106 protein-coding genes, 1 tRNA gene and 1 pseudogene are annotated in these 113,635 nt (G+C 65.4%); 41 read left to right on the forward strand and 67 right to left on the reverse strand.

What is annotated here, in order from left to right; all coding sequences use genetic code 11:
- The first annotated feature begins 299 nt into the window (after positions 1-299).
- From M622_RS36155 to M622_RS36195, 9 genes are all read left to right on the forward strand, one after another.
- Positions 300-653, forward strand: a complete 354-nt coding sequence (locus M622_RS36155; protein WP_021250618.1) for a hypothetical protein — start codon at positions 300-302, stop codon at positions 651-653.
- 128 nt (positions 654-781) lie between these two features.
- Positions 782-2,065, forward strand: a complete 1,284-nt coding sequence (locus M622_RS36160; RefSeq protein ID WP_031347442.1) for a TolC family protein — start codon at positions 782-784, stop codon at positions 2,063-2,065.
- Entirely contained in the window at positions 2,062-2,691 is a 630-nt protein-coding gene (locus tag M622_RS36165) for a hypothetical protein (RefSeq protein WP_021250621.1), read from the forward strand. The genes M622_RS36160 and M622_RS36165 overlap by 4 nt, the downstream gene beginning before the upstream one ends.
- 47 nt (positions 2,692-2,738) lie before the next feature.
- Positions 2,739-3,842, forward strand: coding sequence for an efflux RND transporter periplasmic adaptor subunit (locus M622_RS36170; protein WP_052028746.1), 1,104 nt, complete (start codon positions 2,739-2,741; stop codon positions 3,840-3,842).
- A gap of 15 nt (positions 3,843-3,857) precedes the next feature.
- On the forward strand, positions 3,858-7,001 hold the full coding sequence (locus M622_RS36175; protein WP_021250623.1) for an efflux RND transporter permease subunit: 3,144 nt from the start codon (positions 3,858-3,860) through the stop codon (positions 6,999-7,001).
- 78 nt (positions 7,002-7,079) lie between these two features.
- Positions 7,080-7,454 carry a hypothetical protein gene (locus M622_RS36180; RefSeq protein ID WP_002937770.1) on the forward strand — a complete coding sequence of 125 codons (375 nt, stop codon included), beginning with the start codon at positions 7,080-7,082 and terminating at the stop codon, positions 7,452-7,454.
- 212 nt (positions 7,455-7,666) lie between these two features.
- Positions 7,667-10,375: a cation-transporting P-type ATPase gene (locus tag M622_RS36185; RefSeq protein ID WP_031347444.1), complete on the forward strand. Its 2,709-nt coding sequence runs from the start codon at positions 7,667-7,669 to the stop codon at positions 10,373-10,375.
- A 75-nt stretch (positions 10,376-10,450) separates the two neighbouring features.
- On the forward strand, positions 10,451-10,936 hold the full coding sequence (locus M622_RS36190) for a phosphate-starvation-inducible PsiE family protein (RefSeq protein WP_002931390.1): 486 nt from the start codon (positions 10,451-10,453) through the stop codon (positions 10,934-10,936).
- A gap of 3 nt (positions 10,937-10,939) precedes the next feature.
- On the forward strand, positions 10,940-11,830 hold the full coding sequence (locus M622_RS36195) for a mechanosensitive ion channel family protein (protein ID WP_002937768.1): 891 nt from the start codon (positions 10,940-10,942) through the stop codon (positions 11,828-11,830).
- Here M622_RS36195 and M622_RS36200 read toward each other — a convergent pair.
- The 4 genes from M622_RS36200 to hpf form a co-directional block, all read right to left on the reverse strand.
- Positions 11,827-12,702 (reverse strand): universal stress protein, encoded by an 876-nt coding sequence (locus M622_RS36200; protein WP_031347445.1) that lies wholly within the window; start codon positions 12,700-12,702, stop codon positions 11,827-11,829. The genes M622_RS36195 and M622_RS36200 overlap by 4 nt on opposite strands.
- Positions 12,703-12,772: 70 nt before the next feature.
- Positions 12,773-13,081, reverse strand: a complete 309-nt coding sequence (locus M622_RS36205; RefSeq protein WP_002931382.1) for a P-II family nitrogen regulator — start codon at positions 13,079-13,081, stop codon at positions 12,773-12,775.
- A 76-nt stretch (positions 13,082-13,157) separates the two neighbouring features.
- Entirely contained in the window at positions 13,158-13,778 is a 621-nt protein-coding gene (locus M622_RS36210; RefSeq protein WP_002937764.1) for a hypothetical protein, read from the reverse strand.
- 16 nt (positions 13,779-13,794) lie between these two features.
- A complete protein-coding gene (gene hpf, locus M622_RS39885; RefSeq protein WP_075146744.1) occupies positions 13,795-14,154 on the reverse strand; it encodes a ribosome hibernation-promoting factor, HPF/YfiA family in 360 nt (119 codons plus the stop codon).
- A gap of 33 nt (positions 14,155-14,187) precedes the next feature.
- On the opposite strand from hpf, the gene nhaR reads away from it, so the two are divergent.
- Positions 14,188-15,174, forward strand: coding sequence for a transcriptional activator NhaR (gene nhaR, locus M622_RS36220; protein WP_002937762.1), 987 nt, complete (start codon positions 14,188-14,190; stop codon positions 15,172-15,174).
- Positions 15,175-15,443: 269 nt separating this feature from the next.
- On the opposite strand, the gene dmeF is transcribed toward nhaR, so the two are convergent.
- The 5 genes from dmeF to M622_RS36240 form a co-directional block, all read right to left on the reverse strand.
- Complete coding sequence (gene dmeF, locus M622_RS36225) at positions 15,444-16,436, reverse strand: CDF family Co(II)/Ni(II) efflux transporter DmeF (protein WP_002937760.1); 993 nt, start codon at positions 16,434-16,436, stop codon at positions 15,444-15,446.
- 8 nt (positions 16,437-16,444) lie between these two features.
- Positions 16,445-16,723: a metal/formaldehyde-sensitive transcriptional repressor gene (locus M622_RS0120630; protein WP_002931374.1), complete on the reverse strand. Its 279-nt coding sequence runs from the start codon at positions 16,721-16,723 to the stop codon at positions 16,445-16,447.
- 113 nt (positions 16,724-16,836) lie between these two features.
- The gene (locus M622_RS36230) at positions 16,837-18,087 is read right to left on the reverse strand and encodes an MFS transporter (protein WP_002931371.1); all 1,251 of its coding nucleotides are present in this window, start codon (positions 18,085-18,087) and stop codon (positions 16,837-16,839) included.
- Between the two features lie 39 nt (positions 18,088-18,126).
- The gene (gene chrA / locus M622_RS36235; RefSeq protein ID WP_021250627.1) at positions 18,127-19,473 is read right to left on the reverse strand and encodes a chromate efflux transporter; all 1,347 of its coding nucleotides are present in this window, start codon (positions 19,471-19,473) and stop codon (positions 18,127-18,129) included.
- Positions 19,470-20,414, reverse strand: a complete 945-nt coding sequence (locus M622_RS36240; RefSeq protein ID WP_021250628.1) for a chromate resistance protein ChrB domain-containing protein — start codon at positions 20,412-20,414, stop codon at positions 19,470-19,472. Before M622_RS36240 ends, chrA begins: the two co-directional genes overlap by 4 nt.
- A 325-nt stretch (positions 20,415-20,739) precedes the next feature.
- On the opposite strand from M622_RS36240, the gene M622_RS36245 reads away from it, so the two are divergent.
- From M622_RS36245 to M622_RS36295, 11 genes are all read left to right on the forward strand, one after another.
- Positions 20,740-21,150, forward strand: coding sequence for a hypothetical protein (locus tag M622_RS36245; protein ID WP_021250629.1), 411 nt, complete (start codon positions 20,740-20,742; stop codon positions 21,148-21,150).
- A 63-nt stretch (positions 21,151-21,213) separates the two neighbouring features.
- A complete protein-coding gene (locus tag M622_RS36250) occupies positions 21,214-21,948 on the forward strand; it encodes a HupE/UreJ family protein (RefSeq protein WP_021250630.1) in 735 nt (244 codons plus the stop codon).
- A gap of 20 nt (positions 21,949-21,968) precedes the next feature.
- The gene (locus M622_RS36255) at positions 21,969-22,661 is read left to right on the forward strand and encodes a hypothetical protein (RefSeq protein ID WP_021250631.1); all 693 of its coding nucleotides are present in this window, start codon (positions 21,969-21,971) and stop codon (positions 22,659-22,661) included.
- 86 nt (positions 22,662-22,747) lie between these two features.
- On the forward strand, positions 22,748-23,791 hold the full coding sequence (locus tag M622_RS36260) for a DMT family transporter (RefSeq protein ID WP_021250632.1): 1,044 nt from the start codon (positions 22,748-22,750) through the stop codon (positions 23,789-23,791).
- Positions 23,792-24,322: 531 nt separating this feature from the next.
- Positions 24,323-26,935: an AAA family ATPase gene (locus tag M622_RS36265; RefSeq protein WP_021250633.1), complete on the forward strand. Its 2,613-nt coding sequence runs from the start codon at positions 24,323-24,325 to the stop codon at positions 26,933-26,935.
- A gap of 679 nt (positions 26,936-27,614) precedes the next feature.
- Positions 27,615-27,974 carry an HVO_A0114 family putative DNA-binding protein gene (locus M622_RS36270; protein ID WP_021250635.1) on the forward strand — a complete coding sequence of 120 codons (360 nt, stop codon included), beginning with the start codon at positions 27,615-27,617 and terminating at the stop codon, positions 27,972-27,974.
- A gap of 126 nt (positions 27,975-28,100) precedes the next feature.
- Entirely contained in the window at positions 28,101-29,138 is a 1,038-nt protein-coding gene (locus tag M622_RS36275; protein WP_021250636.1) for an NAD(P)H-dependent flavin oxidoreductase, read from the forward strand.
- Positions 29,139-29,305: 167 nt separating this feature from the next.
- Positions 29,306-29,506 (forward strand): type II toxin-antitoxin system VapB family antitoxin, encoded by a 201-nt coding sequence (locus tag M622_RS36280; protein ID WP_021250637.1) that lies wholly within the window; start codon positions 29,306-29,308, stop codon positions 29,504-29,506.
- Entirely contained in the window at positions 29,503-29,874 is a 372-nt protein-coding gene (locus tag M622_RS36285) for a type II toxin-antitoxin system VapC family toxin (RefSeq protein WP_021250638.1), read from the forward strand. Before M622_RS36280 ends, M622_RS36285 begins: the two co-directional genes overlap by 4 nt.
- A 19-nt stretch (positions 29,875-29,893) precedes the next feature.
- Positions 29,894-33,013: a type I restriction endonuclease subunit R gene (locus M622_RS36290; RefSeq protein ID WP_021250639.1), complete on the forward strand. Its 3,120-nt coding sequence runs from the start codon at positions 29,894-29,896 to the stop codon at positions 33,011-33,013.
- 7 nt (positions 33,014-33,020) lie between these two features.
- Positions 33,021-33,740 (forward strand): hypothetical protein, encoded by a 720-nt coding sequence (locus M622_RS36295; protein ID WP_021250640.1) that lies wholly within the window; start codon positions 33,021-33,023, stop codon positions 33,738-33,740.
- Here M622_RS36295 and M622_RS36300 read toward each other — a convergent pair.
- From M622_RS36300 to M622_RS36330, 7 genes are all read right to left on the reverse strand, one after another.
- Positions 33,724-33,960 carry a hypothetical protein gene (locus tag M622_RS36300; protein ID WP_021250641.1) on the reverse strand — a complete coding sequence of 79 codons (237 nt, stop codon included), beginning with the start codon at positions 33,958-33,960 and terminating at the stop codon, positions 33,724-33,726. The two genes, M622_RS36295 and M622_RS36300, sit on opposite strands and share 17 nt — an antisense overlap.
- Positions 33,947-34,399 carry a hypothetical protein gene (locus tag M622_RS36305; protein WP_021250642.1) on the reverse strand — a complete coding sequence of 151 codons (453 nt, stop codon included), beginning with the start codon at positions 34,397-34,399 and terminating at the stop codon, positions 33,947-33,949. The genes M622_RS36300 and M622_RS36305 overlap by 14 nt, the downstream gene beginning before the upstream one ends.
- 1,547 nt (positions 34,400-35,946) lie before the next feature.
- Positions 35,947-36,037 (reverse strand) — tRNA-Ser (locus M622_RS36310).
- 74 nt (positions 36,038-36,111) lie between these two features.
- A complete protein-coding gene (locus M622_RS36315; RefSeq protein WP_021250644.1) occupies positions 36,112-36,471 on the reverse strand; it encodes an Hpt domain-containing protein in 360 nt (119 codons plus the stop codon).
- Positions 36,472-36,849, reverse strand: coding sequence for a response regulator (locus tag M622_RS36320; protein WP_021250645.1), 378 nt, complete (start codon positions 36,847-36,849; stop codon positions 36,472-36,474).
- Positions 36,846-39,410 carry a sensor histidine kinase gene (locus M622_RS36325; RefSeq protein WP_021250646.1) on the reverse strand — a complete coding sequence of 855 codons (2,565 nt, stop codon included), beginning with the start codon at positions 39,408-39,410 and terminating at the stop codon, positions 36,846-36,848. Before M622_RS36325 ends, M622_RS36320 begins: the two co-directional genes overlap by 4 nt.
- A 19-nt stretch (positions 39,411-39,429) precedes the next feature.
- Positions 39,430-40,047 carry a response regulator gene (locus M622_RS36330; protein ID WP_021250647.1) on the reverse strand — a complete coding sequence of 206 codons (618 nt, stop codon included), beginning with the start codon at positions 40,045-40,047 and terminating at the stop codon, positions 39,430-39,432.
- A gap of 285 nt (positions 40,048-40,332) precedes the next feature.
- Between M622_RS36330 and M622_RS36335 the strand changes: the two genes are divergently transcribed.
- Together M622_RS36335 and M622_RS36340 are read left to right on the forward strand one after the other, a co-directional pair.
- Positions 40,333-40,719, forward strand: coding sequence for a DUF2237 family protein (locus tag M622_RS36335; protein WP_031347448.1), 387 nt, complete (start codon positions 40,333-40,335; stop codon positions 40,717-40,719).
- Between the two features lie 55 nt (positions 40,720-40,774).
- On the forward strand, positions 40,775-41,635 hold the full coding sequence (locus M622_RS36340; protein ID WP_021250649.1) for a Rossmann-like domain-containing protein: 861 nt from the start codon (positions 40,775-40,777) through the stop codon (positions 41,633-41,635).
- A gap of 113 nt (positions 41,636-41,748) precedes the next feature.
- Here M622_RS36340 and M622_RS36345 read toward each other — a convergent pair whose 3' ends face one another.
- From M622_RS36345 to M622_RS36435, 20 genes and pseudogenes are all read right to left on the reverse strand, one after another.
- Positions 41,749-42,702, reverse strand: coding sequence for a phosphatidate cytidylyltransferase (locus M622_RS36345; protein ID WP_021250650.1), 954 nt, complete (start codon positions 42,700-42,702; stop codon positions 41,749-41,751).
- Positions 42,699-43,334, reverse strand: a complete 636-nt coding sequence (locus M622_RS36350; RefSeq protein WP_021250651.1) for a lysophospholipid acyltransferase family protein — start codon at positions 43,332-43,334, stop codon at positions 42,699-42,701. The genes M622_RS36345 and M622_RS36350 overlap by 4 nt, the downstream gene beginning before the upstream one ends.
- Positions 43,331-44,515, reverse strand: a complete 1,185-nt coding sequence (locus tag M622_RS40655; RefSeq protein ID WP_021250652.1) for a phosphatase PAP2/dual specificity phosphatase family protein — start codon at positions 44,513-44,515, stop codon at positions 43,331-43,333. The genes M622_RS36350 and M622_RS40655 overlap by 4 nt, the downstream gene beginning before the upstream one ends.
- Positions 44,516-44,564: 49 nt before the next feature.
- Positions 44,565-45,926, reverse strand: a pseudogene (locus tag M622_RS40660) (bifunctional alpha/beta hydrolase/class I SAM-dependent methyltransferase); the annotation flags it as partial.
- On the reverse strand, positions 45,923-46,579 hold the full coding sequence (locus M622_RS36365) for a CDP-alcohol phosphatidyltransferase family protein (protein WP_021250654.1): 657 nt from the start codon (positions 46,577-46,579) through the stop codon (positions 45,923-45,925). The gene M622_RS36365 and the pseudogene M622_RS40660, both read right to left, overlap by 4 nt.
- A gap of 248 nt (positions 46,580-46,827) precedes the next feature.
- Complete coding sequence (locus M622_RS36370; RefSeq protein ID WP_245543099.1) at positions 46,828-47,529, reverse strand: hypothetical protein; 702 nt, start codon at positions 47,527-47,529, stop codon at positions 46,828-46,830.
- Positions 47,530-47,675: 146 nt separating this feature from the next.
- The gene (locus tag M622_RS36375; protein WP_021250656.1) at positions 47,676-48,302 is read right to left on the reverse strand and encodes a hypothetical protein; all 627 of its coding nucleotides are present in this window, start codon (positions 48,300-48,302) and stop codon (positions 47,676-47,678) included.
- Between the two features lie 10 nt (positions 48,303-48,312).
- Positions 48,313-48,864: a hypothetical protein gene (locus M622_RS0120640; RefSeq protein ID WP_245543100.1), complete on the reverse strand. Its 552-nt coding sequence runs from the start codon at positions 48,862-48,864 to the stop codon at positions 48,313-48,315.
- Between the two features lie 188 nt (positions 48,865-49,052).
- Complete coding sequence (locus M622_RS36380; RefSeq protein WP_021250658.1) at positions 49,053-54,581, reverse strand: RHS repeat-associated core domain-containing protein; 5,529 nt, start codon at positions 54,579-54,581, stop codon at positions 49,053-49,055.
- Positions 54,578-55,885 (reverse strand): DUF192 domain-containing protein, encoded by a 1,308-nt coding sequence (locus M622_RS36385; protein ID WP_021250659.1) that lies wholly within the window; start codon positions 55,883-55,885, stop codon positions 54,578-54,580. The genes M622_RS36380 and M622_RS36385 overlap by 4 nt, the downstream gene beginning before the upstream one ends.
- Positions 55,882-56,796, reverse strand: coding sequence for a type II secretion system F family protein (locus tag M622_RS36390; RefSeq protein ID WP_021250660.1), 915 nt, complete (start codon positions 56,794-56,796; stop codon positions 55,882-55,884). Before M622_RS36390 ends, M622_RS36385 begins: the two co-directional genes overlap by 4 nt.
- A 7-nt stretch (positions 56,797-56,803) precedes the next feature.
- Positions 56,804-57,652, reverse strand: a complete 849-nt coding sequence (locus M622_RS36395) for a type II secretion system F family protein (RefSeq protein ID WP_021250661.1) — start codon at positions 57,650-57,652, stop codon at positions 56,804-56,806.
- Positions 57,649-59,424, reverse strand: coding sequence for a TadA family conjugal transfer-associated ATPase (locus M622_RS36400; protein ID WP_021250662.1), 1,776 nt, complete (start codon positions 59,422-59,424; stop codon positions 57,649-57,651). The genes M622_RS36395 and M622_RS36400 overlap by 4 nt, the downstream gene beginning before the upstream one ends.
- Before the next feature lie 18 nt (positions 59,425-59,442).
- Positions 59,443-60,840 carry a type II and III secretion system protein family protein gene (locus M622_RS36405; RefSeq protein ID WP_021250663.1) on the reverse strand — a complete coding sequence of 466 codons (1,398 nt, stop codon included), beginning with the start codon at positions 60,838-60,840 and terminating at the stop codon, positions 59,443-59,445.
- A gap of 88 nt (positions 60,841-60,928) precedes the next feature.
- Positions 60,929-61,783, reverse strand: a complete 855-nt coding sequence (gene cpaB / locus M622_RS36410) for a Flp pilus assembly protein CpaB (RefSeq protein WP_021250664.1) — start codon at positions 61,781-61,783, stop codon at positions 60,929-60,931.
- An 11-nt stretch (positions 61,784-61,794) separates the two neighbouring features.
- Positions 61,795-61,980 (reverse strand): hypothetical protein, encoded by a 186-nt coding sequence (locus tag M622_RS36415; RefSeq protein ID WP_021250665.1) that lies wholly within the window; start codon positions 61,978-61,980, stop codon positions 61,795-61,797.
- Complete coding sequence (locus tag M622_RS36420; protein WP_021250666.1) at positions 61,977-62,684, reverse strand: hypothetical protein; 708 nt, start codon at positions 62,682-62,684, stop codon at positions 61,977-61,979. The genes M622_RS36415 and M622_RS36420 overlap by 4 nt, the downstream gene beginning before the upstream one ends.
- Entirely contained in the window at positions 62,681-63,433 is a 753-nt protein-coding gene (locus M622_RS36425; protein WP_031347458.1) for a hypothetical protein, read from the reverse strand. Before M622_RS36425 ends, M622_RS36420 begins: the two co-directional genes overlap by 4 nt.
- Positions 63,434-63,512: 79 nt before the next feature.
- Complete coding sequence (locus M622_RS36430) at positions 63,513-64,874, reverse strand: pilus assembly protein TadG-related protein (RefSeq protein WP_021250668.1); 1,362 nt, start codon at positions 64,872-64,874, stop codon at positions 63,513-63,515.
- 45 nt (positions 64,875-64,919) lie between these two features.
- Positions 64,920-65,243, reverse strand: a complete 324-nt coding sequence (locus M622_RS36435) for a hypothetical protein (RefSeq protein WP_021250669.1) — start codon at positions 65,241-65,243, stop codon at positions 64,920-64,922.
- Between the two features lie 278 nt (positions 65,244-65,521).
- On the opposite strand from M622_RS36435, the gene M622_RS36440 reads away from it, so the two are divergent.
- The gene (locus M622_RS36440) at positions 65,522-66,727 is read left to right on the forward strand and encodes an MFS transporter (protein WP_021250670.1); all 1,206 of its coding nucleotides are present in this window, start codon (positions 65,522-65,524) and stop codon (positions 66,725-66,727) included.
- A 64-nt stretch (positions 66,728-66,791) separates the two neighbouring features.
- On the opposite strand, the gene ettA is transcribed toward M622_RS36440, so the two are convergent.
- The 3 genes from ettA to M622_RS36455 all read right to left on the reverse strand — a co-directional run bounded on the left by ettA (position 66,792) and on the right by M622_RS36455 (position 69,991).
- Positions 66,792-68,456 carry an energy-dependent translational throttle protein EttA gene (gene ettA, locus M622_RS36445; protein WP_021250671.1) on the reverse strand — a complete coding sequence of 555 codons (1,665 nt, stop codon included), beginning with the start codon at positions 68,454-68,456 and terminating at the stop codon, positions 66,792-66,794.
- A 169-nt stretch (positions 68,457-68,625) separates the two neighbouring features.
- Complete coding sequence (locus tag M622_RS36450; RefSeq protein ID WP_021250672.1) at positions 68,626-69,108, reverse strand: glutathione peroxidase; 483 nt, start codon at positions 69,106-69,108, stop codon at positions 68,626-68,628.
- A 106-nt stretch (positions 69,109-69,214) separates the two neighbouring features.
- Positions 69,215-69,991: a ferredoxin--NADP reductase gene (locus M622_RS36455; protein WP_021250673.1), complete on the reverse strand. Its 777-nt coding sequence runs from the start codon at positions 69,989-69,991 to the stop codon at positions 69,215-69,217.
- A 102-nt stretch (positions 69,992-70,093) separates the two neighbouring features.
- Between M622_RS36455 and M622_RS36460 the strand changes: the two genes are divergently transcribed.
- From M622_RS36460 to M622_RS36485, 6 genes are all read left to right on the forward strand, one after another.
- Positions 70,094-71,020, forward strand: coding sequence for a LysR family transcriptional regulator (locus M622_RS36460; protein WP_021250674.1), 927 nt, complete (start codon positions 70,094-70,096; stop codon positions 71,018-71,020).
- Between the two features lie 156 nt (positions 71,021-71,176).
- A complete protein-coding gene (locus M622_RS36465; RefSeq protein WP_021250675.1) occupies positions 71,177-72,358 on the forward strand; it encodes a M20 aminoacylase family protein in 1,182 nt (393 codons plus the stop codon).
- A 12-nt stretch (positions 72,359-72,370) separates the two neighbouring features.
- Entirely contained in the window at positions 72,371-74,866 is a 2,496-nt protein-coding gene (locus tag M622_RS36470) for an ABC transporter permease (protein WP_021250676.1), read from the forward strand.
- A gap of 9 nt (positions 74,867-74,875) precedes the next feature.
- Positions 74,876-76,129, forward strand: a complete 1,254-nt coding sequence (locus M622_RS36475) for a DNA recombination protein RmuC (RefSeq protein ID WP_021250677.1) — start codon at positions 74,876-74,878, stop codon at positions 76,127-76,129.
- 31 nt (positions 76,130-76,160) lie between these two features.
- Positions 76,161-76,451 (forward strand): hypothetical protein, encoded by a 291-nt coding sequence (locus M622_RS36480; RefSeq protein ID WP_021250678.1) that lies wholly within the window; start codon positions 76,161-76,163, stop codon positions 76,449-76,451.
- Between the two features lie 62 nt (positions 76,452-76,513).
- Complete coding sequence (locus M622_RS36485) at positions 76,514-76,861, forward strand: DUF488 domain-containing protein (protein ID WP_021250679.1); 348 nt, start codon at positions 76,514-76,516, stop codon at positions 76,859-76,861.
- Positions 76,862-76,898: 37 nt separating this feature from the next.
- Here the strand turns inward: M622_RS36485 and M622_RS36490 are convergent, their stop codons facing one another.
- The gene (locus tag M622_RS36490; RefSeq protein WP_021250680.1) at positions 76,899-78,518 is read right to left on the reverse strand and encodes a sulfatase-like hydrolase/transferase; all 1,620 of its coding nucleotides are present in this window, start codon (positions 78,516-78,518) and stop codon (positions 76,899-76,901) included.
- 263 nt (positions 78,519-78,781) lie between these two features.
- On the opposite strand from M622_RS36490, the gene M622_RS36495 reads away from it, so the two are divergent.
- The gene (locus M622_RS36495; protein ID WP_021250681.1) at positions 78,782-79,579 is read left to right on the forward strand and encodes a creatininase family protein; all 798 of its coding nucleotides are present in this window, start codon (positions 78,782-78,784) and stop codon (positions 79,577-79,579) included.
- Between the two features lie 51 nt (positions 79,580-79,630).
- On the opposite strand, the gene M622_RS36500 is transcribed toward M622_RS36495, so the two are convergent.
- Entirely contained in the window at positions 79,631-80,788 is a 1,158-nt protein-coding gene (locus M622_RS36500) for a GTP cyclohydrolase II (RefSeq protein WP_021250682.1), read from the reverse strand.
- 203 nt (positions 80,789-80,991) lie between these two features.
- Between M622_RS36500 and M622_RS36505 the strand changes: the two genes are divergently transcribed.
- Positions 80,992-81,831 (forward strand): RibD family protein, encoded by an 840-nt coding sequence (locus M622_RS36505; protein WP_021250683.1) that lies wholly within the window; start codon positions 80,992-80,994, stop codon positions 81,829-81,831.
- Here the strand turns inward: M622_RS36505 and M622_RS36510 are convergent.
- Genes M622_RS36510 through M622_RS36530 form a run of 5 tightly spaced genes read right to left on the reverse strand, consistent with a single transcriptional unit; the run spans position 81,765 to position 86,354 of the window.
- Positions 81,765-82,799 (reverse strand): lysylphosphatidylglycerol synthase transmembrane domain-containing protein, encoded by a 1,035-nt coding sequence (locus M622_RS36510; protein ID WP_021250684.1) that lies wholly within the window; start codon positions 82,797-82,799, stop codon positions 81,765-81,767. The genes M622_RS36505 and M622_RS36510 overlap by 67 nt on opposite strands.
- A complete protein-coding gene (locus M622_RS36515) occupies positions 82,796-83,821 on the reverse strand; it encodes a class I SAM-dependent methyltransferase (RefSeq protein WP_021250685.1) in 1,026 nt (341 codons plus the stop codon). Before M622_RS36515 ends, M622_RS36510 begins: the two co-directional genes overlap by 4 nt.
- A gap of 6 nt (positions 83,822-83,827) precedes the next feature.
- Positions 83,828-84,904, reverse strand: coding sequence for a glycosyltransferase family 4 protein (locus tag M622_RS36520; RefSeq protein ID WP_021250686.1), 1,077 nt, complete (start codon positions 84,902-84,904; stop codon positions 83,828-83,830).
- Entirely contained in the window at positions 84,901-85,299 is a 399-nt protein-coding gene (locus M622_RS36525) for a 6-pyruvoyl trahydropterin synthase family protein (RefSeq protein ID WP_021250687.1), read from the reverse strand. Before M622_RS36525 ends, M622_RS36520 begins: the two co-directional genes overlap by 4 nt.
- Positions 85,300-85,352: 53 nt before the next feature.
- Complete coding sequence (locus M622_RS36530; protein ID WP_021250688.1) at positions 85,353-86,354, reverse strand: zinc-dependent alcohol dehydrogenase; 1,002 nt, start codon at positions 86,352-86,354, stop codon at positions 85,353-85,355.
- A gap of 57 nt (positions 86,355-86,411) precedes the next feature.
- Here M622_RS36530 and M622_RS36535 point away from each other — a divergent pair, with 57 nt between their 5' ends.
- Positions 86,412-87,197, forward strand: coding sequence for a CDP-alcohol phosphatidyltransferase family protein (locus tag M622_RS36535; protein ID WP_084520799.1), 786 nt, complete (start codon positions 86,412-86,414; stop codon positions 87,195-87,197).
- Between the two features lie 14 nt (positions 87,198-87,211).
- Positions 87,212-87,832: a YceI family protein gene (locus tag M622_RS36540; RefSeq protein ID WP_021250690.1), complete on the forward strand. Its 621-nt coding sequence runs from the start codon at positions 87,212-87,214 to the stop codon at positions 87,830-87,832.
- 116 nt (positions 87,833-87,948) lie between these two features.
- On the opposite strand, the gene moaA is transcribed toward M622_RS36540, so the two are convergent.
- Entirely contained in the window at positions 87,949-89,028 is a 1,080-nt protein-coding gene (moaA, locus tag M622_RS36545) for a GTP 3',8-cyclase MoaA (protein WP_021250691.1), read from the reverse strand.
- Between the two features lie 200 nt (positions 89,029-89,228).
- Here moaA and M622_RS36550 point away from each other — a divergent pair, with 200 nt between their 5' ends.
- On the forward strand, positions 89,229-91,670 hold the full coding sequence (locus M622_RS36550) for a Lon protease family protein (protein WP_021250692.1): 2,442 nt from the start codon (positions 89,229-89,231) through the stop codon (positions 91,668-91,670).
- An 82-nt stretch (positions 91,671-91,752) separates the two neighbouring features.
- On the opposite strand, the gene M622_RS36555 is transcribed toward M622_RS36550, so the two are convergent.
- The 4 genes from M622_RS36555 to M622_RS36570 all read right to left on the reverse strand — a co-directional run bounded on the left by M622_RS36555 (position 91,753) and on the right by M622_RS36570 (position 95,187).
- Positions 91,753-92,367, reverse strand: coding sequence for a DUF2238 domain-containing protein (locus tag M622_RS36555; RefSeq protein WP_021250693.1), 615 nt, complete (start codon positions 92,365-92,367; stop codon positions 91,753-91,755).
- Positions 92,368-92,378: 11 nt separating this feature from the next.
- Positions 92,379-93,068, reverse strand: a complete 690-nt coding sequence (locus M622_RS36560) for a 2'-5' RNA ligase family protein (RefSeq protein WP_021250694.1) — start codon at positions 93,066-93,068, stop codon at positions 92,379-92,381.
- An 82-nt stretch (positions 93,069-93,150) separates the two neighbouring features.
- Positions 93,151-94,017, reverse strand: coding sequence for an S-formylglutathione hydrolase (gene fghA / locus M622_RS36565; protein ID WP_021250695.1), 867 nt, complete (start codon positions 94,015-94,017; stop codon positions 93,151-93,153).
- Positions 94,018-94,071: 54 nt separating this feature from the next.
- Entirely contained in the window at positions 94,072-95,187 is a 1,116-nt protein-coding gene (locus tag M622_RS36570; RefSeq protein WP_021250696.1) for an S-(hydroxymethyl)glutathione dehydrogenase/class III alcohol dehydrogenase, read from the reverse strand.
- Between the two features lie 150 nt (positions 95,188-95,337).
- On the opposite strand from M622_RS36570, the gene M622_RS36575 reads away from it, so the two are divergent.
- A complete protein-coding gene (locus tag M622_RS36575; protein WP_021250697.1) occupies positions 95,338-96,252 on the forward strand; it encodes a LysR family transcriptional regulator in 915 nt (304 codons plus the stop codon).
- 96 nt (positions 96,253-96,348) lie between these two features.
- On the opposite strand, the gene M622_RS36580 is transcribed toward M622_RS36575, so the two are convergent.
- A complete protein-coding gene (locus M622_RS36580; RefSeq protein WP_021250698.1) occupies positions 96,349-98,493 on the reverse strand; it encodes a dihydrolipoyl dehydrogenase family protein in 2,145 nt (714 codons plus the stop codon).
- Positions 98,494-98,786: 293 nt separating this feature from the next.
- On the opposite strand from M622_RS36580, the gene M622_RS36585 reads away from it, so the two are divergent.
- Positions 98,787-99,500 carry a DUF599 domain-containing protein gene (locus M622_RS36585; RefSeq protein ID WP_021250699.1) on the forward strand — a complete coding sequence of 238 codons (714 nt, stop codon included), beginning with the start codon at positions 98,787-98,789 and terminating at the stop codon, positions 99,498-99,500.
- A 115-nt stretch (positions 99,501-99,615) separates the two neighbouring features.
- Here the strand turns inward: M622_RS36585 and msrA are convergent, their stop codons facing one another.
- From msrA to trhA, 3 genes are all read right to left on the reverse strand, one after another.
- Complete coding sequence (gene msrA, locus M622_RS36590) at positions 99,616-100,251, reverse strand: peptide-methionine (S)-S-oxide reductase MsrA (RefSeq protein ID WP_031347470.1); 636 nt, start codon at positions 100,249-100,251, stop codon at positions 99,616-99,618.
- Entirely contained in the window at positions 100,248-100,745 is a 498-nt protein-coding gene (msrB, locus tag M622_RS36595; RefSeq protein WP_021250701.1) for a peptide-methionine (R)-S-oxide reductase MsrB, read from the reverse strand. The genes msrA and msrB overlap by 4 nt, the downstream gene beginning before the upstream one ends.
- 132 nt (positions 100,746-100,877) lie before the next feature.
- On the reverse strand, positions 100,878-101,495 hold the full coding sequence (gene trhA / locus M622_RS36600; protein ID WP_021250702.1) for a PAQR family membrane homeostasis protein TrhA: 618 nt from the start codon (positions 101,493-101,495) through the stop codon (positions 100,878-100,880).
- 264 nt (positions 101,496-101,759) lie between these two features.
- Here trhA and M622_RS40665 point away from each other — a divergent pair, with 264 nt between their 5' ends.
- Positions 101,760-101,978 carry a hypothetical protein gene (locus M622_RS40665; protein WP_245543101.1) on the forward strand — a complete coding sequence of 73 codons (219 nt, stop codon included), beginning with the start codon at positions 101,760-101,762 and terminating at the stop codon, positions 101,976-101,978.
- Between the two features lie 40 nt (positions 101,979-102,018).
- Here M622_RS40665 and M622_RS36610 read toward each other — a convergent pair whose 3' ends face one another.
- Positions 102,019-102,495, reverse strand: a complete 477-nt coding sequence (locus tag M622_RS36610) for a CopD family protein (RefSeq protein ID WP_021250704.1) — start codon at positions 102,493-102,495, stop codon at positions 102,019-102,021.
- A gap of 615 nt (positions 102,496-103,110) precedes the next feature.
- Between M622_RS36610 and acuR the strand changes: the two genes are divergently transcribed.
- Both acuR and acuI read left to right on the forward strand, forming a co-directional pair.
- Entirely contained in the window at positions 103,111-103,749 is a 639-nt protein-coding gene (gene acuR / locus M622_RS36615; RefSeq protein WP_021250705.1) for an acrylate utilization transcriptional regulator AcuR, read from the forward strand.
- A gap of 47 nt (positions 103,750-103,796) precedes the next feature.
- Positions 103,797-104,780: an acrylyl-CoA reductase (NADPH) gene (gene acuI / locus M622_RS36620; RefSeq protein ID WP_021250706.1), complete on the forward strand. Its 984-nt coding sequence runs from the start codon at positions 103,797-103,799 to the stop codon at positions 104,778-104,780.
- A 225-nt stretch (positions 104,781-105,005) separates the two neighbouring features.
- On the opposite strand, the gene M622_RS36625 is transcribed toward acuI, so the two are convergent.
- The 11 genes from M622_RS36625 to M622_RS40670 form a co-directional block, all read right to left on the reverse strand.
- Positions 105,006-105,893, reverse strand: a complete 888-nt coding sequence (locus M622_RS36625) for a F0F1 ATP synthase subunit gamma (protein ID WP_021250707.1) — start codon at positions 105,891-105,893, stop codon at positions 105,006-105,008.
- Entirely contained in the window at positions 105,877-107,493 is a 1,617-nt protein-coding gene (locus M622_RS36630) for a F0F1 ATP synthase subunit alpha (protein ID WP_021250708.1), read from the reverse strand. The genes M622_RS36625 and M622_RS36630 overlap by 17 nt, the downstream gene beginning before the upstream one ends.
- A gap of 7 nt (positions 107,494-107,500) precedes the next feature.
- Positions 107,501-108,271 (reverse strand): F0F1 ATP synthase subunit B family protein, encoded by a 771-nt coding sequence (locus M622_RS36635; protein WP_021250709.1) that lies wholly within the window; start codon positions 108,269-108,271, stop codon positions 107,501-107,503.
- Positions 108,272-108,320: 49 nt separating this feature from the next.
- Positions 108,321-108,605: a F0F1 ATP synthase subunit C gene (locus tag M622_RS36640; protein ID WP_021250710.1), complete on the reverse strand. Its 285-nt coding sequence runs from the start codon at positions 108,603-108,605 to the stop codon at positions 108,321-108,323.
- On the reverse strand, positions 108,602-109,297 hold the full coding sequence (locus tag M622_RS36645; protein ID WP_021250711.1) for a F0F1 ATP synthase subunit A: 696 nt from the start codon (positions 109,295-109,297) through the stop codon (positions 108,602-108,604). The genes M622_RS36640 and M622_RS36645 overlap by 4 nt, the downstream gene beginning before the upstream one ends.
- Positions 109,297-109,617, reverse strand: a complete 321-nt coding sequence (locus M622_RS36650; RefSeq protein WP_021250712.1) for an N-ATPase subunit AtpR — start codon at positions 109,615-109,617, stop codon at positions 109,297-109,299. Before M622_RS36650 ends, M622_RS36645 begins: the two co-directional genes overlap by 1 nt.
- Entirely contained in the window at positions 109,617-109,961 is a 345-nt protein-coding gene (locus M622_RS36655) for an AtpZ/AtpI family protein (RefSeq protein WP_021250713.1), read from the reverse strand. The genes M622_RS36650 and M622_RS36655 overlap by 1 nt, the downstream gene beginning before the upstream one ends.
- The gene (locus M622_RS36660) at positions 109,958-110,368 is read right to left on the reverse strand and encodes an ATPase (protein WP_021250714.1); all 411 of its coding nucleotides are present in this window, start codon (positions 110,366-110,368) and stop codon (positions 109,958-109,960) included. The genes M622_RS36655 and M622_RS36660 overlap by 4 nt, the downstream gene beginning before the upstream one ends.
- Entirely contained in the window at positions 110,365-111,837 is a 1,473-nt protein-coding gene (gene atpD, locus M622_RS36665) for a F0F1 ATP synthase subunit beta (RefSeq protein ID WP_021250715.1), read from the reverse strand. Before atpD ends, M622_RS36660 begins: the two co-directional genes overlap by 4 nt.
- A gap of 235 nt (positions 111,838-112,072) precedes the next feature.
- Complete coding sequence (locus tag M622_RS36670) at positions 112,073-112,666, reverse strand: DODA-type extradiol aromatic ring-opening family dioxygenase (RefSeq protein WP_021250716.1); 594 nt, start codon at positions 112,664-112,666, stop codon at positions 112,073-112,075.
- Positions 112,656-112,919, reverse strand: coding sequence for a class III extradiol ring-cleavage dioxygenase family protein (locus M622_RS40670; RefSeq protein WP_245543102.1), 264 nt, complete (start codon positions 112,917-112,919; stop codon positions 112,656-112,658). Before M622_RS40670 ends, M622_RS36670 begins: the two co-directional genes overlap by 11 nt.
- Positions 112,920-113,123: 204 nt before the next feature.
- Here M622_RS40670 and M622_RS36675 point away from each other — a divergent pair, with 204 nt between their 5' ends.
- Positions 113,124-113,612, forward strand: coding sequence for a hypothetical protein (locus tag M622_RS36675; RefSeq protein ID WP_021250719.1), 489 nt, complete (start codon positions 113,124-113,126; stop codon positions 113,610-113,612).
- Positions 113,613-113,635: the final 23 nt, after the last annotated feature.

The following is a 113,635-nucleotide window of genomic DNA, read 5'->3' on the forward strand; positions in this document are numbered from 1 at the left end:
TGAGACGCTGGGGGGGGGGGAGGTCGGTTTTGCCGCATCACAGGTGAAGGCCTCAGTCCGGCCATCAGCCGTCTGTCAATCTTTGCGTTCCTCGGTCATTCGAGCGTCGGGTTGGCCCGGCAAGCTGCCGCTACGACCAAACCCATACAGCGGGGACCCACGAACCTTGCCTACGTCGCCGTTGGTAGTGTTCCGAGAGATGTGCAGTACCCCGGACGCGCTTTGGATCGTCACATGCCTCCTGTGAGTGAAGAGAAGTGAGTGCGAGTGCGAAATCGGCCGTGTTAGGATTCGCGGCCATGCGCCGGCTTATTGTCCTTTTCGTCACGCTGATTTCCCTGCTTTGCCAGTCGATGGCAGTGGCGCGCGTGGACTCGGCCAATAGTTCGCCCTCCGATCTGGAGCACAGCTCGCTGCACTGGCAGGCGACGGGTCACCATCACCACCACGACGGTTCGTTCCACCAGGATCAATCGGACGAATCGCTGCAGCACGTCTCCGGCGACCACGTTGGCGGTCACCTCGAGTTGCTGGGTTCGATCTCGCACGCGCTCCCGCCAGCAGGCTCGGTCCTGCCGTCCGAGTGGCACGATGCCGCCGTTCCCGACCCCTTCCCGGACGGCCTGCTCAGGCCGCCTAGTCTGCGCTCCTGAATCCCTGCGTGGCAGGCGTCCCCCCACGGACCCTGCCCCTGAACCAGCCAGCTCGCTCCGTCCCGCGTTCCTTCGCTGCGGACGCGTCCGCGTGCTCGGCTGACCCCCACGCAACTTTCAGGATCATCGTGAGACCATCTTTCTGGCTATCTGCCTGCGTCGTCGCCGGCAGCATGGTCGGTGGGCCGTGCTGGGCCCAGCCGAGCTCTTCCGTGCAGGACCGCCCCGTGGCGGCCACATCCCCCAAACCTTCCCTCGCGGCCGAGCGCGTGCCGCTGCGTGTCGCACTGGATGCTGCCTGGCAGCGCGCCGTCGTGGCCCGGGAAGCCGAGGGTCAGCTGCGTCGCACCGACGCCGAGCGCCTCGCATCCCAGTCCATGTGGGCAGCCCCGCCGTCGCTCACCTTGAGCCATCGCGACGATCGGCTCCAAAGCAATGATGGCGCCCGCGAGACCGAGCTGGGCGTCGCTTTGCCACTGTGGCTCCCCGGCCAGCGTGATGCGCACCAGGGCGTGACCGCTGCGGCCTCGGCGCAGGCGGCCTCTGCCGAGCAGGCGGCGCGACTGCAACTGGCGGGCGAGTTGCGCGAGCAGGCCTGGGCATGGGCCAGCCTGGCGGCCGAGGTCGCGCAGGCCGAGGGCCAGGTCCAGTCCATGCAGCGGCTCGCGGACGACGTCGGGCGCCGGGTGCGCGCCGGCGAACTGGCCCGCGCCGATGCGCTGGCCGCACAGGCCGAGCACCTGGCGGCCGCGGCCGCCCTGAGCGATGCTCGGCAGCGCCTGGACGCTGCTCGCGCACGCTGGGTGCAACTGACCGGCCTCACGGCGGCGCCGGACCTTGTCGCCGACGCCGTGCCCGCGCCGACGGCCGAACCTGCGCTGTCTTCGCATCCCGAACTGCAGTCGGCGACCCAGGCCACCGAGCTGGCGCAGCGGCGGGTCGAGCTGATGCGCCACTCGCGCCGCGACGCGCCGGAGCTGACGGTCGGCGTCCGCCAGGACCATGCCGGGTCCGGTGCGTCTTCCGAAGGCAGCGTCGTGGTCGGTCTGCGCCTGCCCTTTGGCGGCGACGCACGAAATCGACCGCTCGAATCGGCTGCACTGGCCGAACTGGATGTCGCACAAACACGCTTGCAGCGGCTGCGCGAGCGCCTGGAAAGCGACGTCGCCCTGGCGCGCGAGGCCGTCCGCGCCGCAGAGGTGCAGCGCGAGGCCGGGACCACCCGTGCCCGTCTGTTGCGCGAACGTGCCGACCTGATCGGCACATCCTTCGATGTCGGCGAAACACCGCTGCCGGACCTGCTGCGCGCGCTGGCCGCCGCTGCCGAGGCCGATGCTGCGCTCGCCCGCCATACCGCCGCGCTGGGCCTCGCCCGCGCCCGTCTCCAACAAGCGCTCGGATTGCTCCCATGAACCCATCCATCCTCAACCTGCGCCGCCGGCTGCTGGCCGTGCTGACCGTGGCGGCCCTGTCGCCCATGACCAGCCTGGCCGCCCCCGGGGCGCACGGTCCCAACGGCGAACATCTCGACCAACAGCCGGTCGTCGCCGGCAGCGCGGGCCTGCCACGTCTCGAGGCAAAGTCGGAAAGCTATGAGCTGGTCGCCAGCCTCGAGGCTGACCAGCTCGTCATCCTGGTCGATCGCTACGAAACCAACGAGCCCGTGCTCGGCGCCCGACTTGAGGTCGAGTCCGGCCCGCACAAGTCAGTGGCCGCCTTCCGCCCTGACAGTGGCGACTACGCCGCCACCGATACGGCACTGCTCGAGGCGCTCGCCGCGCCGGGCGAGCATGCCCTCGTCTTCACGCTGGCCACCTACAACGATGCCGACCTGCTGGATGGCACGTTGGTCACCGGGCCGCTTGCCGGCACTGCCCGTGCGGGAGGCGGTCGCGGCGTCGACGACCACGGCCATGCGCATGGTCATGCGCTCGAGCGTGCAGCCCTGATCGGCGGTGGCGTTCTCGTGCTCGGGGCGCTTGCGGCTGCCGCCTGGCGCCGCCGGCGCACCTCGAACCTCGCCACGGGGGTGAAGTGATGAACGCCATCGCCCCCCTTCATCGGCTGCGGTCCGCCTGGCTCGCGGTGGCGGCCTTGCCGGCCTGGATCCTGTTCACGCCGGCCGTCCACGCGGCGCCGGGCGCGCATGGTCCCAACGGCGAACACCTGGACGCGCCCGCTGCCACGGCCAGCCCATCCGGGCTGGCGCGCTTGCCCGACGGCAGCGTCAATGTGCCGAAGGCCGCGCAACGCCGCATGGCGATCCGCACGCTGCTGGCAGCGGAGTCCGAGGCTGCGGCCACGGTCGAGCTGCCAGGACGGGTGATCGCCGACCCCAACGCCAGCGGCCGCGTGCAGACCGTGCATGGCGGCCGCATCGAGCCCGGCCCCAGGGGGCTGCCGCTCGTCGGGCAGCGGGTGGCGCAGGGCGAGTTGCTGGCCCATGTCCGCCATCACGCCGACCCGTATGCCCAGGCGGGGCAGAAGGCCCAGCTCGCCGAGCTGCGCGCCCAGCGCCAGATCGCCGAGCAGCGCGTCCGGCGCCTCGAAGGCCTCGAGGGTACGGTGCCACGCAAGGACATCGACGCCGCGCGCACCGAAGCCCGCATGCTCGTCGAGCGCGAGCGCAGCATCGGCGCCAGCCTGGAGGCGCGCGAGTCACTGGTCGCGTCGGTCTCCGGCGTGATCGCTCGCGCCGACGTCACGGTCGGCCAGGTCGTCGCACCGAACGACGTGCTGTTCGACGTGGTCGACCCGTCGCGCATGCTGGTCGAGGCGGTCACCGCCGATCCGGCGCTGGCCGCCAGCGTCGGTGCGGCGTCGCTGCAGGGCGTGCCCGAGGCGAGCCTGCAGTTCGTCGGCGGCGCGCAGATGTTGCGCGACGGTGTGCTGCCGCTGATCTTCACCGTGGCACCGGGTGCGCCACTCCCGCTGGCGATCGGCCAGCCGGTGACCGTGATCGCGCAGTCGAACCAGCGCGTCAAGGGCATCGTGCTGCCGGCCCAGGCCGTGGTGCGCAACGCGACCAACGAGCCGATCGTGTGGATCAAGTCGGGGGCCGAGCGCTTCATCGCGCAGCCCGTCCGGCTCCAGGCGCTGGATGCGAGCACGGTGGTGATCACCCAGGGGCTCGGCGCGGATAACCGCGTCGTCGTCCAGGGCGCAGCGCTGATCGCCCAGATCCGTTGAACGGGAGTCACCTTCATGTTCAACTGGATCGTTCGCTACAGCCTGCATAACCGGCTGTTCGTGCTTGCCGTGGCCGCGCTGCTGATGGTGTACGGCGCGATGACCGCCTGGCGCACGCCGGTCGACGTCTTCCCCGACCTCAACAAACCCCTGGTCACGGTGCTGACCGAGGCGGGCGGGATGGCGCCCGAGGAGGTGGAGCAACTGGTCACCTTCCCGCTCGAGACCGCACTCAACGGCATGCCCGGCGTCACCCGAGTACGCAGCACCTCGGGCGTGGGTCTGTCCATCCTCTACGCCGAGTTCGATTGGGGCACCGACATCTACCGCAACCGCCAACTGGTGGCCGAACGGCTGGCACTGGTGCGCGAGCAGTTGCCCGGCGACATCACGCCCGTCATGGGCCCTGTGTCGTCGATCATGGGCGAGGTCATGCTGATCGCGCTGCCGCTGGGCGCCGGTGACGGCCAGACGCCAGCCGTCAGCCCGATGGCGGCGCGCGAGTATGCCGACTTCGTGCTGCGCCCGCGCCTGCTGTCGATTCCCGGTGTGTCGCAGGTGATCCCGATCGGGGGCGAGGTGCGCACGCTGCGCGTGGCGCCCGACACGGCGCGCATGGCGCAATTCGACGTGTCGCTGAACCAGCTCGAGAAGGCGCTCGAGGGCTACGCCGGGAACGCCGGGGGTGGGTTCATCGACCTCAACAGTCGCGAGTACCTGATCCGTCACCTGGGGCGCAGCAACCGCATCGAGGACCTGGCCGGCATCGCGGTGGCCTGGAAGGACGGGCGTTCCATCCTGCTCGAGCAGGTGGCAGCCGTCTCGTTCGCGCCCGGACTCAAGCGCGGTGATGCGGGTTACGGTGGTTTGCCGGCGGTCGTGATCAGCGTGCAGAAGCAGCCGCAGGCCGACACGGTGGCGCTCTCCGCGCAGATCGAGTCGGCGCTGGCCGAGCTCAGGCCCGGCCTGCCCGCAGGCCTCGCCGCGCCCAGGGTGCTCTTCCGTCAGGCCGACTTCATCCAGGCCTCGATCGGCAACGTGGCCGAGGCGCTGCGCGACGGGGCCATCATGGTGGCGATCGTGCTGTTCGCCTTTTTGCTTTCGGCGCGCACGACGGTGATCTCGCTGACCGCGATCCCGCTGTCGCTCGCGGTCACGGCACTGGTGTTCCAGTGGCTCGGGCAGTCGATCAACGTGATGACGCTGGGCGGGCTGGCGATCGCGATCGGTGAGCTGGTCGACGACGCGGTGGTCGATGTCGAGAACATCCTGCGGCGACTGAAGCAGAACCGCGCCGCGCAAGACCGGCTGCCCGTTCTCGAGGTCGTCCGCAGCGCCAGCGTCGAGGTGCGCTCGGGCATCGTCTATGCGACGGTGATCGTCGTGCTGGTCTTCGTGCCCCTGTTCGCGCTGCCGGGCATCGAGGGACGGCTGTTCACGCCGCTGGGCATCGCCTACATCGTGTCGATCGGCGCGTCGATGCTGGTATCGATGACCGTCACGCCGGTGATGTGCTACTACATGCTGCCGACGATGAAACGCCTCGATCACGGCGACAGCCCGCTGGTCGCCTGGCTCAAGCGTCAGGACACGAAGCTGCTGCACTGGTCCTTCGGGCGCGCGAAGCTCTTGATCGTGGTGGCGATGCTGGCGGTGGCGGGCGCGGCCGCGACGGTGCCGTTCTTCCCGCGCGCCTTCCTGCCGGCCTTCAACGAGGGTTCGCTGGTACTGGGCCTGGTGATGCAGCCCGGCACCTCGCTGGCCGAAGCCAACCGGATGGGGCGTGAGGCCGAACTGCTGATCGGCCAGGTTCCCGAGGTGACCCAGGTCGGCCGCCGCACCGGCCGTGCCGAGCTCGACGAGCATGCCGAAGGCGTGCACTCGGCCGAGATCGACGTGGACCTCAAGCGCAGCGGGCGCGACCGCGAGGCCATCATGGCCGACATCCGGGACCGGCTCTCGGTGCTGCCGGCGCAGGTGGCCATCGGCCAACCGATCAGCCACCGCCTCGATCACCTGCTGTCGGGCGTGCGCGCCCAGGTGGCCGTGAAGATATTCGGCGACGACATCGACACGCTGCGCGGCCTGGCCGAACAGATGCGATCCGGGCTGAGCGGGGTGCCCGGCCTGGTCGACCTGACGGTCGAAAAGCAGGTGCTGATTCCGCAGATCACCGTGCGGCTGGACCATCGCAAGGCCGCCCAGCTCGGGCTGTCGCCCGGCGAGGCGATCCGCGTGCTGCAGGCGCTGACCGATGGCGCTCACGGCGCGCAGATCGTGGACGGTCCGCGCCGCTACGAGCTGGTGCTGCGTCTGCCCGATGAGCGGCGCGGCCCGCAGGATCTGGCGCGGATGCTGATCGACACCCCTGCCGGCCGCGTGCCGGTGTCGGCCATCGCCAGCGTCGAGGAGACCGATGGGCCCAACCAGGTCGGACGCGAGAACGGTCGTCGCCGCATCGTCGTCTATGGCAACACCGATGGCAGCAACATGAGCGAGGTGATCGCTGCCGTGCGCGGCGTGATCGCCGGGCAGGCGTTGCCCACCGGCTACTTCATCAGTCTGGAAGGTCAGTTCCAGGCCCAGGAGCAGGCCACGCGCCTGATCGCGGGCCTGTCGGTGGTGTCGCTGGTGATGATCTTTCTGGTGCTGTACTCGCGCTACCAGTCGGCGGTGCTGGCCGGCATCGTGATGGCGAACATCCCGCTGGCCCTGATCGGCTCTGTGCTGGCGATGTGGATCGCCGGGGTACAACTGTCGGTGGCGTCGATGGTGGGCTTCATCACGCTGGCGGGTATCTCCACGCGCAACGGCATCCTCAAGATCAGTCACTACATCAACCTGTGCAAGTTCGAAGGCGAGACTTTCAGCCAGGCCATGATCGTGCGCGGCTCGCTCGAGCGGCTGACGCCGGTGCTGATGACGGCCCTGGTTGCAGCCTTCGCACTGACGCCGCTGCTGCTGGCCGCCGATGCCCCGGGCAAGGAGATCCTGCACCCGGTCGCGGTCGTGATCTTCGGTGGCTTGGTCAGCTCGACGCTGCTCGATACCCTGCTTACCCCGGTCATGTATTGGATGTTCGGTCGCAAGCCGACCGAGCGGCTGCTCGGCGAGGATGCGCAAACGCCGGCAGTGGCCGACGCGCGCGAGGCTTTCTGAGCACGCGCTCGTTAAAGAACCAGGCACTCGCGGTGCCGCCTGCGCCAAGCGCACCGCGTTTCCAAGGAGAGATCACCCATGATCACCAAGTTCCTCGCAGCTGCCATCCTGGCCTGCTCCACCCTTGCATCCGCCCCGGCACTCGCGCATGGCGGTGCCGCCCCCAAGCACGGCGGCGTCGTGCAGACCGCAAGCGACCTGTCGTTCGAACTCGTTGCCGGCGAGGGGGCTGCCATGCTGTATGTCGAGGATCACGGCAAGCCCATGGTCCCGACCGGCATGAGCGGCAAGCTGACTGTGCTCAACGGCACCGAGAAATCGGAAGCCCCGCTGGTCGTGAGCGGCGACAAGCTCGAAGCCAGGGGCGTCACGATCGCCAAGGGGGCAAAGGTGGTGGCCGCAATCAACACCGCCGACCAGAAGGCCATTACCGTGCGTTTCACCGTGCGCTGAGCGCTCAGCGCGCCGGCAGTCGCAGCGGAGGGGGGCGGCGGCGACACCCCCACCGCTGGGGAGTCGCGCAGCGCCCAGACGCCTTGCCGGCCAACGGGCTGGCGGCGCGTCAAGCGCAGGCCAGTGCATGAGTTTGACCGGCCCGCAGAGTGACGCGGTAAAATCCCACTCATCCATCTGCCTGCGGCCGCAATTCGAATGAAGGATCACAAGTGAGCGACCCGAAGCAGAAGCACTGGCACCATCTGACCGGCGAACAGGTGCTGAGACTGCTTGCCACGAATGGGCAGACAGGCCTGGATCGGGTTGCGGTAGAAGAGCGACAACATCAACATGGACCAAACTCGCTGGCCAGGCGAGTTGGCGATGGACCCTTGTTGAGGTTTCTGCTGCAGTTCAATCAGGCGCTGGTCTACATTCTGCTTATTGCAGTGATCATCAAGCTCTCTTTGGGGGCCTTCGTCGATGCAGCGGTGATCTTCGGTGTGGTGCTGCTCAACTCGATCATCGGATTCGTGCAGGAGGGTAAGGCGCTCAATGCGCTCGAGGCGCTGTCGCGCACCTTGAAGATGGAGACCACCGTATTGCGGGCCGGAGAAAAGCAGCGCATCGACGCAGCCGGGCTCGTACCAGGTGACATCGTCCTTCTCGCCTCCGGCGATAAGGTGCCCGCAGACCTGTTTCTGTTGCGCAGCCGCAGCCTGCAAATCGATGAGTCGGCTCTGACTGGTGAATCAGTGCCGGTGGACAAGTTCCCTGGCATTCTGGAACTCGAGACGCCACTCGCCGACCGCACGAACCTGGCATATTCCTCAACCCTGGTCACTTACGGTACAGGGGTCGGCGTCGTTGTCGCCACCGGGGACAGCACCGAGATCGGCCGCATTTCGGAGCTCATAGCCAGCGCCGAGGTAATCGCCACACCGCTGACGCGCAAGATCGCCCACTTCAGCAGGCTGCTACTCTACGCGATCCTGGGGCTGGCTGGCCTGACCTTTGCCGTGGGCCTGTGGCATGGGCAGTATTGGGTGGACCTCTTCATGGCCGCCGTTGCCTTGTCGGTTGCGATGATCCCGGAGGGGCTGCCCGCAGTGCTCACCATCACACTTGCCATTGGCGTAGCGCGCATGGCAAAACGCAACGCGATCATCCGTCGCCTGCCTGCGGTCGAGACGCTCGGCAGCACTACCGTGGTGTGCTCGGACAAGACAGGAACAATTACTCGCAATGAGATGACGGTCCAGCGACTCTGGGTCGACGGACAGTCGTTCGAGCTCAGCGGCATCGGCTACGCGCCGGAGGGCGAGTTGCGACTTGATGGCGAGCGTCACTCAGCCGCCGAGCACGGGGTTGTGCGCGAGTTGCTGCGTGCCGGCCTCCTCTGTAATGACGCGGTGCTCAAGCGTGACGGTGATGCCTGGCGAATCGAGGGTGACCCCACCGAGGGGGCGCTGCTGGTCGCGGCCAGCAAGGCCGGTCTCGATGCTAGGACCGAAAACGCTCGTGCCGCCAGGCTGGAGACGATTCCGTTCGAATCGCAACATCAATACATGGTCACCCTGCACGGCGGCGACAACCCGGTCGTCTATCTCAAGGGGTCGGTTGAAAAGATCCTCGAGCGTTGCACGGTCATGCTCGGAGTAGACGGTTCGGTGGGCGCGCTCGACGCTGATGAGGTCCTTCGTCAGGTCAATGCAATGGCCGGTCACGGACTACGGGTGCTGGCGTTTGCCCGGATGGCCGTAGCGCGCGGGACTACCGACATCGATCATCAGGATGTCTGCGACGGCCTCACCTTTCTGGGTCTGCAGGGCATGATCGATCCGCCACGCGAGGAGGCGATCCACGCAGTGCGAGCCTGCCAGGAAGCGGGGATCAAGGTCAAGATGATCACGGGCGATCACGCCGCGACCGCCGCTGCCATTGCCGGCCAGATAGGCTTGTTGCACACCTCGGGACATGCGGGGGTACTCACTGGGCGCGCGCTCGAAGAGATCCCTGATGCCGACTTGATCGACGTTGCCGCGCACACGGCGGTGTTTGCACGCGTGACGCCCGAACAGAAGCTGCGCTTGGTCGAGGCCTTGCAGGCACGCGGGGAGGTGGTCGCGATGACCGGCGATGGCGTAAACGACGCGCCGGCGCTGCGAAGGGCCGACATTGGTGTCGCGATGGGCATCACCGGCACGGATGTCTCGAAGGAGGCCGCGGACATGGTGCTCACCGATGACAATTTCGCCACCATCGAAGCTGCTGTAGAAGAGGGCCGCGGCGTATTCGACAACCTGATCAAGTTCATCACCTGGATCTTGCCGACCAACGCCGGTCAGGGACTGGTGATCATCGCTGCGGTGATGGCGGCGCAGCCGCTGCCGGTGCTGCCGGTTCAGGCGCTGTGGATCAACATGACCACGGCCGTGCTACTTGGCCTCACCCTGGCTTTCGAGCCACGGGAGCGGGACATAATGAGTCGCCCGCCAAGGTTGTCCGCGGCACCGATCCTCAACGGCGAATTGATCAAACGCATCCTGCTGGTCGGCCTGCTGCTTCTCGTGGGTAGCTTCGGCCTGTTCGAATGGGCGTTGTATAGCGGGCGCAGCGAGCAGGAGGCGAGGACGATCGCAGTGAACGTCTTCGCGGTCGGGCAATCATTCTATCTGCTCAACTGCCGTTCGCTGCGGTACTCCATGTTCCGTCTCGGGCTGTTCAGTAATCCTTGGATCTGGGCAGGCATCGGGGCGATGATGGCTGTGCAGTTGCTGTTCACCTATATTCCGCTGATGAACAAGCTTTTCCACACGGCGCCGATCGGCTGGATCGACTGGGGGCTGATCGTTGCCGTCGGCCTCGCCATTTATCTGGTGATCGAAGGCGAGAAGGCTTGGAGAAGACGTGGCGCAAGCAGCACGGTAACGCACTGAAACCGGCGGCTCGCGCGGGCCGGCCGAGTAACGGTGCGCACCCCCTTGGAATCAAGTTATTTCACGCAGGCGTAGATGAATACAAGCAACGAGAAGGGCGTTAAGCAAGAGACCATGGGGGGCACGATCCCTTTACTGAACTGGATCATCGGGCGGGTTGCCCGCGTGCTGGCGGTAATCATGGTTCTGGTGATCATCTGGGGAGTCGCCGACGTTCTTTATGTCTTGTATCAGAGGTTGATGTCGCCGCCATTCATGCTGCTCGAGATCAAGGACATACTGGCGACCTTCGGGGCCTTCATGGCGGTTCTGATAGCGATAGAGATCTATCACAACATCATCCTTTACGCCGAGAGTGACAAAAGCCACCACCTTGCGGTGGAGATCGTGCTTGGAACTGCGCTGATGGCGATCTCACGCAAGGTGATCATTCTCGACTTCAACGACGTCGAACCCAGCTATCTCTACGGTACCGCGGCGATCACATTCGCCCTCGCAGTTGGCTACTACCTGATCGTGATCAGACCGAGAAAGCACAAAGTAGTCTGCGGAGAAGGGTGACGCATGCCAATCGATAGCCTCGAGCGCCTCTTCATTGCCATTCCTGGTCAATGGGAGAGGGCGATCGCAACCGTCCTTATGGTTTTGGTGGGCGCCACGCTGACACATCTTTGGGCTCGCTACCTGGCGCGCGGAGAGGTCATCTCCAACGAGAAGCGTCGGGTTCACCTGGTGTGGGTCCGCAACACCATCTGGTTTGTCGTATTGTTCGTGATCATTTCGGTCTGGGCGTCAACGATCGCGGGCTTTGCCTTGTCACTCGCTGCGGTCGCGGGTGCTATGCTGATCGTCAGCAAGGAACTGCTGATGTGTGTGCTCGGCTACCTCTATCTGACACTGGTCCGGCCTTTCAAGGTAGGAGACCTTATTGAATCCAGCCTGTTCAGCGGCCGAGTCGTCGATATCGACATGTTCGCGACCACCTTGGCCGAGTATGGCCATGCAGGGCAAGTCACGGGGAAGGTTGTCGAGTTTCCCAACGGCCTGCTGCTGACCACACCGGTCAAGAATGTATCGCCCACCGGCGAATACGTGCTGCACCTGATGAGGGTTCCCGTTCCGGCTGCGATGGTGTGCGACCTTGTCAGCATCGAAGACACCGCTAGAACGGCTGCAGAACTTGCGACCCGTGAATGGCAGGAGCAGGCTGAAGCGCACTTCCGTAAACTCGCGAACGAGGACTTCATCTCCTACTCGTCAGGCCGGATCAAGGTGCTCTGGGATTTTGTTGATCCTGAGCATCTCATGCTCATCATCCGTATAACCTGCCCGGTCGCAATGCGACTGAAGGTCGAACAGTCGGTGTTCAGAGCGATCTGGCTCGAAGTCAGTCGGCAACGTTCTGATTTAGGGGCAACTGGATGGGCTGCGCCGAGCTTGATGACTGATAACTAGACCACCAGCACGTCGCAGGGGGCGTAATAGGCAAGAAAGCGCGGAACGCTCCCGATCAAGGACTCGCGAATACGGCCTCCCCCGTGTCTGCCAACAACGATCACGTCCGCGCCGAGTGCGCGAGCCGCATCTGGCACGACCGTATTGGGTTTTCCGTGTGAGAGTTCGCTCTCAATGTCGATCCCGACCAGCTCCGGGTCAGCAAGGAGGGCATCGAGGTTGCGCTGGGCAACAAGGAACTCCCTTTCCGCCAGACGCTTGATTTCGGTTTCTGGGAAGCGCTTGTTCCGCAACTTGGCCTCGAATGGCGCAGCGTAGGCATGAAGCAACTTGACCCCGGCGTGCTTCGCCACGATCAAGGCCGCGCGCAACACCGCCTCTGAGCGTGGGCCCAGGTCCACCGCAGCCAATGCACGACGATAGTCTCCTTCGACCGCCCTGCGCGTGACCAGTACCGGACACGAGGCCTTGTTCAGAATGTGCGCTGCTGTACCGCCGAGCAGGAACTGTTGTAACAGACCGCTGCCGTGCGCTCCGATCACCCAAAGGTCTGGGCGAAAGATGTCAGAAGTCTCCGCCAGCACACGACGCGCGGAGCCGGTCAAGATCTCACCGCGAGCACGAGTCGCACCGCAACTTTGCGCCGCTTTGATCTGCGCAGCGAGATTTTCCTCGGCTAGGGCACGCATCCGATCCTGAAGGTCGTGTTCGCCGGCAAAGACGGCGTCAAACGCACTCTGCCGGGGGAACGCGTGGGTCACCAGCAATTCCGCATCCTCGCGTGCTGCGATGATCGCTGCTCGACGCACTGCTTCGTTACCCAGCTCAGAAAAATCGGTTGCTGCGTGGATCCGTTTTATCGCACTCATCATGATCCCCCCCCCATGAATGCTGTTGTCTGGACAACCCCGTCTCCGAACATTCGGTGCCGATGGGGCATGGTCAGAACTTGTCGAGGCGAATGACCTCTACGTCCTGCACGAATGCGACCATCGCGTAGTTGGCATAATAGTGTTTGTGCAGGAACTCGAGCACGCGTTCGGCAAGTTCGCGAGTGCAAATGACTTCGATTCGGATGTTCGCGGTCTCCCCCCAAGCAGCATCACGCACGCCGCGGTTGCCTTTGCCGCGGGCGTCAGAAATGGTGTAGCCACGAACGCCCAAGCGATCTAGCTCGCGCAGCAAGGGCTGTTCAAGCGTCGCTTCGGTGATCACGGTAAACAGAACGCGTTTTTCGGTTGCCAGAATCACAGGTTAGCTCCATCTGGTTGCGCGGCCTGCCGATCACAGGGGGAGCGGCCGGTCGCAATATGTGGTGGCACAAGCTTCAACTCATCCGGGTGTTTCGCTGCGCACCAGGACGTGAGAGGTCTGCGGTGGTCAGTGTTACTCCAATCCTTCCGTCTTCGAGGCGCTCTATCGCGAACTCAATTTTCTCGTCATCCTTCGTGAATACATGCCTTTCCGCTTCCATTGACGCCGAGAGCACCTCTTGAGTGAAACCTTGCCCGACAAAGCCGGTGCGGTAATGATCAAGTACGGACGCATGGACTGCACGGCCTTCGTAGCGCACTGTAATGCGCGCACCTTCGCGTTGCCACTCTGTGCGGACGAGACCGGGAAAGCGGATCACCGGGCCGATATCGCTCCCCGACACGTCAAGCGCTGGTGTAACGGTGGCGCCGGGGATCACCTCACGCAGGGTCTCGCCGATCCGCGGTGACACCTGCTCGACCTGAGCCGTGACCGACCGCGCAAGCTCCGGGGCGGACCCTATCAGTGGCTGTACCGTTCCCCACATCCAGCCCAAGAGCGCGATTCCCGCCCAGATCAGGAGGGCGAAGACGATCAATCCCCCGCCGGCGAAGCCCATGAACAACCCGCGTCGCCTTCGGAGCAAGCCGGATGCACCGCTTTGAAGCAGTTCAAGCCAGAGCATCTTTTGCATTATCGATCCCCAATCGTCAGTCAGAATCCCCAACCACGAGCGACTCGCGGTCGCGGCGTGCCACGCCCGCGTGCTCACGTAGCTGGGCGAGCCTGCGGTCCAACAGTCGGCCAATGCGCTCTGATGCGCGGTCAATGGCGACGTAGATGTCATCCTGCACGTCCTCGACGATCAGGTCTGCTGCACCTTTCATTCGTACTTCAATCGCGCAACTCTTGTCTACGCCTCCACGCAAACCATTCACATCTGTGAGGCGTACCGATGTGCGCGATACAACATCTTGGCCGTGATTCAACGCGTACGCCAGACGCCGAGTCACATGCGCGCGCAGCGCTTCGGTCAGGGAGAAGTCTTTGGCATGGATCTGAATGTTCATGAAGCCTCCGTCAGGTAAATTGTCAGAGCAAGTGTGAGGCCTGCAAATAATCGCGACAAGCAGATAAAGATCTGGCTTATCATCGAAAAAATCTACGATCTAGAATATGGCATAAGAGTGCTTAACTACAAACATCTTCATTATTTTCAGTGCGTTGCGCGCGCTGGAAGTGTCGTTCGTGCCGCCGAGCGCTTACATTTGACTCCGCAGACACTTTCCGGGCAGCTTTCGCAGTTCGAGGCGCGTCTCGGGATTACCCTGTTTAATCGGGTTGGGCGCCGCTTAGAACTGACGAAGACGGGGCGTCTCGCCCTGTCTTATGCGGAGGAGATTTTTCAGGCTGGCAGTGAACTCGAAGATTTGCTCAAGGGTGGTGCGGAGGAGCGTTTCATCACCTTTCGGGTGGGTATTTCTGATGTGGTGCCGAAGTTCGCGGCTTACCGCTTCCTGTCTCCGGTGTTGTCGCTGCCGGAGCCAGTCCGACTCGTGTGCGAGGAGGATCGGCTCGATCGCTTGCTGGCCGAGTTGGCGATTCATCGTCTCGATATCGTGCTGGCCGACCGTCCGATGCCTCCGGGAACGGAGATTCGGGGCTTCAGTCACCCGCTCGGTGAGTCGGGGGTCGCCTTCCTCGCCGCACCCGCCCTTGCGGCGGAACTTGCCCCAGGCTTTCCGAAAAGCCTCGATGGCGCGCCTCTGTTGCTTCCGGGGCGGGACAGCGCGCTTCACGTGGCCTTGCCACGCTGGCTCGAGCGGCAAGGGCTTCGCGTTCATGTCGTCGGCGAGTTCGCTGACAGCGCCTTGATGAAGGCCTTTGGAGAGGCTGGTGCAGGGGTTTTCCCTGTGCCTGCTTCCGGCGTCGCCGATGTGATTGAGCACTATCGCCTTGATTACGTCGGCGAGACGGCCGAGATTCGCGAGCGCTTCTTTCTGATCTCCGCCGAACGGCGCCTGTCGCATCCCGCGGCGCGGGCGGTAAGCGAATACGCGCGCTCGGTGTTCCCCCCGGCCGCCCGATGATCCACTTTGGCCAGGGGTCGTGCCTTCGTCCCCAAGCCGCTCGGATTCGTGAAGGCATTTTTCGCGCAGCCCGAAGCTCGGAATGGTGCAGTGCATTGGGCGACGCCAGGATGACGACGGCGCTGCTGGATCGGCCGTGTGGCTCGGAAGGACCTCGACTGCGATCGGGCCCCGTCACTCGCACACAATAGGCCAATGACCATCTGCGGGTTATCGCGCTTACCGTCGCGAAAATTCTCCTGCGGCAGCCAACGGGCAACAGCGCGGGGTCAGCCAGATAGCGGGTCCGCTCGCGAGGGAACGGGTTCGTCGGGATAGAGATGGATCTCGATCGTCGAATGGGCGATTTCCTCGTGCACCGACAAACGGCGCCGCACGCGCTCTGGCGTGAGCGTCGGGTCGCGAGTCACCACCGACAGCGCACACGAATACGACTGCTTGCCGACCCGCCAGACGTGCAGGTCGACGAGCCGGGTATCGCCTGAAGCGCTCGCGCCCTCGACGACGTCACGGATCTCGTCGACCACCGGGTGATCCATCTCGCGGTCGAGCAGCACCTTGCTGGTGGCGATGATCAGGCCTTTGGCCCAGATGGCGACCAGCACCGCACCGACGATCCCCATGGCCGGATCCAGCCATCCCCAGCCGTACATCCAGCCGCCGAGCAGGGCGACGATGGCCAGTATCGAAGTCGCCGCATCGGCGATGACATGAAGATAGGCGGATTTCAGGTTGAGATCGTGATGATCGTCGTGATCATGTGCGTGGTCCTGACCCTGGTCGTGCGAATGACCGTGATCGTGATGGTGCGCCTTGCCGAGAATCAGTGCGCACACCACATTCACCGCCAGCCCGAGGATGGCGACCAGGATCGCCTCGCGGTACTGGATGGGTTGCGGCGAGAAGATGCGCTCTACCGACCCGACCACCATCATCACCGCGACGCCGAGCAGGAAGATGGCGCTTGCGAAGCCGCCCAGGATCTCGATCTTCCAGGTGCCGAACGCGAAGCGTGGATCGGTCGCGTAACGCCGGGCGGCAGCGTAGGCCAGCGCGGAGGCGCCGATCGCGAAGGCGTGCGAACTCATGTGCCAACCATCGGCCAGCAAGGCCATGGAGTTGAACCACCAGCCCGCACCGATCTCGATCACCATCGTCACCGCAGTGATCCACATCACGAGCCACGTACTGCGTTCGGCAGCAGCGTTGCCGTTATCGAAGACGTGCTCATGAGTCCAGTTGGACAGGTTCTCCAGATGCATGGCGGTTCTCATTTGATGTAGGTGCGCAGCACGGCGATCAGTTCCTCGGCCCCCAGCATCCGCGCTGCGTCGCTGGTGATCGCGGGGTCGGCGACGTGAGTGCGGACGTGCTCCTCGAGGACTTCCGCCATCAGTCCGTTGATGGCGCCGCGTACCGCAGCAATCTGGTGCAGGATCTCGGCGCACCCCTTCTCGGCCTGGAGCGCGCGCTCGAGCGCCTCCATCTGCCCGCTCATGCGGCGGACCCGCGCGAGCAGCTTCGATTTGTCACGAACGGTATGGCTCATGGCTTTTCGCTAAATACAATAGGGGGGTAGGGTATATCGCAGATGAAAGAGACGCAACCCGTCTGGGGCATGACTGAGCTCGACGCCCGTCGTTCGGTCCGTGCTGCGACAGGCTAGAGAGCTCCTTGGTCGTGTTTGCCCTCGCGGGACGCTGCCTCGGATCGCCGAAACGTACGCCACAGCATCAGGTCATAGGCGATCTTGAGCAGCCCGCAGGCCACCAGCGGTGTCGCAAGCCATCCGGCGTCGAAAAGCGCGCCACCGATCGCCGGGCTCGCCGCAGCCGCGAGACTCCTGGGCACGGCAGTGAAGCTTGCGGCCGCAGCGCGCTCCTGCGGTGTGACGACAGCCATGACGAAGGCCGAGCGCGTCGGCACGTCCATCTGCGACAGGGCGCTGCGCACGAACAGCAGCGCGAGCGCCGTCGGCAGGCTCTCGGCGAAGGCCGCCAGAATCAGGCAGACGCTCGACGGGATGTGGGTGAAGACCATCGTGTTGATCAGGCCGATGTGGCGTGCCACCCAGGGCGCGGCCAGTTGCGAGGCCGCCGAAAGCAGCCCCGCCCAGAAGAAGAACTGGCCAGCGGCGGCGAGCGAAAGCTCGAAGCGCTCGAACAGCCAGAGCGCGAGCAAGGTATTGACGATCAAGCCGCCGGCGAAGGCGTCAACCGAGAACAGTGCCGCCAGCTTAATCACGACGCCGCGCGACGGCCCCAGGGCTGCGGGCGGTCCAGCCTGGTCTTGTCCGGATGAATCCGGCAATGCGCGATACAGGAAGAAGATCGCCACGCCGGCGAGCCCGTAGGCGACGAACATGAGGCGCAGCGCGTCGAGCTGGGATACGCCGGCCGTCGTCAGGACCTCGGGGAAAGCCGTCGCCAGCGACCCCAGCGCCGCACAGCATGCGCCAACGAAGGTGTAGCGTGCGAAGAGGAAGGTGCGCGCCTCGCCCTGCGCCGACGCCGCCAGCCGGGCGTGCTCCAGCGGCAGGAACACGCTGACGTCGCCGGAGCTGGGGTTCATCGTGCCGACGAAGGCAACGATCAGCAGCGGCCAGAATGCACCAATGCCATCCATGCCACCGAGGCCGGCCAGAAGGAGACCGGTCGCCGTCATCAGTCCGGCAGCAGCCAGCAACAAGCGGCGCTGGGTGAAGCGATGGCCCCAGTGCCCGACCGCCAGGGTCGCGAGCGCGGATCCGAGCAAGGTGGCCGAACTGATCAGCCCGACTTCCCACTTGCCGAGCCCGAGCGCGAGCAGATAGACCGGCAGCAGGATGGCGACGAAGCCGTCGGTGAACGCCCGCAGCCCCCGCCCCAGCAGTAACAGGCGCGCCTCGGGCGCGGCGCTGGCGGGGAGCAGCATCACTGTCCGTCCTCCAGCCTTGGGAAGTCGCTGAAGCCGTCAGCGCAGATAGGTGAAGACAAGGCCGATGGCGGCGCAGACGGCAATCACCTTCATGATGTCCTGCTTGTACTTCCACAGCGCGATGAAGGCCGCCAAGGAGATCAGCGCGTAGAACCACTCGAAGCCACCGGCGAACGGCGCGGCTTCGGTCGCCCTCGGCAAGATGACGTGCCAGCCGAAGAACAGGGCCAGGTTGAGCACCACGCCCACCACGGCGGCGGTGATGCCGGTGAGCGGCGCAGTGAACTTCAGGTCGCCGTGGGTGGATTCCACCAGCGGCGCCCCGGCCAGGATGAACACGAAACTGGGCAGGAAGGTGAAGAAGGTGGCGACCGTGGCGCCCGCCATGCCGGCGAGCGCCAGCGCATCCGGCCCGAAGATTTCCTTGGTCCAGGCGCCGACGAAGCCGACGAAGGACACCACCATGATCAGCGGTCCCGGCGTGGTCTCGCCGAGCGCCAGGCCGTCGATCATCTGCGTGCCGGTCAGCCAGCCGTAGGTCTCCACGCCGCCCTGATAGACGTAGGGCAGCACGGCATAGGCGCCGCCGAAGGTCAGCAGCGCCGCCTTGGTGAAGAACTCGCCCATGTCGCGCAGTACGGGATCCTCCAGCATCGCCATGGCCCCGACCCAGAGTGCCAGGGCCGCGATCAGCAGCGTGACGAGGTAGGACCAGCGGAACCGGGTGTGGGCCATCGGCGGGGTGTCGTCGTCGATGAGCGCCGGGCCGTAGTCCTTGTCGCTGGCCCCGTGCCCGCCGCCCACCCGGAACTTGTCCGGCATCACCCGGCCGCCGATGTAGCCCAGGATGCCGGCCACGAGCACGATGTAGGGGAAGGGGACGCCGAAGACAAAGATGGCGACGAAGGACGCTGCCGCCAGCGCCCAAAGCACATTGTTCTTCAATGCCCGCGAGCCGATGCGCCAGGCGGCGAAGACGACGATGGCCACCACCGCCGGCTTGATGCCGTTGAACACCCCCTGCACGAAGGTCAGGTTGCCGAAGGCCAGATAGACGTAGGTGAGCGCCGCGAGGATGAAGAGCGAGGGCAGCACGAACAGGACGCCGGCGACGATGCCGCCCCAGGTGCGATGCAGCAGCCAGCCGATGTAGATGGCGAGCTGCTGCGCCTCGGGACCGGGCAGCAGCATGCAGTAATTGAGCGCATGCAGGAAACGGTGCTCGGAAATCCAGCGCCGTTTTTCCACCAGCTCTTGGTGCATGATCGCGATCTGCCCGGCGGGACCGCCGAAGCTGATGAAGCCGAGCTTGAGCCAGTAGAGGAAGGCCTCGCGGAAAGAGGGGTGGGCGGGTCGCGCCTGGGTTGGGGGCGAGGTGTTCACGTGGTCTTGTCCTTGTAGTTCTGCAGCAGCCAGTCGAAGACCTCGCACGCACGGCCGAGCAGCACGTCGTCGTCGGGCTCGGATGCCCGCAAGCCGGCGAGCAGCGCTTCGATGCCTGGCGCCTCCGGCACCGGCAGCCCGCCCGCGTCCAGGCAATGCACCAGCTCGCCCAGCCGCAGCAGCGCGGGGTCCGCCTCCAGCCCGAAGCTGGCCAGCAAGGTCTCGAAGGTGACCCGGGCGCCAACATGGCTGAACGTCGCACCGTCGAAATCGAAGCCGAGCCAGTCGGCCTGGCAGTCGCGGGGACTCGCCAGCCAGACGATGCGGGCCTTCGGGTCGATGAAGCGGCGGATGAGCCAGGCCGTGGCCAGCCGGTCCACCCACGGACGTGCGCGCGTGGCCCAGATGCGGCCCTGATAGTCGGCGCGTGCGCGTCTTGGAATGTCGGCCTGGCGGGCAGTCGGTTCGTCGGGAGCCATGCGGCGGATGAGCGTATCGCGCAGATCGTCGAGCAGGCTCAGGGTCTGCCGCTGCGCCTCGCCGGGGAAGAAATCGATGTGCGTCAATTGCTCGAAGCGGCGCACGAGCGCCTGGAGCTTACGCGCTGCGACGGCGCCGTCGAGCGATGCCTGGATCCGCCCGAGGTCCTTGATCTCCCCGGCGATGTTGGCGTACTCCTCGCCCCGGTCGAACAGGGCGCGCAGCGCGTCTTCTCTTGCCTCGTCGCACCCCGACAGACGGTAAATCTCGCCGCTCCCCCCGGCCTCCACCGCTTGCCCGGCCACCTCGTCCAGCACCGCAGCGCTGTCGGCCGAGTCCGGTAGCAGATACACCCCGTCGCGCAGCGTCGCGCAGCCCAGGGCCTTGACCGAGCGCCAGACGCGCATGCGGCCGGTCGAGGCCTTGGTGGGCAGGCTGACGAAAAGGGCGAGATAGCTCAATACCGGGCTCCTCAAACTAATGAATGTTTGAACTGTAACGCGCAGTTTCAATTATTACCAATATCCGCAGCCTATCCCTCCTGGGCGACCTCGCAAACCGCATCGGAATGATGGCCGATCGGGCCACAGGTCCACTGGCTGTGCGCCTTGCCTCGCCCCCAGGGTCGGTGGCGGCAGCGGCGTTGCACCCATGCGTGGGCGGGGCAATTCTCGCCACAGCCCCGACGTTTCCGATTGTTTCGAATTTCCCGCAACAAGCCGGACTCCTGTATAAAACGGCCCACGGATCGCCGAAGGCGCCCAGCCCTCGCGAAACCGACCCGACATGACCGTGTTTGCCGCCCCCTCCCTCTTCTCGCAAAAGATCGCCCGCGCGTTGGCGAGGGGCTTGGTCGGGCTGCTGATGCTCTCGCATGCGCTGTTCGCGTTCTCGAGCGCGATCTCCCTGTCTCACGACCCCTTGCGTGCAACCACGCACGTGCATGCCTTTGCCGCTGCAGACTTGGGTCAAGACGATCATGGCCACAGCCATGATGACTTTGAGGACGAGGGCGGCCCCCACCAACACGGTCACAACGCGGCCGACCACAGCCACGACAAGCCAAACGTCCCGCCGGCGCACGCGATGGGTATCCCACCGCTTTCTGACCAGTGGGTCGCCGACGACCGTCGCTCCGTCTATCCCGCGCCCTGCGCCACGCTCGAGCGCCCGCCAAAACGTCTCCTGATCGTTTGACCTGTCGAGTCCCGCGCGCTTGAAGCGCCGGGATCACCCAGCAAACCTCATCGGAAGACATCCATGACCCATTCCTTCCCCAGCCAGGGGCGGGCAGCCGTGCTGCCACGCTCCGGGCCGCTGCTGCACGCTTTCACTGGCGTGCTGCTCTACCTGCTTTTTACCGCGCTTGCGCACGCCCATGGCGTGGCCGAGGGCGACAAGGGCTACATCCAGGAGATCTCGGGCACGCACCTGCTGCCCTTCACCTACCTCGGCGCCAAGCACATGGTCACCGGTTACGACCATCTGCTGTTCCTGGCAGGGGTGATCTTCTTTCTCTACAAGCTCAAGGACATCGCGCTCTACGTCAGCCTGTTCGCGATCGGGCACTCGGTCACCATGTTGTACGGTGTCTATGCCGGGGTGAACGTCAATGCCTACCTGATCGACGCGATCATCGGCCTGTCGGTGGTGTACAAGGCCCTCGACAACCTCGGTGCCTTCCAGCGCTGGTTCGGCGTGCAGCCGAACACCAAGGTGGCGACCCTGGTCTTCGGCCTGTTCCACGGCTTTGGCCTGGCGGCCAAGATCCAGGAGTTCGAGATCGCCCGCGATGGCCTGCTGCCCAACCTGCTGGCGTTCAATGTCGGCGTGGAGATCGGCCAGTTGCTCGCGCTCGGCGCGATCCTGATCGCGATGGGCTTCTGGCGCCGTACCGCCGGCTTTTTCCAGCACGCCTATACCGCCAACGTTGCCATGATGTGCGCCGGTTTCATGCTGATCGGTTATCAGCTTACCGGCCTGTTCGTATCCTGAGATTGAAGGAATCATCCACCATGTACAACACCGATCTTCCCCGCCGTGCCGAACTGCCGAGCACCGGCAAGCTGCTGCGCTCGACCGCCCTGGCTGCACTGATCGCCGGCGGGCTCCTCGTCACCACTGTACTGCCCGCCGAGTACGGCATCGACCCCTCGGGCATCGGTCGTGCCCTGGGACTCACGCCGATGGGCGAAATCAAGATCTCGCTCGCGGCCGAGGCCCGCGCAGAAGAGCGCGTTGCCACAGAAACGGCGCCCGCACAACTTGTAGCCGTCGCACCTTCGGTTCGTGCCGAAGCGGCGCCTGTCCCCGCACCGGCACCTGCGCCGGTCGCGGTTGCCGCATCGACGCCCGCAGCGGTCGCGCCCGAGGCCGCCGCCGGACGCCAGGACACGATGACCGTCACGCTCAAGCCCGGCCAGGGCGCCGAGGTCAAGCTCGCAATGAACAAGGACGGCCGTGTCCGCTATGAGTGGGCGAGCGCCGGTGGCCCGGTGAACTTCGATACCCATGGCGACCCCTACGACGCGCCGAAAAACTTCTATCACGGCTACGGCAAGGGGCGTAATGAGCTCGGCAGCAAGGGAGAACTGGTCGCGGCGTTCGACGGCAAGCACGGCTGGTTCTGGCGCAACCGCTCCGGCTATGACGTCACGGTGACGCTCAAGACCCAAGGCGATTACGCCAAAATCGAGCGCGTGCTGTAAGCGCAGCGCCCCCATCCCGCCGGGGTGGGGGCGTTTCCGACCATTCGTTCTCAGCGGATTGCGGCCACACCGTTCTGGCAAGGGCAATGAACAACATCTATGTGATCCATGCGCTGCTCGCTGCGGCCTTGTTCGGCGCGAGCACGCCGTTCGCCAAGCTGCTCGTCGGCGAGATGTCACCCTGGCTTTTGGCCGGGCTGCTCTATCTTGGAAGCGGGCTCGGGCTGGCTGCGGCGCGCCTGATCCGCGATCGCGGCTGGACGCCTTCGGGCCTGGCCAAGGGTGAATGGCCATGGCTGCTGGGCGCGATCGTGTTCGGCGGCGTGCTCGGGCCGCTTGCGCTGATGTTCGGCCTCACGCGCACCACGGGCGCGGCAGCGTCGCTGCTGCTCAACCTCGAAGCGGTCCTGACCGCCGTCATCGCCTGGGTCGTCTTCAAGGAGAACGCCGACCGCCGCATCGTGCTCGGCATGCTCGCGATCGTGGCAGGCGGTGTCGTGCTGTCCTGGCCGGGTGGCGAAGGGGGCGCGAGCGATTGGGTCGGCCCGCTCGCCATCGCCGCCGGCTATCTGTGCTGGGCGATCGACAACAACCTGACGCGACGGGTCTCGGCCTCGGATGCGCTCTTCATTGCGGCCACGAAAGGTGCGGTGGCGGGCACGGTCAACGTCGGGCTGGCGTTTGCGCTCGGCGCGAGTCTGCCGGACGGCCCGGTCCTGCTCGGCACCATGGTCGTCGGGTTGTTCGGCTATGGCATCAGCCTGGTGCTCTTCGTGCTTGCGCTGCGCGGACTGGGGACGGCGCGCACCGGCGCCTACTTCTCGACTGCGCCGTTTATCGGCGCTGCGGTGTCGCTGGTCCTGCTCGGCGAGTCGACCTCGATCTCATTCTGGATTGCGGCAGCCCTGATGGGCTGGGGGGTGTGGCTACACCTCACCGAGCACCACGAGCACGAGCACACGCATGAGCCGATGGAGCATGGCCATCGGCACATCCATGACGAACACCACCAGCACGAACACGACTTCGCCTGGAACAGTGACGATCCACATGAACATCGGCACCGCCACGAGGCGCTGGTCCACAAGCACCCGCACTTTCCGGACATCCACCATCGGCATTCACATTGATTGACCAGAACACCAATTTGGCGTCTCCAATATGTCATGCGAGGTGGCGGCTTCACTCGGTTACTTGCCGTTCGGACCACGAAGTGCCCGATGGCTGGATTGGGTCGGGTCGAGACAGCCGCAGTCGGCTTGCCGCGCTCCCGCGCAGGTGTGAACTGGAAGTCTCAGTCCGGCCATCAAGAGTCATTCGTCGCTCAAGCCTATCGGGCCGGTTAAGACTGGTTCCGGACGCTCAGCTTTGACGACTGAGTTTTTGCGTGGCGCCGCAACCGATCGTTCACCGAGCTGGATCTCAAACGGCCCCTCAACCAACTGGACCAGTCGATCGGCAGGGGCGCGGAAGGTGCAAAACTCGGGAACGGCCGCTTACGCCGTGCACGAGCTGGTGCGCGACTACGACGGGGCCATCACACTCCTTGACGGTATGACCTCGTGTTAGGCTAACTTCAATACATTTGGTATTTCTTGATCAATCCGAAGGCCACAAGTCAATCCCACCTTCGATATTGCCCGCTGACAAGGAGGTAGCTGGTGACGATCCTGCAAGAAATCCATGCGTGGTCCAAGGACCTCGCCGCGTGGCAGCAAGACGCCATCGCCAGGCTCTACGCCGACCGGGCGCTCAGCGCGGCCGATCTGGACGATCTCTACGCACTGGCCAAGGCCGAAGCGGGCATCCCGGACCCGGAAGGGCGCGTGTTGAAGAAGCTCAAAGACGCCCAGGTGGCGCCTCTGGCCAATCCGGCCAGGGTCGTTCTGCTGAGCGCCGTCAAGGACTTGGCCAATGTCAACGCCCTGGCCAATGGTTCACGCCTGCCCATCGCGCGGGCCGGTGTCACGATCATCTACGGCGAGAACGGGGTCGGGAAGTCGGGCTATTCACGCGTGTTCAAGAAGGCCTGCCGGGCACGCGACCGGCGCGAGTCCATCCTGCCCAACGCAAACCTGGAGCCTGGCAAGAGCGGGCCGGCTCAGGCGACGTTTGAGACGGAGATCGATGGCGTCGCGACCGATCTGCCCTGGAAGGACGGCGCCGAGCCGCCCGATCCTCTGTCGGACATCGCTATCTTCGATTCGCACTGCGCCCGGGCCTACATCGACAACCAGGGCGACTTCGCCTACGCCCCCTACGGGCTGGACATCCTGGAAGGGTTGGTCGGCGCGTGCAACAAGCTCAAGGCGCGGGCAACGGCCGAGAAGGCAGCGAACGCCCCGAGCAATGCCGCCTATACCGTCCTCGCCGGCGAGCAGACCGAGGTCGCCAAGAAACTGCTCGGCATCCCGGCCAAGACCAAGGCCGCGGACATCGAGACCCTCGCTACGCTCAGCGATGCCGAGCTGGAGCGCCTCGCCCTGCTGAACAAGACCCTGGCCGAAGCAGATCCGAAGCAGAAGGCGTTGGCGCTGCGCCAGAAAGCCAGCCGCGTCACCTCGTTGAAAGACCGGATCGCGGCGGCGGTCGGCGTCGTGAGCGACGAGAAGATTGGTTCGCTTCAGACGCTGGTTGCCAAGTCGAATGCGGCCAAGGCAGCAGCGGAGCTCGCAGCTACCGAATTCAAGGCTACGCCTGGCCAGTTGGCAGGCACTGGCGGCGAGGAATGGAAGGACCTCTTCGAGGCCGCCCGGGCGTTTGCCGAGGTTAGCCACGCGGAGCACGAATTCCCTGGACTTCCCGCGGAGGCCGCCTGCCCACTCTGCCAGAACGTCCTCGGGCCTGATGGGGCGGCACGGTTGCTGCGATTCGATGCCTTCATCAAGGCCGCTGCCGAGAAGGCGGCCAAGGAGGCGCGCGAAGCTGCCGCTATCCCGTTCCGGGCGATTCAGGAGGCGAGTGTGGACCTGATGTTCCGCGACGCCCTGGTCGAGGAGGTGACGGAAGTCGCACCGGAAGTTGCCGCTGCCTGCACGGCCCTTCAGGACGCCCTCAAAGCGCGCCAGCCGGCCGCGCTCCAAGCCGCTGCCACAAAGCTGGCCTGGGATGCGGTTCCCAAGCTCTCAGGTGATCCGCAGCCCGGCCTGGCAGACATCATCAACGGCCTGCTGGAACAGGCCAAGGCCCTCGATGCCACCGCCGACGAAACGCTCAAGGCGGCCATGGCCGCAGAGCGAGCAGAACTCGACGCGCGACGCAGGCTCGCCGAAGTCAAGGCCGCGGTGCTCGAGGCGATGACCAAGCACGAACTCTGCCGCAAGCTGCAGGTCTGCATCGATGGCATGGAGACGCGGGGCATCTCCAGGAAGTCCACCGACCTCTCGCGCACGACGGCCAGCCAAGAGCTGGCCGATGCCCTCAACGCCGAGCTCAGGCTCCTCAAGGTCCATCATCTCAGCGTCGTGATGAAGCCCGAGTCGCCGGGCGGCAAGACCCAGTTCAAGCTGGCCCTGCAACTGCCCGGCGGTGGTACGCCAGCGGCCATCCTCAGCGAAGGCGAACAGCGGGCCATCGCCATCGCGTCCTTCATGGCGGAGATGCGACTCGGCAAGGGGCGCGGCGGCATCGTGCTGGATGACCCAGTCTCGTCACTGGATCATCGGCGCCGCTGGGAAGTCGCCGAGCGGCTGGCGAAGGAGTCGCTGATCCGGCAGGTGATCGTCTTCACCCACGACATCTACTTCCTCCTCATCCTGGGGCAGAAGACCGAGGAAGTTGGCGCGACGCTGACCAAGAACTACATCCGCAGGACGGCGGACGGCTACGGCGTTCACTCCGAGGTCCTGCCCTTCGACGTGCTGGGCACGAAGGACCGCTTGGGGCGCCTGAGGCAGATGCTTGTCGGCGTGCGTAAGGCGGCGAAGGAGGGCGACGACGATCTGCAGCGCCAATTGACGGCCAAGTTCTACGGCCAGCTCCGTCTCGCCTGGGAACGCTGCGTCGAGGAGGTTCTTCTCAATGGCGCCGTGCAGCGCTTCGGCGAGGACGTGTCGACCCAGCGCCTGAAGAGTGTAACGGTCACGGACGACGACTACCGCGAGATCGACGCCGGCATGACCAAGTCGTCGAAGTTCGAGCACGACCCTGCGGCGGCTGTTGGCAGGCTCCCGATACCTGATCCCGATGAGCTCGATACCGACATCGGGCGCCTGGCCAAGTGGCGCGAAGCGCTCGACAAGCGCCTGAAGGAGGTCGCCAAGGCGCGGGGATGAAGTCGGTCACGCGGGCCCGGGGCTGGCCTACCCGCACAACAGAGGATGGCAAAGGGTACTTGCCGCGCGCGCACCGTCGTAATCCAGGCGCGGCGTTATGCCCTGGCGGCGTTCGAGACCGTCGGGAATGACCGCAGCGCATTCGGACCAGCCGCTCGTCCGACAAGAGGCCAAACAAGCCAGTGACCGCTACCCATCACGCAACGCGAGTTCGGTCGCGGCAGCCGAAAGGCAGGAGACGCTGCACTCCGGTCATTGAGGCGAAAAACCCGAACGGCCGTTGAGGGTCGAAACCAGTCAGTGACGAATGAGCGAACGAAAGACCTGACCCCGCAGACTTAAATGAGCGAACGAAAGACCTGACCCCGCAGACTTAAATGAGCGAACGAAAGACCTGACCCCGCAGACTCAAACCGATTTCAAGCATGTTGCCGACGATGGCAGCATCATTCAGATGATTGTCTGGCGCGTACCTGAAGCTGTTCCGCCGACGGCGCATGGCTTCAAGTGCCGCCTGGTCTATGTGCGTGGTGGAAGGCGTACGCGTAGTCGGTTTCGATAACGAGCGGGCAAGGGTGATCACTGCCACATCGACGGTGAAGAGCGTCCCTACTTTTTTTTCGACTGTTGATCAACTCATCGAAGATTTCATCACCGAAGTGGAAAAACGGAGGGCGCCATGAATACACGTTGCCTGACCATCACCCTGGGGCCGGATTGGCGCAGTGCGTTGCGCAAAGCCGGCAGGGCCGCGACCGCCACGACGTATCAGGGCGAAACACTTAAATTCGAGACCCCCGGCGCCTTTTTTGGTCACCTCACGGAGCGTCGCTGGGCAATTGTCCAGGCCCTGCAGCAGGACGGAGGAACAGTCGGCGTGCGCGAACTATCGCGCCGTCTCGGACGCGATGTGAAACGCGTACATGAGGACGCGACCGAGCTGGTTGCGTTGGGTCTTGTCGAGCGAAATGAGGCTGGTGCGCTGCGCTGTCCGTTCGTCGATATCCATGTCGATATGCATATGGCCGCTGCGGCTTGAGGGGGCTGGGGTCAGGTCTTTCATTGCACTGCCCCCGTCTTCTTCCCCTGCTTCGCCGCCTACGCTTGCGGGCGGCGGCGCGCCATTGCGATGTCGTAGCAATCCTAAACATGACAGGGAGCAAGCATGTCGCTACAAAACCTCCTTGGTATCGAGCTTCCCATCCTCCAGGCGCCGATGGCCGGAGTGCAGGACAGCGCACTGGCGATCGCCGTGTCGAACGCGGGCGGGCTGGGCGCGTTGCCGTGCGCGATGCTGGACGCCAACGCCGTGTGCAAGCAGGTCGAGATCCTGCGTGCAGGGACGAGCCGCCCCTTCAACCTCAACTTCTTCAGTCATACGCCACCCGTGCCCGACGAGGACAAGGCACAGGCGTGGCGGGCGCTATTTGCCGGCTATTACGCCGAATTCGGCCTCGATGCCGGTGCGCAGCCTGCCGGGCCGGCTCGGCTGCCGTTCGATGACGCGATGGCCGATGTGGTGTGCGAGTTGCGCCCGGCCGTGGTCAGCTTCCACTTCGGCCTCCCGGCGCCCGCGCTGTTGAAGCGGGTGCGCGACGCCGGCGCCCGGATCCTCGCTTCGGCGACGACCGTGGACGAGGCGCGCTGGCTGGAAGCGCGGGGCGTCGACGCGGTCATCGCGCAAGGTCTGGAGGCGGGCGGGCATCGCGGGATGTTCCTGAACGAAGACATCGCCACCCAGGTCGGCACCTTCGCGTTGGTGCCGCAGGTGGTCGAGGCGGTGCGCGTGCCGGTGATCGCCGCGGGCGGGGTCGCGGATGCGCAAGGCGTGCGCGCGGCGCTCGACCTGGGAGCGGCCGGCGTGCAGGTGGGAACAGCCTACCTGCTGTGTCCGGAAGCGACGACGAGCGCGATCCATCGGGCGGCGCTGAAGCGCGAGTCGGCCCGCGTCACTGCGCTGACCAATCTCTTCACCGGCCGGCCCGCGCGCGGGATCGTCAATCGCCTGATGCGCGAGCTCGGCCCGATGAATGCGCAGGCGCCGCAGTTCCCGCTTGCCGCGGCCGCACCGGCGCCTTTGCGCGCGCGGGCCGAGAGCCTTGGAAACGGCGATTTCTCGCCCTTGTGGGCGGGGCAGAACGCCAGCGGCTGCAGGGAGATCGGCGCGGGTGAGCTGACGCGAGCGCTGGCGGGGCTAAGGTAGGGCGATCGTCGGTATCGGGCCGATACACGCCCGTAGCCTTGTTCGGGGGCCAGCACATGAACGGCCTGCCACCCGGGGGCCTTTCTCATCGCTTGAAGGTTTGAAAGGCACGGGTAAGCGCATCAAGTGGTGCTAATCTTGAAGCAGGTCACCTCAACGAGTCCATCATGCGTACCACCCTCGCGCTCGACGACGAGCTGCTTGCCAAAGCCCAGGCGCTGACCGGGCTGACCGAGAAATCCACGCTGGTGCGGGAAGCCCTGCGTGCGCTGATCCAGCGCGAAAGTGCGCGGCGCCTGGCCCTGCTGGGTGGATCCGAACCTCAACTGAACGACATCCCGCGGCGGCAGCCGGAATCCGCTGCATGATCCTCGTCGATACCTCGATCTGGATCGATCACCTGCGCGGATCGGATGAACACCTGTCCGGGCTTCTCACCGCGGGGAGGGTGCTGACGCATCCGCATGTGCTGGGCGAAGTCGCGCTGCGTAACCTGAAGAACCGTGCTGCCGTGTTGGGTGCGATGAGCGATCTGCCGCTCGCGGCGGCCGCGACGGACGATGAGGTGCGCCGCTTCATCGACGCCCGTGCGCTTTTCGGGCTGGGCATCGGCTACATCGATGCGCATCTGCTGGCCGCCGTGATGCTGGCGCCCGGAACCAGGCTGTGGACGCGCGACCGGCGCCTGGGCGCTGCAAGCGCTCGTCTCGGTCTGGCCTATGCTCTGGCCCATTGACTCGCGTACCGGAAATTCGATGACCGCCCTCCACACCGAAAAAGCCCTCGAAGACGAGATCTGCCACGACCTCGCTGCCGCGCGCTGGCTGCACGACGCAGGCGACGCCGCGCGCTACGACCGCGCGCTGGCGCTGTTCCCCGACGACGTGGTGGGCTGGATCCAGACGACGCAGCCCGAGGCCTGGGCGAGCATCGAGCAGACCCACGGCGCCAACGCGCGCAAGGTGGTGTGCGAGCGCCTGCGCCGCACGCTAGCCGACCACGGCACGCTGCACGTGCTGCGCCACGGCTTCGAGATGCTCGGGCTGCGGCGGCCGATCGCGATGGCGCAGTTCAAGCCCGCGCTGGCGATGAATGCCGAGCTGCAGGCGAAGTACGCTGCCAACCGCCTGCGCGTGGTGCGCCAGTTGCGCTATTCGCTGCACCACGAAAACTGCATCGACCTCGGGCTGTTCCTCAATGGCATCCCGGTGGCGACCTGCGAGATCAAGACCGATTACACCCAGGCGGTGGACGATGCCGTGCTGCAGTACCGCAAGGACCGCCCGCCGCGCGTGGCGGGCAGCAATGCAGTGGAGCCGCTGCTGGCCTTTCCGCAGGGCGCGCTGGTGCACTTTGCGCTGAGCAACTCGGCGGTGCGCATGACGACGAAGCTCGACGGCTTCGGCACCGTGTTCCTGCCCTTCGACAAGGGCGACGCCGGCGCCGCCGGCAACCCGCCGAACCCGCAGGGCTACGCGACCGACTACCTGTGGAAGCAGGTATGGGCGCGCGACTCGTGGCTGGAGATCCTCCACCGCTATATCGTGCCGCGCAAGAACGACGCCCGGCAGTTGGTGAACACCATCTTCCCGCGCTACCACCAGCTCGACGCCACCCGCGCCATCGTCGCTGCGGTGCGCCGCGACGGGCCGGGCGACAAGTACCTGATCCAGCATTCGGCGGGCTCGGGCAAGACCAACTCGATCGCGTGGACCGCGCACTTCCTCGCCGATCTGCACGACGCGGACAATCGCAAGGTCTTCGACACCTTGGTGGTGGTGTCCGACCGCACCGTGCTCGACGACCAGTTGCAGGACGCCATCATGGGCTTCGAGCGCACCCAGGGCGTGGTTGCGGTGGTGAAGGGCGAGGGCGCGAGCAAGAGCCAGGAGCTGGCCGAGGCGCTCGCCGCCGGCAAGAAGATCGTGGTGTGCACGCTGCAGACCTTCCCCAAGGCGCTCGACAAGGTGCGCGAGCTGGCGGCGACCGAGGGCAAGCGCTTCGCGGTGATTGCCGACGAGGCGCATTCCTCGCAGACCAACGAGACCGCCGCCAAGTTGAAGGAAGTGCTGTCGCCGGCGGAGCTCGCCGAGCTGGAGGACGGCGGCGAGATCAGCACCGAGGACATCCTCGCCGCGCAGATGCAGGCCAAGGCAGCGGGCAAGGAGTTGGGCATCACCTTCGTCGCCTTCACCGCCACGCCCAAGGACAAGACGCTGCAGCTCTTCGGCACGCGCCCCGACCCGAGCCGCCCGCCTGCCGATGACAACCTGCCCGCGCCCTTCCACGTGTATTCGATGCGGCAGGCGATCGAGGAGGGCTTCATCCTCGACGTGCTGCAGAACTACACCAGCTACAAGGTCGCCTTCAACCTGGCGCACGAAGGTGGCGCCAGGTACTCCGAGGTCGATCGCGACACCGCCATGAAGGGGATCATGGGCTGGGTGCGGCTGCACGAGTACAACATCGCCCAGCGCGTGCACATCGTGGTCGAGCACTTCCGGGTGCACGTGGCGCCGCTGCTCGGCGGCCAGGCCAAGGCCATGGTGGTGACCGCCAGCCGCAAGGAGGCGGTGCGCTGGCAACTGGCGATGCGCAAGTACATCGCCGAGCACGGCTACCGCATCGAGACCCTGGTGGCGTTCTCGGGCGAAGTGGAGGACCCCGAGTCCGCCCCCGAGCCGCTCGCCGAGACTTCGGCGCTGATGAACCCCCGCCTGCGCGGGCGCGGCATCCGCGAGGCCTTCAAGGGCGGCGACTACGCCATCCTGCTGGTGGCGAACAAGTTCCAGACCGGCTTCGACGAGCCGCTGTTGTGCGGCATGTACGTGGACAAGCGCCTGGCCGGCATCCAGGCGGTGCAGACGCTGTCGCGCCTGAACCGCGCGCACCCGGGCAAGGACAGCACCTACGTGGTCGACTTCGTCAATGACCCCGACGAGGTCCTCGCCGCCTTCCGCGTCTATCACACCACCGCCGAGCTCGCCGGCGTGAGCGACCCCGAGCAGATCTACACCCTGCGCGCCAAGCTCGACGGGCTGGGCTTCTACGACACTTTCGAGGTCGATCGCGTGGTCGAGGTGGCGCTGCGCGGCAAGGACCAGTCCGCGCTCGACCGCGCCCTGGTGCCGGTGGCCGACCGCCTGCTCAAGCGCTACGCCGCGGCCCAGCGCCGCCTGCGCGACGCGGACGAAGGCAGCGCCGACGCCCACGCCGCGAAGTTGGAGCTCGACGCGCTCGTCCTCTTCAAGCGCGACCTCGCCACCTACGTGCGCCTGTACGGCTTCCTGTCGCAGATCTTCAACTACGGCAACACCGACATCGAAAAGCGCGCGATCTTCTTCCGCCTGCTGCACAAGCTGCTCGACTTCGGCCGCGAGAGCGAGACGGTCGACCTGTCCTCGCTCGCGCTCACCCACTACACGCTCAAGAACCTCGGCACCCGCCGCCTGGCGCTGGACGCGGGGCAGGGCGAGTACAAGCTCAAGCCCAGCGGCCCCGGCGGCGGCGAGGTGCGCGACAAGCAGAAGGCGGCGCTCGACGAGATCATCGCGCGGGTGAATCAGCTCTTCGTCGGCGAGCTCACCGAAGGCGACAAGCTGCTCTACGTGAACAACGCGATCAAGGGCAAGCTGCTGGAATGCGAGACGCTGATCGAGCAGGCGGTGAACAACACCAAGGAGCAGTTCGGCAACTCACCGGATCTGGATGCGCGCATCCTGGACGCGGTGATGGACGCGCTCTCGGCCTTCACCTCGATGAGCCGGCAGGCGCTGGAGTCGGAACGCATCCGCGCCGAGATCAAGTCCATCCTGCTCGGGCCCGGGCGGCTTTACGAGCTGCTGCGCGCGCAGGCTGCGGGCCGCCGCGGGTAGATTTCGAATGTCCGATACCGGCGCGGTCTTCCTATACGGGTACTTGGCGATCACGGCCATGATCGCTGCACGAGCGGGCTGGGATATGGCCTTTCGACTGGACGCCTTCGATTGGCGTTATGGCGATATCTGGCTGTCCTTCACCATGCTGGTGATCCTCTGGCCGCTCATTCTGCTCAAGCCACGCGCGCTGATGAGGACGTTAAGGTCGCCGTTTTCGCTTACGGACGGAGCGGGCCCCAATCTGGCCGCAAGAGAGCGAGAACTTTACCTTCTTGGCCTGAACCCGCCGCCATGTGGGCAGACAGTCCGATTTCGCTGCCACGACTCCGGGGGTGGAGGAGGCGCCCTCCTCGAGTTCTCTGCCGAGGAAGTCGAGCAGGTACTCACTGAGCCATCGTCAGGCGTCTGCAATCCAGACGTGCTCCTGTGGGTCAATCGGCGCCGTCAGGACCTCCCCCTAACCGACGTCCCACGCCCTTGGTGGCAGTTCCAGTACATCGCTGCCAAGTTGATCGATCAGGGGCATGGCGTCTCCGACTGCAACGCTTGCGGCCAAAGGTTGCCCGCGATGGCGCTGGAGAAGAAGACGACATCGATCATTGGACACGGCTTTTCTCGTTGGCATTGCCGCTGCGGGGCAGTGGCGCTCACCGTAGACACCGGGCACGTTCACCTGAGCCGCCCCAGGGAACTTGATCATTTCAATGTCAGGCGCGACGACTAGCGCGCCGGTTCGTGCAGCTATCGGGTTCCGAGATAGAGCCGTCCGTCACGGCTCGGTCGTCGCAATCATCCGTCACCGCAACCAAACCATCGTCAGTCAGTCTGAATCGCGCGCTGGGCGTGCCGTCCGTGCTGACGAACACCAGCTCAAATGAGATCGGCGTGTCGTCTTGACGAACCCCATCCTCGAGCTTGGTAAGACGTTGCTCAAGCCGGCTCATGGCGGGCCTCCTCTAGTGCAATGATGCGTTGCTCGAGTTCCATCGTTTCCAGCGCCTTCCTGCGCTGCTCGAGGACGCTGGATAGGGTAGAAGCCTCGCCCGGTGTGATCACGCCCGTGGCGACGGCCTCGAGGATCTTCTGCTGGGCGTGGCTTACCCCCGCCGCGGTATCGGTACTCGGCAGGTCAGGTAGCGCGATGGCGCGCTCCTTCGCGTTGGGTAGCACCTTGTCGAGCACGATTCGCGCAGCAGTCAGATCGCCGGCACGAGCCTGGTCAATGACGGCGGCGGCAATGTCCTGCACGCCGCCCTCGAACAACTCGAGCGCGACCAGCGACGCACGATTCTTGGCGCCTTTGGGCTTGCCTCGGTTGCCTGCTGCAAAGCGGCCGCGATTGTCTCGGCCATCCGTATTCGATCCGCTTTTTCGGGTCATCATGCTCTACTCGTCTCCGCGCTGTCTGAGCGCCTGGTCACTTTCCTGGACGTCTGCCGCGCCCGCGGGGCACACCGTCGTCGTGGTTACTTCACTCGGCGATATCCATCACGCCGAGCCTACTGAGCCTCCTGAACCAGCTTGGCACCGCCTTTCGGATCCGCCACCTGCAGCCTCCCTGAGCCCAGTTCCTTGCCGCTGCATCCCTCGCCGGGGCTGGGTGTCGATCACTCAGCGCCTGCGCAACCTGCTTTGTTATCAGCCCCCTCTCGGGTCAGGCCACACTGCAGACTTAGGAAACGGGACGGAGCTTTCGGGCAACACTCCCCCAAGCCCAGCACTTTCGCGCTAATGCTCGAGGGATACCGTTTGCATGCGTCCTTGAGGTTTCCGGTTACATCGCAATCGGGTGGCGCTCACCGCTAAACGTTCCGTCGCCACTGACCAGACTATCGCCCCGCGTTGTGCCGAGGCCCGATGCCGCTCTGGTCGAGCTGTCACCATGTAGCGCCTCGTCTTCGGCTCACCCCAAGGCTTTGCTGCCCCTGGTTCCGTTCGTTGGCATGAAACTCCACATGGCCGCTATCCACTCCCACGGCTGGCGCTTTCGCTTAGTTCGCCCCTGCCAGATCAAGGTCCCGACGCGGTTGACCCTGAAAACAACCTCGATCTGGTCGCCTGCTCGGATGCGCGAGAACATCCAACTTGCGGCTGCCAAGCTCAGCGCCGGCAGCACAAACCAAGCATGAGGCCCACTGTGCGTCTAGATGGGCCTTGGCCTGGTAGGGCAGCATCAGCGGCTTGGACGAGTAACGACGGAGAACGCAGAGCCGGCCTAAGGCCGTTCAAGGTCCATCGAATGACAAGATGGGTTCGTACAGTTTTCGTCCCTGCCGACGGGAGCCACCCAGCGACGATCGGGATTATCTGCGCGGTCGAATATGATTACGGCTTAAACGACCATTTTTCACTCGAAACTCTTCCGTTTCGGGAGATGCGCTCGCACCTGAAACGCGTCCCTGTTCTTTCCGGTGCGGTCTGAAAACTGACGATCAGTCGGTGTCAGCCTTGGCAACGACCTCCGCTCGAAACACTGCGGTGCAGTCATTCACCCTGGCGACCAGGGGATCGCCGCAGCGATCCGGTACGCGTGGGCATGCGTCAGGACCAACGGCAGAAGAGCGCGCTTGACGGCCCGGGCCCCGAGGCCAACTGTTGAGACCTATTGAACTCTGCGAGTCCGCTGAAATGACGCTGCACGCCGTCGTTCCGCATGGGCTGATCTGGCGACCCCGCACAGGTCGCAGTACCGCACCCCGTCCAGGACGGTGGCAGTGCATCGTCGCCGAACGCTCGCTGCGCGACGACCAGGGCCTGAATGATCACAGTGTTACTGCGCCGGCGGTGACCTCGACCACCACTAGGGCGACCGCGAGGAGCAGCGGGGTGTCTATGCGCGAAACTGGCCCAATCAAGCGTTTTTTGGATGTGGGGTTGGATGTGGGGTGAAACAAAAAAGCGCCCCGAAAGGCGCTTGATTGCTGGTGTTCTGGCGGACAGGGCGGGATTCGAACCCGCGTTGGGATGTTATCCCAAACACGCTTTCCAGGCGTGCGACTTAAACCACTCATCCACCTGTCCGGTGAAGCCCGGCATTGTAGTTCGCCTGGCGAAAATGGGGAAGGAAAATTTTCAGTATCGGGCTGAGGCCAGACTCAGATACTGGCCAGGTAGTGCGCGATATCGTCAGCTACGGCCTGGAGTTCGCGCTGCAGCGCTTCGGTGTCGGCGGCTTGCGGCCGGAACTCGGTGGAGTTCTTGCAGCGCGCTTCCAGGGCCCGGGAAAGCTCCAGCGCCGGGCGCGCATGAATTTGCGCCAGGCTTCCACGCAAGGTATGTGTGATGCGTGCAAGATGCACGGCGTCTGCGTTGTCGGTGGCGGTGCGCAGTTCAGCGTGGACGGAGTCTTTCCATTTGGCAAAGGTGTCGAGCACGCTGCGTACGATGTCGATGTTATCGAAAAGATCCGCGAGCAAGCCGTCCGGGTCGAAGTGCAGATAGGTGTGAGCGCCCATCTAGCACTGCTCTGGACGGCCCATGGCCTGTGTCAGCGATGCAAGCGTGATCGGTTTGATCAGCACTGCATTGAAGCCGTTGGCGCGGAAACGATCGGCATCTTCGCTCATGGCATGTGCGGTATAGGCGATGACACGAACTGCGTTCCATTCGCTGCGCGCGCGGATGTGCGCGCACGCTGACTCGCCGCCCATGTCGGGCATGGAGATATCCAGCAGGATCGACGCGGGCTGCACATCCTCAAGGCGCTGGAGCATGGCGCGGGCGTTGTCGAAGGTCTCCACGCTCCAGCCCAGGCGCTTGAGCAGGGCGCCTGCGACCTTGAGGTTGATTTCATTGTCGTCGGTGATGAAGGCGAGGTGGCTTGAAATGCTCATGATTCGGTATGTTGGGCGTCTGGCGGGGTGTGCGGCAAGGTCACGGTGAAGGTGGAGCCTGTGCCTTGAATGGCATCGACGTCGAGCTTTCCGCCCATCAGTTCGACCATCCGGCGCGCAAGCGGCAAGCCCAGTCCAGTGCCGCGGTGATGGCGTGTGAGGAAATTCTCTGCCTGGTAGAAGGGCTCGAATATTCGCGTCAATTCTTCAGGCGCGATTCCGATCCCCGAATCCTGGACCGAAATCACGAACCGGTCGTGTTGTTCCTGGAGGCGGATTGTAATACGGCCTTCGTGGGTGAACTTCACCGCGTTGGAGAGCAGGTTGTCTAGGACCTGGCGCAGGCGCACGGGATCACTCTCGATCTCACACGGTTCATCGGGCAGAGCGGTGATGAGTTCGACGCCCTTGGCGCTGCTGTTGAAGCGGTGCAGCGCCGCGATGGCGGTGATCAATGCTTTCAGATCAATAGGTTGAACGTTGAGCGTGATGCGGTTGGCCTCGATCTTGGCGAGATCGAGCACGTCGTTGAGCACGACCATCAGATGCTGTCCGCTGTTGCGAATCGTCTCGGCATGATCTCGCATGTCATCGTCGACGACCTCGAGGCTGAGCAGTTCGGCAAGGCCGATGATGCCATTGAGCGGCGTGCGCAACTCGTGTGACATGTTGGCGAGAAACTCGCTTTTCATGCGGTTCGCCTGTTCGGCCGAATGGCGAGCAATTTCGAGACGCTCGATCGATGCTTGTACCGTATCGGCCATCTGGTTGAAGGAGAGGTTGAGCTGCGCCATCTCATCCTTGCCGCTGACCTTGAGCCGGTGATCGAGTTCGCCGTGCTGGAAGCGGTGAATGCCGCCGATCATGGTGGTGATGCGGCCAGTCAGCAGGTTCGCCATCCAGATCGCGATCAGCATCACCGCGATGGTCATCAGCACGGTGGAGACCACGATTCCGGTGGTGGTGTTGCGTAGATTTTGCCGAATGTCGGCAATCAGCGCGTCGAGCTCAGCGCGGGTCTGCTGGCCCGAGCGCTGGATCATGGCGGAGATTCGACGCCCCGATTCGGTGGCCGCGTGGTGGAACTCGTCGACGTTCGCGCCGATCGTCACATAGCCAAAACCCCGTGGTGACTTGCCGTAGTCCCCGGTGTAGTAGGGAATGGTCGCCACCGTGGTGAGTTTGTTCAGGCCACTGAAGAAGATCGTGAACGAGCCCGACCCACCGTGCTCGGTCAAGTCATGCCAGCCACGACACTGCGGCGAGAAATTCAGGTAGCGGCAGTCCAGCATCACCGAGCCTGAGGCCGATGACTGTGGGTGCGCCGAGCGCGTCAGGCGCTGGTCGCGATAAAGGCTGATGCGCGGCACGAATTCGTGCCAGGCCAGGCCGCTTGCCTTCCACTCGTCGTAAAGCTCGACGTCAAGCCAGGGTGCAGGTGGCTGGCCGGTTTCGGGGTCGAAGCCAAAAATGAAGTAGTCCCGCGCATGGGAAATGTTGCGGCCCTTGTAGTCCCACATGAAGGCGTAGTTGCCCGATGCCGGATCGGCAATGGGTGCGCGACGTGCCGCCGTGGGGCGCACCAGGTCGGTGAATGCCATCAGATGGGCGTGGTCTAGAGCGAGGGTGACGTAGCCGACGATCTCGCCGTCGCGCACGACCGGCGTTGCCCACCGCACCAGGCCTTGGAAGCGCTTGCCGACCGGATTTTCCAGGCCGGCATAGCCTGAGGCCTCGGGTGCGAAGGGCTTGCCTTTCTTGCTTGCGGCTTCTCGCGTGTAAGGCCCGATCCAGTGGGTGGTGACTTGCGCGCCAATCACGTCGGAGACGTGGATCTCGCCAGGTTTGAGTGCCTGCAGCGCAGGCCAGTAACGTTCGGCGCGCACGAAGGTGTTTTCCGGGCGCGTGATGTCGCGCAGTTCGGCCCCAAGCAGATGCGTGCCGGTGCTGCTCAACTGCTTGATCCGCTCCACACCATCGCGGCCGATGAAGGTCATCTCGAGGAACAGGGGCTGCAGGCGGACGATGGCCGTGGTGCCGGGGGCGCGGTAGTGAAAGTTGAGGGAGTTGTCTGGCAGGGGCGCGCGCACCAGATCCAGATTCGGCTCTACAGGGGCCGACTCGACCCAGTCGCGGCCGTCTGCGCTGGGCTCATAAGCTCCGTGGTCCTCGATCCGGCGCTGATGCGTGTCAATGAAATGGCGGTAACGGGCGGCGACGGGTTCAAGCGCTGCGGCGCTCAGGACGTCCTGATCACGGTCGTAGAGGAACTGGCTGACTTGATGGGCGATATCGGTGGTGAGCGCCTCGATCGCTTCGCGTGAGCGCGTGTCGAGGGCTTCGATGGCATCTTCGGTCGCGGTCTTTCCCGTGCTGCGCTGGGTGTCCAGCATCGAGTCCGACATGGCCACGGCACGATAGGTGACGAGTTGCGCCAGGTCGCTGGTCGCACCCCAGGCGAAGAGCGCAAGCAGCAACAGCGGCACGACCTTGATCGCAACGAAGATCGCGATCAGTTTCGAGCGTAGCGTCAGTGCCTCGGCCCAACCCAGTGCGCGCATACCCAGCCCTCGTAGTGCCCTAAGGCGTATTGCGCGAGCGCTTGCGCTGAGCGATCAAGGCCTGCATGTAGCCGTGCAGCTCATGAAACGGAACGGGCTTGCGATAGGCCGTCACGTCTTCTGGCAGGCCGCCCTCCGCGCTGATCTCTGCGCTCGTCAATGCGGACACGACAACGATGGCAACCCTGCTTGCCACCGGGTTCTCGCGCAGACGGCGGATCATCTCGAAGCCATCCAGGCCCGGCATGCGCAGGTCGGCGATGAGCAGGTCCGGTGGCTCGCGACCGACTTCGACCAGCGCATCCAGACCGTGATCGAAGACGCACAGCTCGATTTCCATCGGCCAGCTGCTGAGGGTTTCGCGGTAGATGGTCTGCAACAGGCTGTCGTCTTCGACCACAACCACCCGCAGCTTGTTGCCGCCGTTGCGCGGGTGGGCGGCGCCGGTCTGCTGACTACGCGCGAGCAGGGCGTCGACCGAGTCCTGGCGGATGCGGCGATGGCCGCCTGCCGTCTTCCAGCCCGCCAGTGTGCCGCTCTCGACCATCTGCTGGACGGCGCCGAGCGAAAGTCCGAGCTGGCGAGCAGCTTGTGCGGTGCTGATGAATTCGCGATTGGAGTCAGCGGTGCGCGCCATGAAAAATCCGGGAAATTGCTTAAAAAAAAGGGAAAGTAACAGTAATGCACTAACGGCCGCAAATGCTGAGGCTCAAAATCGAGCAAGGCAGACGCGGTACCCAAACACCTCAAGGGGCGATCGGCAGGCGATTCGCCACGCATACGCACACCGGGTCGCTTGTATGCCCGGATTGGGGTCATCATACCCAGTTCCAGCGCTACAATTCGGCCAAAGTCTGCTGGCAGGGTGGCGGACCCGATCTTTCGCGTCGGCCGGCCTTGCTTGTTACGAGAGCTCACCAACATGAATACTTCCAGAAACGTGGTGGGTGGCGCCTTGCTCGCCTGCAGTTATGCGCCGTTGACGGGTTTTTACCGCACCGGATGCTGCGAAGCTGGTGCGGATGACCTTGGTCGTCACCTCATATGCGTGCGCGTCACTGACGATTTCCTGCGCTTTTCGCGTAGTGTCGGCAACGATCTTTCGACGCCTCGACCGCAATATCGCTTTGCCGGGCTCAAAGCCGGCGATCGCTGGTGCCTGTGTGCCCTGCGCTGGAAGGAAGCCTGGGAGGCTGGCGTCGCGCCCCCGGTGGTGCTCGAAGCCACGCATGAGGCGGCGCTGCGCATCGTCGACCTCGACACCCTGAAAGCCCACGCGTACGGCGCCGCTGCGGGTCCTCAGGGCTGATGCGGCAATCGCCATGCCGGGCCGCAGCGCCCGCGTTTGCTGTTCTCTCGACACCATGAGCTTCGCTACTGACCTGATCCTTGCCCTCGAGCACGCCACCGCCGGCCGGCCCATTGCGCGCGTGCGTGCCCTGCATCTGCCACCCGCCGAGGCCGCCGCATCGAAGAGCGGTGAGTTCTGCGCGCTTGAACTCGACGACGGCGCGCTTGGCATCTCCTTCGTGCTGCTCGGCGACACCCTGAGTCAGCTTGTGCAGGCAAAGGACATGGACGGCGTCATCGGCATGGATGCGCTGCAGCTCGCGCGTGAGTTCGCGCGCCCACGTTCAGACTCCGCGGATCCCGCCGCGGACCTCCGCCGCACCCTGGGCTTTGCCGCCGCCAATGCCTTGTCGCGCACCGTAATGGACCGCCTCGGTTTCACCCCACCGCGTGCCAGCGGCCCGCTTGGCGGCATCGAGCCTCAGGCGGGCGACCATATCGGCATGATCGGGCTGTTCACGCCACTGTTGCCGCAACTGCTGCCGCAACTGGCGGAGGCCGGTGCCCGACTCACCGTGATAGAGCTCAATCCCGAACAGGTCGGCAATCACGATGGCTACCGCGTCACCCTCGACGCTGGCGAGCTCGGCACCTGCAACAAGGTTTTATCCACCAGCACCATCCTGCTCAACCACACCGTGGACAGCATGCTCGCCCACTGCCGCCAGGCCAGCCACATCGCCCTCATCGGCCCCAGCGCCGGCTGCCTTGCGCAGCCCTTGTTCGCACGCGGCGTCAGTCTGATCGGTGGCAGTTGGGTGAGCGATCGCGCCGGCTTCATCGACGCACTGCGCCGGGGTGAGTCGTGGGGTCAGTTTGCTTACAAGTTTGCGCTGACTGCCGCCGACTGGCCCGACGCTGTAGATAGGCGGTGAGTGCTACCGTGCATGATGCCCGTGGCGGCGGGCGATGCGGGTCATTCAGTGGCAGGGACTGAGGCAGGCGCGGGGGGGGTCACTGGGCGGGCTGGCGAGCGCTAATGTGCAGGTCAGAGCGTCCATCCATGGCGCAACAGATGGAAGAACACTGGCGCGGAGAAGGCCAGCGAGTCAACGCGGTCGAGCATGCCGCCGTGGCCTTCGATCAGGTGACCCCAGTCCTTGACGCCGCGGTCGCGCTTGATCGCCGAGAGCACGAAGCCGCCGAAGAAGCCTAGGGTGTTGATGACCAGCGCGACGAAGGCGGCCTCGCCGGGGCTGAAGGGCGTGATCCACCATAGCGCCGCGCCCATCGCGGTAGCGCTCAGCATGCCGCCGGCGAGGCCTTCGACCGTCTTCGAGGGCGAGATCTGCTTCGACAGCGCGTGGCGGCCAAGCAGCTTGCCCCAGATGTACTGGAACACGTCGCTCGACTGCACGGTGAGCAGCAGGAACACGACGAGCAGCAGGTTCCGCCCCGCGTAGTCAGGGATCTCGAGCGTGAGCAGCGCGGGCACGTGCGACAGACAATACACGCAGATCATCAGTCCCCACTGGATCTTGGCGCTGCGTTCGAGAAAGCGTGCTGTGTCGGCGCCAAGCGAGGCCGAGATCGGCAGCAGCAGGAAAGCGTAGACCGGGATCAGGATCGAGAACAGGCCATACCAGCCTGCCGCGATCAGGTAGTACTGCAGGGGCAGGAAGACGTAGAAGCTCCAGATCAGCGCGCGGTGGTCACCCTTGCGCGTGGGCGCAAGCGAGACATACTCGCGCAGGCACTGGAAGGAGACCAGGGCAAACAGGGCGATCACGCCCCAGGCTCCGGCCCATGTGGCGGCCGTGATCACAGCGATCATGATCCACCACGCCTTGAGGCGGGCGTTGAGGTTGTCGATGGTGGCGTGTGGGTGAGCGAATCCGGAACGCCACTTGAGGATCAGGCCAATCGTGCTGGCCACGGCGAGCACGAGGAACACCGCGCCGAAGATGCGCACGAGCGTGGTGGAGACGTCCATGGTGCTCATGCGGCCGGCGGCGCGAGCGCGATCAGTGCGTCGCGGCTGCGGTTGAGGAAGCTACTGCGCAGTTCGTCGTCCCCGAGGCAAAGCATTTCGCCAAAATGCAAGGCGCACAGCAGGGGCACCGGGATGAAGCTGCCCTTGGGCATCACGCGGCCCAGGTTCTCGACCCAGACGGGGACGAAGCGCAGGCCGGGTCGCGACCGGGCGAGGCGGAAGATGCCGCTCTTGAAGGGCAGCAAGCCGTCGCCGACATTGCGTGTACCTTCAGGAAAGACGATCAGCGACTCGCCGGCATCGAGGGCCGCGTGCATCACCGCAAGTGGGTCAGCCGCCGCATGCACCGTGCCACCACGGTCGATCAGCACGGCGCGGAAGATGCTCAGGGCGACGTAGCGCCGCAGCGGGCTCGCGAGCCAGTAGTCGGCGCCGGCCACCGGGCGCGTACGTCGGCGCACCCTGGGCGGGAGCGCGGCCCACACCAGCAGGAAGTCGATGTGGCTGCGGTGGTTGGCGTAGTAGACGCGGGGTTCGCCCGCAGGGTTGGAGCCTTGTGCGGCGTGGTGGATTGCGCGCGCGCCGGTGATCACGCGTGCGAGGCCGCACAGTGCGGCACCGAGGAGTCGTTCAATCTTCATGTTTGGGCGGGCGCTGTGAGCGGGATCTCGGCGCAGGGTGCGTGGGCTGCGAGCGCCTGAAGCGCGTGCAGATGTGGCGGGCGGAGCACGATGCGAGGCCGACGTGCGCGGATGTGCACGATGGCCTCGGTGGCGTCGGGCGCCCGGCCGCTGAGTACGAGCCAGGCCGCGACCGCCGCTGCGCTGCGCCCGTAGCCGAGGGCGCAGCACACCAGAACCGGGCCGTGTGCGCGCAGGGCTTCGATGCTGTGTGCGGCCTGCGCCAGCGCTGCGGGTTGCGGCGGGATCAGATCAAGCCAGGCGTGATTGCGGTAGTGGGCCGCGTTGTGTGGTGCAGGTAGCTCGGCGGTGAGGTCGAGCAGCGCCGGCAAGCGGCCGTTGATCGGCTCGAGCCGTGTCGGCAGGGCGCCGAGCCAGACTTCGTCGGAGATCAGGTCGCGATCCGGTCGTCGGCGCGACCACAGGCGGGGGTTGATGCGCGCGGCCAGCAGATAGGGCGCCAGCAGCATGCGCACCGCGACCGAATGACGGCCATGCATCTTCTGGAATCCGGCGCTACCGGGGCCGAGGTGGATCAGGCTGAGCAGCGCGAGACTGAGCGAGACCCAGAGCGACCACAGCCACGCACCGCCCGCCAGCGCAGGCAGCGCGAAAACCGCGCTGGCCGCGGCGTAACGCGCGGCGAGTTGGCGTCGTTCGGCGTCTCGGGTCAGCCGAAAGCCAGCGAGCGGCGCCTCGCTCTCGTCGGGCCATAGCCACAGCGCGAGTGCACCGACCAGTGCGCCGGTGGGCAGGTCGATGAAATGGTGCTGCCAGGTGCTCAGCACCGACACGAAGATCAGCAGCGCCCAGGCGTGGATGAGCACGCGCCAGCGCGGCGGCGAATGGTGCGCGAACTGCGCCCAGATCACCACCAGCAGGCCGATGTGCAGCGAGGGCGCCTGGTTGAAGGGCTGATCGAAGGCACGCAGCGCAGCGAACAGGGGCGCAAACACGCCGACGACCTCGGGCTGCCCTCCGCCGAAGCGCAGCGGGAACAGCACGAAGCACGCCACTGAGACCAGTTGCACGGCAAGCAGGCGCAAGGCAAGACGATCGACCGCACGCACGCTGCGACAAAACAGGAAGGCGAGCCCATAGAGCAGGTCGATCGACCAATAGGGCACGATCGTCCATGGCATGAAGGGGATCGCCCTGCTCGAAACCCACGCGCGCCTGCAGGCCCTTTGCCGCAATCAGCTCCCGGCCCTCGCGCACGTTGAGTGCGCTGTAGTCGCGCAGGCGTGCGTTCGCCGCGCGGTGATTGCTGTTCTCGAGCGCGTCGATCACGTAACGACCGTGTCCTGCGGCGACGTCCAGAATCTGCAGAGGCTGCCCGTCAGCGTGCAGCCGCTCGAGCGTGCGGTGGATCAACTCCTGCAGGTGACGTTTACGCTGGCGGATGCCGCGCCAGCCGATGGCGTCAAGGTAATGGCGGTCGATCATGCGCCCCAACGGCCCGCTGCCGGCGGGCCGGTCGCGATACACGTAGTCAAGTGTGCTTCCCGAATCGAAACCGGTCTCGAAACCCAGCCGGATGCCGTCGGAAAAGCGGCTGGCAAGCTTCAGACCGGCACGGTAGCCACGCCAGAACAGACCGCGCGCGCTCAGCGCGGGCAGGGGCTGCGCGAGCATCCGCGCCTCGTCGAAGCTGTGGCCGCGCTGGTCGTTGGTGCGCAGATCAGGCGCTGCCGCTGGCTGCGCGAAGCGCTCGAGCACGAAACGCCGGATATGTGTCATCGCCTGTGCGCGGTCGCGTTCGCCCAGTGTGTCGTGGAAGAAGCCCTCGAGGATGTGTTTTTCCTTGATTGGCGCGCTCAGATTGGCAAAGAAGCGATGCTGCGGCCCGTGGTGCACGACCCAGTCCGCCCCCGAAATGAGCATCTGCGTCGGCGTGGTGATCGCCTGCGCGTCATCGACGACGCGCCGGGCGGCGTCGTGCAGGCCAAGCAGCATGTTGACCGAGATCGCGCGCGCGATCAGCGGGTCGTGGTCGTACGACGCCTGGCGCACGGTGTCGCGCCTCAGCAGCTTCGACTTGACGTAGCTATTGACGAAGAAGTTGCCACGCAGCCTGTGCATCAAGGCCAGTCCCGGGCGCGCAAAGGGCACGTAGAGCTTGATGCTGAATGCCGGCGAGGCGAGCACTAGGGCGCGCACCGGCGGTGCATAGTCATGCACCCATGCAGCCGCCAGCACCGCACCCACGCTCTGCCCGAGCACGACGAGGTCGGGCACGGCAAGGCCATGCTGATCGCGGATGTGATCGGCAAAGGTCTGCACATCGCGCACCGAGGCGCCGACGCTGGGCGAGTGTCCCCGTGCCCCGGGCGACAGGCCGTGCCCGCGTGCATCCCAGGCGAAGAAATCGAAGTCCGGCAAGTCCAACTCGGCGGCGATGTGGGCCACACGCCCCGAATGCTCATGCCCGCGGTGCAGCAGCATGATGGCCCCGCGCCGTGTGCCCGTGGCCGGCCAATGGCGATAGAAGAGCGGCTCGCCATCATGCGTGACGAAGTGGTGTTCGGTGCAGGTGCGCGGGCTGGTGTTCATGTTTGGGCTGTGTCGGAGTGGGTCGAGTGGGAGTGTGTCGCAACGCAACGCGCCGCTCGGACGCCGTTGCGGACGCGGTTGACGATGTTGGTGAAGATGGCGAAGCCGATGATCGGCAGCAGCCAGAAGGTCCAGCCCGGCAGCCCGCCGAGCAGCCCGACTGCGAGTGCGAGCGCCCCGAACACCAACGCCCGATCGCTCTTGCCCATCGGCCCGTCATAGCGCCGCGGTGCCCCGACCAGCGGCCCGAGGGCTCCCGCCATCTCGGACACCGTTGCCAGAAAGATCAGCCCGCCGACGCTGGCCCAGCCGAAAGGCGGCACAAACACGAAGGGCAGCATCAGCGCAGCGTCGGAGACCACGTCGGCCAACTCGTTGAGATAGGCCCCGAGGGGGCTTTGCTGGCCGAACTCGCGGGCGAGCATGCCGTCGATGGCGTTCAAGCCCATGCGCACGAGCATCCAGACGGGCAGCAGCAGGAAGAGGGCGGTGCGTTCGGGATGGAGCGCGAGCAGGCCGCCGACGGCGACCGAGCCGAGCAAGGCGGCAGTGGTGACCCTGTTCGCCGTGACGTCTCGGCCTGCGAGGCGTGCCACCAAGGGGCGCAGCAGCGACTGGAAGGCGGGCTTGAGGTGGTAGAGGGTCAGGGACATGGTGCCGATGACGAAAATGTCATCAGCATATTAACAGAAAAAATGCATAAAGCATTTTCCAGGGCGCGCGAAAGCTCAGTCTGCGCGTGACGATCCGTCCTGTTGTCACCTGCCGGGGCAAACGGGAACGCATAAGTTTCAGGCCAGTTCTGCGCCGCTGCCGTGGCGAGCAGTGTGCATGAGATCACAAGCGGCTATCGGTCTTGGGGGTTTGCAGGCTCGATAGAGGTCATGCGGATGCACGTCAGTCAGTAGACAGTCTCTATGCGCTCACCGGTCTTGGGATGGATGAACCATCCCTTGCGCAACACCTGGCCCTGATAGATGTAAGCCTCCTGGAAGTCGCCGCCGGCGTGGTGGAATTTGGAGCCGTCGGGTCCTGTGCCGATGCCGCGCTCGAGGTCCCAGCCAATGAGCGGGCCATCGGGGTGGATGCGGATCTTCAGCCGGAAGCCGCCGCCGTTGCGGCGCTTGTCTTCGAGCAGGGCGTCGGGGATGCGGGAGGCGACGGGGATGGTGTAGTTGCCGAGGAGGGTGCCACCGTAATAGGCGCCATCGGGCAGGCCGCGATTGAGTGCGCCGCGCGGCTCCATCTTGAAATTCTCGCGCCATTCAAAGCGCAGGAACTTCGGAACGCCGAAGTCGGCGCCGTAGCTGGCGTTGGTTCGGTGCGGTGGCGTCAAACCTGAATGTGCGAAGAACAAGTAGCCATCTTCGTCGAAGATATTCAATCCCTCGACGCGGAACAATGAGTCGACGCGCAGTTGGCCGCCGCGAAGCCCACGGAACTTGTGTTTCAAGAGCTCATCTTCCGCGCTCAAGGGCTCAGTTGGCTCCGGCGGTGTTCTTCTGCCGCCGGAACTGCAACTGCTCAGGGTGATGATCCCGGCGAGGAGCAGCGTGCGGCGTAGGGACGAAACCGGCGGGTTCGAGGCTTCAATCGCGTCCATCTTTTTGGCTTCCAAATCCGACCGCCGCGCTCATGGTGAAAGCGCTGGGGCAAGTAAGACGTGCATGAGGCTCGAGTGAGGAGCCGGAATCTGAACCCGATGATCCCCACCACCTCGTCATGATCGGGGGCGAACGCGGTTTTTGCTCAGTCACCTCGATCGGGCCGGCACAGCAAGGAAAAACCGCCAGAAACGACGGGTCCCGTGAGGCTCTCGAGCCGGCCGTCGTGGATCAGGATGGCTCTCCCGCCGGCTTCATTCGGCAGGCGTCCTTGCAAGGCTGGCGTGGTTCCACCAAACGGGGCCGGGATCGTCTCGAACACGTAGCCCAGCGTGCGCAGCTCGGCCAGCAAGGCCTCTTTATCCCCGTTGGCGCTCCAGGCCATGCCCGCGCCGCCACCCATGAAACCGGCGATCTTGATTTCGTCGAAGTGGGTGCCGAAGACCTCGAATGCACCGAGCATGTTCATGCCCTGCCGCGTGTCGTGCTCACGAGCGCCCATCTCAGCGCGCGACGCGTAATTCTTCATCAGGTGCCGATGGACATATTCGAATTCGCCGAAACCTGGCTTTGTCTGATCCTTGGGCCATTCGCACAGCAGCGTGACGCGCAAGACGCTCTGGATCTGCACTGGATCGGGCGGCGGTGCTTGGCGAGGAAGGTGTGTGGGCTGGCCGTGCACGCCTGCCGTGACTGACAGCGTGGCTGCGAGCGCGATGGCGCGCATAAACGGTCGCTGGCCTTGCGAGGGTCGGGGGTTGTTGTTCGTCATTGGATGCGCCTCAGTAGTCGGTCTCGATGCGCTCACCGGTCTTGGGATGGATGAACCAGCCCTTGCGCAACACCTCGCCCTGATAGATGTAAGCCTCCTGGAAGTCGCCGCCGGCGTGGTGGAACTTGGAGCCGTCCGGCCCTGTGCCGATGCCACGCTCGAGATCCCAGCCGATGAGCGGGCCATCCGGATGGATGCGGATCTTCAGTCGGAAACCGCCACCGTTGCGGCGTTTGTCTTCGAGCAGGGCGTCGGGGATGCGGGAGGCGACGGGGATGGTGTAGTTGCCGAGGAGGGTGCCACCGTAGAAGGCGCCATCGGGCAGACCGCGCTTGAGGGCACCGTCTGGTTCCATTTCCGTTTTGTCGCGCCATTCAAAGCGCAGGAACTTCGGGACGCCGAAATCGGCGCCGTAGCTGGCGTTGGCCCGGTGCGGTGGGGTCATGGCCCCCATAGCGAAGAACAAGCGTCCATGCTCGTCGAAGATGTTCAATCCTCTGACCCGGAACAGTGAGTCGACGCGCAACTGGCCGCCGCGAAGCCCAAGGAATTTGCGTTTCAACTGCGCATCTTCCGCGCTCAAGGGCTCAGTTGGCTCCGGCGGTGTTCTTCTGCCGCCGGAACTGCAACCGCTCAGGGTGATGATCCCGGCGAGGAGCAGCGTGCGGCGCAGCAGGGAAACGGGCGGACTCGAAGCTTCAATGGACTGCATTTCTGGTTTCTTCATCGGATTCAGTGTTGGTTATTGCGTCATGGGGAGGTGAAGGCATAGCCATTGTCTTTGAGCCATTCCATGTAGCCGACAATGTTGACGGTTCCTGTTTGGTTGCCTCGCAGTGTTTCCCAGGTGTCGTTTGGGTTGCTGCTGACCGGTCGGTTGAAGTAGGTGATGTAGGCGTGCGTCTGAGAGTTCACCATGCTTCGGTTATCAGGAGCGAATGCGGTGAAATCCATCGTGCGCTGCGTTGTGCCACTCATCGCCCCGCGCACTTCGCGGTCTTCGGCGCGGAGCAGTTCCCATTCCGTGCGTGTGCTGTCGCCTTCATGGACTTCGCGGGAGATCATGCGTGGATTCTCTGGATCGTTCGGATGGCCGATGCGCAGACCGTTGCTCTGGTCGTGAATGATGGGGTTGGCCGTAGGGATGGGAATGAGATTAGGGACGTCCATCTTGACCCTTGCGAGCTCTGCCTGTTTCACCATCCAGTTCAAGGCCACAAAGGACAACTGGTTTTCACCGGTTTCATAGCCTCCCCCGATATCGGCGTGGGCGCCGATGAAGCCGCGCTCGATTCTGACCTGCCCAAGCGTCTGGCTACTCGCGCCGATCGACTCCAGTGGGAAGCCACCCTGGTGCAGGTCTTCGTCCAGGTTGCGGCGGGTGCTGTTCCAGAAATCGGCGTTGAAGGGATAACCCACGTCCCAGCCGATGGGCTGACTGCGATATTCGTTCAGTGCCACTGCGTGCGCTACGTGGCTGAACTCATCCGGAATGGAGAGGCGGTAGTCGGCGCTGAATGGCAGGTCGGTGCTCAGCACGGTGTCGAACAGGCCGATGAAGCGCAGATTGACTGGCTGGCAGCGGGTGACATCACGCCGGGTCTTTGGATCGACGGCCTCGTACTGGATCATCCGCTTGCCCTCGTGCTCAACAAGCAACTCAGCCAGGCGGTTCGCAAAATCGCGGGCCTGTGCGGCACCGCGGCTGAAGCCGACGATATCGATGTCCATCACGTTCTTGTCGTCCAGGGCTTCGGCTTCGTCGATGAAGTATTCCCACATCCGCTGGATGCGCTCCCGACCGGTGAAGTTGCCACCGCGGTCCGGCACCGGGCCGAAACCTTTCGGTAGGATGTCCTCGTAGGCTTCACCAAGGTAGTTCGTTGCTCCGTCCTCATAGTGCCGACTGCCTACACCGGAGACATAGTTCTGGTTGCCGTCATCATATAAACGCCAGAATCGAACAACGTTCGTGTCTGACCCACCAAGGCGCGCGCGTTCACGCTCTTCCTTCGAGTTATCCGTTCCATCAAACGCAAACAAAATCAAGCCATCCGGATCCACGTTTCTGAGCGGGTTGAACCCCACATACGCGTACGGATTCGGCCCGTCCGGGGTGCCGAGCGGGTCGGGGGTGAGGTACTGGCCCGCTTCTGGGTCGTAGTAGCGTGCGCGGTTGTAATGCAGCCCCGTCTCGGCATCGAAGATCTGCCCGGGCAGGCGCAGGTTGAGGCTGAAGTCGCGGGCTTGGACGGTAGCGGCGCCGAAGGGGGCGTAGGTGGCGCGCCACAGCACCTGGCCGTTGGCGTCGGTGGCGAGCTCGGGGGCGCCGAGGTGGTTGGCGTGAAGCCAGACGATGCGCTCGGGCTGGGTGAAGGCGGCGTGGAGCAGGCGGTAAAGGCCATCGGCGAATCGGGCGGTGACGCTGTGCTCGGCCCTTGCGGGCGCCACGCCGTGTGGGGTGTCGATGACGGCGAGCGGGAGCTCGGCGAGCCAGACGTACTGGCGCAGGATGCGGCCTTCGGCGTCGAGTTCGGCCAGGGGCTGGCGGTGCTCGTCGTAGACGGTGTGAATCGTGCGCTCGCCGACTTGGCGGGTGTTGCGCAGGCCGCGGTGGTCGTAGCGGTAGCGCGCCAGCACCTGGCCGTGCGCGCGCACTGTGGTCAGGCGGCCGCGAGCGTCCCAGTCGTATTCGCGCTCGCCCCAACGTTCGGGCTGGCCGCTGGCGGTGTAGTGGGTGGGGGCGGAGGGGGCTGAGCGGCGGTGGGTGCCGGGCTCGAAGTGGGCGGCTTGCGTGCCTGCGGTCAGTTCGTGTTGGGAGCGGACGCCCTGCTGGCTGAGGATGCGGCGCTGGGTGGCGTCGTAGGCGAAGCGCCAGACGGCTTCCTCGGTGAGTGTGTCAGCGTCGGTCTTCCATCGAACCGAGCTCAGCAGGCGGCCATGCCGGTCGTAAGCGTGGCCGCTTGTGGTTGGCCGGGCGCCGTCGGCGGCGGCGCGCTGGCGGCTGTGGAGGAGGTTGCCGCGCACGTCCCACAGGTAGCGGTGATCCAGCAGCGCTGCTGGGTCGTCCGCGAGGCCGAGCGCGCCGGGCAGGATTGTGATTTCTGCTTGCTGGATTGTGGGTCCGGAGGTCGCGTCGACACTTGGAGCGCTCGCGTGAGCATGCGCGGGGGTGATGCCGAGCAGGCGCTCGGCGATCTCTCGTGTGCTGCGCCCGAGCAGTTCCATCGGGGAGCTTGCCGCCGTCTCCAGCCCTGGCCGTGGAACACGCCGATGCACGACGCGCGCCAGCACGCCCGCGCGGCTGCGCTGGTAGAGAGTGTGGATGCCGTTGCCGCTGACATGACTGCGCAGGCCGGCGAGGTCGCGCTCGAAACCTTCCGAGATGATCTGCTCACCCGTGGGCCAGATTGACCATGAAGCGCCGACGGGGTCGCGCTTCAATGCAACGACCTGACCCTGACCATTACGCACGTAGCGCAGGCGGCTGCCGTCGGGAAGCGTGGTGCTGACGAGTTGGCCATTGTCGTCGTGCTCGTAGCGGGTGACGGTGGTCAGCTCGCCGCGGGCCGTGGGCAGGGTGACGATGCGTGCGCTGCGCAGGCCACGGGCGTCGTATTGGTAGCGTTCGCGCTGGGTGGGGTGGATGAGCTCAATGAGGCGGCGGCCGTCGTAGCGCCACTGCGTTTCCTCCACGGCGCCGCTGCCCGCGTCGGTGATGCGCTGGCGCTGGATGCGGCCCCAGTCGTCGTAGGCGTAGCGCGCACGGTTGCCGCGGGCATCTTGCATGGTGACCAGGCGGTCGAGCGCATCGTATGCGTGCACCACGGTCCCGCGGTCGGGGCTGCGTTGCCATACGATGCGGCCGAAGTCGTCGTGCAGGCGCTGCGTGCGCGTGGGCGACTCGGTGGGCTGAGGCCGGCGCGGGACTTCGGCGCTGACGGGGTGGACGAGGCCGTCGGCGTCGATTGCACGCAGCAGGCGTCCATTGGCCTCGTAGTGCCAGTCGCGCCCACGACCGGCGTTGTCGCGCACGGTGATGAGGCGCCCGTGCGCGTCGTAGCGCAAGGATTCGGTCTGCTCGAAGCTCGCGCTGCGCCGGCTGCGTTCCACCATTCGTCCTTCGGTGTCGTAGCGGAAGGTGTTGAGTACGCCGAGGGCGCTGGCGTGCCAGCGCAGCTGGCCGTGCTCGTCCCAGGCTTGGAGCCAGTTGGCGGCAGGAGAGAAGCTCGTGCGTGACTCGACCGGGCGACCGAGGTCGTCGTAGTCGAAGTGGACTTCCCGAGTCGGCGTCTGCCCGGGTCCGTCGTGCCGCACCGTCGTCGGCTGCAGGCGCAGGTTGTAGCTGTAGCGGGTGCTGAAGCCCTCGTCATTGCCCACACCCATGATCGCGCCGGTTGCGGGGTCGTATTCGAGGGTGCTGATTCGGTTTCCGGGCAGGGTGAGGTTCGAGATGTGGTTTCCTCCGGCATCCCAGACGAAGGTGGAAATGTCGGAATCGGCCGGTGAGGCCTTGGGGCCGTTCGGCAGGGGTCCGTCGGTGGCAGCGAGCAGCGAGCGGCCGTTGATCCGGGTGTAGGTAAAGCTGCTGCTACGCTCGATCGGCGTGGCGAGGCTGGGGTCGTCGATCGGCTCGCCGTCCGCGTCGAGCGGACTGAAGCCGGTTTCCACCAGCCGGGTGATCTGGCCCGCGTCGTTGTAGGTGAATTGCAGCCGGTGCTCACGACCCGGGACCACGCTGGGGCGTGTGATGAGTGCAGGGCGGGGCGAATTGTCTGCGTACTCGTAGCGGGCGAGCAGGCGTTCGGGCAGAGGTTTGGCGCCGCCAAAAAGCTGCACGGACTTTCGCAGCATGCGGCCGGTGGCGTCACGCGTCAGGATGATGGCGACGAGTGCTTGGCCTGCGTGATCGAGTTGGGTGCTGCGCATGAGCCGGCCGCGGGCATCGTACTGGTAGCGCACATTTGTCTCGCCGCAGCGCGCGCAGCCGGCGCCGATCGCCTCCAGCAGGCGGGGTTCGCCGTGGATGCGGGTGTGGCGGTAGGTGGTGCGCTGGCCGAGGCTGTTGGTGAGCACGGTCAGCTCGGGCGCGGCAAAGTCGAGCTCGACCTGCTCGATGCCGGTGCCAGCACGTGGCTGGCCGGATTCGTCAAGTGTGCGCGCCATGCCGCGCACGCTCAGGATCGCGCGCCCGGCACGGTCGTAGGCGTAGGTGGACAGACGTCGCTCGCCCGGCCCGTCCTGGGTTCGAGCTCCAGGCGCGGCGGTGAGGGAAATTCCCGTGAGATGGTGCGGCCACGTCTTTGCCGCGCCGCCGATGTGGGTGGCTTCGGCGCTGTCGGCGCCGTAGTGGTAGCGCCGGACGCTGCCGTCGGGGTGGGTGGCGGCGATGAGGTTGCTCAGCCCGGGAAGCGTGCGCTCGTTCTGATGTGTGTAGCTGAAGCGCCCGAGCGGGCTGGTGATTGCGACCACACCCCGAAAGCCGCGGCTGCTGCGCGGTGCGTACTCGAAGCTGAGGCTGCGGCCTTGCGGATCGGTGACTTTCATCAACTCGCCGTCGCGCCCGCGTGTGAGGCTGAGGAATTCGCCGCTGGGCATGCGGATCTGGAGCAACTTGCCGCGCGCATCGAAGTCCAGCGTGCGCCCGTCGGGCCAGATCCAGCGATAGCTTGCCACGCGCGTACCACCTCCGGCTGTCGTGCTCGCCGAGATCGCACCGCGGGCGGGGTCGGGATGGTGGTAGCGGCCAGGCTGGGCACGATCCGGGGCAAACACGAGACGTGTGCCGTCGGCCTGGACGATGTGCAGCTGTTCTCCAAGCACGTGAAGATCGGTCTCATAGGACAGCCGCCAGCCGCGCCCGAGCAAACCGAGGGGCGCATCAGTGCCCGCCTGCGTGCTGTTGTAATGGCGCACGATCTCGATGCCCAGCACGCCGGGAAGTGCGGGCAGGTCGGTTTCGCGCTGGTACTTGTTGCCGGTGATGACGTCGATCGGATTGCCTGCTCCGTGGGCGACACCGTCCGGGCTTTCCTGGCTTGCTGGCGCTTGCTCACCGCAGGGGTGGGCGGCAGCTGGATCACCCCCTTCGATCGAGATGCAGTTCGGGTCGGACGCGCTCGACTGGGGCAGGGACTGTGTGCTGCTTGTGGGGAGAAGGCTGCCGCTGCTTGAGGTCTGGGCGAGGGTCGCGGGTGCCCAAGCCAGCACAAGGCTGAGCGCAAGTGCGGGCAGGCCATGTGCGCGCCGACTGCGGGCAGAGGTGTGGGCGATGATCATGGGCGTATGGGATCTGAGCGGCTCGTCGGCGCAGGGCTGATGCCGGTCAGCCAATCCGCCGGCGCCTCACAGGAAGGCGGAGACCCGCAGCCGGGGTCGGTGAGTGGATCACAGCCATCAGGCTTGGGATTGGGCTCAGGTTCGGGCTCAGGCTCGGTTGCGGGAGGGGGTGCGCTGCTAGCAGTGCACGCCGGGTCGGTCACCGGACACTTCGGCAGTTCTGGCCCTTGCGCAGGCGGGCCCGGGTCGACAGGCGTGCCGGTGTTGCCGGGTCCGGGGCTGGAGACGTTGCCGGCTTCGATCGCGGGCGACTGCATGCGCATCACGGTGTGGGCCACGATGGGGATGCGCCCATCGGCGATGAGGCTGGCGCGAAAGGCGTCGCCGTCATCGGGGTCGAGCAGCGCGAGTGCGCGCGCCATGAAGGGGCCGGCGAGCGGAATCTGCTTGATCACCGGGATGCCGTAGCTGATGCGCAGTTTGAGCAAGTTGGCGTCCTGTAATGTCTGGCCGCTGGCGTTGCGGGCGGGGTCGCGATTGCAGGCGGGGCGGTCGATGGGGCAGTGCAGATGGGCGAGGTGGGTGTTGGGGATGACACGTCCCGTGGCGTCCATGCGCGCGGCCAGCGCCGGGCTGTGATAGTCGTCGAAGCTCTCGCGCGTGGGCGAGAGGATCTCGATGCGGGCAAAGGGCGCCTCGACGAGCGCCTTGGCGCGCGCGGCGGCGAGTTCGGCGGTGGTGGTGCCACCGCCGTGGTAGCCGGTCATGGCGCGGTCGAAGGCGGCGCGGATGGCGGCGGGGCGGGCGTTGGCGACGGTGCCTGCGCGTGCGGCCTCGAAGGTGGCGTAGTTGAGCTGGCTCCTGGCGTGAAAGAGCAGTGCGTACTGCATGAGCACGAGCAGGATGAAGAGCACGAGCGGGGCGGCGATGACGAATTCGATCAGAGTGGCGCCGTGCTCGCGTCGGGATGACAACTCTGGTCGCGGCCCCGGGAAGGCAAGGTCGATCTCCATGCCCGGCACCAGTCCGATGCGACGTGCTTCGCCTGCTGCGAGTTCGAGGGTCTGATTGGCACTCAAGCAAGCTGTCGCGCGCCACGGCGGCAAGGCGCTGACCACCTTGAGGATGCGGCCGCGACGGTCGAGAAAGACGACGTCGATCGGGTAGCGCATGAAGGCGGTATGCACCGATGCGCAGGGGGTGATGAGCAGCGCGTGGCCGGGTGCGGGTGGGGGCGAGCCGAGCAGGCCGCGCAGGCGGGCGGGCCAGCGCTCGGCGCGGTGGATGCAGAGCCGAAAACTCATGCGCCAGCCGCCATGAACTTCATCACGATCGGAAACATCAGGATCGCGAACACGCACGGAAAGATGAAGAACAACAGCGGAAACAGCAGCTTCACCGGGGCCTGCATGGCGAGCTTTTCGGCGTGGGCGAAGCGTTCGGTGCGGCGTTGTTCGGCCTGGGCGCGCAGGATGGGGCCCAGGCTCATGCCGGTGGCTTCGGCCTGGATGAGGGTGGAGATGAAATTGGTGATGGCTGCCATGTCGAGCCGCGCGGCCAGGTCACGCAATGCCTCGCTGCGCGGGCGGCCGGCACGCATGTCGCGCATCAGGCGGGCGAACTCGTCGCGTAGCGGGCCGGTCGGCCCCTTGGCGACGGCCTGGGCGATGGCGCTGTTGAGGTTGAGCCCGGACTCGACGCACAGGGTGATGAGGTCGAGCATGAAGGGCAGGGCCTTGAAGGTGAGCCGACGGCGCAGCGCGATGCGGTCGCGCAGCCACACCAGCGGAAACACATACCCGAGCGCAAATCCGGCGAGCGCCGGCCACAGCACAGGCAGGGCGAAGCTACCGGCCAGCCAGGCGGCGAACGCAGCGCACAGCAGCGCCCACACCAGCCTGCCGGCGAGGAATTGCGCCGCATCCAGCGCGTAGTCGAGGCCGGCCAGGCGCAGGCGGGAAAGGCCGATCTGCGTCTGGCGCTCGGGCAGCAGCACGCGCAGGTAGTGTGCAAACCATTGCACCAGCCACCATACGAGGCGGTAGCCGAGCGGTGGTGCGTCGAGCCAGATGCGGTCCTGCTGCGGCACGGCCGCCGCCGTGCGCGAGACCAGCCAGGCAATGATTGCGACCGACAGCCCGACGCTGAGGGCGATGGCGATGATGAGCCAGCGTGGGTCGAGGGACAGGAGCAGGGGCGAGGGGGCGGCGTTCATGCTGGGCTCAGATGTCGATGGCGACGATGCGGCGGATGAGCAGCACGCCGATGAACTCCATCACCAGCACCGCAGCGAGTACTCCCCAGCCCAGCGGTGTGGTCCACAGCTGGGACATGGCGGCGGGCTCCATGCGGTTGAGCACCCACAGCAGGAACACCGGCAGCAGGCCGACGACCCAGGCCTGGAGCTTGCCCTGGGCGGTGAGCGCGAGGATCTTGAGCTCCATCGCCTGCTGGCTGCGCAGCGTGCTGGCCGTGCGCTCTAGGGTTTCGGCCAGGCCTCCGCCGGTCTCATTGGCGATACGCATGGCCGACACCATGAGCTTGACCGGCTGCGCAGGCACGCGCCGGGCGAGGTTCTCGAGTGCGTCGTCCAGACTCACGCCGAGGCGCTGTTCGTGCTGCACCAGCAGCAGCTCCTGCTGCAGCGGTGCGGCGAGCTCGGCGCTGACCTGACGGATTGCGGCCGGCAGCGACAGGCCGGCGCGCGCGGTGCCGGCGAGCATCTGCAGGGCGTCGGGGAGCTGTTGTTCGATGTGCTCGACTCGGCGCTTACGCAGCCAGCGCAAGACTCCACGCGGGGTCAGGGCGAGCACGATGGCAGTCACCAGCGCCATCAGGAGGCTGGCGCTGAGCAGCCAGGCAGCGAGCGCGCAGAGTACCGTGAGCGCGAGGTTGAGCACGTAGAGCCGTGCCGGATCGATGAACAGGAACAGCTCGCGCAGGTGAAAGCCGGTCTCGCGCGTGAAGCGCTCGCGCCAGGCTTGCAGCAGGCGGCCGCTGATGTCGACCAGCGCCCACACGAACAGAGCGATGGTGATGGCGACAACGATGAGAACGAGCTCGAGGTTCATGCGTCTCCCGTGTCGCTGGGAGCGTTGAACAGTGACAGGTCGAGCTGCACGCCGCTTTCGGCCAATGTCTCGTAGAACGCGGGGATGGCGTTGCAGCCGGTGAAGCGGCTGCGCACACGCCCCTCGGCGTCGCGGCCGCGCTGTTCGTGGCGGAAGAGCTCCTGCATCTGGATGCGCCCGGATTCGGTGCCGGCGACTTCAACGATGGCGGTGATGACGCGGCGGCCGTCGGGCAGGCGTGCCTGCTGGATGACGAGATCGATGGCCGCGGCGATCTGCTCGCGAATCGCCGTCAGCGGCAGATCCATGCCGGCCATCAGCACCAGGGTCTCGAGGCGGGCGAGCGCATCGCGCGGGCTGTTGGCGTGCAGCGTGGTGAGTGAGCCGTCGTGGCCGGTGTTCATCGCTTGCAGCATGTCGAGCGCCTCACCGCCACGGCATTCGCCGACGACGATGCGGTCGGGGCGCATGCGCAGGGCGTTCTTCACCAGGTCGCGGATGGCGATCTGGCCACGACCCTCGGCATTGGCCGGGCGCGCTTCGAGGTTGATGAGGTGCGAGTGCGCCAGGCGCAGCTCGGCGGCGTCCTCGATGGTGATGATGCGCTCGCCGTCGGGGATGAAATTGGAGAGCACGTTGAGCAGCGTGGTCTTGCCCGAGCCGGTGCCGCCGGAGATGAGGATGTTCTTGCGCTGCTCGACACAGATGCGCATGAAGGCCGCCATCTGCGTGCTCATCGCGCCGAAGGCGATGAGATCGGCGTCGGTCAGCACCTTGCGTCCGAACTTGCGGATGCTCAGCGCCGGCCCCTTGATGGCGAGTGGCGGGATGACGGCGTTGACGCGCGAGCCGTCCTTGAGGCGGGCGTCGACCATTGGCGAGGACTCGTCGATGCGTCGGCCGATCGGGGTGACGATGCGCTCGATGACGCCGAGCACCGCGCGCTCGCTGGTGAAGCTGGCCGGGTGGCGCTCGAGGCGGCCGCGGCGCTCGATGTAGATCTCGTCGTGGCGGTTGACCATGATCTCGGTGATCGAGTCGTCCTCGAGCAGGGCTTCGAGCGGTCCGAGCCCGACCGCTTCGTTGAGCACGTCGCGGCGCAGGCGGTCGCGGTCGATGGCCTCGGGCAGCGCGGCTTCCTGGTCGATGAGTTCGATCAGCAGGGCTTCGGTCTCGGCGCGCAGCTCGCCATCGCTCATGCGCACCAGGTCGCGCCGGCGCAAGTCGATGGCGTCGAGCAAGGCCTCGTGGATGTGCTTGCGCCAGAACTGCTCTGGCGTGGGCGCGGCGGGCGCACGTGTGGGGTGAGCCGGAAGAGGGGGGTGAACGGAGTGTGCGGGGTACGCGGCGTGAGTGGGGTGGGTGGCGTGTGAGAGCGGTGTGGGCGGTGTGGGCTGCAATGTGGGCCCTGGCGACTCAGGCGGGGGCGCGCCGGTGGTGGCTGGGCTGGCTTGTGCGGCGGTGCTCGCAGCCTGGGTCTGGATTCGATCCTCGATGACGAGGGTGAATGGCCCCACCGTGATCTGGTCGGTGGCTGCGATCGGGCCGTGGTGGTGGATGCGTGTGCCATTGACCGTGGTGCCGAAGAACTGGCCCAGATCCTGGATGTAGAGCCCGGCCTTGCTGCGGTAGATGCGGGCATGTTCGCGCCCGATCTTCCAGCCCGGCAGGCGCAGGCGGCATTCGTGGCCCTTGCCGATGATCGCCGAGGTGTCGGCGATGGATTCGACGCGGGGGGCGGTTTCGGGATGGCGGATGGTGACCTGAAACATGATCGACGGGCCTTGCGCTCAGTTGATTGACCAGGGGTGTTCGCTGTCGGAGCGGAACGGCTGATCGGGAACGACGCGCTCCTCCACCGGCGCCGGCAGGCCGGGTACGGCGGCGAGGTCGGGTTCGGTGGCGCGCGGCACGTCCTCCAGACGCTGGCGGGCGCGCAGCATGCTCTCGGCCTGTGCGAGGGTGTGCTTGTCGACCGCATGCGGGGTGACGAAGACGACGAGTTCGGTTTCGTTGTTCTGGAAGCGGCGCGAGCGGAACAAGGCGCCCAGCACCGGGATGTCTCCCAGGAAGGGTACTTTGTCGATCGCGGCGTTGACGTCGCGTGTCAGCAGTCCGCTGAGCACGATGGTGCCGCCCTGCATGACGTTGAATTCGGTCTCGGTCTTGCGCGTGCGCAGCGCCGGGCCGGCGTCGCCCATCACCGACAGGTCAAGATCGCTGACCTCGCTCATGATGCGGGCGCGGATCACACCGTTGTCGTCCACCGTGGGGGTGACTTGCAGGCGGATGCCGTAGGGTTTGAACTGGATGGTGGTGCCGTTGATGTTGCTGACGCTGTAGGGGAATTCACCACCGGCCAGGAAGCTGGCCTCGGCGCCGTTGCGGGTCGACAGCACGGGCTGGGCGAGTATGGAGGCGGTGCCGTTCTGCTCCAGCAGGCGCAGTTGCGCATTGAGCCCGGTGTTGATCGCGGAGAGTACGTTGAGGCTGGAGCTGAGCGGCACCGGCCCGCCACTGCCGTCGGGGTTGATGATGGGCGGCGCGTTCTCGCTGCCTGCGCGCAGGTCGATCTGCAGCGGCGCGTTGCCGCGTCGGCCGGGCATCCAGATGCCGCCGATGGCTGCGCCGCCGGTGGCGTTCCAGGCCAGTCCGATCTCGCGCAACATGTTGATCGGGAACTCGACGATCTGTACGTCCATGACGATCATCTTTTCCCAGCCGACCGGGTTGGTGAAGTTGATGATCTGCGGATAGCGTCGGGCGAGCTCTTCTATGCGGGCCTGGTCGCGGTTGCTCAGGCTGTCGCCTTCGACCACCACCTTGTCGCCGATCATCGCGCTGCGCGCGTTGGGGATGTTCGCAAGAAATGCGGCGATCTCGCGATTCACACGCGGGGTCTCGGCGGGGACGACGTTGACCGTGAGTCGACGGCTACCGCCCTTGGCGGTCCAGATGTGCAGCGAGGACACGCCGAGCTCGTTGGCAATGAGGAGGATCTCGCGATCATCGAGCACGGCGGCCGAGAGCACCTTGCCGTTGCCTACCGCCAGGCGGCCGGCGTTGGGTTCGGCCAGCACCCGGGTTTCACCCTGGAACATCGTGAGCTCGGGGATGTTGGCGGCGAGCGCTGCCGGCATGAAGCACAGCGCCAGGAAGTGAAGAAGGGCTCGGCTCAGGAGGCGCATTGGTTCGGTCGGAATGAGTTGAGAGGGATGGCGAAAGGCGCGGCGGGCTTGCTGGGGATGGAGGAGGCCAGGGGTGTGAAAGGGGGGATCAGTCCAACGGTGTCTCGGCGTGTGAGCTCATCTTCAAGCCGCTGGTGATCGGGCCGCCGCCGTAGATCACCGGCACCGAGCTGATGCCCTTGCCGTCGCCGTCCGGGAGTCCCAGCAGCTTGCGGCCGTCGGTGATGGCGGTGGAGACTGGCGTGATGTCGCCGGGGGCGCGCAGCAAGGCGGTGACACGGCCGATCTCGCGTGCGGCGATGACGCGCTTGGCGTCCTCGGGTGAGGTGTCGAGGGTGATGGTGGTGTAGCTGCGGGGCTGGCCATCCGGGTCGCGTGTGTCGGCATCGACCCGGCTGCCGGTGGCAAGCACAGGGATGCTCTGCAGCAGCGTGAAGGTGAAGCTGCGCGTCTCATTGCGCGCCGACACTACGATGTCGATGCGGTCGCCCGGTTCGACCATGCCTGACAGCGAGCTGATCTCGTCCACCGGCACGGTGACCGCACGCTGACCGGACTGCAGGCGGGCGGAGAAGGTGGGCGCACGCCGTCCCTCCAGCTGCGCCCACAGGATGGCTTCGCCCACCGCCGCGGGATAGGCGAGCACCAGGCTTTCGGCGCGGCTGAACTGGTCGGGCGTGATCGCACCTGAGTGTGCCCAGGGGCGAGGGATCCCGCGCACGGCCACGGTGTCGGGCGTGATCGATGCGCCGGCCGGCAGGCTGGTCTTGGCTACGACGACCTGCACCATGTCGATGTCGGTCGCGCGTGCATCGATCTCCGCCATGCGCTCGGCGAGATAGTTGCTCGCGGCGTAGGCGGCGAGCCCACCCAGGGCGAGCGCGACGGCGAGGACGATCCAGTTCTTGCGGGTGTTGCGCGTAATGGGCGTGTTGGGGGGCATCGATACTGTGCTCAAAGGGGTAGGGAGATGAAGCCGCTCTGGCGCTCGAAGGCGGTGCGCACCGCGCTGAGCAGGATGTCGATGACGGAGTCTTCGCCACCGGCACCAAAACCGATGAGCATCGCCAGCACCAGCAGGGCGACCAGATATTCGGCGAGCGCTTGTCCGCGCGTGAAGGACGGAGAGCGGGCTGTCATGGCCGCCTCGAGAGCAGGGTGAGGATGGCGTGGGTGGTGCCCTCGCCTCGAACGAGCACGAGTTGCGCCTCGCCGGATGCGCCGCCAAATGCCTGCACGAGCGCATCCGCGCTGTCGGCAAGAGGCGGGCCGGCCGGGTGCAGTCCGCGCGCCGCGAGGCTGGCTGAGAGCTGGCTCAGGTTGAGGCGCAGCGCGTGTGCGTTGATCAGCACGAGCTGGCGCGAGGTGAGCGGTCCGTCCACCGATTCCATGTCGGAGAGTAGCTCGGAGCCGGCCGGCAAGTTGAAACCCAGTGGCCGGCTGCCGGCTTCGCGGGCGGCGCGACTGTCGGCGATCGAGCTCAGCGCCTCGGTGTTGCCATCCGGCTGCGGTGTGATGGTGACCGTGATGAAGAAGTCGCCGCGCGCCTGTGCCAGCACATGGGCATGACCGGTGCGCGCGTGCGCCACCTGAGCGCCCAGCACCTGCTGGTAGTGAGAGAGCACGACAGCGGTCGGTGCCGGGCTGAGCACGCGCGCAATGCGCATCGGCACACCGTTGAGTCGGACCTGTTCGCCGATGGGCTCGATGCGAGCGTCTCGCGGATGCATGAGCTCAGGCCATGGGCTTGCAGCGGCGGCGCTCATGAGAACACAGGGGAAGGTGGACAGGAGCAGCACGCGCAGTGTGAATGGCGCCAAGGGCAGGGTGAACGATGAGCTCATCGGATGCGGTCCTCGGGGACGAACTCGGGATCGACGCGACCGATGTCGGGCAAGCGTGCCCCGTCCAGCACGCGGGGGATGAGCTTGAGGGGCGCGGCGAACAGCTCCAGCGCCCCGAACGGGAAGGGGCCTGTGATATTCCAGGGCCCCCGCCTTAGCGCGGCGCGCACCGCTGCCGGCCCGGAGGCGGACCATGGATCGACCAGCAGCGTGGTGTGGCGCTCGATCGACAGGCCAAGTGCATCGAAAGGCGCGAGACCGGCGACGTCTGCAAGGGCGATGCGGACTGCGCCGGTGTACAGCGTGTTCGCGTCCAGCCCCATGCCTGACGCGAACACCGCGCCCAGCGGCTGCGTCAGCGCCTCGCGCCGGCTGGTGGCATCGACATGGGTGTCAAACACTGGCAGCAGCGGCTCGCCACGGTGATCGGTCCACAGCGGGTTGCGATGCTCAGCGAAGTCGCCCACGCGCTCAGCGCTCTTGACCGGCGCGGTGCTGGTGCTGAAGAAGCGCCGCCGCACCTCATCGGCCAGCTCTGCATCGGACTTCCACGACTGCAGGCTGCTGCCGTGGTGGACCACGCCCTCGAAGGCAACATAGCGGCTGGCGCTGGCAGCGGTCTGCGCGATGTCGAGCTGCTTGCCCAGCAGCGGCACGATCAGAAACAGCGGCAGCAGCACCAGGGCCAGCACCAGGAACTCGACGGTGGACTGGCCGTGCTGGCGGTGCGCTCCCCCAACCCTGCTCATGCTGGCGTCCATGGCTGTGGTGCGCGCAGCGCCTGAAGCCTGTATGCGGTGTGCTGGACCATCGGTTTGTGCGCGCCCTTCATGGGAGCTGGGCGCTGTCCTGGCGCAGCTGGGCCTGGGCGCGGGCCGCTGCGGACACCGGCGCAAGGCGCGCCTGCCAGTAGGGGTTGAAAAGGCTGCCGAGTTCGCTGCGTCCAGGGTGACGCGCGTTGCCGGCATCCGGACGCTCGAAGAAGACCTCGACGCTCGATATCGCCGCACTTTGCCCGCCCGTCAGCCTGCCGTCGAAGAGCTGCAGGCGCCCAGCGGGCTTGACGCTGCTCGTGCCTCCCGAGAAGCGCTGTGCCGCAGCGGACTTGGTGACCCGAATGGTGAGCCGGGTGCTGGGTGCCTCCATTTCCAGCGCGCGATCCGACAGTTCGCGGAAGGCGGGGATGGCGCCGCCGCCGAAGGTGGCGGGTGGAAACCCCTTGGCGACGCCCGCGGCAGAATCGGCAATCGCGCTCGCCCGTGGATTGGTGCCGCGCGAGCCGGCGTAGGCATAGGCCCCATCGGCCAGGTCATCGTCGGAAGCGGCGCTGCCGTAGCCGAGCGGCTGCTCGCTGCGCCGGCAACGCCAGCGCCGCACGCGGTAGTGATGTGCGGAGAGCGTGTCCATGGACTTCCAGCCATCGACGAGGTCGATGAGCTCGGTGCTGCCACGCTTGCGCAGCTCGATGCCGTGGCAGAGCACGACCAGACCGAAGTTCCAGTTGCGGCTGATGAGGAAGGCCTCGCGACTGTCATTGACCAGCCTGCCCATGCGGCGACGTTCGTCGCGTGTGGCGTACTCGCGGGTGAAGCCGGCGAAGTCGTCCGCGAGCGGAACTGGATCGACGACAGCCTGTGGATCGTTGTCCTGGGCGACGTCTTTCATCAGCGCAAGACGGCTTGCCAGGGCAAGGGCGTCGGCTGGGCCGTGCATGAGTTTTTGCGACAGCGCCAGCGCCTGGATCGCCGCGTCGTGAAGGCTGACGGCGCCCGCCAGCGCAGGTGTGAGGCTGTCCATGATCGACTTGATGTGCCCCATCGCCGTGGCGAGGGTGGTGCCGACTCCGGGAATGAGGTGCAGATAGGGGCCGATGTTGGTGGCCGATGTGCCCATGTATCGCGCCCACGATGCGATGCCCACCGCCTGCCCGATCGCGATCTGGTTGGCGATGATTGCGCGGTTGGTGTAGGCGTCGTAGTTCAGCATGCGAGCCTCGAACACGCCTGCACTGAAGGCGACCGCATCGGCGGTGTTGGTGAGGCGTAGCTTCTCCTGCACCAGTTGGCCGCTGTTGAACATGTAGAAGAGGATGGCTGCGACGGCGACGAGAAGAACGAGGGCCAGCGGCAGGACTTGTCCTGTCTGTTGTCTTTCGAATCCCGTGCGTGCATTGCCCCCGATCGCCTCCACGTCTGTTGTGCGGCGTGCTTGCCGTGACGCGCTCGCCACGCGGGCCTACTTGCCGACCTGGTTCACGTAAGTGTCGAGGGTGTGCTTCTGGTCGCCGACCGTTTTTGCCTTGTCGGAAGCGGTCTGTGCTGCCGTCTTCGCCGCGGTGCCGTCCTTTCCGGATAGCTCCTGGGCGATGGCAGCGGTCTGGTTGCGCACGGTCTGGCCGAAGTACTGATATACCGCGATGGCGGCGACCGCGATCATCGCGACGATGATGATGTATTCGGTCATGCCCTGACCGTGTTGGCTATTGCGTTTGGCAGGTGCTGACATGATCGCGGTTTCCAGGTGAATAGTGGATATGATGATGGCAAATGAAAAATGCATAGTCAATATCCTTTTGTCATTAATGGATGGAGCCCCATTCATGTCTTGTCGAGGTCGACGAAAAAGCCCGCTGCATCTGACTGCAGCGGGCTTGGCTTGGGGTGGGGACCAGGGTGGGCTCCGTGCGACGCGGCGCAGGCTTGAGCGTTGACGATCTTGCTTCGGGTGCTGCTGAGGTGTGCCACGCACGGTAATTGCCTGCGCGCCCGGCGGTCACAGCTATGATGTGTATCGAGCCCCATGCAGGAGGGCTCGATTTTTTTCATGGATAGGGCCGTATGCGCAACTTGTCGATACTTTGTTTTGCCTATGCGATCAGTTTGTTTTATCGCGGCATGATTTCGGTGATTGCGCCGGAGATCTCGGCAGACCTGGCGCTGAACGAGAGTGGTCTGGGTCTGTTGTCGTCGACCTTCTTCATCAGCTTCGCCATCGCTCAGGTCCCTTGTGGTCTGGCGCTTGATCGGCTTGGCGCACGTTTGACCATCGGCCTGTTCATGTGGCTGGCGGTACTGGGTACCGTCCTATTTTCGATAGCCGAAACATCTTCCGTCGCGTTTGTTGGGCAGGTGCTGATTGGCGTCGGCTGTGCACCGATATTTACCGGTTCGATGCTGTTTGTCGGCCGCCATTACCCGCCCGAACGTTTTGCCTATATCACCGCGCTGGTGATCGCGGTCGGCAGCATCGGCGATCTGCTTGGCACCACCCCCCTGGCTCTGGTAACCGAATGGCTGGGGTGGCGGTCTGCGCTGCTGCTCGTCATGGTCCTGGCGGCAGCGGCGGCCAGCTGCTGCCTGTTATGGCTGGAGCCGGACCGGCCCGTCGGCGAGCCCCAGTCGCTGACGGCGATGCTGCGCGGCATGGCACGGGTGACAACCGTGCGTGGCTTGTGGCCGATTGTCCCGATGTTTCTGGCCAGCTACGCGGTGCTGATGGCGATTCGCGGACTGTGGAGCGGCCCTTACCTGGCCGAGGTGTTCCAGCTCGATACCGGAGAGCGGGGCAATGTCATCTTTGCGATGTCGATTGCCCTGGGGGTGGGCACCTTCATGCTGGGGGTGCTGGACCGGTTTCTGAAAAACACGCGGCGGCTGGTGATCGTCAGTTCGGTGCTGACCCTGGTGCCGCTCTTGCTGTTGGCGATCTATCCATCCGAGGGGGCCAATTTCGCGATGTGGGCCTTCGTCGCGATCGGGCTGTTTGGCTTCAACTACCCCTTGTTGATGGCCCATAGCCGGAGCTTTCTGGCACCGGCCTACCATGGCCGCGGCATGGCCTTCCTGACGGCGCTGAGCTTCGTCGGCGTCGCGCTGATTCAAAGCATCAGTGGATGGATGATGGGGATGAGCTACGAAGCGCAAATGAGCCCGAGCGAGCAGTACCGGCTGCTGTTCATCCTGCTCGGAGGCGCGCTGGCGCTGGCCACCGTCGTGTACGGCTTCAGCGAAAGGCAGGGGCGCGGGACCGGACCACTCAAATAGTGGCACGTCGCTGTCCCGACTGGCCTGGCAGCCGAACTGCATTGCGGCTCGGCTGCGGCCCCGGTCAGCGTGCGATCGGCTTGTAGCGGATGCGCTTGGGCTTGGCGCCTTCTTCGCCCAGGCGCTTTCTCTTGTCTTCTTCGTATTCCTGATAGTTGCCGGCGAAGAAGAACCATTGCGAATCGCCTTCGGCGGCCAGGATGTGGGTGCAGATGCGGTCGAGAAACCAGCGGTCGTGCGAGATCACCAGCGCGCAGCCGGCAAACTCAAGGAGCGCATCTTCGAGCGCGCGCAGGGTTTCGATGTCGAGGTCGTTGGACGGTTCGTCGAGCAGCAGTACGTTGCCGCCCTGGATCAGGGTCTTGGCCAGGTGCAGGCGGCCGCGTTCGCCACCGGACAGGTTGCCCACCAGCTTTTGCTGGTCGCCGCCCTTGAAGTTGAAGCGCCCGAGGTAGGCGCGGCTCGGCATCTCGAAGCGGCCCACGGTGAGGATGTCGGCGCCGTCGGCGATGGTGTCGAACACCGTCTTGTCGTTGGCCAGGCCCTCGCGGGTCTGGTCGACCGCGGCGATCTGCACCGTGCTGCCGATATCGACGATGCCCGCATCCGGCGTGTCGCGGCCTTCGATCATCTTGAACAGGGTGGACTTGCCGGCGCCGTTGGGGCCGATGATGCCGACGATGGCTCCGGGCGGGATGCTGAAGTTGACATTGTCCATCAGCAGCTTGTCGCCGAAGGCTTTGCTCACGCCGTTGAATTCGATGACCTTGTCACCCAGGCGCTCGCCGGGTGGAATGAAGATCTCCTGGGTTTCGTTGCGGCGCTGGTATTCGACGCTGGACATTTCCTCGTAGCGCGCCAGACGCGCCTTGGACTTGGCCTGACGTGCCTTGGGGTTGGAGCGCGCCCACTCCAGCTCCTGCTTCATCGCCTTCTGGTGCGCGGCTTCGTGCTTGGATTCCTGCGCCAGGCGCTCGCCCTTCTGCTCCAGCCAGCTTGAATAGTTGCCCTTCCAGGGGATGCCGTGGCCGCGGTCCAGTTCCAGGATCCATTCGGCGGCGTTGTCGAGGAAGTAGCGGTCGTGGGTGACGGCCACCACGGTGCCGGGGAAGCGGGTGAGGAACTGCTCCAGCCATTCGACCGATTCGGCGTCGAGGTGGTTGGTCGGTTCGTCCAGCAGCAGCATGTCGGGTTTGGACAGCAGCAGCTTGCACAGCGCGACGCGGCGCTTCTCTCCGCCCGAGAGATTGCCGATGACGGCATCCCAGGGCGGCAAGCGCAGCGCGTCGGCGGCGATCTCCATCTGGGTCTCGATGTCCCCGCCCGCGGTGGCGAGGATGTTCTCGTAGCGCGCCTGCTCCTCGGCGAGCTTGTCGAAGTCGGCATCCGGTTCGCCATAGGCGGCATACACCGCGTCCAGCTTCTCGCGCGCTTCCATGATTTCACCCAGACCGGACTCGACTTCCTCTTTCACGGTCTTGCTTGCGTCGAGCTCGGGCTCCTGCGGCAGATAGCCGATGCGCTGGCCGGCGAGGCGCTGGACCTCGCCCTCGTAGTCGTTATCCACCCCGGCCATGATGCGCAGCACGGTGGACTTGCCCGAGCCGTTCAGGCCGAGCAGGCCGATCTTGGCGCCGGGGAAGAAAGAGAGGGAAATGTCCTTGATGATCTGACGCTTGGGCGGAACGGTCTTGCTCACGCGGAGCATCGACATGACGTATTGGGCCATCGAACTGCCTTACAGAAGGAGCGGAAAGAGCGGCAGTTTACCCGACTGGGTGCGAGCCGGCACGCTTGGGGCAGATGCGCGTCCACCGGACGCGGGGTGTGATGGCCTCAATGGACCCGGCGAGCGAGCACCGCGGGCTGCTTCGCGTCGGCGGGCCGTCGCGCTCAGCTCACAGCAGCGCTTCGATATCCTTCACCATGTCTGCCGGTTCCGTGGTCGGCGCAAAGCGCTCGACCGCGAGCCCCTCGCGGTCGACCAGGAACTTGGTGAAGTTCCACTTGATGGCTTCGGTGCCAAGCACGCCTTTGGCGTGCTGCTTGAGGTATTTGAAAAGCGGGTGTGCGTCGTCGCCATTGACCTCGACCTTGGCGAACATCGGGAAGCTGACGCCGTAGTTCTTCTCGCAGAAGGCCGTGATCTCTGCCGCGCTGCCAGGCTCCTGGGCGCCGAACTGGTTGCATGGAAAGCCGAGCACGACCAGGCCGCGTGCGGCGTAGTCCTTGTAGAGCTTTTCCAGGCCGGCGTAGTGCGGGGTCAGGCCACATGCGCTGGCGGTGTTCACGATCAGCAGCACCTTGCCGGCGTACTCGCCGAGGGTGGTGCTGCCGCCTTTCAGGCGCTGGACTTCGATGTCATACAGCTCGGAAGACATGCGGGGCTCTCCGTGGGTGTCGTTGTTGATGTTAAGGGTGCAGCAATGGACCGTGTCGGAGGCGCCCGAGTTTCCTGCGCTGAGGAAATTCTTGGCATTGAGCGCTCTATTTTTCGACGAAGGCGCGCTCGATCACGTAGTCCCCGGCCACGCCAATGCGCGGTGACATCGTGAACCCGCGCGCATCGAGCAGGTCGCAGCAGTCCTTGTTCATCGCCTGGCTGCCGCAGATCATCACCCGGTCATGCGCCGGATCCAGCGCCGGCAGGCCGATGTCGTCGAACAGTCTGCCCGTTTCCATCACATGAGTGATACGGCCGGTGTTGTGGAAGGGCTCGCGTGTCACCGTGGGGTAGTAGATCAGTTGCGCGCGCACCGCATCGCCAAAATATTCGTTTTGCGGCAGCACGCGGGTGATGAAGTCGGTGTAGGCGAGTTCGGACACGAAACGCACGCCGTGCACCAGGATCACCTTCTCGAAGCGGGCGTAGGTCTCGGGGTCCTGGATCACGCTCAGAAAAGGTGCGAGGCCGGTGCCGGTGGCGAGCAGGTACAGATTCTTGCCAGGGTTCAGATCGTGCAGCACGAGGGTGCCGGTGGGCTTCTTGCTGACCACGATCGGGTCACCCTCGCGCAAGTGTTGCAGGCGCGAGGTGAGCGGCCCGTCCGCCACCTTGATGCTGAAGAACTCGAGATGCTCTTCGTGATTGGGGCTGGCGATGCTGTAGGCGCGGGTCAGGGGCTTGCCTTCGACGTCCAATCCGATCATGACGAACTGGCCGTTCTCGAAGCGCAGAGCCGGGCTGCGCGTGGTGCGAAAGCTGAACAGGGAGTTGTTCCAGTGATGAACACTGATGACGCGCTCGGTAAGCAGATTGCTCATGACGGTGCCCTTGCAGGACGGATTGACGATGGCGTTGATTCTAGGTGGGTTGGCTTACCGATTTAGTGGATAATTTCGATAACTCTTACCTGTTATAGTGATATGCGATTCACCTTGCGTCAGATCCAGGCTTTCGTCGCCATCGCCCGCAGCGACAACGTGTCGCGTGCCGCCGAGGCTTTGAGCCTGTCCCAATCCGCCACCAGCGCCGCGCTCGCCGAGCTCGAGAATCAGTTTGACCAGCAGCTGTTCGACCGCCATGGCAAGCGGCTGCGCCTTAATGAGCAAGGCCGGCTGGTGCTGCCCCATGCGGTGGAACTGCTCGACCGCGCCGAGGAGATGGACGCCTTGCTGCGTGGCGAACGCGGCCTGGGCAGCCTGCGTGTGGGTGCGACGCTGACCATCGGCAACTATCTGCTGCCGCTCATCGTTTCCGGCTTCCTGCAAAGCCATCCGGAAAGTCGGGTGAAGCTGCAGGTGTACAACACGAGCACGATTGCAGCGATGTTGCGCCGCTACGAGATTGATCTTGGCCTGGTTGAGGGGCAGGTGACCGATGTCGAACTGGAAGTGGAACATTGGGTCGAGGACGAACTGGTGGTGTTTTGTGCACCCGAGCATGCGCTGGCGGGGCGCGAGACCGTCAGCTTGGCCGAGATTGCCGACGAGCCCTGGATCATGCGGGAACGCGGCTCGGGCACGCGGGAAACGCTCAACCAGGCCTTGCGCCATCGGCCGGGCGCCATGGTGCCGCGTCTGGAGCTGGAACACACGGAGGCGGTCAAGCGCGCGGTGGAAAGCGGCCTCGGTCTGGGCTGCCTGTCGCGGCTTGCTCTGCGTGATGCCTTTCGGCGTGGCAGCCTGGTGGCGCTGGAGACGCCAGAGCTCGATCTGCGCCGCAGCTTCAGCTTCGTGTGGCACCGCGGCAAGTACCACAGCGCCGCCATTCGCCGCTTTCTCGAGGATTGCCGGGCGTTCACGGCAGGCGCCGAGCGCAGTCACGAAATTCACCTGCCGCTGGTACGCTGAGCGTGCCGCCGCGGACGCGGGCGGGAACTTCCACCTCAACTGCGCTTCAGACGGGCTTGCGTGCTGAACGGTGGCGGGGTGGGTGCCCGACTCCGCAGCAGGCAATGCGTGTACTACACTCATCACCCCAACCGACTCCCTTCGCACGGTGCAGCCATGAGCGTCATCGAATTCACTCGTCCTTTGCACGAGAAACTCACCGCCATTCGCCGTGACATCCACGCCCATCCCGAGCTCGCCTTTGCCGAGCACCGCACGGCCGAGATCGTCGCCCGTCACCTCGAGTCCCTGGGCGTCGAAACCCACCGTGGTATTGGCGTCACCGGGGTGGTGGGCGTGGTGCGCGGTGGCCGCAGCCTGCGTGCGATCGGCCTGCGCGCCGACATGGATGCGCTGCCGATCACCGAGCGCAACGACTTTGCGCACAGATCCACCGTTCAAGGCCACATGCATGCCTGTGGTCACGATGGTCACACGACGATGCTGCTCGGTGCTGCCGAGGCGCTGGTGGGGATGGCCGCGCGCAAGGAGTTTGACGGCACGGTGTACTTGATCTTCCAGCCGGCTGAAGAAGGCGAGGGTGGCGCGCCGGCGATGATCGCCGATGGCCTCTTCGATCGCTTTCCGATGGAGTCCGTTTTTGGCATGCACAACTGGCCGGGCATGGAGGCGGGCAGCTTTGCCATCCACAGCGGCCCGGTCATGGCCAGCGCCGACCGCTTCGACATCCGCTTCACCGGCGTCGGCGCGCACGCTGCGATGCCGCACCTGGGCGTGGATCCGGTGGTCGCCGGCGCAGCCTTCGTGCAGGCGGCGCAGACCCTGGTCAGCCGCGGGCTGGATCCGATCGACGCCGGCGTGGTGTCGGTCACCCAGTTCCACGCTGGCGAGGCCTATAACGTGATCCCCGACCGTGCCGAGCTGTGTGGCACGGTGCGCACCTTCTGCCCCGCTGTGCGCGACCAGCTCGAGCGCGGCCTGCGCCAGATCGCCGAGGGGGTGGCCCAGAGCCACGGTGTCGAGCTCTGCTTCGAGTTTCGCCGCGGCTACCCGCCCACGGTCAATACCGCCGCCGAGGCCGCGCTGTGCGCCCAGGCCGCGCGTGCCGTGGCCGGAGAAGCGCGCGTGTTCACCGACCGCCGCCCGAGCATGGGCGCGGAAGACTTCGCGTATTTTCTGCAGGAAAAACCCGGCGCCTACGTCTGGATCGGCAACGGCCCGGGCGAGGGCGGCTGCATGTTGCACAACCCCCACTACGACTTCAACGACGCTGTGCTGCCCACCGGGGCAGCCTATTGGTGCCAGCTGGTGCGCACCCTGTTGTCGTCCGGGCGCTGAACGGAAATATCGATGAAAACCTTGCGTCTCGCTTTCCACATGATGTTGCGCGACCTGCGTACGGGCGAATTGCACCTGCTCGGGCTGGCGATCGTCATTGCCGTGGCCAGCCTGACCAGCGTCGGCTTTCTTGCCGATCGGGTCGGGCGTGCGCTGGACCGCGAGGCCAACCAGCTCTTGGGGGGCGATCTGCTGTTGAGCGCCGATCGCCCCTGGCCCGCGCGTTTCATCGCTGCGGCGCGCGAGCGCGGCCTCACCAGTGCGGGCACGGTGCTGTTCACCAGCATGGCCAGCACCGCCGAAACCGCCATGCTGACCGGCGTCAAGGTGGTGGAGGAAGGCTATCCGCTGCGGGGTGAGATCCGTCTCGCCCCCGGCCCCAATCAGCCCGATGCCGCCGCCGGCAGGTCGCCCGCGCCCGGCGAGCTGTGGCTCGACGAGCGCCTGTTTGCCGATCTGGGGGTGCAGGTCGGTGACAGCGTGGGCCTGGGCGAAGTGACGTTTCGGGTGGGCGCGATGGTCAGCTTCGAGTCCGACCGCGGGGCCAATTTCTTCAGCCTGCTTCCGCGCGCGATCTTCAACCAGCTCGACCTCGCCGCCACCGGCTTGATCGCCGAAGGCAGCCGCGCCACCTGGCGCCTGCATGTGGCGGGAACGCCGCAGGCGGTGGAAGCCTATGAGCAGTGGGCACGCGCCAATCTAGAGCGGGGTCAGCGCGTGGAGACGGTGGAAAACGCCCGTCCCGAAGTGCGCGCCGCGCTCGACCAGGCGCAGCGCTTCCTGCGCCTGGCGGCCTTGCTGGCGGTCATTCTGGCGGCGGTGGCGGTGGGCCTGTCGGCCAGGCGTTTCATGGCGCGCCACCTCGACGGCTGTGCGGTGATGCGCGTGCTGGGGGCAGGCCAGGCGCAGGTGCTGGGCATCGTGGTCGGTGAATTCCTGTTCTTTGGCCTGATGGCGGCAGTGGCGGGCACGGCGCTGGGCTGGTCGGTGCAATGGGGTCTGGCGGGTGGTCTGCGAGAGATTCTCGCCACCGAGCTGCCGGCGCCCTCGATGTTGCCGCTGGCCCATGGGCTGGTGGTGGGCATGGCCTTGCTGGCCGGGTTCGTGTTGCCGCAATTGCTGCGCCTGGGCGGGGTCAGCACGCTGCGCGTGCTACGGCGTGAGTTCGAGCTCACCGAGCCGGTGTCGGGCAGCGCCTGGGCGCTGGGCCTGGCGGCCTTGCTCGGTCTGATCTTCTGGATCGCCGCGGATGTGCGCCTGGGGGCGCTGGTCGCCGCGGGCTTTGCGCTCGCACTGGGCGTGTTTGCGCTCGCCGCCTGGGGGGCGCTGAGCCTGGCGGGCCAGCTCAAGGGCCAGGGCAGCCTGCGTGGTGGCGGCTGGCGCTATGGTGTCGCGTCGCTGGGGCGTCGCATGGGCGCGAGCGTGATCCAGGTGGCGGCGCTCGGCCTGGGCATGACGGCCTTGCTTCTGCTCACCCTGGTACAGGGCGATCTGCTCGACAGCTGGCGTGCGATGGCGCCGCCCGACGCCCCCAATCGTTTTGTGATCAACATTCAGCCTGAGCAGCGCGCTGGGGTCAGCGACCTCTTTGCCGACTCAGGCCTGCCGCGTCCCGTCATCCAGCCCATGATCCGCGGGCGCATGGTGGCGATCAACGACGTCGCGGTTGCTCCCGCTGACTATGAGGACGAGCGCACCCGACGCCTGGCCGAGCGCGAGTTCAACCTGTCCTACACCGCCGATCTGCCCAGCGGCAACGCGGTGCAAGCCGGGCGCTGGCATGGCAACGCAGCGCAGCCGCAGTTTTCGGTGGAGCAGGGCCTGGCGCAGACCTTCGGCCTCAAGGTGGGTGACCGCGTCGCGTTCGAGATTGCCGGCCGGCGCGTCGAGGCACCGATCACCAGCGTGCGCAAGCTGGACTGGGATTCGATGCGGGTGAACTTCTTCTTCATCGCCTCCGAAGGCGTGCTCGAGCCCTTCCCGGCCAGCCTCATCACCAGCTTCCACCTGCCGGCTTCCAGCCATGACTTCACCACCCGGCTGGTGGCGCAGTTCCCCAATCTGTCGGTGATCGACATCGCCGCGGTCATCGCGCAGGTGCAGGCGATGACCGACAAGCTCATCGTCGTCGTCCAGTTCGTGTTCGGCTTTGCCGTGCTCGCCGGTCTGGTCGTGCTCTACGCCGCGCTGCAGGCCACCCACGACGAGCGTGAATACGAGCTCGCCATGTTGCGCACCCTGGGTGCGCGCAACCGCCAGGTGCGCCAGGCCTTGCTCGCCGAGTTTCTGGTGCTGGGCGGGATCGCCGGCGTGCTGGCCGGCATCGGCGCCAGCGCGCTGGGCTGGGCGCTGGCCGGGCAGGTGTTCAAGATGGCTTATGTGCCGGCGCTGCTGCCGGTGCTGGTGGCGGTCTTGCTCGGTGCCGGCGGTGTGGTGCTGGGAGGCTGGCTGGGGACGCGCAAGCTCTTGTCGCGCCCGCCGCTGGCCAGCCTGCGTGCCTTGGCCTGAGGCCCACGCATGCCCTTGCTGATGCTGGCGGAGATGACGCGCACCGAGCTGCTGCTCGCCGGCCTGCTTGCGGCCGCGCTCCTGCTCTTGCTGTGGCTGCTGCTGCGCAGCTTTGGCGCCGAGCGTGCCCTGCACATGCGTCTGGCCGATGCGCTGGCCGAGCAGATGGACGAGCAGCTCCACGCCCAGCACCGCGAGCTGCTGCGCGATCTGCATGAAGGCCTGGCACGCCAGACCGACCGCATCGGTGAGCACGCGCGCGCCGACCGCGATCTGCTGCAGCGTGGCCTCACTGCCGCGTCAATGCAGTTGTCGCGTGGCATGCAGACCTTGACGCAGAGCGTGGATGGGCGCCTGGACACCTTGTCCGGCCAGGTCAGTCAGCGTCTGGACGAGGGTTTTCGCAAGACCAACGAGACCTTCGTCAGCGTGATGGCGCGCCTGGCCACGATCGACGAAGCCCAGAAAAAGATCGACAGCCTGACCACCAACGTCGTCAGCCTGCAGGAGTTGCTCGGGGACAAGCGCGCGCGCGGTGCCTTTGGCGAGGTGCAGCTCGAGGCCCTGGTGCAGAACATGCTGCCGCCCGACGCCTTCGCCTTCCAGCATGTGCTGCCCAATGGCACCCGCGTCGATTGCATGCTGACCTTGCCGGCCCCCACCGGGCTGGTGGCGGTGGACGCGAAATTTCCGCTCGAGAACTACCATCGCATGCTTGAAATCGGCGCCGGCGAACATGATCGCCGCAGCGCACAGCAGGCTTTCCGCGGTGATGTGAAGCGCCATGTGGATGCGATCTCGAGCAAGTACATCCTGCCCGGCATCACCTCCGATGGCGCGGTGATGTTCCTGCCTGCCGAGGCGGTGTTTGCCGAGATTCATGCCTATCATCCCGAGGTCGTCGCTCATGCGCAGCGCAAGCGGGTGTGGATCGTGTCGCCGACGACCTTGATGGCGGTGCTCAACACCGCGCGCGCGGTGATGAAGGACGTCGAGACCCGCAAGCAGATCCACGTCATCAAGGACGCGCTGGGCAAGCTCGCGAAGGATTTTCAACGCTTCGATGAACGCATGGCGGCGCTCGCGCGTCACATCGAGCAGGCCAGTCGTGACGTGCAGGATGTGCAGACCTCCAGTCGCAAGATCACAGCCCATTTCCACAAGATCGAGTCCGCCCGCCTTGATGAGGTGGATGAACTGGGGCTCGACCCTGAGGTCGTAGAGTTGACCACAAACAGTTACAGCACCCGGCCTCCTGCCTAAACTCGGGCGCTCCACAGCGAAAGCGAAACCCATGTCCAAACTTCTGCCCACACTTTTCCTCATGACGGTGTTCCTGATCGCCTGGTTAGTGCTGTATGCACACCAGCGCAATGAAAGGAAAAAGCGCGAGCTGCCGCTGCGCGAGGACTTCCTCGCCAGCCAGGGCAAGTCCGTTCCAGCCTGTCACGCCTGTGGCAAGGATGAGCTCAAGGACGACGGCCTGGCCTCGGGCAACGATGAGCAGCGTATCGTGTCCTGTGTGAGCTGCAACACCCTGCTTTATCGCTACGAGCGTGCGCCGGAGCCAGAGCCGGCCTCCTAGAACGGCCGCGCCAGCGTCTGTCCGTTCAGCGCAACCAGGGCCTACGCGAAAAAGGAGAGATCATGAGCCTTTCCCTGAAGCGAGCTTATGAGCCAGCGGACAAATCCGACGGGGTGCGCGTGCTGGTGGATCGGCTGTGGCCGCGCGGGGTGAAGAAAGCCGAGGCCAGCATCGACCTGTGGCGCAAGGAGCTGGCACCGTCGACCGAACTGCGCAAGTGGTTCGGGCACGATCCTGAGAAGTGGTCCGAGTTTCAGCAGCGCTATCGTGCCGAACTCAAGGACAACCCGGGCTTGGCAGAAATCCGTGCGCTGGTGCGTGAGGGCAAGGTGACCCTGATCTACGGCGCCAAGGACGAAGAACACAACCAGGCGCTGGTTCTCAAGGAAGTGCTCGAGCACGGCACCTGAGCGAGCGCTTGTCGCATCTGCGCCTGCAGCGCGCAACTCAGGGCTGTGCGAAGGCCTCGACCAGAAGCGGCGTCAGCGCCCGCATCGGCCCCAGAGCGGGGCCAGCGGGCAGCAATCCGGCCTTGAATCCGCGCGCCCTGAGCCGTTCCAGCACCGTTTCGTTGCGCGTGATGACATGCACCGGCACCTCCCAATTTGCACCCGGGCCGCTCACCGTGCCGATAGGCTGGTGATCGCCGATGACGATCACCACCGCGTCGCGGGGCGCATGCTCCGCCAACCAGCCGGATAGCCAGTCGAACTGATAGCGCAGGGTGGCGAGATAGGCCGGGATGGGCTCATCCCAGCTCACCGGCGCGGCGCGCGCGCTCACCGATGCGGCGTCCGCATAGGCGTCTGCGCCGCGCACGGCGGCCCAGTCCGGCACATAGGGCGCGAGCGGGCGAAAAGGGGCGTGCGTGCTCATGGTCGGGAACACCACCAGCCGCGGCTGTCGGGTAGCGCCATCCGTGCCATCGGCGCCATCCAGTTCCTGGTGCTGGAGCTGCGCCATCGCAGCCTGGTCCGGGATGCGCCAGTAGCCGAAGGCGGGGCCGCGATAGCCGATAGCGTCGGCGTCGGCGATGCGTTCAAAGCCATAGAAACGCCCCTCCGGCCAGGCGCGCTGGATGCCGGGCAGCCAGCCGACGGTACGATAGCCCTTGGCGGCAAAATGCCGGACCAGGGTGGGGCGCTTGGACTTCAGCAGCAGCCGATAGGCGTTGGGGTCGTGCATGTCGAGGCCGGAGAGCAGCTCCGAGTGCGCCAGCCAGGAGCCTCCACCAAAGGTGGGCGAGCCTAGCCGAGCCGACACCACCTGACGTCCGCTGGCAGTGATGCTCGCATCGAAGCGGGCGCGCGATTGTTGCAGCGTGGCGGCGAACTCCGCGTTGTCGAGGGTGATCGCACCGTAGGCTTCGGCAAACACGATGATGACGTCGGCGCCGCCCAGTGCATCCAGGTTGGCGTCGAAGCGCGGGCTCGTGCCGAGCAGGGCTTCGTCGTCAGCGTGCCACAGCGCGCGCTCCAGCATGTCCGCCTGGGTGACGAGGAGCGCGCTGACCGAGGGTGCGAACGCAGCCTGCAGGGGCGGCGCAAAACGCGGGGCCAGCGTCCCCAGCGCGAGCGTGAGCACGGCCATGCCGAGCACGCCCGCCCGCACGCCGTGATCCTGCAGGCCGGCGCCGAGCGCCACCACACAGCGCCGGATCACTGCCTGCAGTGCGATCAGACCAAGCACGACCCCCAGCAGCGCGGCGGTGAGGCCCAGCAGGCTGCCGATCGAAGCATCGGCCGTGCCCATCTTCAGGACTTCCCACACGTGCTGCCCGTCCCAGTAGAAATCCAGCGTACGCCCCAGGATGGCAGGGGCGGTGATGTTGGCGTAATGCAATACGACGCAGGCGGTGAGGATGAGCGATGTGCCCACCACGACGGCGCGACGCAGCGCGCCGCGCAGGCTGAACAAGGACAGCGCAAGTGCGATTGCGGCGAGTTCGATCGATATTCGCGCCGCGGGCCACGGCCACAAGCTCGGCCAGGCGTTGCCGAAGCTGAGCAATGTGTTCAGCACCAGCAGTGCGAGCGCGGCTTTGAGGACGGCGGGAAGGGACTTCATGAAGCTCGCCTTGTGCAGCGGCGGCGGAGGGCCTGATCCTTGTTTTTCAAGACGGTGCGCTGCAGCTGCCCGCGTGCAGGCGCAGCGGCGTTCGGCTTCAATGCGATGAGCTTCAATCCTGTCGCGTGCTTCGGCCCGGTATGCTGCGCAGGGCTGTGGAATGGACTGAGGGCTGAATGGGCCTGCGCCTGCCGATGCCCAGCCAGACGATTACCCGACATGAGAGAGTTTCGATGATGAGCCCACAACAAGGAGCAGCGCGCGTGAGCCCCTGGTGGCAGGACAGGACGCCGCAGGAAGTCGCCCGCATTGCGGCCGCGGGCGGGGTCGCGGTGCTGCCGCTGGCTGCGATCGAGCAGCACGGCGAGCATCTGCCGCTGTCGACCGATCTTGATATCGCGCTCGGACTGCTCGCCGCCGCCTTGCCGCAGCTGCGCCCGGAACTGCCCATCTGCGTGCTGCCCGCGCTGGCCGTGGGCCTCAGCCTGGAACACAGCGCCTTTGCCGGCACCCTGAGTCTGAGCCCGGAGACCGCGTTGGCGGTGGTGTCGGAGCTGGGTGAGCGCGTGGCAGCGGCAGGTTTCAAGCGCCTGGTGCTGTTCAACAGCCACGGCGGCAACAAGGCGGTGGTCGATCTGGCGGCGCTCAAGCTGCGCGCAGCGCATCGCATGCTCGTCGTGCGTGCCAACTATTTTCGTTTCACGCCGCCGGTCGATGTGCTGCCGGTAGATGAGCTGCGTCATGGCCTGCACGGTGGCGCGCTGGAAACCGCCATGATGTTGCATCTGGCGCCGACGAAGGTGCGCGTCGAGCGGATCGCGGATTTCGACTCGCTTGGTCGGCGCATGGCTGCGGCAGGAACACTGCTGGGGGCCGAAGGCGAAGCCGGTTTTGCGTGGATGGCTCAAGATCTGAATCCTTGCGGCGCCACCGGCAATGCGTGCCTGGCGAGCGCAGGGATGGGTGCGCGCCTCGTTACGCACTACGCCCAGCAACTGGCGCGCCTGCTGCAGGAGACATACGATTTCGACCTGTCCTGTCTGCGCGATGAGATCGCTTGAGCGATGCCGAGCACTGCCGCGTTCGTGCTGTGGCAGTGCTCGGCATGGTGATCAGCTGCGCGCTGCGGTCGCGGGCGCGGGCAGGCATTCCGGCCCATCCGAGGCGGGCTCGCCCTGTTCATTGAGGAGTTCGTGCAGCCAGTGACCATGGCGGTTGGCCTTGGTGGTCAGATAGCGCTGGTTCTGCTCGGTGACCTCGCCATAGATCGCCTGGCGTGCGGTGACGTTGATGCCCGCGCGCTGCAGGGCTGCGACCTTGCTCGGGTTGTTGGTCAACAGCAGGATGCGTGACACGCCAAGTTGTTCCAGCATCTCGTGCGCAACGCGAAAGTCGCGCTCGTCCTGGGAGAATCCGATGATCTGGTCGGCGTCGATGGTGTCCAGGCCCTCGTCCTGCAAGCCGTAGGCGCGCAGCTTGTTGGCCAGCCCGATGCCGCGGCCTTCCTGCGACAGGTAAAGCAGAACACCGCCGCCTTGGGCGTGAATCGCTGCCACGCCGCGGCGCAGCTGCTCGCCACAGTCACAGCGCAGGCTGCCGAACAGATCGCCGGTGAGGCAGGACGAATGCAGGCGCACCGGCACATCCGCTGGCCATGCGCCCGGATCGCCGATGACGATGGCGACATGTTCGCGAATGCCGTCGGGTTCGCGGAACAGCACGAAACGACTCTCCTCGGCATCGATCAGCGGAACGCGCGCCTCGCTCACGCGACTCAAGCCGCCCGGACCGCTGGCGCAAAGCTGCAAGGCTGTGTCGGCCTCGACCGCCAGCAGCTCGCCACTGGCAAGCGCGGCCGCGACCGCTGCCGACTGCGCGGGCGTGACCACGCAGCTCACCGCTGCCGGCAGCAGCTGGGCCCGTGACAGCAGTCGGATGGTGGCCTGGCCGGCCTTGTCGGCAGCGGCCTGGGGTGTGCCTGGCGGCAGTTGCACGCCGCGCTGGGCGGCGAACTCGCGCAGCCGGACGCTGTCTGGTAGCGGTGCCAGGCAAAGTGTGACCGGCGTCTTGACCTCGCTGAAGCCGAGCGCCGCCATGCGGTGGCTGGACAGCACCAGGCAGGCGGGCGAGCCGCTCAGCGCCTGCAGCGCTGCCAGTGCGCTGTCGTTCAGCCCTTCAACGGCCTGGACGAGCGTGTCGCTGCCGTTGTTGCGCACGAGCACGGGAAGGCCGCGTCGCAGATCGAAAATTGCGCGTTCGGCTTGGCGCATCGGTTGTTCTCCGGTCGGGTGTTCAGGTTGTTGTAAGCGCGCGCTCCCCGCCGTGTGGCGAGGGGGACGCAAATCGAATCAATGAGGGGTGCGCAATGTCTGGCGGAAATTTTTCTGCAAATTGGGGCTGGGACTGCATTTTGCAAGCCCACGCCCACGATTGGGCCCTTTATCCGCTCACAAGGTTCCACGCCGGAGATCTTTTGCTCGAGGTCGAGCTTGGCGGAGCCTGGCGTTGTGAACATGCGCTGAGCGCCGAAACGATTGATCTGCTGAACCTTTTCCTGCCGCTCGTGGCGCGCATGGAGACCCTGGCGATCGCTCAGCTGGGGCAAAGTCTGGACGGCCGCATCGCTACCGAGAGCGGCGCTTCGCACTATATCAACGGGCTGCAGGCCCGTACCCACCTGCACCGCCTGCGTGCGCTGGTCGATGCGGTGGTGGTGGGGGTGGGGACGGTCAATGACGATGACCCCTTGCTGACCGTGCGTCATGTCAAGGGCAGGAACCCGGTTCGGGTGGTGCTCGATCCGCGCGCGCGCATGGGCGGGGATCGTCGGCTGGCGTTCGACGGTGCGGCGCTGACCATACAGCTGGTGGGGCCAGGCTGCGCTACGAAGGCACCGCCAGGCGTGCGCCGGATCTCTTTGCCGACGACGGCAGAAGGTGGATTCGATGTGCTGGCGGTGCTGGACTGGCTGCATGCCCAGGGCTTGCGTCGGGTGTTGATCGAAGGCGGCGGGGTGACGATTTCGCGCTTCATGCAGGCCGGAGCGCTGGATCGCATGCATTTTCTCATTGCGCCGCTGCTCATCGGATCCGGTCGTGCGGGCTTGCAACTGCCGCCGGTGCTGAGTGTGCATGAGGCGCGGCGCCCGCGCTGTCGGGTCTTTGCTTGTGGCGAGGATACGATCTTCGATCTCGATCTGCGCCTTGCTGCGCATTCCGCGCACGATGCGCGCGCTGACGCCGACGCTCATGTCCCGCGCCGCATCAGCACCCAGGCGCCGGGCAGCGTCGATGTCAGCACCACCATGCCGTAGGCAATCGAGATCGCCACGCCCTGGCTCACGTCCAGCCCCGCGGCCGCCCACAGCACTGCCGCCGCACCTTCACGCAGGCCCCAGCCTGCCATCGACAGCGGGATGGCCATCGCCAGCAATACCCAGGGGATGAGCGCAAGCAGTAGCGGGGCCGGGGTGTCGATGCCGAGCATGCGTGTGCAGCAGAAATAGACCGCGATGTAGCTCGTTGCCAGCGCAAGCGAGCTCAGCAGCTGGCGCCACAGCAGCGCAGGTGCGAGCAGGGCAAGCCGCACTGCGCGGGCGAAGGTGCGCAGCAGCCGGCTGCCGCGCAGGACCAGCACCAGCAGCACGCCGACGCTCAGGCCCAGCGCAAGTTGGGCGGGGCCAAGGCCCGGCTCCTGTGTACGCCCGGGCAGCGCGCCGAGCACGTGGGCGATGGTGGGCGAGAGCAGCAGGGTCGCCAGTGCGCACAACAGCATCGCCACCTGGCCCGAGCTGCGCTCGAGCAGTACCGCCAGCCAGGCGCTGGAGCGCGTGCCTGCGGCCGATTCTGCGCTGAAACCCGAACCTGAGCCGGAATCTGCACCGGAAGCCGGGCGCGCGCGCGTCCCGAGCTTTGCGCCGAGCGCGCGATTTGCGGCGAGCGGGCGACGGGCGTGGCGCCGGGCGCGGTTGGCGTCGCCGATCACCCCGCCGGGCAGCACCTGGTTGAGAAAGCTGCCCAGGTAGTACTCGGCGAAGGCATGGCGAAAGGGCAGCGGCGCATCCAGGCTGGCTGCAGTCAGTTGCCAGCGCCAGGCCGACAGCGCCATCTGCGGCACGCTCAGCGCCAGCGCCAGTGCCAGCCATGGTGGCGAGGGGGCGGCGAAGGCGGCGCGCAAGGCCGCGATATCGAGCTGCGCAAGCAGCGCTGCCAGCAGGCCCAGGCTGAACAGGGCGGGCAGCAGGCGCGCAAGCAGCCGGCGGCGCGGGCTGCGGGCCTTCATCGACGGTGAGGGCTGTTTGCCGAGGGCGGGGAGGGATCGTGCGTGGGCGTGAGCGCGGCAGGGGGTGGCAGCGCGAGCAGATCAAGATGGCCCAGGGTGATGTTGAGCCGTCCTTGTGTTCGCGCCGCTTGCGCCAGTGCGTTCTGGCGGCGCTGATGCCAGCTATCGATGCGGGTGCGGGCCTGCGGGCGCTGCTCGAGCGCGGCGTCGCGCCAGCCGCTGATCAGCGCGCGGGCGAGTGCGGCCTGGCTGGGAACGGCGGCCGACAGCTGCCACGGGCTGGGTGCCAGCTCCACCACAAAGCCGCGCGCCTGCAGCAACTCGGCCAGCCGCGCGGCGGCATCCGGGCCGAGTGCGCGTGCCCCCCCTTTGGCACGGTGCTGGTGTTCGTTGAAGATCGCGCGCACGAAATCGTCGTCCGGGTCTGTATCGGCGCCAGGGGTGGCGCCTGCGCCGCCCACCCCTCCGCTGTCGATGTGCCAGCGTCCGTCCACGCTCAAGGTGATCAGCACCGCGCAGCCGATGCCCAGGCAGATGTCAGCGAAGCCCTCCAGCCAGCTGGCGTCGACCAGGTCGAGCATGGCCGAAGCCGTGATCAGGTCGCTGTTGGCGAGCGCTGCGGCGTGTACCGTGCGCAGATCGACAAGCTCGGTCTCGGCGCTGATCGGCTGCCCATCGCGATCACATAGCGCAAGACAGTGCTGGCGCGCGTGCTCCAGCAAGCGTGGGTCGTGATCAAACAGGTGCCAGCGTTGTGGGCCGGGCAGACGGGGGGCGAGATAGCGTGGGTTGGCGCCGCTGCCGCTGCCCAGGTCGCTCAGCCGCAGTGCTCGCGTGCGGCCTGGAGCGCGTTGCGTCAGCCAGGCCGCGAGGCGGGCGGTGAGCGCCGCGCTGCGTGCCCGGGTGTCGGCTGCGCTGCGCAAGCTCAGCCAGTCGGCATCGAACACGGTGTCGGGGTGAGGCTGGGTTGGCACTGGGCCGGGGGCATCAGGACTGGCGGAGTCAGGGCGATGGGCGGGCATGGGGACTCAGGGGCCGGAGGGTGTGGACAGGCGCTCGAGGGCGACGGCAAACTGGCGGCCGGCTTGCACCCAGTCGGTGAGCTGCGGGCGCGCACGGCGGGCGCCGTCGCGCAAGGCGAAGCGTGCCTCGGGGTGGCTGAGCAGATGGCGCAGGGCGGCCGCGAGGGCTGGTACATCGCCCGCGGGGACGGCGATGCCGGCTTCAGGCGGCAGGGTGTGGCGCAGCGCGCCGCCGGTGGTGCACAGCACGGGCAGGCCAGCGGCCACGGCCTCGGTGATGACCATGCCATAGCCTTCGTAGTGCGAGGGCAGCACGAACAGATCGGCGGCGGTATAAGCGGCATGCAGCGCCGCATCGTCGAGCTCGCCCCACAAGTGGATGCGCTCGCCCAGACCGTGGTGCGCGATGGCGCCGCGCACACGCTCGGCATGTTCGACATCGCGCGTGAGGCTGCCGATACAGTCGCACTGCCAGTCGAGCTCGGCAACCAGGGACAGCGCTTCGACCAGCAGGTCGTGGCCCTTGCGCGGGGTCAGGCTGGCGACGCACAGCAGGCGTGCTGGGCTGTGATCGGCCGCCGCGAGCGGACGCGCCTGCACGCCCGGCTCGACCACCTCGATGCGGACGTCGGCAAGCCCCATCCGGGCGACGCGGCGCGCGCTGAAGTGGCTGGTGGTGATCACGCCGCGCATCGCGCTCAGGGCTTCACGCTCGAGCGCTTCGACGCGCAGCTGCTGCGCTGGGGCGAGTCCGCCTTCGTCGGCCAGGGGGTGATGCACGAGCGCGAGAAGGCGCAGTCGCCTGGCGTGCGGCACGACCACTTCGGGCAGACCACCCAGGGCCAGGCCGTCGATGAGGACGAGGCTGTCCTCCGCCAGCGTCGACAGAGCGGCATCCATCGCCTGCCGTGCCTGCGCATCGACGGCGGGGAAGTGGCCAGCCAGCCCCTTGACCGTGAGCTGCCAGCCCAGGCGGCGCAATTGGGTGACGATGTGGGCGTCGTAGAGATAACCGCCAGTGCGCTGGCCGGGGTCGCCGGCGACGATGAGGTGCAGTTCGGGATGCGCAATCAGAGCGCTCACAGCGCGCCTTCGTAGCTCGCCCAGGCGATGTGGGATTCGTGCAGGGTCACCTGCAGGTACTCGAGACCGCGTCCGCCTTCGCCCAGGCGGCCATCCTTGATCGCCGCCGCCATGTGCTCGAAGATCACCCGTGCCATGAACTCGGTGGTGGTGTTCTTGCCGGCGAAAGCCGGTTCGTCGTCGAGGTTGCGGAAGTTGAGCCCGGCCAGCACGCTGCGCAAGGCCTCGCTTGCGAGGCCGATGTCGACCACCAGAGCGTCTGCGTCCAGTTCGCTGCGCTTGAAGCAGGCGTCGATGAGGTAGGTCGCACCGTGGAGGCGTTGGGCCGGGCCGAAGACTTCGCCCTTGAAGCTGTGGGCGATCATGATGTGGTCGCGAACGGTGAGTGCGTACATGCGGGGTTCTCGCAGGGCTAGTGAATCAGGGGTGAGGGGTCAGGCGTGCTAAGTCAGGCGTAACGGATGCGGTGACAGAGCGCGCCCGCGGGTGCGCTGGACAGGCGCTGCAAGGTGTCGGGCAGGCTGGCGAAGTCGCTCTCGCCGCTGATCAAGACATCAGGCAGGCTATCGACGAGCAAGGACAGCGCAAGTTCCATACGCCGGCGGTAGGTCCAGCGTGGCGCCTGGCGCGGCGGCAAGCGCCCGACCTGGCTCGAGCGCAGCGTCAGACGGCGGGCATGAAAGGCCTCGCCCAGCGCCAGCGCCACGCTGCGCTGGCCGTACCAGCTCATTTCCAGCACCGTGGCTTCGTCGCCGGCGAGCTCGAGCGCGCGCGCCAGCCCGGCCGGCGCGCCGCTGGCGTGGATGACGAGGTCGCAATTGCCACGCGCGCCGTCGGGCAGGGCGAAGCCTGCGCCCAAGGCCGTGGCCAGCGCCGCGCGTGAGGGGTCGAGGTCGATCAGCTCCACCTCGGTACCGGGAATGCGCGCGCACAGCCACGCCACCAGCGCACCGAGCACACCGCTACCGACCACCGCGATGCGATCGCCGAGTGTGGGTGAGGCGTCCCAGACCGCGTTGATGGCGGTCTCGAGGTTGGCGGCGAGCACCGCGCGTGCGCTCGGTACGGCGTCGGGCAGTGCCACCACCGCGGTGGCGGGCACGACATAGGCTTGCTGATGCGGGTACAGGCAGAACACACGCCGCCCGACGAGGGCTTGGGCCTGCGCGCCGCAGCCGGCCTCGACCACGCCGACGTTGATGTAGCCGTACTTCACCGGCGCCGGAAAGTCGCCCTGCTGAAAGGGCGCGCGCATGCGTTGATATTCACTGGGCGGCACCTCGCCGCGGAACACCAGGCTCTCGGTGCCGCGGCTGATGGCGCTGTACAGGCTGCGCACCAGGACATCTCCGTCGCGCAGCGGCGGCAGCGTCTCACGGCGCAACTCGCCGCGGCCGGGAGCGACGGTCCAGAATGCGAGGGGGTCGGAGAGGAGCTTGGAAGTGCGCATGCAGGAGATCCGGGAAAATTGTCGAAACCTGCATCGTGGCAGACGGTCCGAGCGAAGATGAACAAGCATAACGTGTCTCCGCCCGGCACTGTCCCCGCTCGCCCCGTCGCCGCGCGCGCCAGCGCTATTGCGCCCGTTCGGTTCGAACTGGCGGTCGGCATGGTGGTGCTGGCCTTGGTGCTGGCCGCTCTGGTGGTGGTGATCGGATTGCCCGGCCTGAGTGTGATGTGGGCAGTGCTCGTCTATGCTGGGATGGTCGTGCTGCTCCTCAGGCACTGGCCGGACCAGAGTCAATCCTTGGGCGTGGCCAATCGCATCACCCTGGGGCGCGCGCTCGTGGTGGCGGTGCTGGCCGGGGCCAGCGCCGGGTTCCCGGCGCTGGCGCCCCACACCGGGGTGTTGGCGCTGATGGCGCTGGTGGCGCTGGTGCTGGACGGCGTCGATGGCTGGGCGGCGCGGCGCTGGCGGTGCGTGAGCGAGTTCGGCGCGCGCTTCGACATGGAGCTCGACGCCTTTCTGATCCTGGTCTTGTGTGCCTTGCTGTGGGTGCTGGACAGGGCGGGGGTGTGGGTGTTTGCGATCGGCGCCATGCGTTACCTGTTCGTGCTGGCCATGCGGCCGTGGCCGTGGCTGGCCGCGCCCCTGCCGCCCAGCCAGCGGCGCAAGGCGGTGTGCGTGTGGCAGGTCGGAAGCTTGCTGGTGTGCCTGCTGCCCGGGGTGCGCGGCGGCTTTGCGCTGTTCTTGTTGTGGGCCGCACTGGCGCTGCTGGTGTGGTCGTTCGCGCTTGATGTGCGCTGGCTGCATCGTCAGCGCGCAGTGAGCGCCGTCGGATCATTTCCTTGATGGAGGCTTGAACCATGCATGCAGCACAGTGTTTTTCCCGTCCGCGCCGTGGCGCGCTGGTCGGCATTGCAAGCGCGCTGGTCATGTTGGCCGGTGCCGGCAGCGCTCACGCCGAGCCGCACACCTACCAGATTGATGCGGAGCACTTCGGCATCTCCTTCAGCATCCGCCATCTGGGATTCGCGGATACCCTGGGGCTCTTCCTCAAGGCGCGCGGCAGCTTTGTGTACGACGAAAAGACGCGCGTGCTCAGTGCAGGGCGGGTGGTGGTTGACGCGAAGAGCGTGTTCACCAACCACGACGCGCGCGACAAGCATGTGCGCGACGACGACTTTCTTGCGGCAAAAGCCCACCCGGAAATCGTCTTTGTGGCCGACGCCTTCGAGCCTACTTCGGACCAGGGCGGGCGCCTCGCGGGCAAGCTGACACTACGCGGACAGACGCATCCGGTGGTGCTTGATGTCGTCCTCAACAAGGCCGCTGACTACCCCATGGGTCACGGCAAGCACACCCTTGGGGTGTCGGCGAGCACGACGATCAAGCGCAGCCAGTGGGGCATGAGCTACGCCGTCGAGCCGCCCATGGTGGGCGATGAGGTCAAGCTGGTGTTCGAATTCGAGGCCAATCGGGAATAAGGCAGGGGAATAAGGCAGGGGAGCAGGGCAGGGTTTTCGCGGCAGCGGGCAGACGTGCGTCTGCCCGCTGCCCTTGCGTCACGACCGGACGGCGCTCGAACCCGCGGTGCGCGCACTCAGCCGCCGATGTAGGACATCTCTATTTTCTGCCGTGCTGCCGTTTCTGCGGTGCGGATCTCGGAGTAGCGGTCATCGCGGTTTTGCCACACCTGAGCGATGGCCGCGTCCACTGCAGCGTCATCCGCACCGGCGCGCAGCAGGCTGCGCAAGTCGTGGCCGTGCTGAGCGAACAGGCAGGTGTAGAGCTTGCCTTCGGTCGACAGCCGGACGCGGGTGCAGGTGGCGCAGAAGGCCTGGGTGACGGAAGAGATGACACCGATTTCGCCGCCGCCGTCCCGGTAACGCCAGCGCTCGGCGACTTCCCCGCTGTAGTTGGGGTCCACCGCTTGCAGCGGGTAGAGGCGGTCGATGCGGGTGATGATGTCCTGCGAGGGCAGCACCTCGCCCATGTTCCAGCCGTTCGATGCGCCCACGTCCATGAACTCGATGAAACGCAGAATGTGGCCGCTGTGGCGAAAATGACTTGCCATCGCCTCGATGTCGCCATCGTTGGTGCCGCGCTTGACCACCATGTTGACCTTGATCGGCCCTAGGCCGGCCGCGTGCGCGGCGGCGATGCCTTCGAGCACCTTCGCCACCGGATAGTTGGCGTCGTTCATGCGGCGAAACAGCGCATCGTCGAGCGCATCCAGGCTCACCGTGACGCGCTGCAGGCCGACATCCTTGAGCGTGCGCGCCATTTTGGGCAGCAGCACGCCGTTGGTGGTCAGTGTCACCTCCACGCCGTCGAGGCGAGCGAGCATCTCGATCAGGCGTTCGATGTTCTTGCGCAGCAGCGGTTCGCCGCCGGTGATGCGGATCTTCTTCACCCCACGATCCACGAACAAGCGTGCAACGCGCAATATTTCCTCGAAGCTGAGCAGCTCGCGCCGGTTCAGGAAGTTGTAGCTGTCATCGAACACCGCGCGCGGCATGCAGTACACACAGCGAAAGTTGCAGCGATCCGTCACCGAGATGCGCAGGTCGCGCAGGCCGCGACCGCGGCGGTCAAAGAAGGCTTCGCCAGCACCCGGGATGTGCGTCGTCGCAGCGCCGTGGATCGGGGCAGCGAGCTCGTGGATGGGGATCACTTTCATGTTCGGCCAGCATGTGGAGTGGGAGGATTATCGGCAGCAGCACCGGCTGATGCAATAACACAGGTCAAGGAATGCCATTTGCCATCGCCGCGCGTACGTGCTTCTTCGACCATCAGCGCTGAGCATGGTGCCCGGGGCGCCCGGAGCCGCGGTGTATCATTCGCCTCCGGATCGAACCCGGCTTCTGGAGAACAACAACGATGGCCGAACCCGTGGCCCTGCCGGCATCGGCACTGCGTACTTACTGCGACCCCAGCTGCTTCAGCTTCGACAGCACCGACTCCCTTCACGACCCCAGCGGTGGCCATGCCGGCGACCTCGGTCAGGCGCGGGCGGTCGAGGCGATCAAATTCGGTCTCGCCATGGGCCACAGTGGTTATCACGTCTTTGTGCTCGGCGAGCCGGGCAGTGGCAAGCATGCCACCACCTTTCGCCTGCTGCGCGAGCGCGCCAGCACCGAGCCGGTGCCGCCGGACCTGTGCTACCTGCACAACTTCGTCGAGGCGCTCAGGCCCAGGCTGCTGACCCTGCCCGCGGGGCGGGGCATCACCTTGCGTGCCCACATGCAGACCTTCATCCGCGAACTGGGTCCGGCACTGGGTGCGGCGCTGGACAGTGATGCGCACGCCGATCGCGTCGAGGCCCTGCAAAATGCGCACAAGACGCGTGAAGAAGCCGCGCTGCGCGAAATCGGTGAAGGCTGTGCGGCCGAGGCCATCTCCCTGCTGCAGACTCCCGAGGGTTTCGTGTTTGCGCCCACACGGGAAGGCGAGGTGATGTCGCCCGAGGCCTTCGAGGCGCTGCCCGCAGACGAGCGTGCCGCCATCGAGGCGCGTGTCACGGTGTGGAGCGAAAAGCTCGAAGACCTGCTCAACGACTTCCCCGGCTGGCGCAAGGCGGTGCGCGAATCGATCGAGCGTGCCGAGACCGAGGTGCTCGGCCCGGCGCTGTCGCACCTGCTGCGCGAAGTGCGCGAGGTCCACGCCGACCTGCCCGAGGTGCTGGCCTTTCTCGATGCGGTGGAAAAGGACGTGCTGGACAGCGCGATCCGCGGCACCATGCTCGACGAAGAGGACGAGGACAGCACCGAGGCTGAAGAGACCTCGCGCTATCAGCGCTATCAGGTCAAGCTGCTGGTCGACCATTCCGCCTCGCAGGGGGCGCCGGTGGTGTTCGAGAACAACCCCGGCTATGGCAACCTGATCGGCCGCATCGAGCACGTCGTGCATCAGGGCAATCAGGTCACCCACTTCAACTTGATCCGCGCGGGGGCGCTGCATCGCGCCAATGGCGGCTATCTGGTCATCGATGCCGAGCGTCTGCTCACCCAGCCTTACGCCTGGGAAGGGCTCAAGCGCTGCCTGCGCGCGGGCGAGATCCGCATCGAGCCACCAGCCGAGGCACAAAGCTGGAGTGGCACGCTGACGCTGGAGCCCGAGGCGGTGTCGAGTGCGCTGAAGGTGGTGCTGGTCGGCGATCGCGACATGTATTACCTGTTGATGGACAACGATCCCGAGTTTGCCGAGCTGTTCAAGGTGGCGGCCGATTTCGATGACGATCTGCCGCGTACACCGGAAAATGAATGTGACTATGCGCGTCTGATGGCCTTGCTGGTGCACAGCGCCAAGCTGCTGCCGATCGACCGCAGCGGCGTGGCGCGTCTGGTGGAAGAGGCTTCGCGGCTGGCTGAGGACGCGGGCAGGCTGTCGCTGAACACGCGCATGTTGTCGGACCTGATGCGCGAGGCCGACCACCATAGCCGCCTGAAGGGGCTGGCGATGACGGGCAAGCTTGAGGTCGAGACCGCGCTCGAGGCGCGCGCGCGCCGCTCCAGCCGTTACCCCACCCGGGTGCGTGAATCCATTCTCGAAGGCACGACGCTGATCTCCACTGAGGGCGAGCGCGCTGGCCAGATCAACGGTCTGGTGGTGGTCGAACTCGCGGGCGAGCGTTTTGGCCACCCGGTGCGCATCACGGCCACGGTGCGCCTGGGCGAGGGCGATGTGGTCGACATCGAGCGTGAGACCGAGCTCGGTGGCGCCATCCATTCCAAGGGCGTGCTCATCCTGTCGGCCTTTCTCGCCTCACGCTATGCGCGCCACCAGCCGATGTCCTTGTCGGCAAGCCTGGCATTCGAGCAGTCCTATGCGCCGGTCGAGGGTGACTCCGCTTCACTGGCGGAGTTGTGTGCGCTGCTCTCGGCGCTGACGCAGATCCCCATCCAGCAACGCTTTGCGATCACCGGCTCGGTGAACCAGTTCGGCGAGGTGCAGGTGATCGGCGGCGTCAATGAGAAGATCGAGGGCTTCTACGAACTGTGCAAGGCGCGTGGGCTGGATGGCAGACATGGTGTGGTCATCCCCGCCGCCAGCGTGCGCCACATGATGCTGCGCGAGGACGTGGTGCAGGCCGCGGCCGCGGGGCTGTTCCACATCTATGCGGTGAAGACCGTCGATGACGCGATGACCGTGCTCACCGGTGTGCCCGCGGGCGAGCCCGATGCGAAGGGGGTCATCCCGAAAGGCACGCTCAACCACAAGGTGGCCACCGTGCTCGCGGAGATGACGGCAGCACGTCACGCCCATGCCGATATCGAAGGCTTGGCCGGATCGCGCCAGCATAGACGGCGTCACGGCGCCTGAGGGGGCTGATCCTGGGGTTGTTCCAATAAGGACAGTGCCGCGATACGCAGGTCGATCGCGGCACTGTCGTTTGTGCACACCCTTACCGGTTCCTCGCCTTCTGCATCCGTGCCAGTTGTCTGTCGTGCCAGGGGCCGAGCAAGGCCTGTGCGGCGAGCGCTCCCAGGAGTGCCATCATCATGTCGGCCTGGGCGTCCCATGGGTCGCCCTGCATGCCAAGGAACTCCACCGAGCCGTCGCCCCAGAACACGGCGGCTGCCCATTCCACCAGTTCGTAAATGGCGCTGATGCCCAGGCAGCTCAGCGTCACGACGCAGAAGAGCCATTTTCCAGGCCGCAGTGGCGAGGTGCGCAGCAACAGTTCGCGACCGAGGATGGCGGGTGTGAGGCCCTGAAAGAAGTGGCCAAAGCGGTCGTAAGGGTTGCGCGCCAGTTCGAACATCTCTTGCACGACGGCGCCGAGCGGCACGCGCGAATACGTGTAGGCACCGCCCATGATCAGGATCAGTGAAAAGAAGGCGATCAGAGCGTAGCTGAGGGGTGTGAGTGGAAAGCGACGGGCGGTGGCGACCAGGATGGGCAGGGCGATCAGCACCGGCATCACCTCGGCCCACCATATCCCGCGGTCGTGGGGCGCGAGACTGGACACGGCGAGCGCGGCGAGGACGAGGGTCAGCAGGGCGACGCGCAAGCTCATCGGGAAACCCGTCATGGCCAGGAAAACGGCAGTATGCCCGTCTGCTGCGTGAGCAGCGCGGGTGGCGTGGTGGCGAAGTCGAAATCGGCGACCCGCGTCAAGCGGCCGCCGATCTGTGCGCTGGCGTAGGCGAACAGGCTGAGGCGCGAGACCTCGACACGGAGTGGTGCGCCCGGCGCGAAGCGGGCCAGCTCGGCCTCGATCTGCGCCAGGGACCAGGCATCGGCATACAGACCAATGGTGACGTGGGGCCGGTAATCGGTGCGCGCAAGCGGATGTGGGCACAGGTCCAGGCTGGTGCGCAGGCGCTCGATGTGCCCGCCGTCGTCGGCCACGCTGAGGTAGGGCGCGGAGCTGAAGCCGTCCAGGGCGCCGATCGCTATCGTGAACGCTTGTGGGCGCAGCCGATGCAAGGCCTCGATCTGCTGGTGCAGGATTTCGGCACCGAAGTCATCGAGCTGGCGCGGAGCCGCGCTCGGAAAGCCGCACAGGCTGAGGGTGATGTGAGGCTCGCGCACGTAACCGGCGAGCAGCCGCGTGGACAGGTGACGCTGCGCCGCCGCCACGCGCTGGCGTACGGGTTCCAGGTCCACATCCAGCGCCCACAACAGATAGTGCGGCCGGCCGAGGTGCCACTCGGGGAAGTCGCGCTGAACGTTGCGGATGGTTTTGGCGCTGGATGGGCTGAGGGTGTCTTGCATGGCTGCCTGGATGGGCCGCGGCTTCGTTCATGGACAAAAGTCTTCCATTCGCAGCGCTTGAGCAGGCGCCGCCATGCGATGCTTATCGTGCCTGCGGCGCCTCTGCGCCATCCAGCGCCTTGGCATGGTGACGCAGGTGATCGTCGATGAAGCTGGCGATGAAGTAGTAGCTGTGATCGTAGCCGGGTTGCATCCTCAGCGTCAGCGGGTGGCCGGCGGCGGCGGCGGCGGCCCGGAGCAGCTCGGGCTTGAGCTGTTCGGTGAGAAAGCCGTCCTTGTCGCCCTGGTCGATCAGCAGCGGCAGGCGCTCGCTGGCGGTGGCGATCAATTCGCAGGTATCCCATTGTTGCCACTGGCTGCGGTCTTCGCCGAGATAGTGGGAGAAGGCTTTTTCGCCCCAGGGGCAGTGCATCGGATTGACGATGGGCGAGAACGCCGAGACCGACTGGTAGCGCCCGGGGTTGCGCAGGGCGCAGACCAGCGCGCCGTGTCCGCCCATCGAGTGCCCGCTGATGCTGCGTTGGTTGGTGGCGGGAAAGTTGGCTTCGATCAGTGCGGGCAGTTCATGCACCACGTAGTTGTACATGTGGTAGTGCTTGGACCATGGTGCCTGCGTCGCATTGACATAAAAGCCTGCGCCCAGACCAAAGTCCCAGGCGCCTTCCGGGTCGTCGGGCACGTCGGGGCCGCGCGGGCTGGTGTCCGGCGCCACCAGGATCAGGCCTAGCTCGGCGGCCAGGCGTTGCGCCCCGGCCTTTTCGATGAAATTCAGGTCGGTGCAGGTCAGACCGGACAGCCAGTACAGCACCGGCCGCTCCTCACCCTGCGCTACCTGCGGCGGCAGGTAGATGGAGAAGGTCATGTCGCAGTCCAGCGTGTCGGCGCGATGACGAATGCGCTTCAATTCGCCGTCAAAACAGCGCGTTGTGCTCAGGGTTTCAAAGTTCATGACGAAGCTCCATTGAAGGCTGCAGGGGCCTTGCAGCCCCCCTGCAGCCGTGCATCAGAAGTGGATGACAGTGCGGATGCTCTTGCCTTCGTGCATCAGATCGAAGGCCTTGTTGATGTCCTCCAGCGGCATGTTGTGGGTGATGAAGGTGTCGAGCGGGATCTCGCCTTTCTGTGCCTTGTTCACGTAGCTCGGCAATTCGGTGCGCCCCTTGACGCCGCCAAAGGCGCTGCCGCGCCAGACGCGGCCGGTGACGAGCTGGAAGGGGCGGGTGCTGATCTCCTGGCCCGCGCCGGCCACGCCGATGATGACCGATTCACCCCAGCCCTTGTGGCAGCATTCGAGCGCCGCGCGCATGAGCTTGACGTTGCCCACGCACTCGAAGGAGTAATCCACGCCGCCATCGGTCAGCTCGACGATGACGTCCTGGATCGGCTCGTCGTAGTCCTTCGGGTTGACGAAGTCCGTCGCGCCCAGCTCTTTTGCGATCTCGAACTTGGCCGGGTTGATGTCGATCACGATGATGCGCGAGGCCTTGGCCATCTTCGCGCCGATGATCGCCGCCAGGCCGATGCCGCCCAGGCCAAAGATCGCCACGCTCGCGCCTTCTTCCACCTTGGCGGTGTTGAGCACCGCACCAATGCCGGTGGTCACGCCGCAGCCCAGCAGGCAGACCTTGTCCAGCGGTGCTTCCTTGGGGATCTTCGCCAGCGAGATTTCCGGCACCACGGTGTACTCGGAGAAGGTCGAGGTGCCCATGTAGTGATAGATCGGCTGGCCCTTGTAGGAGAAGCGCGTGGTGCCGTCCGGCATCAGGCCCTTGCCCTGGGTGGCGCGTATCGCCTGGCACAGGTTGGTCTTGCCCGACTTGCAGAACTTGCACTCGCGGCATTCGGCCGTGTACAGCGGAATGACGTGGTCGCCGACTTCGAGCGAAGTGACGCCTTCGCCGATGGCCTCGACGATGCCGCCGCCTTCATGGCCCAGGATGGACGGGAAGATACCTTCGGGGTCATCGCCCGACAGGGTGAAGGCGTCGGTGTGGCAGACGCCGGTGGCGACGATGCGCACCAGCACTTCGCCCTTTTTCGGCGCCTCGACGTCCACTTCGACGATCTGCAGCGGTTCATTGGCGGCGAAGGCCACGGCGGCGCGGGATTTGATGGACATGGCAGAGTTTCCTTAAAAAAGGTGTGCGCAGTGGGTGCGCGGCGTTGTGCAGTATTGCAAGACTGATTGATCCAATAAATGAATTGTTTTTGATTTTAGAATTCCATTTTATGGAATACTCGCTGAACCTCCTGTAGTTGGAAAAGCCTGATGTTGAACCGCCTGGAAATGTTGAGAATCTTTTGCACCGCAGCCGAGGCGCGCAATTTCAAGGAAGCCGCGACCCGTCTCGGCGTTTCGCCGCAGGCGGTGACGCGGGCGGTGAAGGAGCTTGAAGGGCATGTCGGCGAACTGCTCTTCCATCGTAATACGCGGCACACCCGAATTACAGAATTTGGCGAGCAACTGGCGCTGCGGGCACGGATCGGCCTGCGCACGGTGGACGGGCTCTTTCTCAAGAGCGGGCAGGAGCAGGACAGCGGCTTGTCCGGACTGGTCCGTATTACCGCGCCGCGGGCACTGGAGCAGGACTATCTGATTCCGGCTCTGGCCAGAATCTGTGGCCAGCACCCCGGCTTGCAGCTCGATCTGCGCCTGTCCGACCAGTTTGCCGATGTCGTGGATGAGCAGATCGACATCGGTATCCGCGTCGGCTTCATGCGCGACAGTCGTTTCGTTGCGCGTGCGGTCGCGCAAGTGCCGTTTTACATCGTGGGCTCGCCCGCCTTGATCGCCCGCGTGGGTGAGCCGCACACGCTGCAGGCGCTGGCCGAGCGGCCGACCACCGTCGCCATCGATCCCAACACCGGCAGGCCCTGGGCCTGGTTTCTCAGCCGCGGGCAACAATGGCTTGCACGCACGCCGGCCTTTGCCACCGACGATACGCGCGCCGAAGCCGATGCCGTGGTGGCGGGTATTGGCTTCGGCCAATTGGCCGCCTTCCTCGCCAACCCGCATCTGCGCGCAGGGCGGCTTGTCGAAGTGCTGCCTGAACTGCGGCCCGAGCCCTGGAGCCTGTCGGTATATCGACCCCAGCGCGGCCCGGTCGCCGCGCGCATTCGCTTGGTGTTCGATGGCTTGGTGGAGCATCTGTCCGCCGCTGCGCCAAGCTTTTTGCAGCGCTGATCGGGAGCGGCGTCGCCTGGCAATCTCCAGGCAGAAACGAGTCCTTGCGGCGCGGACTCCAGTTCTGGCGATCACCAACAGCGGGCGGCTACGATCTCACCCCCGACGCCAGCCATGGAAGCGCTCTACCCAGGCCAGCAATCTCTGCGGCGCATGCGCCTTCTTCCAGTTGCCCGCGACGTACTTGTTGGCCTCGGCCAGCGTGGGGTAGATGTGGATGGTGCCGAGGATCTTGTTGAGCCCGATGCCGTGCTTCATCGCCAGCACGTATTCGGCGATCAGGTCAGCGGCGTGTTCGCCAACGAGGGTCACGCCGAGAATCTTGTCCTTGCCGGGCACGGTCAGCACCTTGATGAAGCCATGTGCCTCGCTGTCGGCAATCGCGCGGTCAAGCTCGTCGATGCCGTAGGTCGTCACTTCGTAGGGAATGTCTTTTTCCTTCGCTTCCAGTTCGTTCAGGCCAACGCGCGCGACCTCCGGCTCGACGAAGGTGGCCCACGGGATCACTGAGTAGTCGGCCTTGAATTTCTTGAAGGGATCAAACAGCGCGTTGACCGCGGCATACCAGGCCTGATGGGCGGCGGTATGGGTGAACTGGAAAGGACCGGCAACGTCGCCCGCGGCGTAGATGTTCGGATAGTTGGTCTGCAGAAATTCGTTGGTGTCCACGGTACGAGCGGTCGGAATGCCCAGTTCTTCCAGACCGAAGCCTGTGAGATTGGCGGCGCGGCCAACGGCCACGAGCACGGCATCGAAGGCAATCCGCACATCCTGTCCTTCGTGTTCAGCAATCAGGATCTTCTCGCCCTTGTCGATGATGAACTGCTTGGCGCGGTGATTGAGCAGTACCCCGATCCCTTCCGCACGGAAGCGTTGGGTGACCAGTTCGGAAACTTCCGGGTCTTCTCGAATCAGGATGCGCGGCGCCATTTCCACCTGCGTGACCTTGGCGCCGAGACGTGCAAACGCCTGGGTCAGTTCCGCACCAATCGGACCCCCGCCCAGGACCACCAGGCGCTTGGGCAGCTCGCGCAAATCCCACACATCGTCCGAGGTCAGATAGCCGACTTCTTCGATACCGGGGATGGGTGGCACGAAGGGCCGTGCGCCGGTCGCGATCACGATGCTGCGCGTGGTCAGGCGCTGGATGTTGCCGCCTTCCTGGGTGATGTCGACCTCCCAGGGCGAGACGATTTTCGCGCTGCCGTGCACCACATCAACACCCAGTTCGGTGTAACGCTCGGCCGAATCATGGGGTTCGACGGTCTTGATCACCGCCTGTACGCGCTCCATGACATCGGAGAACGCGTACTGGACGCTGGCTGAGGCGATGCCGAATTCCTGCGAGCGGGTGACATGCGACAGGAACTTGGCCGAGCGAATCAGTGCCTTCGAGGGGACACAGCCGGTGTTCAGGCAATCGCCACCCAGTATGTGCTTTTCGACCAGGGTGACCTTGGCCTTGACCGCGGCAGCGATGTAGGACGTGACCAGGCCGGCGCTACCGCCGCCGATGACGACGATGTTGCGCTCGAAGCGCGCCGGCTTTTTCCACTTGGCGAATACCTTGTTCATGCGCACGATCTCCACCAGCCTGCGCGCAATCAGCGGAAAGAAGCCGAGCAGGGCAAATGAGCCGAGCAGGCCTGGCGAGAGAATGCCGGACAGGGAGTCCAGCTTGGCCAGTTGCGTGCCGGCATTCACGTACACCACGGTGCCAGCCAGCATCCCGACCTGACTGGTCCAGTAGTAGACCTGTGTCTTCATGCCGGTGAGGCCGAACAGCAGGTTCACCAGGAAGAAGGGAAAGGCCGGCACCAGTCGCAGGGTGAACAGATAGAAGGCGCCTTCGCGCTTCACGCCCTCGTCGATTGCCGCCAGGCGCTGACCAAAGCGCCGGCTCACCCAGTCGCGCAGCAGAAAACGCGACATCAGAAAGGCGAGGGTGGCGCCGATGCTGGAGGCGAAGGAGACAATCACCGTGCCCCACAGCAGCCCGAACATCGCACCACCGGCGAGCGTGAGCAAGGCCGCACCGGGAAAGGAGAGGGCGGTGACGATGACGTAGACGACAAAGTAGATCGCTACGCTGCTCAGCGGATTGTTTGCCTGAAAGGCCTCGATGGCGGCGTGTTGATCCTTGAGCGTCTGGAGATTGAGGTATTGCCCGAGATCGAAGGCGAAGAAGGCGGCGATCGCCAGTCCGATCGTCGTCATCAAGGCCAGCTTGCGAAACGGCATGGAGTGCTCCGTGTGTTCTTGCAACCAGGGCTGAAGGATTGCCGGCGTGTTCATGGGTCGAGCAGAAAGCCGATTTCTTGGATCGGTCTTCACGATTGCCTTGGGCAGCGGCGAGCGGAGGCGTGTATCCACGCCTGATCGCCGACTTGCGCCCAGCGCGCGCACCGTCGAGCGGCTGCGACCGATGATATTGCACGGGTCAAAGGCGTTCTGAAGCCAGAAACCCGTGCAATACTTGCCAGCACGCGCTTGAACTTTCCATCTGATTCATTTCCTATCCGTCCATCCGGCTCATGAAGATATTTGCGCTGCTGCCCTGGATCGACTGGCTGGCGCTGGTCGCTTTTCTGGCCTTGTGGGTGGGCTACGGGCGCTTCTCTCGCGAACTCGGCAAACGCCGCCCCTCGCTCGCCTCCACCACCGACCGCTACCGTGTCTACTGGATGCGTGAGGCCGCTGCGCGCGACCCGCGCATGCTTGACGGCCTGATCAATCAGGCGCTGTCACAAACACCTTCGTTTTTTTCCTCGACCTCGATCCTGGTGATCGGTGGCCTTTTTGCGCTGCTCGGCACGGCCGACAAGGCCACCGAGATCGTCAGCGAAATACCCTTTGCCCAGGCCACCAGTTCCTTCATTTTCGAGTTCAAGGTTCTGGTGCTGATCGGCATCTTTGTGTTCGCATTCTTTCGCTTTTCCTGGTGCATGCGCCAATACACCATCGTGGCGCTGGTGATCGGTGCCATGCCACCCCCGGGCGACTTCGTGTCGGGGAAATTCGATTTGCGCACCTACGCCGATCGCGCCGCCGAGATGGTCAAGGCCGCCGCCGAGAGCTTCCATGACGGGCTGCGGGCCTACTATTTTTCATTTGCGGCCATGGCCTGGTTTCTCTCACCCCTGGCCATGCTGGTTGCGTCCCTGGTCGTGGTGGTGGTGCTTTACGGTCGGGAGTTTCACGGCGATGTGCTCAAGATCCTGGGCGAAGACAAGAAGCCGCTCGCCTGAGGCGATTCGCTTTCGACTCGGGCCACGCTGCTGTCTGTGTCAAGGGCATCTCTGCGGAGCAGAGTTATCCGGGTATGGCTGAAATGGGGGCAGCTCACGTTGAGCCAGTGATCGCTCAGTTTTTCTCTTGCCATACCTGCTTGACGCGCGCATCACGGCCGCAACTCGTCCGGTAGTAGCCATAGCGCAGCGGGTTTTTCTTGTAATAGTCCTGGTGGTATTCCTCCGCCGGCCAGAAGGTGGTGGCGGGCAGCACTTCGGTGTGGATCACCGGGAAGCGCGCGCTTTTCAGCAAGGCGTCGCGGCTGGCTTCGGCAACTTTCTGCTCGACTTCGCCCTGCCAGTAGATGCCGCTGCGGTACTGGCTGCCGACATCGCAGAACTGGCGGTCCTTGACCGTGGGGTCGATGTGGCGCCAGAAATACTCGACCAGTTGCGCGTAGCTGACTCTGTTCGGGTCATAGAAGACGCGCACAGCCTCGGTATGGCCTGTGCTGCCGGCGCTGACCGTTTCGTAAGTCGGGTTGGGGGTTTTTCCGGCGGTATAGCCCGATTCAGCCTCGATCACGCCCGGGAGCTTTTCGAAGTCGGCTTCGATGCACCAGAAACAGCCGCCGGCAAAGATGGCGCTGGCCTTGGCGGTGTTCGAATCGGTAGTTGGGTTGGCGGCAGGGTCGGCGGCAGGCGCCAGAAAACTCGCAGCGCACAGCCCCATTGCCACGCTCAAACGGGAAAAGTGAGCAGTTTTCATGTTCTTAAGGCCGGTAGTGCATCGCCCTCAAGGACGAACTTCAGGGCAACACCATTGTTGCAGTAGCGCTTTCCAGTGGGCTTGGGGCCGTCGTTGAAGATATGGCCCTGATGCCCGCCGCAGTGCGCGCAGTGATACTCGGTGCGCGGGTAGATGAGCTTGAAGTCGGTCGAGGTGCCGACCGCATCAGGCAGAGGCTGCCAGAAGCTGGGCCAGCCGGTGCCGCTGTCGTACTTGTGGGCGCTGTCGAACAGCGGCTGATTGCAAGCCGCACAGATGAAGGTGCCGGTGCGCTTTTCGGCATCCAGCGGGCTGCTGCCGGCGCGCTCGGTGGCCTCTTCAAAGAGCACGGCGTAAGCCTCAGGCGCCAGCAAACGCTTCCATTCCGCCCGGCTCTTGTTCAACGGAAAAGTGCCGGCCGCGGTGGCGCGCAAGGGCAGGGCGCTGGCGGCAATCAGCCCGGACATGCGGGCAATCCAGTGGCGGCGGTTCATGATCTCTCCTCTTGTTCTTGATGCAGGTATGGAGTGGGTTTGCAATGAATCGTTTCCCTTGCAGGAAAAATACTGAACGCCCGGCGCCTGGCCGGACGATGGCGCTCTTTTTGGCAGCAACTGCCGCGTCGACTACAGCACGTAACGCAGGATCGTCACATAGTGGGCTGCGCTGCCGGCGATCACGAACAGATGCCAGATGCCATGAGCGTGGCGCAGGCGGGTGTCGAGCACATAGAAGATGATGCCCACCGTATACAGCAGTCCGCCCGCCACCAGCCACGCAAAACCGATCGTCCCCAAGCTGTCCTGCAGCGGACCCAGCGCTGCCAGCGCCGCCCAGCCCATCAGCACGTAGATCACCACCGAGAGGATGCGTGCGCCATCCTTCAGCCACAGTTCCTGCAGGCTGCCAAGCAGCGCCAGCCCCCATACCGCGCCAAACAGCGACCAGCCCCAGACGCCGCGCAGGGTGACCAGACAGAACGGGGTGTAGCTGCCGGCGATGAGCAGATAGATGCTGTGGTGGTCGAACTCGCGCAGGACATTCTTCGCCCGCCCGCGCACGCTGTGGTAAAGGGTCGAGAAGCTGTAGAGCAGGACCAGGGTCAGGCCGTAGATCGAGACGCTCACCACTTTCCAGGGATCGCCCACCAGCGCCGCCTGCACGATGAGGACGACGCCCCCCGCGAGCGCCAGCACCGCTCCGACCAGGTGCGTCCAGGCGTTGAACCTTTCTCCGTAATACATCGACCAGCACCTTCCCTCGGTTGAGCAGCAAGAAAGGCTTGGGACAGCCCGGCGCGGGCAGCGTTCCGAAGGCGGCATGAATGCGGTGCTTCATTGTGTCAGGGGAAATGCAACAGGGCTGGGGCAACTGCATCCAAGCCATGCACAGCGTGCGCGGTCCCATCAGCGCTGTAACGCCTTCCTGACGGCTTTCCTGGAGGGCAGTCTGATTGCGCGCAAGCTTGCGGCTACACTGCGCAGCGGCGCGTTTGTGCCCGTGTGCGCGTGAGTTGCACCGACCACCGTCGCGGCCCCACACTCACGCGCGGCAAGGAGCAAAGACGGGCGCATGGCGCCGCCACGCCATGCGCGCTGTATGCGCTCGGTGCCTCGCTGACGCGCTACAGCCTGGGCAGCAATCTGCGCGAGCCGGCGCTGTTGGTCGCGCTGAAGATGATGGCGCAGCCCCTGCTGATGTGGCTGCTGTTTTTGTTACGACCCTGAGGGCGGCAGTGCGGTGCTTGGCGATTCTTGGCCGACGGGTTCAACTCGTCCACGGCATCAGCGTCACCAGCAAGATCAGCACGCCCAGGCCGAGGTTGATCGAGACCCATGTGCGGATCTGTGCCATGGCGGCCCCGCCGGCGGCCCACTCGGACGCCGCCACGGCGCGGCTGAATCGCTTGTAGAGCGCGAAGCGGATGTGCAGGAAGATCGCGACCATCACCACGCCCAGCGTCGCCATGATGGTCCACGACAGCGGCATGTCGAAGCTGCCACCGGACTGCACCACCTCCCTGGCCACCCGGCCCAGCATCCAGACCCCGCTGGCCAGCGTCAGCAGCGCGGCGATGAGCACGGCGCGGAAGAAGCGCCCCAGCACATCGTGCATGAGTCGCAAGCGCACTGGAGGTTCGATCTGGGCGAGGGCGGGGCGCAGGAAGAAGTGTGCAAACACCATGCCGCCGATCCACACAATGATGGACAGCACATGCACCGTCTTGAGGGTCGCGTAGATCATCGAAAAGCCTATTCAAATACCTGATTGACAAGGGTGAGCAGCCCGGCCGGCAAGCCTGGGCCCTGAGGTGAAACCGTGGCGAGGGAGCGAGTCCAGTTTCAGCCTGTCCTCCTGAGTTCGACAGTTACGCACGCAAGTATCTGTTTTTGCAAGGGCGCACTTTCAAAAATGCCACCACAAGGGCGCCCACTGCGGCGCCAGCGCTGGCTCTTCGATTTTTACGGCATGAAGTCTCTCGGCCTGCTCGGTGCTGATTGTCGTCCCCGACTGCGCTGTCCCTGGTCACGGCTTCCACTCGCCGGGCGACTCACGGAGACGAGGCTGTGCCGCCCCTCTCGGCCAGGCCATGCAGGGTATCACTCACGATCCGACCATCCACCAGATCGATCCGCGAGCGCTTGCGCCTGCTCCCGTGTCTTGGGGTGCATGCCCGGCAACGCGTTGCCCACCAAGGTGGCGGTGGTGGAATAAAAGCAGGCGTTTGCGCGCTTGGTGTGGAAACACCCACAGCAGGCTTGCCGCCAGTACGGCGCCGACAAGGCATGAAGTAAGGCAGGGGCGAAACAGCAGGGAAAATCTTGCATTAAAAGAGACGATCAGTCTAATATATTTCCCATGGAAGCAGAGCAGATCGTTGTCCGCAGACGTGGGCGCCCTCCCAAGCGGCCCGAACATTCGCTCGAGACGCGTGAACTGTTGTTGCGTGCCGGGCTTGAGGTGCTTACCGAGAAGGGCTTTTCATCCACGGGAATCGACGAAATTCTCAAGCGCGTGGGTGTGCCGAAGGGATCCTTCTACCATTACTTTGATAGCAAGGAAGCCTTCGGGGCCGCGCTGATCGAACGTTACGCGCGCTATTTCGCTTACAAGCTGGAGCGTCACTTCGGTGACTCGTCCAAGCAACCGCTCGCGCGCCTGTGGGCCTTTGTCGAAGATGCACGGACAGGCATGGCGCGGCACGAGTTTCGCCGAGGTTGTCTGATCGGCAACCTCGGTCAGGAAATGGCGGCCTTGCCCGAAAGTTATCGGGCGAGCCTCATCGCGGTGTTTCACGACTGGGAGTCGCGCTTGGCGCGCTGTCTTGAAGCGGCGCAGCACCGGGGGGAGATTCCCGCGTCGGTGGACTGTGAGCAGGCGGCCGCCTTCTTCTGGATCGGCTGGGAGGGTGCGGTCTTGCGGGCGAAGCTCGAGCGCAGCGCCAAACCTCTCGATGTCTTCGCGCTTGGGTTTTTCGCTGGGCTGCACAAGGCGTAATTTTTTCACTTCATGTAGACGAGCGGTCTAAAAAGGAGGAGCAAAGCATGTTCAAGGGAATTCTGATCGAGAAGGATGAAGCCGGTTATCGCGCCAGCGTCAAGGACATCGACGAAGGACAGTTGCCCGAGGGTGAGGTCACGGTCCGCGTCAGCCACTCGACGCTCAACTACAAGGACGGCCTTGCAATAACCGGCAAAGGGCCAGTGGTTCGCCGCTTTCCGATGGTGCCGGGGATCGACCTGGTGGGTACCGTCGAGTCGAGTACTTCGCCCGACTGCAAGCCTGGCGACCGTGTGATCCTGAACGGCTGGGGCGTTGGCGAGGGGCATTGGGGCGGACTCGCGCAGAAGGCGCGTCTGAAGGGGGATTGGCTCGTGCCGCTGCCCGAGCAGTTTTCCCCGCAGCAGGCGATGGCGATCGGGACCGCCGGCTACACCGCAATGCTCTGCGTGCTCGCACTGGAGCGCCATGGCGTGACCCCGGCGCAGGGCGAAATCGTCGTCACCGGCGCAGCGGGCGGCGTGGGCAGCGTGGCCACTGCAGTGCTCGCAAAGCTCGGCTATACCGTGGTCGCAGTTAGCGGTCGTGCCGAGGAGACCGACTATCTCAAGCGCCTGGGCGCCAGCGAAGTGCTCAGCCGCGCACAGTTCGCGACACCGGGCAAGCCGCTGGGCAAGGAACGTTGGGCCGGCGCGGTCGATGTCGTCGGCAGCCACACCCTCGTGAATGTCTGCGCCACCACCAAGTATCGGGGCGTCGTCACGGCGTGTGGGTTGGCCGGTGGAATGGACTTTCCGGCCACGGTTGCGCCCTTCATCCTGCGCGGGGTGACGCTTGTCGGCATCGACAGCGTCATGTGCCCGCGTGCCGAGCGCCTCGAGGCCTGGCGTCGACTCGGCGCCGACCTCGACATCTCCAAGCTCGAAATGATCAGCACCGAAATCTCGTTGGGCGAGGCGATCCCGACGGCATCGAAGCTGATCAACGGCGAGATCCGCGGCCGCGTGATCGTGGACGTCAATCGCTGATCCAAGCAGGACAATGCACAGCCGACGCGGCTGTGCAGCTCCCCTGCGGGCGGCAAGGTCGTGCAATCCGGTGACAAGGTGGTTTGCGAACTGCGTGACTGGGAGCCCTGATTCGGTCAAGGGGTGGGGCGGCGGCCGCAAAGGCACGGCAGCGGCGCAAGTTACATCAATCACGATGGACGCTGCTCACTCCGAGCGCGCCCCCTGCCCGGTAAGGCTCTCGCCCTATTCCAGATGCCCGATGATCACATCCATCAATTCGTTGGTGATTTCAGTCTGACGGACCGATCGCATCTCGGCTTGTACCTCTTCCAGACGCTCATCGACCGATTGTTCCGCTTGCTGCATCAGCGCCAGGCGGGCGGCGTTTTCGGTGACCATGGCTTCGGCTGAGGCGCGAAATACGCTGGCAAAGATGTGGCTGCGGATGAGGGACGCGAGCAAGGCGTCGGCGCTCATGCTGTAGTCGGGCAGGCTGCGCGAATGCCAGCGCCGCTCGCGCTGCAGCAAGCTGGGTTGCAGGGGCAGCAGGCGGCGGGTGACCGGCTCGCGCAGGCCGTGCTCGCCGCGTCGGGTGAACGCGAGGGTGACGCCAAGCCGGTGCAGGGCCTGGCCGTGGCCGAGCCTGGCGAGCCGGGTGACGATGTCGCCGGCCAGACGACCAATGCCCTCGGCAGAGGCGGGGGGGAGCAGGACCGCTTCGGGCGCCAGACCCTGGTCGCGCAGCGCATCGTTCATTTGTGCGCCGATGCAGAGCAGGCGCGGAGGGGGGCCGGTTTGGGGTCCGGTTTGGGGTCCGGTTTGGTCCTGACAGTGGCTGGCCACCTTCTCGGCGAGGATTTCGTTGTAGCTGCCGCACAAGCCGTGGTCGGAGCCGAAAACCACCAGGAGCTGTTCGCGCACGTCCTCCGTGTCCAGGGCAATGCCGCCGCTGCGGTGAGCGAAGGTGGCAAAGCCTTGCAGGATGGTCCGGTGATAGGCCTTGATCGAGCGCGCCGCTTGCTCATACGGTGCGGCGTTGATTGCCGACAGCGTCTTCATGGTGTGGACGATGCCGCGAATGCTGCCCAGGGTATTGTTCTGGCGTGACAGGTACTCAAGCGTTTGCGCCATCACCGCCCTCGTTTGCCTTTGCCTTGCCATCGATGCGCGTGCGAGCGCTGGCCAATGCCTTGGTGGCGACCTCGGTGATCAGCACACGATCTTCCGCACGCAGGGACTGGTTTGCGGCGATGCGTTCAGCGATCGACTCCAGTTCGGTGTGTGCGGCGACACGCACGACCGCGAGGGCGGCGACGACTTTCTGTTCGGCCAGGTCGTCAAACAGACCCGCCATCGCGGCGACCAGCACCGCCAGCTGTTCCAGCGCCGGCATGGGGTCGCGCTCGGCCTGGCGCAGGGCGGCGCGCACTGCGGCGCCACGGCTCAGGCGCGCACGGGTGACATCGTCAAGGCGCGTGCCAAAGCGCGCAAAGTCTTCCAGCTCTTCAAACTGCGACAGCGTGACGCGCAGGTTGGCGGCCACTTCACGCAGCGCGCGATCCTGCGCCTTGCCACCGACGCGGGACACCGACAGGCCCAGGTCCACCGCCGGAAACTGGTTTCTGCGCACCAGGCGCGGCGACAGGTAGATCTGCCCGTCGGTGATCGAAATCAGGTTGGTGGGGATATAGGCGGAGAGGTTTTCGGCCTGGGTTTCCACCACCGGCAGGGCGGTGATCGATCCGCCGCCCGCGTCCGCGGTGAATTGCCCGGCGCGTTCGAGCAGGCGCGCATGCACATAGAAGATGTCGCCCGGGAAGGCCTCCCGCCCGGGTGGCCGGCGCAAGAGCAGGGACAGTTCGCGGTAAGCGCGGGCGTGGTGGGTGAGGTCGTCAAACACGACCAGCACGTCCTGTCCCTGATTGGAGAAGTACTCGGCCATCGTCATCGCGGCATAGGGGGCGATGTAGGCCAAGCCGGGCGGGTCTTCGTCACCGACTGTCATCACCAGGGTACGCGCCATCATGTCGCCCTTCTTGAGCGCGCCGATCACGCGCGATACGGCGTCGCCACGCTGTCCAATGGCGCAGTAGATGCAGGTGAGCCTGGAGCGTACCTGGTTGAGGATGGTATCGACCGCGAGCGAGGTCTTGCCGGTCTGGCGATCGCCGATGATGAGCTCACGCTGACCCAGGCCCACCGGCACCGCAGCATCGATGGCCTTGATGCCGGTGGCGAGCGGGCGGACGATGGGCGCGCGGCTGAGAATACCCGGTGCTTCGGCTTCGACGGGGTGTTCGGCCACCGCCGCGATCGGGCCCAGTCCATCCAGGGGGCGGCCCATGGCATCGATGACACGGCCCAGCAGTGCGGGGCCGACGGGCACGCTGACCACCTTGCGCGTGCGGCGCACGTCCTCGCCCAGGGTGATGAGCTCGGACGGCCCCAGCAGGATGACGCCGAGCCGCTCCGGCGCCAGATCGAGCACGATGCCTTGCACACCGCACTCGAACTCCAGCAATTCGTCCGCCAGCGCGCGCGCCAGGCCGGAGACCACGGCCACACCATCGCCGACTTCGGTGACTTTGCCGATCTCGGTGAGCAGGGGCGTGGGGGAGGGAGTGGCCAGCAGCTCCGCAACCCAGCCCTTGAAGGCGTCCTCAAGGGCCTCGTGCGGCAAGGGCTCGTGTGGCAAGGATTGGGGTGGCAGGCTGTGAGCGGTATCCGTCATGGCGTGTTTATCCACCACTGCTTCGCATCCGACCCGAGGCGCCTGCCCCCAGGCGGTCATTCAGGAGCGCGTCGAATTCATCGGTGTAGCTGTCGACGGTCCACGCCACCTGGGCGCCGCCGATGCGCAGGATGAGGCCGGGAGCCTGCTGTGGATTGGTTTCGAAGCGCAGGGCGGTATGCGGCAGTAGTTTCTTGATGTCCGCCTGGAGCTGGGCCTGGGCGGCTTCAGGCAGCGCATCACGGGTGCTGGCAAGCGCCTCGGTGCTGTCGCCGGCCGCCTGGGACAGCTCGTCGGCAATGGCGTGCAGGCGGGTGCCCACATTGCGCACGATGGCCGCTTCCAGTGTTTCGTCGGCCAGCTCGCGCAGCGCCTTGCGCGTCAGCTCGAGCAGGGTTTCCGCTGCGGCTCTTTGCAGCTGCGCGGTGAACTGCTCGCGTTCGCGCTGCAGATGCTTGTGCCAGTCCTGCTGCTCTTGTTCCAGTTTGGCGCGCGCCGCGGCGAGCAGGGCGTCGCGTTGGGTTTCTGACGCCTGCAGTGCCTTGTCGACCAGGGTGTCGCGGTCGGCGTGCAGCTGCGCCTGCTGCGCGCGGTATTGGGCTGCGGCCGCTTCCGCTTTCTGCTGCGCCTTGCCGGCCTCGGCCATCGACCGGGCAATTTCGGCCTCGCGCGCGTCGATGCCATCGAGGATGGGGCGATAGAGAAAGCGTTTCAGCAACCACACGAGCACCAGAAAGTTGGCGATCTGGGCGATGACGGTAATCCAGTCAATGGACATGGGCAGTACTGTTTCCTTGATCGACGGTCACGACATGGGGGCGGATGAATCAGCTGCCGACAAGGGCTGCCGCCTTGACGGTGTCCCAGAATGGATTGGCAAAGATGAGAATCATCGCCACCACGAAACAATAGATCGCGGTCGATTCGATCATCGCCAGGCTGACAAACAGGGTCCGTGACAAGGTGGGGGCGGCATCCGGTTGCTGGGCGATCGCGCTGATGGCGGCGGCGGCTGCGCGCCCTTCACCCAGCGCCGGCCCGAGGGCGCCGAATGACACGGTGAGGCCTGCGGTGAAGATGGAAACGGCCGCAATGAGTGCGAGATCTGTCATGACTTATCCTCTTTATTGACGCTGGCTTGTGGGTCTGCGGTCGCGGACGAAATATAAACGGTGGCCAGGATGGCAAAAATGTAGGCCTGGATCAGGCCGGTCAATAGCCCCAGCATATCCATCAGCACCGGGAAAAAGAACGGCGCCACCCCGAGCAGGATGGCTGCGATCACGCCGCCGCTCATCACGTTGCCGTAGAGGCGGATGGCGAGCGAGATGCCGCGCGAGAACTCGCCGATGATGTTGAAGGGCAGCATCACGATCGAAGGTTCGATATAAGCCTTCAGATAGCGCCCCAGGCCCTTGCTGGAAATGCCGAACAAGGGCACTGCCACCAGCACCGACAAGGCGAGCGCCACCGTGGTGGAAAGCGAGGAGGTCGGCGGCATGAAGCCGGGGATCACCAGCATCAGGTTGGACAGCGCAATGAACAGAAACAGCGTGCCGGCAAAATACATGACGTGGCGCGCCGACTTCTGCGTGATCTCTTCAATCTGGCCCTGAATGGTCTTGACGATCACTTCGAGTGCGGTGCGCCAGCGATCGGGTGGAACGTCGGCGCGCAGATTGCGCGTGACCACCATGGAGACCCCCACCAGCAGCGCCATCACGATCCAGGTGTTGACGATGGTGGAATTGAACTTCAGGCCCCAGGCGGAAAAGACGATGACTTCATCGGGTGTCATCTGCATCACGCACCTCCTTGCTCAGGCGCGGCCGAGGAGCCGGGGTTCGGCACCCTGCGGGCGCGCGCAACGGCGAGCACGCGGACGAGGAAAAAAGCCAGCGCGTAGCCGGCCAGCGGCCAGGCCTTGCTGGCCGCTGCACTCACCCAGTAGCCGACCCCCAGCAGCGCCGCAATCCGCAGCGCGGCGCTGAGCAAAAGCAGCATGGTCGGCTGCCTTGAGCGCAGCGCCAGGCGCATGCCCCAGGCCAGGCCAGCAAAAAACAAGACGCTGACGGGCAAACCCCACACAAACCCCCGCAGCAGCGCATCCCAGTCCATCGACATCAAGGTTCATCTCCTTTGTGCGCTGCTTCGTGTTCTCGCGCATCCCGATCGGCGCGCTCGCGATCCTCGATTTCCTTGCTCACCCAGCTCCACGCGATCATGCCGCCGATGGCGGCGCCGCCCAGGATGAGGGCAATCGGCCAGGAAAAGTCCTGTGGTGCAACGCGATTCAGCCATAGGCCCAGAAACGCACCGCCTACCGTGGGCACGGCGATCGACCAGCCGATCATGCCAAACGCACCCAGTCCGCGCAGGGGGCTGGCGCCCGGGCCACGGCGGGCGCGCTGCATGCGCTCGGCGGTGTGGCGGATGTGTTCGGCCGAGCGGTCCTTTCTCGCGTTCATGAGCGTGGTTTCCGCAAGTCGCCAAAGCGGCGCACGATGCCGCCTTCAAGACGGGACAGGGCAGTACGCGCCGTGCGTTCTTCCTCGTCCATTTCAACAAAGCTTGCCTGCACCGTTTCGTTGAGCGAATCCAGATCCTCGCCTTGCACGCCGCGCCGGATGGCGATGTCCACCTGGTGACCTTTCTTCACCAGCAGTCCTTCGTCGATGCCGAAAAACTGTTCCACGCCGTCGCGCGTGGTCAGGATCAGCACCGAAGGCACGAGCGCGGTGACAAAATCGGTGTGGTTGGGCAGCATGCCGAAGGCGCCGTTTTCGGCAACCGCAAACAGACGCCGTGCTTCGCCTGCAAACAGGGTTCGCGTCGGCAGGCGCAGCGTGACTTGCATGAGGTCTGCCAGGCTCATGCGCTGGCCTTCAAGTCGTGCAGTGAGCCGATCATGTAGTAGTCGGTTTCGTTATCCTCAAACCGGGTCTGCTCCAGAATCGTCTCGCAGCCATCCAGGGTGTCGGCGGTCGACACCCGCTTGCCATCGGTGCCGGTAAACGAGCCGGTGGTGAAGAAGGGCTGGGTCAGAAAACGCTCGAGCCGGCGCGCGCGCGCCACGGTGGCGCGGTCCGCGGCGGAGAGCTCTTCCATGCCCAGCATGGCGATGATGTCGCGCAGGTCTTCGTATTCGGCCAGAGTGCGTCGCACCGCGCGCGCAATGTCGTAATGACGCTGCCCGACCACCGCCGGAGTGAGCATGACCGAGGCCGACGCCAGAGGGTCGACGGCCGGGTACAGGCCCTCGCTGGCGCGCTTGCGTGACAGCACCACCGAGGCCGAGAGGTGGGAAAAGATGTGCGCTGCGGCCGGGTCGGTGAAGTCGTCCGCAGGCACGTACACTGCCTGGATCGAGGTGATCGCGCCGCTGCGGGTCGAGGTGATGCGCTCCTGCAGCGCGGCCAGCTCGGTCGCCATCGTGGGCTGATAGCCCACGCGCGAGGGCATGCGCCCCATCAGGCCGGAGACCTCGGAGCCGGCCTGGATGAAGCGGAAGATGTTGTCGATCAGCAGCAACACGTCCTGCTTCTGATCGTCACGAAAATACTCCGCCATGGTCAGCGCCGTCTTGCCCACCAGAAAACGCACGCCAGGCGCTTCGTTCATCTGGCCGAACAGCATCACGGTCTTGTCGCGCACGCCGGCGTCGCTCATCTCGCGATACAGCTCTTCGGCTTCGCGCGAGCGCTCGCCGATGCCGCAGAACAGGCTGACGCCCTGATAGTGCTGTACGGTGTTGTTGATGAGCTCGGTGATCAACACCGTCTTGCCCACGCCGGCGCCGCCAAACAGCCCGGTCTTGCCGCCGCGCTCGATGGGCGACAGCAGATCGATGGCCTTGATGCCGGTTTCCAGGATTTCACTGTGCACCACGCGTTCTTCAAGCGAGGGGGGCGGCTGGTGGATGGAGCGGCGGGCGACCGCGAGCGGCGCCGGCTTGCCGTCCAGGGGCTCGCCAAACACGTTGAGCATGCGCCCCAGCACCGCATCACCCACCGGCACCTCGATCGGCGCGCCGGTGGCACGCACCGTCATGCCCAGCCCCAGTCCACGCACCGGCGCCAGCGCCATGCAGCGCGCCGCACCGTTGGCGAGCAGGGAGGCGACCTCCATTGCCAGTTCACCGGCGTAGACCAGCTCCTGGATGCGTGGCGCTGTGCCTTCGAACAGCACGTCCACCACGCCGCCACGGATGCCGACGATGCGCCCTTCGCCGGTCAGCGTGGTGGCTGCCGTGCTGGACCGTGCTGCGTCGCGGCCCTGAATCGGATTCGGATTGCGCGTCGCCGGATCGTCCGCGTCCCGTTCAGACTGGACTTGATTCGACATGAGTGTTGCTCCCTCTGACGATGTGAACGCCCCTGCGCGGCATGCGAATCACATCGGTGACTGCGTGAGCAAGGCTGTGCAAGCCCATTTGAAACACCAGCGTTTCATGCCGACCATCATAACATCCGCAGAAATCCGCTCTGTCCGGCGGCGCTCACAACGCGCTGAGGCTGCGCCTGAATGCGCTCTTGCCTTGTCGAGGGCGTACTGCTCAAACCTTGCGGCCTGCCTGGTCTCAGCCGAAGCGGTAGCCCGACAGTGAAATCCCCATGCAGCGCTCGGCGTATACACGCTGGCCTGCGTCGTCCGCGGCGGCGCCGGCGACCACCATCAGCGGCAGCAGATGCTCTTCGGCATTAGGGGGATGGCACAGGCGTGCGCCCGGTGCGCTTTCCCAGTCGGACAGCGCGGTATTGCGGGCCGCTGGCGGGGATTGCACGGTCGTATTCAGCCAGGCGTCGAATGCCTCCGCGACCGGAACGAAGCGTGCATCGCTTTGCGCGCGCATGTTGTGAAAGCTCATGCCACTGCCCACGATCAGGACGCCTTCGTCGCGCAGTGGCGCCAGGGCAGCGCCGGCCGCCAGGTGAGCCTTGGGCTCGGGGTTGTGGCGCAGCGACAGCTGCACCACCGGTATGTCTGCCGCGGGGAACATCAACATCAGTGGGATGAAGGTGCCATGGTCGAAGCCGCGTTCGACGTCTTTCGTGCTGGGCAGGCCGGCGTCGTGCAGGAGCCCGGCGATGCGCTGCGCCAGGGCCGGATCGCCGGGTGCGTCGTAGCGCAAGGTGTAGGTGTGCGGCGGAAAGCCGTGATAGTCATACAGCATGGCCGGTTGCCGACTGCTGCCGACTGCTGCCGACGGTGAAGGCGGGCGCCTGCCAGTGCGCCGTCACCACCACGATGGCGCGCGGGCGCTGCGGCAGCATGCTCGGGATGGCGCGCAGGAAGTTGCCCATCGAGTCCCACACCCCGGGTGGATCCCAATCCATGAAGAAGCACGGCCCCGCACCGTGCGGAACGAAGAAGCTTGGCATGCGCCGGGCGTTATGCCTGGAGGCGGGTGTGATCGTGTCGGACATGGCGTTCTCGCTGTCGTGGCAAAGGCGAATACTGTGAAATATAGAGCTCATCGGCGAGGCTGCCACCCTGGTATGTAGGGTGTTGTGTCGGCCGCGACTCAAGGCTCGGTTTCCTTCAATCGCTCCGGCTCAGGCATCATGTCGCCCCTGATTGCTTCGCCCCTGAGCACATCCCTGATCAACTCACTGGCAACAAGGCCACGCATGTACCCCATTCACGATACCGACGCCCAGTTGCTGCTGGCTACCCTGATCGCTGCCAAAAGGCGGCCGGCCACGCTGCAGGAGATCGTGGCCGCAGCCGAGTTCATCGGCTGCCCGGTCACCGCGCCCAAGGCCTGGGAGACCGCTTTCGAGCGCTTGTCCACCCATGGCCTGCTGGTGGCCGAAGGCGAGGGCTTTGCGCTCACGCCGGCCGCACAGGCGATGGTCACCGGTTTGCCAAAAAAGGCGGAGACTGATGAGCGCGTGTTTCTGGTGCGCGAGAAGCTGACGCTGCACAAGCCGGCGGCCACCGTCGCTGCAGTCGCGATGACGGCCGAGCAGCTCGATGTGGCGCTGACAGCCCATGGTGCCCTGGCTCAACAAGGCGGCAAGAACCTGCTCATGCCCAAGCCCAAGCGTGAAGAGGACAACTACCCGCGCGGTCCGCAGTCGCGGCGGCCGTTCGGTAACCCCCGGCGTTATTCGTGATCAGCGAAAGCGTGCACGAGAAC

This window comes from Thauera terpenica 58Eu (genome assembly GCF_000443165.1).
GTDB classification, from domain to species: domain Bacteria; phylum Pseudomonadota; class Gammaproteobacteria; order Burkholderiales; family Rhodocyclaceae; genus Thauera; species Thauera terpenica.

Bases quoted from the DNA above. Each gene is read 5' to 3' on its own strand.
- M622_RS36550 (WP_021250692.1), top strand. From the start codon at position 89,229: ATGGCCGAACCCGTGGCCCTGCCGGCATCGGCACTGCGTACTTACTGC.
- M622_RS36375 (WP_021250656.1), bottom strand. From the start codon at position 48,302: ATGACGAACAACAACCCCCGACCCTCGCAAGGCCAGCGACCGTTTATG.
- M622_RS36330 (WP_021250647.1), bottom strand. From the start codon at position 40,047: ATGGCGCGCACCGCTGACTCCAATCGCGAATTCATCAGCACCGCACAA.
- trhA (WP_021250702.1), bottom strand. From the start codon at position 101,495: ATGTATTACGGAGAAAGGTTCAACGCCTGGACGCACCTGGTCGGAGCG.
- M622_RS36255 (WP_021250631.1), top strand. From the start codon at position 21,969: ATGTACAACACCGATCTTCCCCGCCGTGCCGAACTGCCGAGCACCGGC.
- moaA (WP_021250691.1), bottom strand. From the start codon at position 89,028: ATGAAAGTGATCCCCATCCACGAGCTCGCTGCCCCGATCCACGGCGCT.
- cpaB (WP_021250664.1), bottom strand. From the start codon at position 61,783: ATGCCCCCCAACACGCCCATTACGCGCAACACCCGCAAGAACTGGATC.
- M622_RS36435 (WP_021250669.1), bottom strand. From the start codon at position 65,243: ATGCATTTTTCATTTGCCATCATCATATCCACTATTCACCTGGAAACC.
- M622_RS36165 (WP_021250621.1), top strand. From the start codon at position 2,062: ATGAACCCATCCATCCTCAACCTGCGCCGCCGGCTGCTGGCCGTGCTG.
- M622_RS36525 (WP_021250687.1), bottom strand. From the start codon at position 85,299: ATGTACGCACTCACCGTTCGCGACCACATCATGATCGCCCACAGCTTC.
- M622_RS36200 (WP_031347445.1), bottom strand. From the start codon at position 12,702: ATGATGAGTGCGATAAAACGGATCCACGCAGCAACCGATTTTTCTGAG.
- M622_RS36415 (WP_021250665.1), bottom strand. From the start codon at position 61,980: ATGACAGCCCGCTCTCCGTCCTTCACGCGCGGACAAGCGCTCGCCGAA.
- M622_RS36650 (WP_021250712.1), bottom strand. From the start codon at position 109,617: ATGTCGATGGACTGGGATGCGCTGCTGCGGGGGTTTGTGTGGGGTTTG.
- M622_RS36660 (WP_021250714.1), bottom strand. From the start codon at position 110,368: ATGAGCCTGGCAGACCTCATGCAAGTCACGCTGCGCCTGCCGACGCGA.
- acuR (WP_021250705.1), top strand. From the start codon at position 103,111: ATGGAAGCAGAGCAGATCGTTGTCCGCAGACGTGGGCGCCCTCCCAAG.
- dmeF (WP_002937760.1), bottom strand. From the start codon at position 16,436: ATGCATCTGGAGAACCTGTCCAACTGGACTCATGAGCACGTCTTCGAT.
- M622_RS36245 (WP_021250629.1), top strand. From the start codon at position 20,740: ATGACCGTGTTTGCCGCCCCCTCCCTCTTCTCGCAAAAGATCGCCCGC.
- M622_RS36305 (WP_021250642.1), bottom strand. From the start codon at position 34,399: ATGATGACCCGAAAAAGCGGATCGAATACGGATGGCCGAGACAATCGC.
- M622_RS36365 (WP_021250654.1), bottom strand. From the start codon at position 46,579: ATGTCCCTGACCCTCTACCACCTCAAGCCCGCCTTCCAGTCGCTGCTG.
- M622_RS36515 (WP_021250685.1), bottom strand. From the start codon at position 83,821: ATGCCCGCCCATCGCCCTGACTCCGCCAGTCCTGATGCCCCCGGCCCA.
- M622_RS36210 (WP_002937764.1), bottom strand. From the start codon at position 13,778: ATGCAAAAGATGCTCTGGCTTGAACTGCTTCAAAGCGGTGCATCCGGC.
- M622_RS36345 (WP_021250650.1), bottom strand. From the start codon at position 42,702: ATGAGCACCATGGACGTCTCCACCACGCTCGTGCGCATCTTCGGCGCG.
- msrA (WP_031347470.1), bottom strand. From the start codon at position 100,251: ATGAAAACTGCTCACTTTTCCCGTTTGAGCGTGGCAATGGGGCTGTGC.
- M622_RS36270 (WP_021250635.1), top strand. From the start codon at position 27,615: ATGAATACACGTTGCCTGACCATCACCCTGGGGCCGGATTGGCGCAGT.
- M622_RS36335 (WP_031347448.1), top strand. From the start codon at position 40,333: ATGAATACTTCCAGAAACGTGGTGGGTGGCGCCTTGCTCGCCTGCAGT.
- M622_RS36390 (WP_021250660.1), bottom strand. From the start codon at position 56,796: ATGAACGCCGCCCCCTCGCCCCTGCTCCTGTCCCTCGACCCACGCTGG.
- M622_RS36290 (WP_021250639.1), top strand. From the start codon at position 29,894: ATGACCGCCCTCCACACCGAAAAAGCCCTCGAAGACGAGATCTGCCAC.
- M622_RS36655 (WP_021250713.1), bottom strand. From the start codon at position 109,961: ATGAACGCGAGAAAGGACCGCTCGGCCGAACACATCCGCCACACCGCC.
- M622_RS36490 (WP_021250680.1), bottom strand. From the start codon at position 78,518: ATGAAGTCCCTTCCCGCCGTCCTCAAAGCCGCGCTCGCACTGCTGGTG.
- M622_RS36475 (WP_021250677.1), top strand. From the start codon at position 74,876: ATGCCCTTGCTGATGCTGGCGGAGATGACGCGCACCGAGCTGCTGCTC.
- M622_RS36295 (WP_021250640.1), top strand. From the start codon at position 33,021: ATGTCCGATACCGGCGCGGTCTTCCTATACGGGTACTTGGCGATCACG.
- M622_RS36260 (WP_021250632.1), top strand. From the start codon at position 22,748: ATGAACAACATCTATGTGATCCATGCGCTGCTCGCTGCGGCCTTGTTC.
- M622_RS36175 (WP_021250623.1), top strand. From the start codon at position 3,858: ATGTTCAACTGGATCGTTCGCTACAGCCTGCATAACCGGCTGTTCGTG.
- M622_RS36555 (WP_021250693.1), bottom strand. From the start codon at position 92,367: ATGAGCTTGCGCGTCGCCCTGCTGACCCTCGTCCTCGCCGCGCTCGCC.
- M622_RS36530 (WP_021250688.1), bottom strand. From the start codon at position 86,354: ATGCGCACTTCCAAGCTCCTCTCCGACCCCCTCGCATTCTGGACCGTC.
- M622_RS36155 (WP_021250618.1), top strand. From the start codon at position 300: ATGCGCCGGCTTATTGTCCTTTTCGTCACGCTGATTTCCCTGCTTTGC.
- M622_RS36675 (WP_021250719.1), top strand. From the start codon at position 113,124: ATGTACCCCATTCACGATACCGACGCCCAGTTGCTGCTGGCTACCCTG.
- M622_RS36670 (WP_021250716.1), bottom strand. From the start codon at position 112,666: ATGCTGTATGACTATCACGGCTTTCCGCCGCACACCTACACCTTGCGC.
- M622_RS36635 (WP_021250709.1), bottom strand. From the start codon at position 108,271: ATGTCCATTGACTGGATTACCGTCATCGCCCAGATCGCCAACTTTCTG.
- M622_RS36420 (WP_021250666.1), bottom strand. From the start codon at position 62,684: ATGAGCTCATCGTTCACCCTGCCCTTGGCGCCATTCACACTGCGCGTG.
- M622_RS36480 (WP_021250678.1), top strand. From the start codon at position 76,161: ATGTCCAAACTTCTGCCCACACTTTTCCTCATGACGGTGTTCCTGATC.
- M622_RS36350 (WP_021250651.1), bottom strand. From the start codon at position 43,334: ATGAAGATTGAACGACTCCTCGGTGCCGCACTGTGCGGCCTCGCACGC.
- M622_RS36300 (WP_021250641.1), bottom strand. From the start codon at position 33,960: ATGAGCCGGCTTGAGCAACGTCTTACCAAGCTCGAGGATGGGGTTCGT.
- M622_RS36580 (WP_021250698.1), bottom strand. From the start codon at position 98,493: ATGCCGTTTCGCAAGCTGGCCTTGATGACGACGATCGGACTGGCGATC.
- M622_RS36340 (WP_021250649.1), top strand. From the start codon at position 40,775: ATGAGCTTCGCTACTGACCTGATCCTTGCCCTCGAGCACGCCACCGCC.
- M622_RS36465 (WP_021250675.1), top strand. From the start codon at position 71,177: ATGAGCGTCATCGAATTCACTCGTCCTTTGCACGAGAAACTCACCGCC.
- M622_RS36440 (WP_021250670.1), top strand. From the start codon at position 65,522: ATGCGCAACTTGTCGATACTTTGTTTTGCCTATGCGATCAGTTTGTTT.
- M622_RS36395 (WP_021250661.1), bottom strand. From the start codon at position 57,652: ATGAACCTCGAGCTCGTTCTCATCGTTGTCGCCATCACCATCGCTCTG.
- atpD (WP_021250715.1), bottom strand. From the start codon at position 111,837: ATGTCGAATCAAGTCCAGTCTGAACGGGACGCGGACGATCCGGCGACG.
- M622_RS36250 (WP_021250630.1), top strand. From the start codon at position 21,214: ATGACCCATTCCTTCCCCAGCCAGGGGCGGGCAGCCGTGCTGCCACGC.
- M622_RS36380 (WP_021250658.1), bottom strand. From the start codon at position 54,581: ATGATCATCGCCCACACCTCTGCCCGCAGTCGGCGCGCACATGGCCTG.
- M622_RS36425 (WP_031347458.1), bottom strand. From the start codon at position 63,433: ATGAGCAGGGTTGGGGGAGCGCACCGCCAGCACGGCCAGTCCACCGTC.
- msrB (WP_021250701.1), bottom strand. From the start codon at position 100,745: ATGAACCGCCGCCACTGGATTGCCCGCATGTCCGGGCTGATTGCCGCC.
- M622_RS36285 (WP_021250638.1), top strand. From the start codon at position 29,503: ATGATCCTCGTCGATACCTCGATCTGGATCGATCACCTGCGCGGATCG.
- ettA (WP_021250671.1), bottom strand. From the start codon at position 68,456: ATGGCCCAATACGTCATGTCGATGCTCCGCGTGAGCAAGACCGTTCCG.
- M622_RS36320 (WP_021250645.1), bottom strand. From the start codon at position 36,849: ATGAGCATTTCAAGCCACCTCGCCTTCATCACCGACGACAATGAAATC.
- M622_RS40655 (WP_021250652.1), bottom strand. From the start codon at position 44,515: ATGCCATGGACGATCGTGCCCTATTGGTCGATCGACCTGCTCTATGGG.
- M622_RS36385 (WP_021250659.1), bottom strand. From the start codon at position 55,885: ATGAGTTTTCGGCTCTGCATCCACCGCGCCGAGCGCTGGCCCGCCCGC.
- M622_RS36585 (WP_021250699.1), top strand. From the start codon at position 98,787: ATGAAGATATTTGCGCTGCTGCCCTGGATCGACTGGCTGGCGCTGGTC.
- fghA (WP_021250695.1), bottom strand. From the start codon at position 94,017: ATGAACTTTGAAACCCTGAGCACAACGCGCTGTTTTGACGGCGAATTG.
- M622_RS36275 (WP_021250636.1), top strand. From the start codon at position 28,101: ATGTCGCTACAAAACCTCCTTGGTATCGAGCTTCCCATCCTCCAGGCG.
- M622_RS36315 (WP_021250644.1), bottom strand. From the start codon at position 36,471: ATGGGCGCTCACACCTATCTGCACTTCGACCCGGACGGCTTGCTCGCG.
- acuI (WP_021250706.1), top strand. From the start codon at position 103,797: ATGTTCAAGGGAATTCTGATCGAGAAGGATGAAGCCGGTTATCGCGCC.
- M622_RS36645 (WP_021250711.1), bottom strand. From the start codon at position 109,297: ATGCAGATGACACCCGATGAAGTCATCGTCTTTTCCGCCTGGGGCCTG.
- M622_RS36455 (WP_021250673.1), bottom strand. From the start codon at position 69,991: ATGAGCAATCTGCTTACCGAGCGCGTCATCAGTGTTCATCACTGGAAC.
- M622_RS36325 (WP_021250646.1), bottom strand. From the start codon at position 39,410: ATGCGCGCACTGGGTTGGGCCGAGGCACTGACGCTACGCTCGAAACTG.
- M622_RS36470 (WP_021250676.1), top strand. From the start codon at position 72,371: ATGAAAACCTTGCGTCTCGCTTTCCACATGATGTTGCGCGACCTGCGT.
- M622_RS36575 (WP_021250697.1), top strand. From the start codon at position 95,338: ATGTTGAACCGCCTGGAAATGTTGAGAATCTTTTGCACCGCAGCCGAG.
- M622_RS36640 (WP_021250710.1), bottom strand. From the start codon at position 108,605: ATGACAGATCTCGCACTCATTGCGGCCGTTTCCATCTTCACCGCAGGC.
- M622_RS36450 (WP_021250672.1), bottom strand. From the start codon at position 69,108: ATGTCTTCCGAGCTGTATGACATCGAAGTCCAGCGCCTGAAAGGCGGC.
- M622_RS36400 (WP_021250662.1), bottom strand. From the start codon at position 59,424: ATGTTTCAGGTCACCATCCGCCATCCCGAAACCGCCCCCCGCGTCGAA.
- hpf (WP_075146744.1), bottom strand. From the start codon at position 14,154: ATGAACATTCAGATCCATGCCAAAGACTTCTCCCTGACCGAAGCGCTG.
- M622_RS36405 (WP_021250663.1), bottom strand. From the start codon at position 60,840: ATGCGCCTCCTGAGCCGAGCCCTTCTTCACTTCCTGGCGCTGTGCTTC.
- M622_RS36625 (WP_021250707.1), bottom strand. From the start codon at position 105,893: ATGGCGCAAACGCTTGAGTACCTGTCACGCCAGAACAATACCCTGGGC.
- M622_RS36570 (WP_021250696.1), bottom strand. From the start codon at position 95,187: ATGTCCATCAAATCCCGCGCCGCCGTGGCCTTCGCCGCCAATGAACCG.
- M622_RS36485 (WP_021250679.1), top strand. From the start codon at position 76,514: ATGAGCCTTTCCCTGAAGCGAGCTTATGAGCCAGCGGACAAATCCGAC.
- M622_RS36535 (WP_084520799.1), top strand. From the start codon at position 86,412: ATGAACAAGCATAACGTGTCTCCGCCCGGCACTGTCCCCGCTCGCCCC.
- M622_RS36610 (WP_021250704.1), bottom strand. From the start codon at position 102,495: ATGATCTACGCGACCCTCAAGACGGTGCATGTGCTGTCCATCATTGTG.
- M622_RS36180 (WP_002937770.1), top strand. From the start codon at position 7,080: ATGATCACCAAGTTCCTCGCAGCTGCCATCCTGGCCTGCTCCACCCTT.
- M622_RS36370 (WP_245543099.1), bottom strand. From the start codon at position 47,529: ATGGACGCGATTGAAGCCTCGAACCCGCCGGTTTCGTCCCTACGCCGC.
- M622_RS36630 (WP_021250708.1), bottom strand. From the start codon at position 107,493: ATGACGGATACCGCTCACAGCCTGCCACCCCAATCCTTGCCACACGAG.
- M622_RS36510 (WP_021250684.1), bottom strand. From the start codon at position 82,799: ATGAAGGCCCGCAGCCCGCGCCGCCGGCTGCTTGCGCGCCTGCTGCCC.
- M622_RS36195 (WP_002937768.1), top strand. From the start codon at position 10,940: ATGCCAATCGATAGCCTCGAGCGCCTCTTCATTGCCATTCCTGGTCAA.
- M622_RS36500 (WP_021250682.1), bottom strand. From the start codon at position 80,788: ATGCGCCAAGCCGAACGCGCAATTTTCGATCTGCGACGCGGCCTTCCC.
- M622_RS40670 (WP_245543102.1), bottom strand. From the start codon at position 112,919: ATGTCCGACACGATCACACCCGCCTCCAGGCATAACGCCCGGCGCATG.
- M622_RS36540 (WP_021250690.1), top strand. From the start codon at position 87,212: ATGCATGCAGCACAGTGTTTTTCCCGTCCGCGCCGTGGCGCGCTGGTC.
- M622_RS0120630 (WP_002931374.1), bottom strand. From the start codon at position 16,723: ATGAGCCATACCGTTCGTGACAAATCGAAGCTGCTCGCGCGGGTCCGC.
- M622_RS36230 (WP_002931371.1), bottom strand. From the start codon at position 18,087: ATGCTGCTCCCCGCCAGCGCCGCGCCCGAGGCGCGCCTGTTACTGCTG.
- M622_RS36190 (WP_002931390.1), top strand. From the start codon at position 10,451: ATGAATACAAGCAACGAGAAGGGCGTTAAGCAAGAGACCATGGGGGGC.
- M622_RS36280 (WP_021250637.1), top strand. From the start codon at position 29,306: ATGCGTACCACCCTCGCGCTCGACGACGAGCTGCTTGCCAAAGCCCAG.
- M622_RS36460 (WP_021250674.1), top strand. From the start codon at position 70,094: ATGCGATTCACCTTGCGTCAGATCCAGGCTTTCGTCGCCATCGCCCGC.
- M622_RS36560 (WP_021250694.1), bottom strand. From the start codon at position 93,068: ATGCAAGACACCCTCAGCCCATCCAGCGCCAAAACCATCCGCAACGTT.